The organism is Parapedobacter koreensis, from assembly GCF_900109365.1.
GTDB lineage: Bacteria > Bacteroidota > Bacteroidia > Sphingobacteriales > Sphingobacteriaceae > Parapedobacter > Parapedobacter koreensis.
On sequence record NZ_FNZR01000006.1, the window covers coordinates 173,014 to 288,356 of the forward strand.

Annotated in this window: 72 protein-coding genes (2 of these 72 only partly in view); 18 read left to right on the forward strand and 54 right to left on the reverse strand. The window is 49.7% G+C overall.

Annotated features, from left to right (window positions below; genetic code table 11):
• Nucleotides 1-373: the start of an ABC transporter permease gene (locus BMW65_RS15495; RefSeq protein ID WP_090606717.1), read on the reverse strand. It extends 2,042 nt beyond the left edge of the window; only the first 373 of its 2,415 coding nucleotides appear in the window; its start codon is at nt 371-373; the stop codon falls past the left edge of the window.
• Between the two features lie 244 nt (nt 374-617).
• Here BMW65_RS15495 and BMW65_RS15500 point away from each other — a divergent pair, with 244 nt between their 5' ends.
• Nucleotides 618-1,868 (forward strand): BamA/TamA family outer membrane protein, encoded by a 1,251-nt coding sequence (locus BMW65_RS15500; protein WP_090606909.1) that lies wholly within the window; start codon nt 618-620, stop codon nt 1,866-1,868.
• A 22-nt stretch (nt 1,869-1,890) separates the two neighbouring features.
• Here BMW65_RS15500 and BMW65_RS15505 read toward each other — a convergent pair whose 3' ends face one another.
• The 6 genes from BMW65_RS15505 to BMW65_RS15530 form a co-directional block, all read right to left on the reverse strand.
• Entirely contained in the window at nt 1,891-3,765 is a 1,875-nt protein-coding gene (locus BMW65_RS15505; RefSeq protein ID WP_090606718.1) for a CocE/NonD family hydrolase, read from the reverse strand.
• Nucleotides 3,766-3,856: 91 nt separating this feature from the next.
• Nucleotides 3,857-6,235: an ABC transporter permease gene (locus tag BMW65_RS15510; RefSeq protein WP_090606720.1), complete on the reverse strand. Its 2,379-nt coding sequence runs from the start codon at nt 6,233-6,235 to the stop codon at nt 3,857-3,859.
• A 289-nt stretch (nt 6,236-6,524) separates the two neighbouring features.
• The gene (locus BMW65_RS15515) at nt 6,525-8,930 is read right to left on the reverse strand and encodes an ABC transporter permease (protein ID WP_090606721.1); all 2,406 of its coding nucleotides are present in this window, start codon (nt 8,928-8,930) and stop codon (nt 6,525-6,527) included.
• A 78-nt stretch (nt 8,931-9,008) separates the two neighbouring features.
• A complete protein-coding gene (locus BMW65_RS15520; protein WP_090606723.1) occupies nt 9,009-11,417 on the reverse strand; it encodes an FtsX-like permease family protein in 2,409 nt (802 codons plus the stop codon).
• A 30-nt stretch (nt 11,418-11,447) separates the two neighbouring features.
• Nucleotides 11,448-13,928, reverse strand: coding sequence for an ABC transporter permease (locus tag BMW65_RS15525; RefSeq protein WP_090606725.1), 2,481 nt, complete (start codon nt 13,926-13,928; stop codon nt 11,448-11,450).
• 151 nt (nt 13,929-14,079) lie between these two features.
• Nucleotides 14,080-17,691 carry a sensor histidine kinase gene (locus tag BMW65_RS15530; RefSeq protein ID WP_177181154.1) on the reverse strand — a complete coding sequence of 1,204 codons (3,612 nt, stop codon included), beginning with the start codon at nt 17,689-17,691 and terminating at the stop codon, nt 14,080-14,082.
• A 252-nt stretch (nt 17,692-17,943) separates the two neighbouring features.
• Between BMW65_RS15530 and BMW65_RS15535 the strand changes: the two genes are divergently transcribed.
• The 3 genes from BMW65_RS15535 to BMW65_RS15545 all read left to right on the forward strand — a co-directional run bounded on the left by BMW65_RS15535 (nt 17,944) and on the right by BMW65_RS15545 (nt 21,805).
• Nucleotides 17,944-18,717 (forward strand): DUF4197 domain-containing protein, encoded by a 774-nt coding sequence (locus tag BMW65_RS15535; protein ID WP_090606728.1) that lies wholly within the window; start codon nt 17,944-17,946, stop codon nt 18,715-18,717.
• A 154-nt stretch (nt 18,718-18,871) separates the two neighbouring features.
• Entirely contained in the window at nt 18,872-21,190 is a 2,319-nt protein-coding gene (locus tag BMW65_RS15540) for a poly(ethylene terephthalate) hydrolase family protein (RefSeq protein WP_090606730.1), read from the forward strand.
• 45 nt (nt 21,191-21,235) lie between these two features.
• The gene (locus tag BMW65_RS15545; protein WP_090606731.1) at nt 21,236-21,805 is read left to right on the forward strand and encodes a PhnA domain-containing protein; all 570 of its coding nucleotides are present in this window, start codon (nt 21,236-21,238) and stop codon (nt 21,803-21,805) included.
• 16 nt (nt 21,806-21,821) lie between these two features.
• Here the strand turns inward: BMW65_RS15545 and BMW65_RS15550 are convergent, their stop codons facing one another.
• On the reverse strand, nt 21,822-22,730 hold the full coding sequence (locus BMW65_RS15550) for a helix-turn-helix transcriptional regulator (RefSeq protein WP_090606733.1): 909 nt from the start codon (nt 22,728-22,730) through the stop codon (nt 21,822-21,824).
• Between the two features lie 128 nt (nt 22,731-22,858).
• On the opposite strand from BMW65_RS15550, the gene BMW65_RS15555 reads away from it, so the two are divergent.
• Both BMW65_RS15555 and fdhA read left to right on the forward strand, forming a co-directional pair.
• Nucleotides 22,859-23,263 (forward strand): GlcG/HbpS family heme-binding protein, encoded by a 405-nt coding sequence (locus BMW65_RS15555; RefSeq protein ID WP_090606734.1) that lies wholly within the window; start codon nt 22,859-22,861, stop codon nt 23,261-23,263.
• A gap of 19 nt (nt 23,264-23,282) precedes the next feature.
• Nucleotides 23,283-24,473: a formaldehyde dehydrogenase, glutathione-independent gene (gene fdhA, locus BMW65_RS15560; RefSeq protein WP_090606736.1), complete on the forward strand. Its 1,191-nt coding sequence runs from the start codon at nt 23,283-23,285 to the stop codon at nt 24,471-24,473.
• Nucleotides 24,474-24,484: 11 nt separating this feature from the next.
• Here fdhA and BMW65_RS15565 read toward each other — a convergent pair whose 3' ends face one another.
• Complete coding sequence (locus BMW65_RS15565) at nt 24,485-25,213, reverse strand: LytR/AlgR family response regulator transcription factor (RefSeq protein ID WP_090606737.1); 729 nt, start codon at nt 25,211-25,213, stop codon at nt 24,485-24,487.
• A gap of 134 nt (nt 25,214-25,347) precedes the next feature.
• On the opposite strand from BMW65_RS15565, the gene BMW65_RS15570 reads away from it, so the two are divergent.
• On the forward strand, nt 25,348-25,947 hold the full coding sequence (locus tag BMW65_RS15570) for a Crp/Fnr family transcriptional regulator (protein ID WP_090606739.1): 600 nt from the start codon (nt 25,348-25,350) through the stop codon (nt 25,945-25,947).
• Here BMW65_RS15570 and BMW65_RS15575 read toward each other — a convergent pair.
• The 3 genes from BMW65_RS15575 to BMW65_RS15585 form a co-directional block, all read right to left on the reverse strand.
• On the reverse strand, nt 25,944-26,573 hold the full coding sequence (locus BMW65_RS15575; protein ID WP_090606740.1) for a response regulator: 630 nt from the start codon (nt 26,571-26,573) through the stop codon (nt 25,944-25,946). The two genes, BMW65_RS15570 and BMW65_RS15575, sit on opposite strands and share 4 nt — an antisense overlap.
• Before the next feature lie 78 nt (nt 26,574-26,651).
• Nucleotides 26,652-28,589 (reverse strand): tetratricopeptide repeat-containing sensor histidine kinase, encoded by a 1,938-nt coding sequence (locus BMW65_RS15580; protein WP_090606743.1) that lies wholly within the window; start codon nt 28,587-28,589, stop codon nt 26,652-26,654.
• A 67-nt stretch (nt 28,590-28,656) separates the two neighbouring features.
• Nucleotides 28,657-29,145 (reverse strand): hypothetical protein, encoded by a 489-nt coding sequence (locus BMW65_RS15585; protein WP_090606744.1) that lies wholly within the window; start codon nt 29,143-29,145, stop codon nt 28,657-28,659.
• Nucleotides 29,146-29,398: 253 nt separating this feature from the next.
• Between BMW65_RS15585 and BMW65_RS15590 the strand changes: the two genes are divergently transcribed.
• Complete coding sequence (locus tag BMW65_RS15590; RefSeq protein WP_090606746.1) at nt 29,399-30,115, forward strand: LytR/AlgR family response regulator transcription factor; 717 nt, start codon at nt 29,399-29,401, stop codon at nt 30,113-30,115.
• Here the strand turns inward: BMW65_RS15590 and BMW65_RS15595 are convergent.
• Nucleotides 30,110-30,874: a carboxypeptidase-like regulatory domain-containing protein gene (locus tag BMW65_RS15595; protein ID WP_090606911.1), complete on the reverse strand. Its 765-nt coding sequence runs from the start codon at nt 30,872-30,874 to the stop codon at nt 30,110-30,112. The two genes, BMW65_RS15590 and BMW65_RS15595, sit on opposite strands and share 6 nt — an antisense overlap.
• 299 nt (nt 30,875-31,173) lie before the next feature.
• Between BMW65_RS15595 and BMW65_RS24765 the strand changes: the two genes are divergently transcribed.
• Both BMW65_RS24765 and BMW65_RS15605 read left to right on the forward strand, forming a co-directional pair.
• Nucleotides 31,174-32,502, forward strand: a complete 1,329-nt coding sequence (locus BMW65_RS24765) for an OmpA family protein (protein WP_177181155.1) — start codon at nt 31,174-31,176, stop codon at nt 32,500-32,502.
• A complete protein-coding gene (locus tag BMW65_RS15605; protein WP_143053901.1) occupies nt 32,502-33,296 on the forward strand; it encodes a hypothetical protein in 795 nt (264 codons plus the stop codon). The genes BMW65_RS24765 and BMW65_RS15605 overlap by 1 nt, the downstream gene beginning before the upstream one ends.
• 322 nt (nt 33,297-33,618) lie before the next feature.
• Here the strand turns inward: BMW65_RS15605 and BMW65_RS15615 are convergent, their stop codons facing one another.
• From BMW65_RS15615 to BMW65_RS15660, 10 genes are all read right to left on the reverse strand, one after another.
• Entirely contained in the window at nt 33,619-35,046 is a 1,428-nt protein-coding gene (locus BMW65_RS15615) for a hypothetical protein (protein ID WP_090606752.1), read from the reverse strand.
• The gene (locus tag BMW65_RS15620) at nt 35,047-35,253 is read right to left on the reverse strand and encodes a hypothetical protein (RefSeq protein ID WP_090606753.1); all 207 of its coding nucleotides are present in this window, start codon (nt 35,251-35,253) and stop codon (nt 35,047-35,049) included. It abuts the gene before it with no gap.
• 108 nt (nt 35,254-35,361) lie between these two features.
• Entirely contained in the window at nt 35,362-37,854 is a 2,493-nt protein-coding gene (locus tag BMW65_RS15625; protein ID WP_090606755.1) for an ABC transporter permease, read from the reverse strand.
• A 71-nt stretch (nt 37,855-37,925) separates the two neighbouring features.
• Nucleotides 37,926-40,310, reverse strand: coding sequence for an ABC transporter permease (locus BMW65_RS15630; protein WP_090606756.1), 2,385 nt, complete (start codon nt 40,308-40,310; stop codon nt 37,926-37,928).
• A 74-nt stretch (nt 40,311-40,384) separates the two neighbouring features.
• Nucleotides 40,385-42,898, reverse strand: coding sequence for an ABC transporter permease (locus BMW65_RS15635; RefSeq protein ID WP_090606758.1), 2,514 nt, complete (start codon nt 42,896-42,898; stop codon nt 40,385-40,387).
• Between the two features lie 90 nt (nt 42,899-42,988).
• Entirely contained in the window at nt 42,989-45,424 is a 2,436-nt protein-coding gene (locus BMW65_RS15640) for an ABC transporter permease (RefSeq protein WP_090606759.1), read from the reverse strand.
• 82 nt (nt 45,425-45,506) lie between these two features.
• Nucleotides 45,507-47,846 (reverse strand): ABC transporter permease, encoded by a 2,340-nt coding sequence (locus BMW65_RS15645; RefSeq protein WP_090606761.1) that lies wholly within the window; start codon nt 47,844-47,846, stop codon nt 45,507-45,509.
• 71 nt (nt 47,847-47,917) lie between these two features.
• Nucleotides 47,918-50,362 carry an FtsX-like permease family protein gene (locus tag BMW65_RS15650; protein WP_090606762.1) on the reverse strand — a complete coding sequence of 815 codons (2,445 nt, stop codon included), beginning with the start codon at nt 50,360-50,362 and terminating at the stop codon, nt 47,918-47,920.
• 107 nt (nt 50,363-50,469) lie between these two features.
• On the reverse strand, nt 50,470-52,866 hold the full coding sequence (locus BMW65_RS15655) for an ABC transporter permease (RefSeq protein ID WP_090606764.1): 2,397 nt from the start codon (nt 52,864-52,866) through the stop codon (nt 50,470-50,472).
• A 72-nt stretch (nt 52,867-52,938) separates the two neighbouring features.
• Complete coding sequence (locus tag BMW65_RS15660) at nt 52,939-55,380, reverse strand: ABC transporter permease (RefSeq protein ID WP_090606766.1); 2,442 nt, start codon at nt 55,378-55,380, stop codon at nt 52,939-52,941.
• A 272-nt stretch (nt 55,381-55,652) separates the two neighbouring features.
• On the opposite strand from BMW65_RS15660, the gene BMW65_RS23920 reads away from it, so the two are divergent.
• Nucleotides 55,653-55,844, forward strand: coding sequence for a hypothetical protein (locus BMW65_RS23920; protein WP_143053902.1), 192 nt, complete (start codon nt 55,653-55,655; stop codon nt 55,842-55,844).
• A gap of 240 nt (nt 55,845-56,084) precedes the next feature.
• On the opposite strand, the gene BMW65_RS15665 is transcribed toward BMW65_RS23920, so the two are convergent.
• Nucleotides 56,085-56,372, reverse strand: coding sequence for an ABC transporter permease (locus BMW65_RS15665; RefSeq protein WP_090606767.1), 288 nt, complete (start codon nt 56,370-56,372; stop codon nt 56,085-56,087).
• Between the two features lie 72 nt (nt 56,373-56,444).
• Between BMW65_RS15665 and BMW65_RS15670 the strand changes: the two genes are divergently transcribed.
• Complete coding sequence (locus BMW65_RS15670; protein ID WP_143053903.1) at nt 56,445-57,047, forward strand: hypothetical protein; 603 nt, start codon at nt 56,445-56,447, stop codon at nt 57,045-57,047.
• 27 nt (nt 57,048-57,074) lie between these two features.
• Here the strand turns inward: BMW65_RS15670 and BMW65_RS15675 are convergent, their stop codons facing one another.
• The 4 genes from BMW65_RS15675 to BMW65_RS24240 all read right to left on the reverse strand — a co-directional run bounded on the left by BMW65_RS15675 (nt 57,075) and on the right by BMW65_RS24240 (nt 58,335).
• Nucleotides 57,075-57,365: a type II toxin-antitoxin system RelE/ParE family toxin gene (locus tag BMW65_RS15675; RefSeq protein ID WP_090606770.1), complete on the reverse strand. Its 291-nt coding sequence runs from the start codon at nt 57,363-57,365 to the stop codon at nt 57,075-57,077.
• Nucleotides 57,359-57,574 carry a hypothetical protein gene (locus tag BMW65_RS15680; protein ID WP_090606772.1) on the reverse strand — a complete coding sequence of 72 codons (216 nt, stop codon included), beginning with the start codon at nt 57,572-57,574 and terminating at the stop codon, nt 57,359-57,361. Before BMW65_RS15680 ends, BMW65_RS15675 begins: the two co-directional genes overlap by 7 nt.
• A gap of 308 nt (nt 57,575-57,882) precedes the next feature.
• Nucleotides 57,883-58,164: a type II toxin-antitoxin system RelE/ParE family toxin gene (locus BMW65_RS24870; RefSeq protein ID WP_090606773.1), complete on the reverse strand. Its 282-nt coding sequence runs from the start codon at nt 58,162-58,164 to the stop codon at nt 57,883-57,885.
• 18 nt (nt 58,165-58,182) lie between these two features.
• A complete protein-coding gene (locus BMW65_RS24240) occupies nt 58,183-58,335 on the reverse strand; it encodes a hypothetical protein (protein WP_177181157.1) in 153 nt (50 codons plus the stop codon).
• A 51-nt stretch (nt 58,336-58,386) separates the two neighbouring features.
• Between BMW65_RS24240 and BMW65_RS15690 the strand changes: the two genes are divergently transcribed.
• From BMW65_RS15690 to BMW65_RS15705, 3 genes are all read left to right on the forward strand, one after another.
• Entirely contained in the window at nt 58,387-58,611 is a 225-nt protein-coding gene (locus tag BMW65_RS15690; protein ID WP_090606775.1) for a hypothetical protein, read from the forward strand.
• A 506-nt stretch (nt 58,612-59,117) separates the two neighbouring features.
• Nucleotides 59,118-59,807: a hypothetical protein gene (locus tag BMW65_RS15700; protein ID WP_090606778.1), complete on the forward strand. Its 690-nt coding sequence runs from the start codon at nt 59,118-59,120 to the stop codon at nt 59,805-59,807.
• A 54-nt stretch (nt 59,808-59,861) separates the two neighbouring features.
• Nucleotides 59,862-60,356 carry a DinB family protein gene (locus tag BMW65_RS15705; protein ID WP_090606913.1) on the forward strand — a complete coding sequence of 165 codons (495 nt, stop codon included), beginning with the start codon at nt 59,862-59,864 and terminating at the stop codon, nt 60,354-60,356.
• Nucleotide 60,357: 1 nt separating this feature from the next.
• Here BMW65_RS15705 and BMW65_RS15710 read toward each other — a convergent pair whose 3' ends face one another.
• The 24 genes from BMW65_RS15710 to BMW65_RS15820 all read right to left on the reverse strand — a co-directional run bounded on the left by BMW65_RS15710 (nt 60,358) and on the right by BMW65_RS15820 (nt 108,614).
• Nucleotides 60,358-61,068 carry an ankyrin repeat domain-containing protein gene (locus tag BMW65_RS15710; protein ID WP_090606780.1) on the reverse strand — a complete coding sequence of 237 codons (711 nt, stop codon included), beginning with the start codon at nt 61,066-61,068 and terminating at the stop codon, nt 60,358-60,360.
• A 79-nt stretch (nt 61,069-61,147) separates the two neighbouring features.
• Complete coding sequence (locus BMW65_RS15715; RefSeq protein ID WP_090606781.1) at nt 61,148-63,511, reverse strand: ABC transporter permease; 2,364 nt, start codon at nt 63,509-63,511, stop codon at nt 61,148-61,150.
• Nucleotides 63,512-63,580: 69 nt separating this feature from the next.
• Nucleotides 63,581-65,065, reverse strand: a complete 1,485-nt coding sequence (locus tag BMW65_RS15720) for a hypothetical protein (RefSeq protein WP_090606782.1) — start codon at nt 65,063-65,065, stop codon at nt 63,581-63,583.
• Nucleotides 65,049-65,399 carry an MmcQ/YjbR family DNA-binding protein gene (locus BMW65_RS15725; protein ID WP_090606783.1) on the reverse strand — a complete coding sequence of 117 codons (351 nt, stop codon included), beginning with the start codon at nt 65,397-65,399 and terminating at the stop codon, nt 65,049-65,051. Before BMW65_RS15725 ends, BMW65_RS15720 begins: the two co-directional genes overlap by 17 nt.
• A 36-nt stretch (nt 65,400-65,435) precedes the next feature.
• On the reverse strand, nt 65,436-67,829 hold the full coding sequence (locus BMW65_RS15730) for an ABC transporter permease (RefSeq protein ID WP_177181158.1): 2,394 nt from the start codon (nt 67,827-67,829) through the stop codon (nt 65,436-65,438).
• A gap of 79 nt (nt 67,830-67,908) precedes the next feature.
• Entirely contained in the window at nt 67,909-68,061 is a 153-nt protein-coding gene (locus tag BMW65_RS24245) for a hypothetical protein (protein ID WP_177181159.1), read from the reverse strand.
• A gap of 88 nt (nt 68,062-68,149) precedes the next feature.
• Nucleotides 68,150-70,546, reverse strand: a complete 2,397-nt coding sequence (locus tag BMW65_RS15735; RefSeq protein ID WP_090606785.1) for an ABC transporter permease — start codon at nt 70,544-70,546, stop codon at nt 68,150-68,152.
• A 126-nt stretch (nt 70,547-70,672) separates the two neighbouring features.
• Complete coding sequence (locus tag BMW65_RS15740) at nt 70,673-73,042, reverse strand: ABC transporter permease (protein ID WP_090606786.1); 2,370 nt, start codon at nt 73,040-73,042, stop codon at nt 70,673-70,675.
• Nucleotides 73,043-73,448: 406 nt separating this feature from the next.
• Entirely contained in the window at nt 73,449-75,842 is a 2,394-nt protein-coding gene (locus BMW65_RS15745) for an ABC transporter permease (RefSeq protein WP_090606788.1), read from the reverse strand.
• Nucleotides 75,843-75,889: 47 nt separating this feature from the next.
• Nucleotides 75,890-78,262, reverse strand: coding sequence for an ABC transporter permease (locus tag BMW65_RS15750; protein WP_090606789.1), 2,373 nt, complete (start codon nt 78,260-78,262; stop codon nt 75,890-75,892).
• 20 nt (nt 78,263-78,282) lie between these two features.
• Entirely contained in the window at nt 78,283-80,664 is a 2,382-nt protein-coding gene (locus tag BMW65_RS15755) for an ABC transporter permease (RefSeq protein ID WP_090606791.1), read from the reverse strand.
• A gap of 90 nt (nt 80,665-80,754) precedes the next feature.
• The gene (locus BMW65_RS15760) at nt 80,755-83,175 is read right to left on the reverse strand and encodes an ABC transporter permease (protein WP_090606792.1); all 2,421 of its coding nucleotides are present in this window, start codon (nt 83,173-83,175) and stop codon (nt 80,755-80,757) included.
• Nucleotides 83,176-83,443: 268 nt separating this feature from the next.
• Nucleotides 83,444-85,828 (reverse strand): ABC transporter permease, encoded by a 2,385-nt coding sequence (locus tag BMW65_RS15765; RefSeq protein WP_090606794.1) that lies wholly within the window; start codon nt 85,826-85,828, stop codon nt 83,444-83,446.
• 281 nt (nt 85,829-86,109) lie between these two features.
• A complete protein-coding gene (locus tag BMW65_RS15770) occupies nt 86,110-88,554 on the reverse strand; it encodes an ABC transporter permease (protein WP_090606795.1) in 2,445 nt (814 codons plus the stop codon).
• Between the two features lie 58 nt (nt 88,555-88,612).
• Nucleotides 88,613-90,982, reverse strand: coding sequence for an ABC transporter permease (locus BMW65_RS15775; RefSeq protein ID WP_218145428.1), 2,370 nt, complete (start codon nt 90,980-90,982; stop codon nt 88,613-88,615).
• Nucleotides 90,983-91,037: 55 nt separating this feature from the next.
• Nucleotides 91,038-93,446 (reverse strand): ABC transporter permease, encoded by a 2,409-nt coding sequence (locus BMW65_RS15780; protein WP_090606799.1) that lies wholly within the window; start codon nt 93,444-93,446, stop codon nt 91,038-91,040.
• 178 nt (nt 93,447-93,624) lie between these two features.
• Nucleotides 93,625-96,060 (reverse strand): ABC transporter permease, encoded by a 2,436-nt coding sequence (locus BMW65_RS15785; RefSeq protein ID WP_090606800.1) that lies wholly within the window; start codon nt 96,058-96,060, stop codon nt 93,625-93,627.
• A 143-nt stretch (nt 96,061-96,203) separates the two neighbouring features.
• Nucleotides 96,204-98,633 carry an ABC transporter permease gene (locus BMW65_RS15790; protein ID WP_090606802.1) on the reverse strand — a complete coding sequence of 810 codons (2,430 nt, stop codon included), beginning with the start codon at nt 98,631-98,633 and terminating at the stop codon, nt 96,204-96,206.
• A gap of 69 nt (nt 98,634-98,702) precedes the next feature.
• Entirely contained in the window at nt 98,703-101,099 is a 2,397-nt protein-coding gene (locus BMW65_RS15795; protein ID WP_090606803.1) for an ABC transporter permease, read from the reverse strand.
• 265 nt (nt 101,100-101,364) lie between these two features.
• Entirely contained in the window at nt 101,365-102,363 is a 999-nt protein-coding gene (locus BMW65_RS15800) for an alpha/beta hydrolase (RefSeq protein WP_090606914.1), read from the reverse strand.
• Nucleotides 102,364-102,445: 82 nt separating this feature from the next.
• On the reverse strand, nt 102,446-102,859 hold the full coding sequence (locus tag BMW65_RS15805; protein ID WP_090606805.1) for an OsmC family protein: 414 nt from the start codon (nt 102,857-102,859) through the stop codon (nt 102,446-102,448).
• A 112-nt stretch (nt 102,860-102,971) separates the two neighbouring features.
• Nucleotides 102,972-103,814 carry a helix-turn-helix domain-containing protein gene (locus BMW65_RS15810; protein WP_090606807.1) on the reverse strand — a complete coding sequence of 281 codons (843 nt, stop codon included), beginning with the start codon at nt 103,812-103,814 and terminating at the stop codon, nt 102,972-102,974.
• Between the two features lie 98 nt (nt 103,815-103,912).
• Nucleotides 103,913-106,306: an ABC transporter permease gene (locus BMW65_RS15815; protein WP_090606808.1), complete on the reverse strand. Its 2,394-nt coding sequence runs from the start codon at nt 106,304-106,306 to the stop codon at nt 103,913-103,915.
• 223 nt (nt 106,307-106,529) lie between these two features.
• Nucleotides 106,530-108,614 carry a helix-turn-helix domain-containing protein gene (locus BMW65_RS15820; RefSeq protein ID WP_090606810.1) on the reverse strand — a complete coding sequence of 695 codons (2,085 nt, stop codon included), beginning with the start codon at nt 108,612-108,614 and terminating at the stop codon, nt 106,530-106,532.
• A gap of 195 nt (nt 108,615-108,809) precedes the next feature.
• On the opposite strand from BMW65_RS15820, the gene BMW65_RS15825 reads away from it, so the two are divergent.
• Nucleotides 108,810-109,409 (forward strand): ankyrin repeat domain-containing protein, encoded by a 600-nt coding sequence (locus BMW65_RS15825; protein ID WP_090606811.1) that lies wholly within the window; start codon nt 108,810-108,812, stop codon nt 109,407-109,409.
• 22 nt (nt 109,410-109,431) lie between these two features.
• Nucleotides 109,432-110,532: an acyltransferase family protein gene (locus tag BMW65_RS15830; protein WP_090606814.1), complete on the forward strand. Its 1,101-nt coding sequence runs from the start codon at nt 109,432-109,434 to the stop codon at nt 110,530-110,532.
• A 200-nt stretch (nt 110,533-110,732) separates the two neighbouring features.
• On the opposite strand, the gene BMW65_RS15835 is transcribed toward BMW65_RS15830, so the two are convergent.
• Complete coding sequence (locus BMW65_RS15835) at nt 110,733-113,108, reverse strand: ABC transporter permease (protein WP_090606816.1); 2,376 nt, start codon at nt 113,106-113,108, stop codon at nt 110,733-110,735.
• Nucleotides 113,109-113,242: 134 nt separating this feature from the next.
• Here BMW65_RS15835 and BMW65_RS24905 point away from each other — a divergent pair, with 134 nt between their 5' ends.
• Nucleotides 113,243-113,740 (forward strand): hypothetical protein, encoded by a 498-nt coding sequence (locus tag BMW65_RS24905; RefSeq protein WP_245747663.1) that lies wholly within the window; start codon nt 113,243-113,245, stop codon nt 113,738-113,740.
• Between the two features lie 358 nt (nt 113,741-114,098).
• On the opposite strand, the gene BMW65_RS15850 is transcribed toward BMW65_RS24905, so the two are convergent.
• Nucleotides 114,099-115,343, reverse strand: partial view of an ABC transporter permease gene (locus tag BMW65_RS15850; RefSeq protein WP_090606819.1) — the 3' portion only. The gene runs 1,155 nt beyond the window's last position; only the last 1,245 of its 2,400 coding nucleotides appear in the window; its start codon lies off the right edge, out of view; its stop codon occupies nt 114,099-114,101.

Sequence of the window (115,343 nt, forward strand, 5' to 3'; positions counted from 1 at the left end):
TGTGCAGGAAATCGGGGTCTACAAACCGAGCCGCCGCCACAAACTGCTTGTCGCCATGGCGGAGTATAGCTGCCCCGTTCCCGAATCGGCTCATCCGTTCCACAGCGGGGATCTCGGCTTTCAGCGTGGGGCCGAAAGGAATGGGTTTCGTTTCCCCATATTCTTTTCCGGTGGTGGGATTAGACACGTCATAAACCATTCCGATGCGGCCTCGATTTGCGTGGAAATCATCGTATGACAATTCAAACATCGCCGTGAGAAACAGCAGTATAGCAGCGGCAAAAGCCACGCTCAGGCCGAGGATATGGATAGTGGTGAATACCTTGCGCTTGCGTAGGTTGCGAAGGGTAACAACGATGAAATTTTGAAGCATAGTACGCGTGTTAATACAGTTATTAGGCCATATTTTTATTCTGCTGTAAATCAGCTTATTAATTACTGGATAAGGCCGTAAAGTGTTCGATTCCGAACACCTACTGTTCGGATGCAGACAGCAGATGTAAAGACAAGGATTGCAAAGGGTTATCCATGTTGGAGTGAAATTTGCGGTTAAGCTGACAGAAACTTAAAAAGAATTTATTTTGGACTGCAGGTCGTTTTTCATTGGCATCACGGGTATGGCATTATTGCTTGGATGTGCTGGTCAGATCCAAGCCCAGGTGATCGATAAGGATATACCTGCCGATTCCATCCCCAAGCAGCGTTCTTATCCGGCACAATATGACGTTGGCGATCTGATACGTGCGATCATCCATCCCAATAGGAAAGCCGATTCAACAAGGGCACGATCGGGCATCACGCCGATGCCCAATGTGGCTTATAACCCTACCATTGGTGCCCAGATTGGCATCAAAGCCGTTGCCGGAAAAGTATTGGGCAACGAGCCGGGTACATTGATTTCCGTAGCGGCCACATCGGCGTCCATTACGACGAAAGGCATCCTTTATTTTTACCTCAGCCACAATGTGTATACACCGGGAAATAAATGGAATTTTCAGGGAAGCCTGATTGCTGCGAGGGCCGTTTCGCCAGACTACGGGCTTGGCATCGGATACTTGGCAGGAAGTACGGAGGCGGATAGGGTACTGACCAATCCCGATAGGCATGTTTTTGTGCAACGCGCAATTTACCTAAGCTTTCGGGAAAAGGTTTATAAGCAGGTGACGGATAACCTTTTTCTCGGCGCGGGCGTGTCGTTTGACCTCCGCCGGAACATCCGTGAATCTACTGACGAAGGGCTGACACCCTATCAGGTTTATAACGAGCGCTATGGGTACGATGGTCGGCAGCACCAGGCCAATGGGCTGTTTTTCAATGTGCAGTACACGACAAGGGACCACCAAAACCAGCCGTTCAAGGGAATTTATTCAGATGTAGGCATCCGCGTCAACCAGACGTGGATGGGCAGTACCAAGAATGCGATGCTGCTTACGACCGACTTCCGCAAGTATTGGAGTCTATCCGAGCGAAACCCCCACCACGTACTTGCCTTTTGGAATTGGGGATCGTACCTGCTCAACGGTAGCGTACCCTATATGGATCTGGCGGGTTCGGGGAAGGATACCAACGCACGGAGCGCGAGAGGTTACATCATCGGCTATTTCCGGGCACCACTGTTTTTCTATTCGGAGGTTGAGTATCGTTTCCCCATCCTGCGCAACCGTTTCCTCAGTGGGGTCACATTTTTAAATATCCAGACCGCCAATGACGATTTGGGTACCAACTTGTTCAAACACTGGCAGCCCGGCGGAGGTGCCGGGCTGCGTGTGCTATTCAATAAAGCTACGCGCACCAACCTTTGCCTCGATTATGCCTTTGGAAAATATGGCGTACGGGGCTTTTTCTTAGGCCTGAATGAGGCGTTTTGAGCAGACAATCAAGGTTCGTCCCCTAAGGTTGCAGTACCTGTACAGTGAGGTGCGAAGCATGATTGCCGTCATAATAAACACGGTGGGTCGCCTTGATAAAATCCTCATCTTTCGCATGGTAGATATCGAGGAACTGCTGTGGATTGCGGTCTACCAAAGGAAACCACGAGTTCTGTAGCTGTATCATGATGCGATGGCCCTTTTTGAAGGTGTGCCCCACATCCGGCAGGCTGTAGTTTACCGGGGTGATTTCATTCGGCACGAATGGCTCGGGTTTTTCGAAGCTGTTGCGGAATTTCCCACGAAGGATTTCCCCCCGCACCATCATTTGATAGCCGCTGAGGTTTTTACCCTCATGTCCCAGTCCGGCCGAGGTGGTATCCTCGGGGTGCTCATCGATGAGTTTGACCACATAGTCTGCATCAGTACCTGTGGTAGACACCAATAGATTGGCCATCAAGGTGCCCGCCAGGGTTACATCTTCAGTGAGCACTTCAGAGCGATATACCATCACATCGGGCCGGCGTGCGGCAAAGCGCTGGTCATCTATCATGTACTCGCGGGTACGCTGCCGTTGGACGCCCGCTTGGTAAGGTACGGGCGATGCGGGGTCGCTCACGTACTCGTCATATCCACCGGTCGATTCCTTTTCGAAGCTCAGTCGGCCATCGGCATGCAGGTAGAGCTGCTGTGTGGTGGCCTGTGTGGGCGGCCAGGTATCAAAGTTTTTCCATTCATTGCTGCCGGTAAAGAAAATCGTGGCTTCCGCTGCGTCAAAGGATCCCTTGTCTTTCAGGTAATAATCAAAGAAGGGCAACTGGAGTTGTTGTTGGTACCAAGCACTGGTGGGTTCGTGAAACTGGATGTCGCCGAAGAAATCGCCCGTACTGCGTACCCACCCACCATGAAACCAAGGGCCCATCACCAGGCGATTGTCTGCATTGGGATTATTGGCTTTGATAGTTTTATAGACCTCAAAGGGGCCGAGGGCGTCTTCTGCGTCGAAAAAACCACCCACGGTCATCACCGCTGGTTTGATGTCTGTCAGGTGGCGTACGATTTCCCGGGCTTGCCAAAAGGTGTCGAGCGTGCCGTGCTGCATGAGGTCGTTCCAAAACGCCACGCTATCCCCGAAGTAGCGCTCCTTGACGTGGGGTAAAGCCCCCAGATCCAAGAAAAATTGGTAATTATCGTGGAAGGCAACTTGCACACCATTGTTGAATTGGTCGGGCGTAAGCGGCTTAGGCCGGGGCACGCCGAAGCGACTGTAGAAGTTGAAGGCATCCATGAGGAAGAAAGCCCCATTGTGGTGGAAGTCATCCCCCCGGAACCAATCGGTCACCGGTGCTTGTGGTGATGCAGCTTTCAGGGCAGGATGAGCTTCTGGCAGCGCTGCAGTGGAATAAAATCCGGGGTATGATATTCCGTAGATACCCGCCCGCCCATTGTTATTGGGGATGTTCTTTACCAGCCAGTCAATGGTATCATAGGTGTCGCTGCTTTCGTCGATATCCTGGTCGCCTTGCTTATTTGCCACATGCGGCCGGATGTCTTTGTACGCCCCCTCGCTCATCCACCGGCCCCGCACATCTTGGTAGACAAAGATATACCCTTGGCGGGAAAAGGCAGAATCGGGGCCCAAGCTCGTTTTGAATTCGTCTGCCCCATAAGGAGCTACGGCATAAGGTGTACGGTTAATTAAAAACGGGTATTGCTGGCTGGTATCCTTCGGAATGTAAATCGAAGTGAAGAGCTTGACACCATCCCGCATCGGGATCTGTTGCTCGATTTTCGTGTAATGTTGCCGGATGTATTCGGCTTCCGACGATTGGTCGGGGGTGCTACAGCTCCATAGGATAGCTACCCAAAACAGCAGGAGGATTGATAACTTGCGCATAGACAGGCTTTTTCACAAAAATATAAGATTTAGGTTATCAAATATTCCATATGATAGATCATCACACAAACGTTACCATTTTGCCATTCCATTACTCATTCCGCAAACTATTGACCGGGTTGGCTATCGCAGCTTTAATAGACTCGTAACTAACGGTGAGCAGTGCAATGACCACGGCCACAAGGGACGCCGCAGCAAGCACCATCCAACCGATGTCGATACGGTAAGCAAAACCATTCAGCCAATTGTCCATGGCATACCAGGCAACTGGAGCGGCTATGACGATGGCAATTGCCAGGAGGCCAATGAAATTCCGTGATAACAGGTAAACGACGTTGACGACAGAGGCACCCAATACTTTCCGGATGCCGATCTCCTTGAACCGCTGTTCGGCCATGAACGCCGACAATCCATACAAACCGAGGCATGAAATCAAAACAGCCAGCACGGCAAATAAGTTGACGAGTTTGGCCAGGCGCTGTTCTCCTTGGTACAGGTTGTCCAAATCTTGGTCGACGAAATTATACGAAAATGGAAAGCTGGGATTCAACGTCGCATTGATTTTTTCCAATGCATTGATGGTGGCTTCGGTAGCGCCCGGCTGGGTGCGTACGACCACAATCCCGCCGTAGCTATTAAGCCGCATGATGAGTGGTTCGATGGGTTGTTGTATCGGTTTAAAGTTGAAGTCTTTTACTACACCGACGATGGTACCCTGCCGATCCCACATCGTAATGGGTTTCCCCACGGCAGTTGCCGCGTTAAGACCCATGATGCCTGCTAATTTTTCGTTGATAATGTAGTTGCTGGAGTCGCCCTTGAAATCCGTCGAAAACGCCCGGCCAGCTGCCAGCTCCATCTGGAAAATAGCAAAAAAATCTTCGCTCACATCCAAATTAGGGACTACAATTTGCGAATTGGGATCTTTACCCTCCCATTGGATATTGGTACTGCCAGTAAACAGGTTGGTCGGCAGCTCGTTGGTTATCGCAAAATCCGCAGTCAATGGGTTCCGCTCCAATTCACTGCGGTAAGCGGCTTGTTTATTCCAGATATCACCTTTCATCGGGATGTACAGCAGGTTTGATTTATTGTACCCGATGTTCCTGTTTTTGATGTAGCTGAGCTGTTCGTACACGACCGCCGTGCCGATCAATAGGACAATGGATACCACGAATTGCAAGACAACCAAGGTATTCCGGAAGACCAGGTTTCCAGATCCACCTAATTTCAGCCTACCTTTCAGTACCTCAATAGGCTTAAATCCGGAAAGGAACAGCGCCGGGTAACTTCCTGCCAATAGTCCGGTCAACACGATGATACCGATCATCATCAGTAAGAGCTTCCCGTCAAAAAGGCTGATGGCTAATGTTTTGCCGGCCAGGTAATTGAACGCCGGTAAAGCGGCATATACAAGACCTATCGCAATCAGGAGTGATAGAAAAGATATCAACAAGGATTCTCCCAAAAACTGCCCCATGATCTGCACGCGCGCAGCACCCACTACTTTCCGCATCCCCACCTCTTTTGCCCGCCGAGCAGATCGGGCGGTAGACAGGTTCATGAAATTGATACAAGCCACGATCAAGATGAAGATCGCAACCACAAAAAGCGTATTTACATATTGGGCATTGCCATTGCCGGGCAGCTCGATTTGCAGGGCCGAGTGCAGATGGATAGCCGTCAATGGCTGGGCGTGGAAAGCCATTTTTAAGAACTGTTCGTCGATATGCGACTTATAGATGTCATCCATTTGTTTTTCCAACGCTGCCAGATTGGCTGCTGTTGGCGCGAAGCGTTCATCCAACAGGATGTAGGAATAGAAATTATAGTTATCCCATGTATTGTTAATGAGGTCTTCATTGGTATTCGCAATGGCCGACATGGGCATGATGTAATCAAATTGCAGGTGCGAGTTGGACGGTACATTGGCCAATATGCCCGTTACCGTCAGCAACTCCTGGTTGTTCTTCTTCAATGACTGCCCGATTGGCTCCGTATCTCCGAAGTATTTTTTTGCGAGATCTTCGGAAATAAGGATGGCGTCTGGCCGATTCATGGCCGTTGCCCGATCTCCAGCAACCAATGGAAACGAGAAAATGTGGAGGAATGTGGAATCGGCATAGAACCCTCTTTTTTCCTCGAAGGAATTGTCCCCATATTGGAAGACGTTGGTTGATGGGTGGCTTAGCCGTACCGTATTTTTTATGGCAGGTATCTTGGCTTGCAATTCGGCAGGCATACCAGCAGGATTTACAGCGGCTCCAAATCCACCATCGGCCTCAACGGTAATTCGATAGATATTATCCGCGTTATTATGGAAGCGGTCATAACTTCGTTCGTTCTGCACCCACAGCAATATGAGGATACTGGACGCCATACCTATGGCCAACCCGGCTATATTCAGCAAAGAAAACGACTTATGCCGCCATAAGTTCCGGAATGCGATTTTGAAATAGTTTTTGATCATTTTTTTAGACGTTAGACAACGGACATTAGACCGATTGAAGTGATTGCAGACGAAAACTAGGAGACGGCAGCGAAGCGAACCGAATCCAGTTGAGGAGCACCCGCTTGAATCCTCCATCCCATTACTATCCCCAATCCCACCGATTGAAGTGATTGCAGACGAAACCTAGGAGACGGCAGCGAAGCGAACCGGATCCAGTTGAGGAGCAATCACTTCAATCATCTACTACCATCACTCATCCCTCAATGACTCCATCCCGATATGCATCGGGATCTCGCTATTACGCGATTTATTCATCGCGTAAAGACTCGACCGGATTGGCCAGCGCTGCTTTAACAGCTTGCCAACCCACTGTCAGCAAGGCTATAGCCACCGCGGCCAACCCCGCTAAGCCAAACATCCACCATTGGACATCGATGCGGTAAGCAAAATCTTCCAACCATTTGTTCATCACCCACCATGCGATGGGGGATGCAATGAGCACGGCTATCGCAATGAGTTTTACAAAATCAGTCACCAAAAGCCGGATAATGTTGGTTACCGTTGCACCCAACACTTTGCGTATGCCGATTTCTTTCGTACGCTGGTAAGCCGTGAACGTAGCCAGTCCGAACAACCCAAGGCATGCGACGAAGATGGTCAGTCCCGCAAAGACGCCCAGGATAGTACCCGTATTCCTTTCCGCTTGGTAAGTATTGTTGATCCGTTCATCTAAAAACGAGTAAGCAAAAGGCAAATCGGGATTGAGTGCGTCATACCGTTTTTCCATGGCTTGGAGCAAGCCCGCCATATCCCCCGGACGGGCTTTCACAATGAGGTTGCCGAAGTTGTTGTTCATGGTCATCACCAAGGGCGTTATTGATTCGCGCAGGGATTTGAAGTGAAAATCCTTTACTACGCCTACCACCCGTATGTGCTTGTTGTCGCCATTGACCAGCGTCTTTCCCAAGGCGTCGTCCGTCCATCCGAATGCCTTGGCGGCTGTTTCATTGATGACCGCATTCAAAGAATCCGTGCCATAGTCAGCCGAAAAATTACGGCCAGCCAGTAGTTCGATACCCAAGGTGGGGATATAGTGCTCGTCTACATCATAACGTAGTGTTTTGACCCATTGGGAAGGATTGTCCTCAGAATGGACAAAAAAGTTATTGTCATATGTGGGGCCAGCGGGTACGTAAGGCGAGTTCGTCACATGAAGCACACGCGGATCCTGCAGTAGTTGTTGCCTGAAAATGCTCTCCTGCTGTCCCAAGGGCCATGTTTGGAGTACGATGACCTGCTCCTTGTCATATCCCAGTTTTTTATGCTGGATGTAATCAAGCTGCTTGTATACCACCGTGGTACAGACGATGAGCGCAATGGAAATCAAGAATTGGAAGACCACCAGTCCGCTCCGTAGCTCAAGTCCTTTATGGTGAGGGGTGAGTTTTCCCTTCAGCACTGCTACGGGCTTGAAAGCAGCCAGGAAAAACGCGGGGTAGCTTCCGGCCAATAGACCTACCGCCAGTCCGCCTAACAGCAACGATGGCACTATCCACCAATGGCCGAATAGATCAATGGTCATCGTTTTACCCGAGAGCTGGTTGAAAAGCGGCAAAGCCGCATAGGCCAGTCCGATGGCCACCAGCAGTGCAACTAAGGTCAGTAAAAGGGATTCCATGAGAAATTGGAAAGTCAGTGCTTCACGCCCCGAGCCAAGTACCTTGCGCACACCCACCTCCTTGGCCCGTCGGGAGGCACTGGCTGTGGCCAAATTCATAAAATTGATGCTGGCAATGAGGAGCATGAACAAGGCGATGGCACTAAAGATATATACATAGCGGACATCGCCCGGAGCGCTCAGGTCGTTGGTAAAATCTGAGTGCAGGCGGATGTCGGTGAGCCGCTGGAGGTGCAAGCCGATGTCGTTGCCTGCCTTCCGGTGTTCGGTGTAGGTCATGCCAAAGGCCGCCGGAAATTGTGGGCCGGCATATTTTTCAAATAATGCCGGTAGTTTGGCTTCCACGGTCTTGTAGTCGGTGCCGTGGCGGAGCACGGCATAAGTATTAAACCCGGATTCCATCCATGAATTGGATTTGGCATTCGGATAGCTGGCCATGGAGGCGAATAGGTCAAAATGGATGTGTGAGTTGAGGGGCAGGTCTTCCACGACCCCTGTCACCTTTAGTGGGGTATTATCCGCTTTTATGATCAATTCCTTGCCTACTGCATCCGTGGTGCCGAAATATTTCCGGGCGGTTTTTTCCGTGAGGATTACCGTATAAGGTTCAGTAAGTACGGTCTCCGGATTGCCATGAAGCAAGTGAAAACTGAAAACCCGGAAAAAGTTGGCATCTACAAAAGCCAGCTCCTCTTCATTGAAAGACTGGTTGGCGACCAAAAAGAAAGGCCTCCCTCCCTGTACGAGGCGCGTGGTTTCTTCTACCTCGGGAAATTCCGCTTGGATAGCCTGTGCCGTGGGTGGCATCACATTAGCTTCTTTGATTTCGCCACCCGGAACCGTGCCGCCGAATACTATGCGCACGATACGGTCGGCTTTCTCGTGAAAGCGGTCATAGCTCCATTCGTCAAACACGAATAAACTGATGAGCAGGCAGGTCGCTATTCCTATGGCCAAGCCCACGATGTTTATCGCAGCAAAGGCCCGTTGCCGTAGCATGCTGCGTAGGGCGGTTTTAACGTAGTTCTTTATCATTTTTTACAATAGACAACAGACAATAGACATTAGACCTGTTTCTCTCCCCAATACCACCGATTCAAGCGATTACATGATTTACTCATCGCGTAAAGATTCGACCGGATTGGCCATTGCTGCTCGAATTGCCTGCAAGCCGATGGTTGCCAAAGTAAGGGCCAGCGCCATCAGGCCCGCAGCAGCAAACATCCACCATTCCATGGCTATCCGATAGGCAAAATCTTCCAGCCACCTATTCATGGCCCACCACGCGATGGGCGAAGCGATGATGACCGCTATTCCTATTAACTTCACAAAATCCTTGGCAAATAAAGTTACGATACTGGCCACCGTGGCACCCAGTACCTTCCGGATACCAATTTCTTTGACACGTAAGCTGATTGCATGTACGATGAGTCCAAATACACCCAGCGCTGCCAACGACATGGTAAGCAGGCTGAATAGCCGAAAAAGCTCCTGGAGTTTTTCTTCAGCTTCATATTGCTTAGCCAATGTCTCCTTGACAAGTTGCATGTCCAATAATTTTTCAGGATACAGATCGTTCCATGTGCCAGCTATAGTACGCATGACTCGACGCTCCGCTCCGGCTCGGCTGCGGATGAGCAGGGATCCGTATGATGGATTACGATAACCGACAATCAATGTAGGTACGGTTGCTTTATGCAGCGATTCGCTGTTGAAGTCTTCTACAATGCCTACCGGTATGGCATTGACCTCATGAAATGGCTGGTTCAGCCTATCATCGCCCAATAGATGAGCCGTGCTCGCCGTCATGAGACAAGGGCGCAACGCGTTGTCTTCAGCTTCGAAATTTCCCGCATCAATGGCGTCCCCCGGTTTGGAAGGGTCAAGAAAACGACCTTTTTGTAATCTCAATCCCAAGGTTTCCGCCATGTTGGGTTCACCATCGATATACCAGACTTCCACTTTCTTACTCGGGTCACGAGGGTCTTCGATAGTCCTTACGATAGTCCCTGCACCATCTGTAGGCAGCCAATTGCTAAAGCTCAAGGAAAGGATGTCGGGATTTTTCGCCAATTCGGCTTTCAGTGCGTTGGACTTATTATCCCAAGAGACATGGTTGATGCTGAGCAAGCCTTCGGTATCAAAGCCCACATCTTTCGTTTTGAGGAAATCTACCTGCTGTTGCACGGCCAGCATGGCCACCAGGATAACGATGGATAGGACAAACTGTAGTACCACCAGCCCTTGGCGCAACCCGCCTTGGCTAGCGCCTTTACCTTTCAACACCTGGTTGATATTGCCCACCGCACTAAAGCCAGCTACCAGCCATGCCGGATATAACCCACTGAATAAGCAAACGGATAGAAAAACCAGGCTAACACATGCGATGTAGGACCATCCTTCGCCAAAGCTAAAAGCAAGGGGATGTCCTATGAATCTTTGCAGCGAAGGGAGGGCAAGCTGATAGCATAATAATGCGATACAGCCTGCTATGCTAAAGGTGAGTAGCGATTCAATCAGTGATTGGGCCATAATGTGTCGCCGAGATGCGCCCAGTATTTTGCGAACCCCCGTTTCTTTTATCCGGCTGTTTGCACGTGCCGTGCTCAAATTGATATAATTAATGCACGCAATCAATAGCAGTAAGATGGCCACCGCCGAAAGGATATAACTATGCTGGATGTTGCCCTTGACAGGTTGGTAAGCGGGGAAGTTGGTTTTCAGGTAGATGTCTGCCATGGGTTGCAGGGCAAATTGCATGGTCTTGTCTGCTTCGGTGAAATCCTGATACCACTTGTTTATCTTCTGTTCAAATGCTTGCGGGTCAGTTCCTTTGCGTAGCAGGATATAGTGTCTTGCATACATCCTCCCAGCACGGTCTTTGTTAAGATCCCATTCTTTCCGCTCGCTGAGCAAGATCATGTCGGCCCGCAAATGGGTGTTCGTGGGAATGTCTTTCATGACACCGGCTATGACGTATTCATTGGCTTTTTCTTCATAATTGGGTACGTCGTAGAAGCGTTTGCCCAGCGGATTCGTGTCCGCAAAATGCGTCTTGCCGAACTGTTCAGAAACAATGACTTTCTTGATATCTCCGGCTGGAATGAGATCTTCTTGAGCGATAAGGTTGATATCCAACACGTGCCGTACCGCAGTGTCCGCATACAGCATAACGGCATTCAGTGGAGATGGGTCTGCTTTGTCGATTTTTAAATGGATTGGTGCGGGATAGATTTCGCTGTAATCCACCACTTCCGGAAAGATACGTTTTAGCGTGGGAGCAAGCGCAGCGTATACCGTCCCTCCTTTTTCGGTATAATCCCCGCCGTCACGCCGGATGGAAAGCAACCGGTACGTATCGGCCGAATGGCTCCAATGCTTGTCATAAGACAATTCGTCAAATACCACGGTGCCAATCAGTAAGCAGGCTGTGATGCCCAAGGTAAGGCCTAAGATATTGATCAGGGTATACAACCTTCCCTTCAACATCGTGCGAAAAACAAGCTTTATATGATGGGGCATTTTTTAGTCATTTTTTTATTCTAATAACGTTTATTCATCGCGTAGAGATTCGACTGGATTGGCCATCGCCGCCTTGACCGCCTGGAAACCAACCGTTGCCATAGCGATTGCGAGGGCGGTAAATCCTGCAGCAGCAAACATCCACCATTCCATGGTTATCCGGTAAGCAAAATCTTCCAGCCAATTGTTCATTGCCCACCACGCAATGGGCGAAGCGATGAGAATGGCCAAGCCAATCAGCTTCATAAAATCTTTGGACAGCAGGCGAACGATGCTGCCCTCCGTAGCGCCCAAGACCTTGCGGATGCCGATTTCTTTGGTGCGCAGTTGGGTCGCAAAAATGACCAATCCCAATAAGCCAATGCAAGCAATCACGATGGATAGCATGCTAAAGATACCGATGATTTCGGCAGTCCGCTGGTCCGATGCATATTGCATGGCCAGCTCTTCCCGAAGGAAGGCGTATTCCAATGGCGCATCAGGCGAAAAAGATTGCCATAGCCCGCTGATTTGCTGGATTGTGGAGGACAGTTCCCCCGGCATAATGCGGATGGCAATGTTTGAAAAAGGCTCTTCATAGGTGTGTGAAGATTCATGGAATAAAGCAAAGGGCTGGATAGGATTGTGCAGCGACTCCGTATGGAAATCTTTCATCACGCCGATGATTTGGTAGGATTCCGCAGCATTACCGCCCGGATACTTGATGAATTTGCCTATTGGGTTTTTGTAGCCCATTCGCTTGGCAGCCGTCTCATTGATGAGCACAGTGCGGGTGTCGTCATAGCCATCGGTAAAGTTTCTGCCGACCACGAGCGAGATGCCCATGGTTTCGATAAAATCGGCATCCGTGAGGTATGAGTTGAGTGTGATGTCCTTGGCCACGGGTTCATCCCCGGCGCTCGGCAGCGGCACGTAGAAGTCGCCAAAAGCACCCCTACCGGGGAGACTGGTGGTAATGGATGCATTTTTCACCATGGAGAGCCCCTTCAATTCCTCCTTAAAGCTGCCTTGCTGGCTGCCCAGGCGTTCGCTATTTGAGATTACCAGCACGTTTTCTTTATCCAGTCCCAAATCATGGATTTGTGTGTATTTTAGTTGCTGGTAGACCACTAATGTGCAGATGACCAATGCGATGGAAATCGTGAATTGAAAGACAATCAGGCCACTCCGGATACCTTTGTTGCCTGCCGACGAGGCCGAAGTCTTTTGCCCCTTTAGCACCGCTACCGGCTTAAATGCGCTAAGGTAGAAAGCAGGGTAGCTACCGGCAAGCAATGTACAGACCAGTGCCAGTAGAGCCACGTATACCCAGCCACCTGCTGACCACAACATTTCGAATGCAATTGATTTATCGGCTATTTGGTTGAAATAGGGAAGCGTCCAGTAGACCAGTGCCAGTGCCATCATGCAAGCCAACAGGCTTAATATCAATGCTTCGGCGAAAAATTGCCGGGCTACTTGCTGGCGGGTAGAACCGATGACCTTGCGTACCCCGATCTCTTTTGCTCGTTTGGATGCTCCGGCAGTGGATAGGTTCATGAAGTTTACGCACGCCAGCAGCAGGATAAAGAGGGCGATGATGGCAAAGAAATATACCGTCTTGATGCTACCTTGATCGGTGACCGCCGAGGTGATATCGGCAGAATACAGGTGAACGTCGAGCAATGGCTGGAGGCTCAAATCCCATTTGCCACCCTTTTTCAGAAACTCATCGTAAGGCTGTCCGATGCGCTTGAAGGCGCTGACTGCATGCTGGCGCATCATAGCGGGAAACTTGGCCTCCAGGCGTTTGATAGCTGCTGCATCGGTGGGCACCTGATCCTTGGACTTGACATACGTGGCCACATTCAGCCAAACCCAGCTCCAGTCAAAGTACCTGACATTCTCAGCATTTGTAATAGGAATGAGAAAATCGAATGTGAGCGAACTGGGAAAAGGCGTGTACGCCACCACGCCGGTCACGGTATAGGGCTGCTCATCGCCTTCAATGAATAGCGATTGGCCTACCGGGGCAGTATCGCCGAAATATTTCTTGGCCATGGCCTCGGTGAGCACAATGCTATGTGGGTCTGAGAGGCACGTACTGCGATCACCTACCCGTAAAGGGTAGGTGAGTACTTGCAGGAAGTTGGAATCGACCCCCAATATGCCCTGCTCGTTGAACCGGGCTTCTTGATTGGTGTCCTCACCTGCGTGGACGATCTGCTGTCCGGGACGGTAGAGCCGGGTATAACTTTCGATTTCGGGAAACGTCTCCACCAGTGTTCTCCCCGCCGGAGGTGGAGTATAGCCGGCATAAAACTCCTCCTCGCCCATCTTGCCATTGATGTTTACGCGGAAGATGCGATCAGCATCTGCAAAATGCCTGTCATATTGATATTCATGTTTGATGAAAAGTGCAATCAGCATGACGCAAGCCATGCCCAAGGTCAGGCCAAACAGATTGATAAAGGCTTGGGCCCTATTCCGGGCAGCATTCCGCCAAGCGGTTTTGAGGTAGTTTCTAATCATGACTAATAAGCTAATCGCGGGAACACCGCACGTAACGCGCCAAAACAACAATTAATTGATAATCAATTGTGTGTATCGACTTTGTGCACTAAAAGTGTCCGATTTCGAACACCTGTTGTCCAGATACGTACAGTAAGCGATGACATATCGGCTATGCTGCCGGTAAGCGGATAATAAATACTGTCCCATTTGCGCTAGTCTCTACTTGAAGTGTCCCATTATGCGCTTTTACGATATCGTATGCCAATGACAGCCCCAATCCTGTTCCTTCACCTGTTGGTTTGGTTGTAAAGAACGGCTGGAAAATTTTGTCCAATACACTGCCGGGAATCCCATTGCCATTGTCATGTACGCTGATTTCTACGTTGCCATCGGTTTTTTGCGTTTTGACGGTTACCGTAGGCTCAAAACCCTCACCGATTTGGTTTTTCTTTTCCGTCACGGCATAAAAGGCATTCGTGATTAAATTGAGAATCACCCGCCCCATATCCTGGGGTATGATCCTGATTTTCCCGACAGTTTGGTCAAAATCCGTTTTCAGCGTAGCCTTAAAGGATTGGTTCTTAGCCCGCAGGCCATGGTAAGCCAATCGTAAATATTCATCGGCCAGCGCATTGACGTCCGTAGGTTCCTTCAGTCCGCTATTGCTCCGGCTGTGTTGCAGCATACCCTTGACGATGCTATCGGCACGTTTGCCATGGTGGTTGATTTTTTCGAGATTTTGCTTCAGGTCATCCGCTATGCTGACGGCTTCAGTATGGTTCCCTTTAGCCAGCTCGTCTTTCATTTCATCGAGCAGCTCATTGCTTACTTCCGAAAAATTATTGACAAAGTTCAGCGGGTTTTGGATTTCATGAGCAATGCCAGCAGTAAGTTCGCCCAATGAAGCCATTTTTTCGGATTGGATCAGCTGGTTCTGTGTCGATCGCAGCTCCTCCATTTTCTGGTTCAGTTCGCGTGTTCTGTCGTTGACTTTTTCTTCCAGCAACTTATTTTCTTTCTCCAGCCACTGCGATCGCACGCGGACAATGAGGTAGACGATGCCTCCTGCCAAAAGGATGAAAAGCACATAGGCCCACCAGGTCTGCCACCAGGGGGGCAGGATGGTAAAGTTCAATACATCCGGCTCACTCCATACCCCATTGAAACCCCGCGTGATCACTTTAAATGAATAATGCCCGGGTTTGATATTGTAATAGATCCGGGAGGTATGTGCTGTACTCGCGACCGACCACTTATTGTCGGCTCCTTCGAGCATATAACGGTATACGATGCGATCCCTTGCCCGTACGTCTTGGTTGACGAAAGAAAACGTAAAGGAATTTTGGTGATAAGGAAGTTTAAGCCCTACCGGCAGCTGAAATCCGGATTGTATGCTGTCCCAGTGGATCTTGTTCTTGGCGAGATAACCAGTGTCGGCAGGAAATTGATCGTGCACATAGGCCGTGGAGTCCCACCATAGCGTATCGCCTTCCGCCAGCTTTTCGTTCAGGATCGCCATTTTCAGAAAGGATGGTCGCTGATCCATGATGCTCATCCCGCTTATTGAAACACGTGGCGGGATGGTGTCGATAAGGGGATCCTGGTGTGCCACTATTAGTACAGGGGCGGCGCTCCACCATGCCTGCCCGGTAGACGAAACGAAGCCGGTAGCCTGGTTATAATCGTTGTAAGAAAAACCTGCGGATTTGGCATAATTGTAGAACCGCCACGGCTGTCCCGCTTCGCCTGGCTGTTCGACGACGATGATGCCATTCTCCGAGCCAATTTGGATTCGCCCGTTACGTTCGATGATATCATACATCGCGGGCGGATACATACCGTTTTTCGCCGATATGTGGGTCATCGTTTTCAAATCTTTGTCAAACACGTCCATACCGACGTCCGTACCGATGTAGATATCGCCCTGTTGAGATTGAAAAAGCATGCTCGTATAACTGCTGAGTAGGCCATTTGACTTCTTTAGGTTCACAATCGTATTGGCTCGGGGATCAATCACATTGGCACCCCTATCTGTCAACACCCATATTCTACCCTGTTGGTCTTGTTGGATCACATAAGCCAGCGAAGCAGTCAATCCGGTCTGCTCACCAAGGCTTTTTATTGAATGGTCTTGGGGATTGAAGACAAACAGGCCATCATCACCCACCATCCAAATATTTCCATCAGGTGTTTCGATGCCTCCAAAGCAAGTCGAGCTTATTTGCTTGTCACGTGTGTTGTAGAACGTCGCGGTGTTGGCTGGCAAATCAATGATGCCGAAACCATCTGCAGCCCCCACGAGAAAGACGTCTTTTCTTATCTTTCTAATTTGCCGATACTCATTGGTGCTTACTGAAGGCGGAAGTTTTAGCAGGGAAAGCTTATCAGTAGCCGGATCATAGACATTGATACCTTCGTAGCTTGCCAACCAGATTCTCCCCTTTGAATCTTCTGTGATGCCCCATATATTTTCGCTCACTAAACCGTCTTTAACCGAGAAACGGTCTGCCAGCATTCCGCTGGGATCCATCAGCAACACACCGTCTGCATTGCTTCCCAGCCAGATGGTGCCGTCCGCGCCTTTCATGCCCGAAGAGGGAGGAAGGGCGGTCACGATCTTCGCTCCGGTCACCATTTTTTTTATCCGGGAGGATTTCCTGTCATAAATGCTTACGGTATCGTTTGCCAGTAGCCACACCCGGTCCAGTTTATCGGTGAATACATCATATGTTGCGCCATGGTACCCTTGCTCAGCACCCAATGTGCTGATGGTTTGTTCTTTAAGCGATACGGCAAGTGCGCCCGGGGAAAGGGCGGTGATCCACACCGCTCCGGAAATATCCTCGGTAAAACCATACGCCAACTGTATCGGCAATCCTTCCGCCTCGCCGATCAATCGCATGGATGTAAACGCTGGATCAATAATACCGATACCTTCGTAAAATCCAATCCATAAATTGCCGTTGGCATCCATGGAAGCACAGTAAGCATTAGTTACGTCAAAGCCATTGGCCTTTAAGGGAAGGGAGAAAATCAGTTTTTTATCCAAATCCAAAAAGAAAACACCGCTTCCGGGCTTCGTTCCCCAAAGTTTTCCAGTATTATCAAAAGTCATCCTGGGAAATCCGTTGCCGATGGTAAAATATTCGACGACCCCTGTTTTTATATCCAGGCGATAAAGCCCCGAAGTGGATCCCGAGATTAATAAGCGGCCTTCCTGATCGATAAGCATGTTAAAGAATATCGACTCACGGGGTACACCATCCCTTGTCAGAAAGCCATAGTTCAAAAATTCGGTGCCGGTATATTTGTTCAGGCCGCGTTCGGTCGCAAACCATACGCTGCCTTCCTGATCGGTCATCATGCAATAAATGTTATTCCCCGGCAACCCTTCAGCCTGGCTAAGTTTCAATATGCTGGATGTACTTTTCTCCCATAGGCCCGGTGCGGAGGCTTGGGTGACCACCGGTTTGGGAAGCATAAACTTTTTCACGCTGAAGGGTGTCCCTTTGATGGTGTCCAGCTCCAGCGGGATGGTTTCGAGTTTTTCCCAGTCGAACCGCGTTGTCTTCAGCGGACGCTTCAACGGGGCGAATTCATGCGCCGAAAACCGTTTGAAGGGTAACTTGTCCAAGTCGAATTTTACGGAGACCCGTTTGGGTACGCTGTCCTGCGGATAGATTTTCCAATTGATGGGTTTGGCTTCCGGCAGGCTGAAAGATTCCGACACGGGCACCGTGTAGGCCACCTTCCCGTTTGACGACGGGGTATCAGGCTTCATTTGGCAGGATGCCATTATAAATAATGAGCAACAAAATGCAATAGCGCGCGGAATGGTTAGTATAGGTTGTTTTATGGACATGACTACGTTCCAGATTTATTCAAAAATAAGGAATCTTTATAAAGAAATTAACCGTTGCGCAAAAAAAGATGCTCGCCGACCAAAAAACTGGATAACCCGGGGTGAATGAGGGTGTTTGTTTTTCTATTTGTATCTTTGGCGATGTATATCTGCGAACTAAGCATTATAACGATGTGTAGTATTAAAAAAACAATTTGCGTGATCGTCTTGGCGGGATCACTTGCTATGCCTGCGGCCCAGGCGCAACGTATATTTGACAAAGTGAAGGAGGCCGTAAAGGATAAGCAAGCGGGTAAAAGCGACGAGGGCAAAAAGACAAACAATGTGAACCTGACAGGCATATCAACTGGCGAAATGTCCGGTGCGTTGAAAGAAGCACTGAACATTGGGGTGAAAGAGGGGATACAAAAACTGGGTGCCGAAGACGGGTTTTTCAAAAATGAACTGGTCAAAATTCTGTTGCCTGAGCAATTGCGGAAAGTAGATGCTACGCTGCGGGGCATCGGCTTGGGCAATCTGGCCGATCAAGGGCTGTTGCTACTCAACCGTGCGGCGGAAGATGCCGTGCAGGAAGGCGTTCCCATTTTTGCAAATGCCATCACCACGATGACCTTTGACGATGCCAAGAACATCCTATTGGGCGATAGCATAGCGGCGACCAACTACCTGAAGGGCAGAACGTCCGAACAGCTGTTTACGGCCTTCCAACCCAAAGTGGAAGGGTCGCTGGGCAAAGTAGGGGCAGACCGCGTTTGGGAACAGATCATCAGCAAATACAACGGGCTCACCAGGCAATCCATCGAAACGGACTTAAATGCCTACGTCACGCAAGAAACCATCAATGGCGTATTCAAAATGGTTGCAGAAAAAGAAAGCGCCATCCGGGACAATCCGGTTTTCCGCACCACATCGTTGCTGAAGAAGGTATTCGGCGCGGTAGAATAAAGAGATCGCCGGGCTATCCGTGCGAAGATGTCGGCCTATTTTCGGTAAAAAGCTTATCAGCATAAGAGAAATTGACACAAACCGCATATTTTTGCGGGTACTGTTGTCAATAGGCTTCGAATTAGCTGATGATGGCTGAAAAAAGAAAGAAAATATGGAAGATCATGTAAAGTCGCGTTGGGAGCGGATTCAAAAAGGGTGGCGAAAGGCTGTAATGGCCATTACACCGAGCCGCCGGGTACTACAAGCCAGCGGAATCGGGATTTTTATCGTTTCGTTGCTCTTCATTGCGTTCAACTTTGCGGATCGATTGCTGTCTTCCGTTGGCATTGGCTACTACCTGCTTACCGTTATAGGTTATGTGGGAGCCGCCTATCTGGTGGCCGTGCTGATCAGTTTTGCCATCGGACTTGCGGGAAAGACGCCACGCTACTTCCGGCAGTCCATTGCGTTTGTGATTTTCTTCATGCTGTTTTTCAGCCGGCTCGGTTGGCCGTATAATTGGATAATCATCGGATCCCTTATTGTTTTTTCTGCCTTGATCTTCGGTGGAATAGCTTACCGAAGAAAAAAACGAGGACCTGCCACCGTCGCTTTTCTCATCGGGATCATTGGCTTGGGGCTGGGATTATTTTTCTTCTGGCATCCAGGGGGCAAGGTGCCTCCCCTCACCAACCACAAGATGCTCGCTGATTTGCCCGAGCACATCGCAGCACCCGATCCCACGCAAAAAGGAAAATGGAAGGTCTCATTTTTGACTTACGGGTCGGGAAAAGACAAGCATAGGACGGCCTATGGAAGCGATGTATCCATCGAAACGCCTTCGGTGGACGCGTCCTTCCTGTTGAAACCATGGAAGGGTATCTCCGGCAAGTTAAGGACATGGTATTTCGGATTCGATGAAACGGCATTGCCATTAAACGCGATGGTTTGGTATCCGGATGACTTGGAGGAACCTGCCCCCCTTGTATTGGTCGTTCACGGGAATCATTTGGCGCAAGATTGGTCCGAAGGCGGCTATGATTACCTGGGCGAACTGTTGGCAAGCAGGGGATACATCGTGGCGTCCGTTGATGAAAATTTTCTGAACTCAAGCTTTACCGATATGCCGCAGGGACGCATGCAACAAGAAAATGGTACCCGTGGATGGTTGATGCTGAAGCATTTGGAACTGTGGCGGCAGTGGAATCAAGATCCATCCAGTCCGTTTTATCAACGCGTCGATATGGGCAATATCGCACTTATAGGGCATTCCCGTGGCGGGGAGGCGATAGCGCATGCGGCATTGTTTAATACGCTGCCCTGTTTTCCCGACAATGCGAACGAAACGTTTGATTTTAATTTCTCCATCAACGCTTATGTGGCCATTGCACCGGTCGATGGCCAATACAAACCGGCTTCCATTTTGGCTCCGATGCGGGATATCAATTACTTTGTGATACACGGCACACACGATATGGATGTGCAATCTTATAGCGGTTTGAGTCTTTACAAACGTATCCAGTATAGCCCTGCCTACACGGGTTTCAAGGCAGGCCTCTATGTCCATCATGCCAACCATGGACAATTTAATACCAGCTGGGGCAAATATGATGGTAGCAGTCCGAGCATCAACCAATTCAATATAGCCAGCATCATGCCCGCCAATGAGCAGGAACAGATAGCCAAGGTGTATATCAGCGCATTCCTGGAGACCCATCTGAAGCAAGTGACGGACTATAAGCCACTGTTTGTCGACTATCGCTACGGCAGGAACTGGCTGCCGAAACAGATCTATTTTAACCAGTATGAATCCAGTGAAGCGACCTTCTTCGCACGATATGAGGAAGATTTGGATCTGCAGACGGCATCAGCGCCGGGTGTCCGTATTGAAGCCGAAAATCTCAGCGTGTGGAAAGAATCCCAGCATAACCTCGCGGGCAGTGGTCACCTTTCCCGCGCCGCCTACCTGGGGTGGAATTGGGAGAAAGACGAAAAACTCATCGGAAAATATACCGTTGACTTTGGCGATAGCATTCAGTTTGACTTAAAGGGCAAAGCACTTGTTTTTAGCCTTGCTGCCAGTGATGGAAGCTCCCAGCATGTAGAAAAAGGAAAGAAAGATAAACAAGCGAAAAAGGAGAAACAGCATTCAAGTGCCGACACGAAAAAGCGCGGGCAAGATGCAGCGGAACCGCAGCCCATTGATTTTACGATTGCGCTCATCGACCGTGAGGGAAACCGTATGCACGTTTTGCTGAGCAACTGCTCCCCCCTGCAACCACAGCTAAAAAAGAAGCTGACAAAATTTGCTTTTCTCAACACGAACGATGATGCGGAGCCCGTCCCGGATTTCTTCTATTTCGATTTGGATCGATTGCATCGGGAGCATCCCACATTCGATCAAAAAAATGTACGTGCGCTCTCCTTTATATTTGATCAATCGCCTGCTGGCGTACTTATTTTGGATGATATTGGGTTTATGAAATTATAAGGTGGTGTCATTTTTTTCCAATACGAAAACCGTACCTTTGCGGCCATGAATGAAAAGCTATTGGCACGGAGTGGCGGCAAATGCGAGCTGTGCCAAAAGGAAACCGAGGTGGTGGTCTATCGTGTACTGCCCGATACCCATGCCGATAACGAGGTGGTGGTCTGCGAATCGTTGATTGGCCAAATTGAAGGTACCGAGCCACTACAACCCGAGGCATGGCGTTTCCTGCCGGATGCAATGTGGAGCGAAATACCAGCCGTACAGGTGATCGCGTGGCGCATGCTTAATCGGTTGAAGGGCGAGAGCTGGGCTTCGGATGCACTGGACATCCTGTACCTCGATGATGAGACGCTGGAATGGGCCAAGGCCTTGGGTGAGCAGGCAGAGGCTGGCGAGGCCATCGTGCATAAAGATGCTAACGGCAACATCCTCCAAAACGGCGATTCGGTGGTGCTTACCAAAACCCTCGACGTGAAGGGCAGCAGCCTCAGTGCCAAATTGGGCACGGTAGTCAGGAATATCCGCCTGGTGGAAGACAATCCCGAGCAAATCGAAGGCCGGGTGGAAGGACAGCTTATCGTCATCCTCACGAAATACCTGCGCAAGCAGGGCTAACATCCAGCTACCGCTGCTATTTATATTGATAAAGACTTGGAGTGATGCCCTCCAAGCGTTTAAATTGACGTATGAAGTAATTCACGTTATTGAACCCTGTTCGATAACAAACTTCTGCGACGGTCACGTGCGGGTCTATGAGCAATCGCTTGGCAAGCTTCACGCGCTCGCGGATGATGAATTCGATAGGGGTCGTTCCTAAAAAAGATTTGAATGACCTGAAAAAAAGCGTTTTACTCATGCCCGACACTTGTGCGAGCATATCTACCGTAATCCGCTCAGACAGATTCTTGCGAATATAAGCCAATACAGTTGCGAAATAAAATTCACGAGTGGAACGGGTTTCTTGCGCGATGGCAAGGTTCTGCGTCTGGATGATGCGCAACAACAACGATTTCAGCGCGATGTTCGCAAGTGCATCTTTGGCAGCATGTTCTTCCATACTGATGCGAATAAGTTGGTTGATGCTGTTGGCCAGTTCCCGGTCGTTCTGAAAATGATACTGACTGAAATTCAACCGCCACTCGAAAGGTGGAGCGGTATTTTGGTAATGCTCATTTAAAAACGCCAGGTTTTTATCGACCATATCCCAGTCTAATGCCAACGTGGCACATTGTACCGGATGAGCCATGTCGGCATCTGGAAAATCGACGCGCATGGATACTCCCCTGGGTAGAATGATGCTTTGCCCCGGGATGAAGTCAAACCGTTCGGATCCCGGTAGTGACATAATTTTTCTGCCTCGGATCATGCTGGATACCACTAATCCATCATAGGACAGGACGACATCCTTGCTTCGATGATACGTTTCAAAAATATTCAATTGGCAATCCTTCAGGTTGAATGCCCGGCGATGTTCTACCAAGCTATCCAACTTGGTGGCGTCACTTAGGTTTATTGGCAACAGATGGCAAGCGCTTTCCATACAGAAACTACAATTTGCAGGCGGAATGGTTTGCGCTACACGATTGTTCTATAAAAAAACAGAATAGTTCCATCTTTTCCACCCGGATACCGATACTATTGTATCTCCAATACGAAAATTAAACCCTTATGAGTAACATCACACTGAAACAAGCTGAGGAGGTCTTAGCGGCAGCTAAGGCAAAGGCAGTAGCATTAAACACGCTGATGAACATCGCGGTAGTCGATAGCGGTACAAACCTTGTTGCATTCGCACATATGGACGACGCTTGGTTAGGATCTATCGACATCGCGCAGAAAAAAGCCCGTACGGCACGGTACTTCAATATGCCCACGGGCGAAATCGGCAAATTGTCCCAGCCGGGAGGTTCGTTGTACAACATTGAGCATTCCAATGGCGGGCTCATCACCTTCCCTGGCGGTGTGCTCATCAAGAATACGGCAGGAGAGATTATCGGAGCCATCGGCGTATCCGGCGATACTGTTGAAAATGACCATGCGGTCGCGCAGGCCGGTGCGGATGCGATTGTATAACCCTGTAAAATGTTAAGCTATGTGTCAGAATCACGGAGTTACTTACGTCAAGCCCGGAGTGGTTGAAGTGACGGAAATTGCATACCCCAAGTTGGCCTTAGGTGATCGCAAATGCGATCACGGCGTGATATTGAAAATCGTGTCAACCAATATCTGCGGCAGCGACCAGCACATGGTGCGCGGGCGGACGACCGCCCCGTCGGGGTTGGTATTGGGCCATGAAATTACTGGGACGGTTATTGAAGCGGGCCGCGATGTGGAATTCATCAAGGTGGGCGATCTCGTATCGGTGCCGTTCAACATCGCCTGCGGCCGGTGCCGCAACTGCAAGGCTGGGCAAACGGGCATCTGCCTCAACGTGAATCCAGAGCGTCCGGGAGCGGCTTATGGCTATGTGGATATGGGTGGCTGGGTTGGCGGCCAGGCGGAATACGTCATGGTGCCCTATGCCGATTTCAATCTGTTGAAATTTCCAGACGCCGATGAGGCGATGACTAAAATTAAGGATCTCACTTTGTTATCCGATATTTTTCCGACGGGCTTCCACGGTGCGGTGACGGCGGGCGTTGGCCCCGGCAGTATTGTCTATATCGCCGGTGCGGGGCCTGTTGGTTTGGCCAGTGCGGCTTCCTGCCACCTGCTCGGTGCTGCGGTGGTCATTGTGGGTGATATGATTGATGAAAGGCTGGCCCAAGCCAAGTCTTTTGGCTGTGAAGTGGTTGATTTGAAGAAAGATGCTACGCTGGCTGAGCAGATAGCGGCTATTGTGCGCGTGCCGGAGGTGGATTGCGCTGTGGATTGCGTGGGTTTTGAAGCCAAGGGGCACGGACATGACAGCGGCAAGGAACAGCCCGCTACGGTGCTCAATGCGATCATGGAAGTCACCCGGGCAGGCGGTCAATTGGGTATCCCGGGGCTCTACGTCACCGGTGATCCGGGAGCTGTCGACGAAGCGGCTAAACAAGGAAGCCTTAGTATTCGCATCGGTTTGGGCTGGGCAAAATCACATTCGATTCACACCGGTCAGTGTCCGGTTATGAAATATCATAGGCCGCTGATGAACGCTATCTTGTATGATAAAATCAAGATTGCCGACGCTGTCAACGTAGAAGTCATTTCGTTAAATGATGCACCTAAAGGCTATCAGGATTTTGATAAAGGCGCAGCGAAGAAGTTTGTGATCGACCCGCATGGTATGATGGCAAACTAAGGGGGCATAAGTCAATACATCAACTCCTTGATTGCCGGCATGTAATTTCGCCCCACGTTGATTTCGATAGCATTAGGTAAGGCAACAAATAACTTACTAATGTCACGGTAAAGCGCTTGAATGTAGTCAATATTGATGATGTATGACCGATGGATGCGGATGAAATATTCCGGATTTAATTTGCGTTCAAGCTGGCCGATGCCGTTCCCACTAAGGTAAGACTCACCATTGATGGTATGGATCCACGTATAATCTTTGTCTGCTTTTAAGTGGGTGATTTGGTTGACCGTGATGCTGGTCAGTCGTTTCCCTTTTTCTACCAAAATGCGGGTGGGGTAGCTGGTCTTTAGCGCATAAAAATCTCGCGTTTCCACCAGTGGCACGCTCCGCAATTCCGATCGGCGCAGCGCCAGCTCTACACGGCCTGCTGTAAGCGGTTTCAGCAGGTAATCCACCGCATGATACTCAAAGGCCTTTGCTGCATACGCGGGCGAATCAGCGAGTAAAACAACGGCAGGTGTGTTGGTGGCGGCATCCAGCACTTCAAATCCATTTTTACCGGGCAACTCCACGTTCATTAGGACCAAGTTTGGCTGTAGCGCGTCGATGTATTTGAGCGCTTCAAATCCGTTGCAGCACTCCCAAAATACGGCAGGGTATCCCTGCTGTTTGATTAAACGCTGTAGTTCCTTACGGAAATCACTGTCCTTGTCCGCAATCAGTAACGTCGGCTTTCTCATGGCTGTATCCTTTCAATAGCGAACAAAATTAATACGGCACGGCTTCGTGTTCAACTGACATATGTCAGAAATTGTCGCCATAATTTTTTTTATTATTTTCGTAATGGATTGACCACTACGGGTCCAGCTTAATCATGATACCACCTGAATATTTTAAAAAAGTGTGCTGGTACGCACAACGGAAAGGGATATTATTTGCGCCCGCTGAGTTTGATATCATTAAATCGTATACCATCCATGAACTATTGCCGCCCAATACGGTCATTATGGAACAGGGTAAAACCGTCAAGGCGCTCTATTTTCTCAATAGCGGCATCGCTCGTTTGTACCGGATGCACAACGGCCTGGATTATACCTTGGGGATCATCTCGGTGAATGACTTTCTTTCTACTCCGTTGTACTTGTTGAATGGGGAGCTGTCTTCCTGCGCACTGGAATCGCTCACCGAGATAGACGTCTTGATGTGGGATAGGCTCGGCGTGGAAGCGATGAAGCGGCAAATTCCCCGGATGTATGACATGGAGTTGGTGATTATGGATCGCCTGCTCAATTGGATACAGGACAGCCAGATTGACGCAGTATGTATGACTGCGGAAGAGCGCTATCAAAAGATACTGGCAGAACAACCGGAAGTCATCCAACAGATTCCCTTGAAATACATCGCTTCATTACTGGGCATCCATCAGGACAGCCTGAGCCGGATACGGAAAAGCCTCAGCCAAAAAGGAAGTTAAATGAGTCCGCGGAGATAGGCTTCCTTAATTAATCCGGCTGGATTTTTAATGTTCAGTTTCTGGTTGAGGCTATGCCGATGCGACTCCACCGTGCGGACACTGAGGAACAATTTGTCGGCGATCTCCTGGTTGGAATATTCATTCGCAATCAGCGCCAGGATTTCGCTCTCCCGCTTGGTGAGTTTGATGGCTGCCGATGTGCGCCTGCCGGAGATGGTTTGCTGCAAGATTGCCTGTTCGATCTGCCGGTCTAAAAACTGCTGACCTTCATGTACCGCAAGGATCGCATTCAATAAGTTTTGCTTATCGGTTCCTTTCAGTAAATAGCCCTTAGCACCGCTGCGCATCATCTTCCTGACGTATACCACTTCGTCATGGTTCGTCAGCGCAATGATGGGCAAAGTGGGGTGTTTTTTCAGGATTTCAGCGCATAGTTCAATCCCATTGCTGTCTGGCAATTCAATATCGAGCAATAAGACATCTGGCAACTGGAGCTCCAGTTTGGCCATCAATTGTTTGCCGTTGCCGGCCGTAAAGGCGATGGGGTAATCCGGTTGATCGTCGAGCATATGAGCAAGTCCACTGATAATCAACGAATGATCATCCACGATTCCGATGGTAATCATAAAGGCATTCTCCTAAAGTCTAATGCAAATTAAAATAAATTAAAGCTCCGCTGTATCCGTATCACTACGTAAGTTGCGTTATCCGGAATACTGCGCGTCTAATCCGGTAGCGGCATATTGCATAGCCTTTGCCGCATCGATTTCAATGTAGATGGACGTCCCTTGTCCCGGCGCGGAACGTACTTCCTGGCTTCCTTGCAACAGCTGTACCCTGGATATCAGGTTTTTCAGTCCGATGCCCTTCTCCGTCAGGTTAGCTGGGTCAAACCCCCTGCCATTGTCTTCGACGGTAATGGAAAGCCGCGGGCCGTCGCCGACGAGCTGCACGATACCTTCGGTGGCTTCGGCATGTTTCACCAGGTTAGCCACGGCTTCTTGGATGATCCGGTAAAGCAAGAGTTCGGCATTTTTGTCCAATTTAGGCAGGGTTCCTACAATGTAACATTCCAAACGCAAGCCGCTATGGCTTACGCGACGGCAATACTCCTGCACGGCATGTGCAAACCCTTCGTCAAGTACAACTTCTGGAGCAAGATTATGGGAGATGTTGCGTATTTCCTGTACGGCGGTCTCTATCAATTGGCCAAGCAGGATGTTTGCATGCGGACGCTCTCCATCGTCCCTGGCATGAATATGGAGTTTGGCGGCCGATAGGATGCTGGCCACACCATCGTGGAGTTCCCGTGCGGTACGTGCCCGCTCCTTTTCTTCACCCTGTAACTGCGCTTCCAGTAAGCGGTTTGCCTGCACTGTAGCTTCGGTTTTTCGTTTTTGCTGGTTGATAAGGCGACTGAAGACCAATATCATGGCTAATATCGCAACGAAGGATACCGATAGCATAATCCACGTGTTCAAGCGCGCCATTTCGCTGCGCTGCTCGCTGATTTTGAGATCGCGTTCGGCCAGCGCTTTTTCTTTTTCGGAGGTCTGGTACTTCACTTCAAGCTCCTGTATGGTGTTGTGTATCTCCTGATTGCGCACGGAGTCATTGATTTGCTCATATCGTTTCCGGAGCGCGAGCGCTTCTTTATAAGCGCCCATACCCTCCTTGATTTCCGCACCTGAGCGGTACAGTTCAATGAGCTGGGGTTTGGCCAGCTCTTCTTCAGCTAATACGGAAGCACGGCGGAAGTAAGTGTCTGCCGCCTCATAATGCCCCAGGTCCTTGTAAGTCGAAGAGATTCCCATGAGCACGTATACTTCGTTGCCCGGAGGGGCCTTATCCAACAGCCGCTGTGATTTTTTAAAGGTTTCTAATGCAAGTGCAAACCGTTTTTGCATGCGATAAATGTCGCCGAGGTTGTTGTGCGCTTTAAGTTCCATCTCGATATCGCGTTGCGACTGGCCGATGGCCAGCAGTTCCAGTCCGTGCTTTTCGGCATCAGCCAGCTTGCCCGCCATCGCCTCAGCCACCGTCAGGTTGACCAGGCTCCAGCCTATAGCAATCGTGTCCTGCAACTGCTCGGCAATTTCGAGCGCTTTTATGGCATATTCCTTTCCCTTTCCAAGATCATGCATATCCAGCAGCAATGAGCTGAGGTTGTTATAGTATTTCCTGCGGTCCGAAAGGTCACGAAGTGTCGGATGCTTGATTTCGGATGAAATTTCGAGTGCCCTCATTAAGAATGCTGCCGCTTGTTGCAGCTTGCCCTGTGCTTGGTATTGCAGGGATATGTTGTTAAAGGCGTATCCCATGCGTTGTTTGTCATCCAAGCGTTGGCTGACCTCCAGTTGCACTTGGGCCAACGACAGTGCTTCTTCGTACCGCACGTGATGGTATAAAAACACGCAATAATGGCCTGCATACATCAAAAGCCCCCGGTCGAAGTTCAGTTGCTTAGCTAATGTCCCGGCTTGGCGAAAGTCCTTTTCGGCGGCATCGGCCAATCCCTGCTGCTGTTTCTCTCTGGCGGTTTCAATAAGCTGGTACACCCTAGCCGTGTCATGGTGGGCTACCTGACACTTGGCGCTTGTAAGCATGAAAAGCGAAAAACATAGGAAGCTAAGCTGTTTCATGGTTAGCCATCGTTTCCGTAAAATTACGCAGTGTAGACCAAAGAACCATGTGGAATGTTACAGCCGCCTACATCTTTTTGGTTTTCAGCGTGGTGCGTATGATGTGCGTCGCTCCGGAAGACCGGTGCTTCGCTACGAACACGATTTGTTGGGCTGAAGCGGATTCCAAGTGAGCCTCAACCGGTTGGCTGCCATCGTATTTTTCCATGACGAGTGTTTTCGTAGCCGGGTCATAGGACCAGGTTCCCGTTTCTTCTTCCCGTTCCTCGTCCTCGTCACAATTTACTGGGCCCCGGTTGGTGAGGATGGTACCGTCATCCAGGTACCGGTCGGCATCGTCCCGCTCACATGGCGGCACCAATAGCAGCAGGTCAGTATCCGCTTTCCCGTCCAGGTCGACGTCGAGCGCGGGATGGATGGTAGCCGAAGCAACCATCCAATACTGATTTCCAAAAGGCGAGTCCTGAATGGGCACCGCAGGGATATTTCGCCTACCTGCCGCTGCGAGGGTAACCGCGATCGCGGCGAAGGCGATTTGTGAGGGGATTGATTTCATTACACGTATATTTTTTTCGGTACAAAAGTAAAAAGCGAAGTGGTAGCGGTTTTCGTGACAACCACGGAACGCGTAAATTCCGTAGGAGTATGGAGAAACCACACGATGATGACAGTGCATATGCGTAGTACTACGCAAAAGCGTTTTCCAGCATCACTTCGCTGAATAGGACATGGCGAGGCATTTACTTTTGTATCCTGCCTTGCAGCAAGCTGCGATAGCCGCCAGGTAGGATTTAAAAAAGGAGGTTACCATGAACACGATTTTAATTGCTGATCCAGAACCAGGATGCCGCCAGCAAATCCGGCAGCATATTGGCAGCCGCCCCGGATTCCGCGTGGTAGGCGAGTGCGGCAATCCATATGAAACCATCCGTTATGTCAATGCGTTGGAGCCGGATGTACTTTTTCTGGACGCGCAACTGGGCGGCAGCAGGGCGTTTGATTGGATACAACAGGTCGCCCACTTACCTAAGATCATCTACACCGCCCGCAGCGAATCACATGCCCTGCGGGCGTTTGACCATCAAGCACTGGATTACCTATTAAAACCCTATGGCGCGGCGCGGCTCGATGCCGCGCTGCAAAAAGTGGCCCGGCCGCCCGCAGCGGATGATGTACCGGACTATACTTTTATGCCCCAGCCTTGCCGCAGAAACCTTTTCGTGGAAGACGGTGGGCGTTTGCGGCGCATCGCGGTGAACGATATCCGGTACCTCAAGGCGGCAGGAGACTACACGGTGGTGTATACCGAGCAGGGGGAATTCCTGAGTTCTTCGGGCATCGGGTGCATCGGGCGGAAGTTGGATCCCACGCTGTTTGTCCGTGTGCATCGGTCGTTCATGGTCAATCTGGAACGTATCGATACCTGCTACCGGGATATCGGCAAGCTGTATCTGGTCATGGAGAACGGACAGGAAATCAGTGTTGGCAAGCACTACCTGAATAACATCAAGTCCTTAATCTTATAGCGGCTGCCAATCATATTCCAGCTTCGCACAATTGTCACATTGTGCTGCGATCTGCGGCCTAAATTGTAGGTCAAATGTCTCCGTGAAATCCGCTTCCGAGTTCCACCGCCTGAATCTTACCGGCTTCCCTTCGTAGGTGGCGGTAAGTTTGTAGCGGCCGATAGGGATATCTTTGATGTTATAGGCGTCTTCCGCGCGGCGGCGAATCACTTCGCCCGGGCTGCCGTCGACCAACGGACCTACTGGCGTAAAGACGAAGTCGATCGCGGTTCCGTCGATGTAGACATCCGGAAAATTGTCGATGGTCACGAGACCGCCATAGGTCCCCGATAATGGTTCCGGCATGGTACCCGAAAGTTTCCAAACGAAATTCCTTACTCCACCTTCATCGCCAAATCCTGCCGGATTATCCGGATGGAGATAAAAGGAGAACGTATCGCCGTTGTAGGCGACGTTGTGGGAGGCGAAGGCGTACCATGCGCCATGTGGCACCTTGATTTTATATTTGCCTTCTGCGTTGGTATAGGCCGCCATGTTTGAGTTGAAGAAGATGCTGTGATCCACGAGGACACGTACGCCTTCCAGCGGGTTGCCGGCTTGGTCTTTGACCGTACCGGTGAGGTAACCAGCTTGAGTTGCGCCATCATCATCGGCGTCAGGGCCGACTTTCGATTTCGAGCAGCTTACCTGCCATTGGGCAATGACGGCCAGCATTAGAAGGAAAACACCTGAAGCTACTTGTTTTTTAATCCGTTCCATGAGATTCGATGAATAGTGTATACTTAATGATGCGTTGATTTTAAAGATGCATTTGCATGACATTTCGATTGCGTAGCATGATTTTTTCCAGGCAAGTATCGCGTAAAGTGTCCGACCGTTGGTGCCGGTTTCGACAAACGGCCGATGGTGGCGATGAAGCACCGCTAAACGACGACAGGGAGTCCGTTAATGTTTTATCGGAGCCATGGTGCATTCATACCGCTATATTGCTGTTTATCGAAACGATTGAAGGCGATAAGGTATCGGCGATAACTTTGTGCCGATTAATTATCAATGTTATGAAGCGTTTACAACTAACGACAGCGGCCATTGCCTTGGTTATGGGCATGTTTTTCGGCGCTATGCCCATCGGCGCACAGGCGCAGTCTATCCTCAACAAAATAAAAAGCCGCGTGGAGCAGACAGCCACCCAGAAGGTACTGAACGAGACTGACAAAGCAGTGTCGAAAGGGATGGATAAGGCCATTGAATCGGCAACAAAACCATCGCAGGAAAATACGACGGGGGTGGACGGCGTACCCACCGCATCCGTACCGGATACCGTTGCCAATAAGCAGACTGCCATCACCGCATTCAGCAAGTACGATTTCGTGCCCGGAGATTCGGTGCTATACGCCAACGACTTCAGCGGGGAAGCCATCGGCGAATTGCCAACGGGCTGGAACAGCAACGGCAGTTCCGTAGTGGTCACCTTGGATGGCCTGCCGGGGCAGTGGCTGCGCATGGCACAGCGTACGGTTGCACTGACGGATAATGAACAACCTTTTGGGCCGGATTTCACCGTAGAATTTGACATGGTATTGCAAATTGATTTTCAGGGTTGGATGCCGCCGTCCCTGCGCCTCGGCCTGTTGGCTTCCGGTACGGAATCAGCAACGGCCAATAGCCTGCTGTCCGATCCGAAGGGCGACAAATCGTTTTACCTGGAAATATCACCCTTATCTGACGCGGCCAACCTCATGCTTGAAAGCTATGAAAAATACACCCGTTATTTTCACAGTCCGTCTAATCGAAACACGACGGCGAGCACTTGGTACGGCAAGTCCGCGCACGTAGCTATTCAGGGACAGAAGGAGCGGCTGCGCATCTGGGTAGACAGAGAGAAACTCTACGATGTACCCAAAGGTATCCCGAAAGATGGCGAGCTCAACCAATTGTTTTTCCAGCTTAGCAGCAGCCCGTATAAAGACGAACAGATAGGTGTATACATCGGCAACATTAAAATAGCCAAAGGGCTGCCCGACACCCGCCATAAACTGGTGGAAGAAGGCAGGTTCAGCACTACCGGTATTTTGTTCGATACCGGATCGGCGACCATCAAGCCGGAGTCCGCAGGCGTGTTGAATTCCATCGCAGCAGTGCTTGCCCAGCACCCGGATATCCGTGTCCGCATTGTCGGGCATACCGACGCCGTGGGTGATGACGCAGCCAATCAGGCATTGAGTGAGCGGCGTGCTGCCGCCGTGAAGGAAGCGTTACAAGCGGAGTATACGATTGATGCTGCGAGGCTGGAAGCCACGGGCAAGGGCGAAGCCGAACCCGTTGGCGACAACCAAACCGCCGAGGGCAGGGCGCAAAACCGAAGGGTTGAATTTATCAAATTGTGATGATGAAGGTTCATTATATGATGGTACTCCTGCTGTTGGCAGGGTGCGGTAAAGGTGGAGTTTCGGGCCTGCCCGATCCATTAGAAGAAGGAAACGACTGGGATATCGTTATCCCCTCATCGAAAGACGAGCCGGGCATTGGCAATACCGATGGCGTCCCCGCAGGGGCGCCGTGGCAGCTGCCCGAAGGTATCGAGGTGGTGGCCCGGCCGGATAAGCCTTTCGATCCGGATCTCGCGCTCCTGCACGGGAGCCTGAATACGTTCTATACCGATGTAAATTTTATCAATCGGTTGAACGTGGCCGTAACGGTTGAGGTGCCGGGCGGCCTAATCTGCCTATTCAAACAGGAAGGACGCACGCAGCACGGCATCCTCACGTCCACCGTGCGCATTCAGGTGCCGCCTACGTATGCGGATGTCGGGACACTCGCAGACACCACTACCGTATACCTCGGTCTGGGTTGTCTCAACCATTCGATGGCCTTCCCCTGGGAGGAAAACCAGCAATGGGATACGCAGGATTATCCCATTGGCAAGGATATGTATGAACCCAGCGTAGTGAATACAGACCCGAACATCGGCAAGCTGTTGGATCTGTTAAAAGACTATCCCAAACTACGGCTAACCCAACATTATAACCCTTGGGACGCATTGGAACCTGACTATGAGACACCGGAATGGCAGGTGATTTATGGCCTTATCCAAAATGCACTGTGGGCGATTACCGACGGCCCCGGATTGACACGCAAGGATTACCGGGAGTTAGCGGAAGCGTTGGAACCGTATCGATAGGAAGAAGTTTTGTTGGCGAAAATCTGAATTAACTACGAGGTGATTTTTTATTTAAATAGCAACAAAATAGTATGGCAAAGTCCTCTCCAAAAGTTTCCGAAGTCGGTTTGGAAACCGACTTCGGAAACTTTCCGGACTTTCTTCGGAGACTTTGGCAACTGACCGGGGTGATTTTTCGACAAAAAGCAGGCAAATTTTTGGGCCGAAAAAAAGCCACTTCGCAAATAAGGGCAAAATTAAGCCCGCTGAGCGCCTTAAATGTTGGATGGGGGTTGAGTCCAAAATGACAATGAAATTAAAATTAATTTTTAATTAAAGGTGGTTAATGTAGCATCATCTCGGAATTTCTGTGATTTCCCGTATGAAACGATGCCGAAATGCCTAAGCGGAATCCGGTTTTGGCATCGAGGTACGGATTGCCCGCCACCCAACCAGCGGTTTTGGCCTCAGCTATCGCGACAATGCACCAGGTGTTGTCAAGCGCATATCCACCCTGCAACCGGATTTGGCCGCCGGGCCTGGCTTCCCGGTCATAAAAATCCTTGGGCTGTAGCCACAGCGTCACTGAAGGTTGTAGTAGCAAGCGGTCCTTCCCAGCAATATTGAATGCATAAGGGCTCCGTTCCATTTCTATGCCCGGTAATAGCTGGTGCTTATTGCGGTACCCATGCAGGCTGAAGAGGTATTGCTTTTTCCGGTGGTCAATAAAGAAATCGGCCGTCAGGTCATATCCAAAGGAATTGAGGTAGTGCCTTATCGCGAAATTGAATGCGGTCTGCTCGTTCAACCGGATACGATTGATGCCAACCATAAATGGCGATAGGAAGTTGAGGTATTGCATGCGGCCCATCTTTTCCAGGTAGCTATACTCTTCATCGGTCAGCGCGGTTGTCTTGATGGCCCGATCGATGCCTACGCCGCTGGGATGCGGGCCCCGTGCTTCATAGGGCTCGTCCGGTCGGTGCAGATCATACACCCAGGGCGTAAAGTCCCATCCCACGAAGTCGCGGTCGGCCATCGCCAGCCCATGCGCGTTCATGCTATCGATGCTGGCATTGTAATCGCTTTGTTTAAATTGGTTTACGTAGTCGATGGCGTGTTTCGTGAGCAGGATATTCAGCGCGATGTTGGCATGCTTGGAGCCACTGAAAAAATTGTCCTTTTGCAGTCCGCGTAATAGTAAAAACTCACTCTCAATTCCGGCGGCAAAGCTGCGTACCAGCTCGCGGGGTGCTGTTTTTTTCAGCCGGATAAGGTCTTCATCCTTCACGCGGCTCACCGATCCGTTGGCAAACCCGCCATTGAAGCGGTTATACGTCTCGTCATAAGAGGAGACGCCCCGAACGGTCAGTCCGGCCCGGTGAAATTCCTCGTGCATCCATTGGGCAGAGAACACCACCCCATAGTACGTAAATACGTAGTCAACCAGTCCCGACGCAACGTTAGCGGCAATACGATTATAAACTTGCTTCCGTTTGCTATCGGGGCGGATGATGCCGTGCCAGAGGCGATTGTTGAAGTGGTAGTTGATGCGGTGCAGGTTTTGCGTGACGGCAAGCGCCTGCTGCATGGAGTAACTGTCGAATAGTTCCCCTGCCCGCAAGGCATCCTGTTGGAAGGGCATGTCCAGGAGTGGGAGGTCAATTCGCATTGGATAGTTCCACAGACTATCTTGTCCCCCTGTTTGTCCATGACTTACCGAGACGTACAGCGATAGCCATACGGTGAACACGGTTGGTATACGTTTCATTTAGTCTAAGGCAAGTAGGGAAAAAAGATGCGCCTCAAGACCCGGGAAATTGCTTAGGTCTTTAAGGTCGGTTTGCTTGACAGCTGCCCAGTGCTCGAAAGTGGTCGGCACGTCCTGCGTCTCACGCAGGGAGGCACGTGCTTCTGCCAAAAGCGCAAACATTTTCATATAATCACTGGGAGAATCGATAGTGGTCTTGTTCATCATGATATCCAATTTTTCAGCAAAGCTAATGGGATACCTATACGCATTTAGCGTTTTTCGACAACACGTAAGGAGAACCGATAAAACCCTATTAGTGAGGACGAACAGGATTTACTCATCACGTAAAGACTCGACCGGATTGGCCACCGCTGCACGTACCGCCTGCCAGCTCAGCGTGAGTAGGGCAATTATTAGGGCTGCCATGCCCGCCGTGGCAAACATCCACCATTCGATATCGATGCGGTAGGCAAAATCTTCCAACCATTTGTTCATCATCCACCACGCGATGGGCGAGGCAATGGCAATGGCCATGATGACCAGCTTCACGAAACCCGTGGAAAGCAACCGCACAATGCCAGCTACTGAAGCGCCCAACACTTTCCGGATGCCGATTTCCTTGGTGCGCTGCTGGATACTGAACGCGCTAAGGGCAAATATACCCATAACGGCAATGCCCAATGCAGCGCCTGTAAGCCACGAGGTGAGCACGGCAAAGCGCTCATGTTTTTCCAGCAGCCGTGCAAAATCATCATCGAGCCACGAATAACGTACCGGAAGTTCAGGTTCCAGCATTTTCCAAAACGTCGTTACAGCTTGTAATGCTTGCTGTGCCTGCCGACCGTCTATCTTGACAAATACAAATTGATGGCCTGAAAAGTTGCGAGGCTCATCCACACCCATCATATACAATTGGGGCAGCACCTCGTTTTCATAACCCGAGAGGTGGCTATCTTTCAGTACGCCGATGACGCGGTATTCCATTCCCAAAAAACCCACGGTTTTGCCAACAGGATCCTGCCACCCCATCTTTCTTGCCGCAGTCTCGTTGATGACAGCTGCATCTATCGTATCTCGGGCAAAGGCTGTAGAAAAATCACGACCTTCGACGATAGGCATGCCCATGACGTTAAAATAATCAAAGTTGACCAAGCCAAATTGCATAGCCAATTGCTGCCCGCCATCGTATACTGCGGTTTGGACAGCATCGGAATAGGGCAAACCGGGGTAAAGCTGACCCGTAGATACTGTTTTTACACCGGGTAGACGGAGCAATTCCTGTTTTACAAAAACCGATCGGTCATCCGCTTGGCCAGGGAAAAGCTTGGTATGCGTAACTTCAATCCGCAATACCTGATCGGTATCGAAGCCAGCGTCATGATTGCGCATGAAGCGTAGCTGGAGGGCAATGATGATCACACTGATGATGAAGCAGCTTGCGATGCTGTATTGAAAGACCAACAAACCGTTGCGCAACCAACGGCCCTTTACGGTTTTAGTAATATCGCCATTCAGTACCCGGACAGGTTTGTATTGGGAAAGCACGAACGCTGGATACATGCCCGATAGGAGGGTAGTTGCCAGTAGGACACCGACCAATTGTCCAACCAATTGCCAATTTTGCTGGGCATCAAATGCATTCCAAAATACAAGTTTCAAGCCGAAGGTGTTGTTTATGGCGCTTACTAATATGGCGACCATCGCCACGGCCAATAGCACAGCAAAGACGCATTGGATGAACGATTCGGCCAGAAATTGGTAGATAAGCTGTTGACGACTGGCACCCATTACTTTGCGTACGCCGGACTCCTTAGCGCGTTTCCCACCCTGAGCAATAGCCATATTGGTGTAGTTGACACAGGCGAGCAACAAGACTAGCAGTGCCACTAAAGAAAAGATAGTAACAGGCCGTTGATTAGTAGGATTGAAATCGTAAACGGCCTGTTGTGCAGACCACGCTTCAAACCCAATGGGCCGGAGATGGATATCCCCGACGGGCTCAAAGAATACACCGAGGCCTGAAATACCGTGCTGTTCGGCAAGCCAATGCACGGGGTCAACCGTATTCACAGTTGTTCCAGCGCTTCCATCGGTATATGAAGCCGCATAGTGCAGGGCATAATGTTTGGTTGCTTTTTCTTCCAAAGCAGCTCGGGAAACCGTTGGATTCAATCGTACATAGGTGTCGTGGTTGCGCATGAACCAATTGGCTGCAAAGTGTGTGGAGTGATAGGAAAGGCAAATATTAAAATCAAGGTGTGAGGGCCCCTGCTTTTCAATGACACCTGTGATGGTATAATGCTCTTGCAGGTTGATGGCGAGCCTCTTGCCTATCGGGTCTGCATCGCCGAAGAGCTTGGTGCTCATTGCTTTTGTAATAACGGCGGTATTGGGTTGGCTAAGTGCTGTGCGACCATTGCCATGGATAAAGCGATAAGGGAACAATGCAAAGAAATTACTATCAGCGCTTATCGCCTTCGTTTCATAAAACTCCTGCCCATCCACAGCCACCAAGGTCTCGCCATAGGGAACCCTTACGCGAGATGTCAATTCCACTTCCGGACATTCTTCAGCCAGAAACGTGCCCAACGGATATTGTACGGAAGGCGATTGCTCCAGCCCGTCTTCAGTCCGCTCGGACACGCCAACGCGATAAATCTGTTCCAGTCGGGTATCCCAGCGGTCGTAACTTCGCTCTCGGTTGATATATAGCAGCACCAGTACAACTACCGTGAGACCGATGGACAATCCCGCAATGTTGATGGCAGCATAAACGTTATTGGCCCAAAGGCTGCGCCAGGCGGTTTTGAAATAGTTGTTTAGCATTTTTTTCTTTCTTTGCTTTAAGCGGTATGCTTTAGGCCTATTGCTTATAGCCTACAGCCTACTGCTGAAAATCACTCATCTCTCAACGACTCGACCGGATTGGCCACCGCCGCACGTATCGCCTGCCAACTCACGGTGAGCAAGGCAACGACCATCGCCACCACGCCTGCCAATGCAAACATCCACCATTGGATGTCGATGCGGTAAGCAAAGTTTTCCAGCCACTTGTTCATCGCCCACCAAGCGATGGGTGAGGCGATGACGATAGCGATAAGTATTAGTTTCACAAAATCTTTGGAGAGTAACGTCACGATACCCGACACGGAAGCGCCAAGTACCTTACGGATACCGATTTCTTTGCGTTTTTGAACAACCGTATACGTGGTCAAGCCGATTAAGCCCAAACAAGCTACGGCGATGGTCAATATAGCAAACAGCCCGATAATCCGTGCCAGGTTACTTTCGGTTTTATATTGCCGATCAAAATCATCGTCGAGCATAAAATATTCAAACGGATAACCGGGAAAACGACTTTTCCAAAAACGTTCAGCATTTTCCAAGGTCGCCTTCAGGTTGTGTCCCTGCGTGGCCAATGCGATATAGTTGTACGCATAGGGTTCGCTGAAAATAAGAATCGGATTTAACGGTTGCTGTAGGCCATGCTGATGGTAATCCGCCATTACACCGATGATTTTCCCATTTTCCATGCCTGAAGTATTGATCCCTTTTCCGATAGCCTCTTGTGGCTCCCAGCCAATCAGCCGGCATGCGGTTTCATTGATCAACACGCCTCCTGAAGCATCAGTAACGAAATCTTTTGAGAAATCACGCCCTGCTACCATACGAATGCCAAGCGTTTTTACATAATCTACGTCCGAAGGAATGACTTCCATGGTGAAGCTCTGTCCTTGGGAAAGACCTTCAGGATTGACCAATTGGCCACTCCACCCTGCTCGCCCGGGAAGGCCTGCTGAAGCGGTTACGGATGTTACGCCCGGAAGCTGTGCCAATTGGTGCTTTACGCTTTCGTAGTTTTCAATAACTTCACGGAAAGGGGATTTGGCAAGGCTGATAACTGCGACCTGTTCCTGCTCAAAGCCCAAGTCCTTGCCACGCATGTAGTGCAATTGCTTGAGGCAGATAAAGGTACACGTCACTAAAACCAACGTCACGGTAAATTGGAACGCCACCAGTGCACGGCGAATCCCCATCCCCTTTTGGCCGTCGGAAGATTTGTTTTTGATAGCGGATACCGGATGCAGCTTGGACAAGACGAGCGATGGATAGGTACCTGCGAGCACTGTGGTAGCCAATAAGACGATAACACCCCAGGTGATGACCGCCGGCGAACCCAGCACCGTGTAGTCAACCGTCAATCCTGACCACATGGATACCGTGGGTAATAACAACACAATGAGCCCGACCGCTAACAGCGAAGCGACTACGACCATCGTCAGCGTTTCAGTTAGAAATTGCCCCGCAAGCGACCGTTTGGAAGCGCCGAGCGTTTTCCGTACCCCTACTTCCTTGCTGCGATCGGCCTGCAAAGCCGTTGTTAAATTGATAAAATTGATACAGGCCAAAACCAGCAGCGCAATACCGATGGCAGAAAAGATATAGAGCTGCGAGGCGCTACCCAACGCCCTGTTGAATCCGGAGAGCGGCGAATGCAGGTAAATATCCTTCACCTTTTCCAGTTCATGTGATACATCATAGCCATAGCTCCGGTATTCATCACCATTGTAATGCATAGATAGTGTTGCTATTTTTTGCTCCGCCTGTAGCGGATCGGCTCCCGCTTTCAGCAGCACGTAGCAGGTCATGTCCCAAACAAACCACCTACTCATATCGCCTTCCATGCTTCGCCAAGTGTCGAAAGACAGCAATACATCGACATCGATGTGCGAAGCAGGTAAATCATCCAATATGGCCGTAACGGTGAACGCAATCGTATCATCCACCATCAGGATTTTGCCGATAGCATCGGTGGATTTAAAGTATTTTTGGGCAGCGGATTTGGTCAGAACAGCGGTATAAGGTTTTGCAAGTGCCGTATGGGCGTTGCCGCTCAACAAGTGAAAACTGAATGCTTCCAGAAAGTGCTCCCCGGCAAAAGCAAGGTTGTCGAAATAATAGACATCTCCAACTTTGACCGGGGAGTGGGCTTTATACAATGGAACTACATGTTCCACTTCCGGTATCTCCTGTTCGATGACCGGTATCAGCGCCCGTCCCACCGTCTGTAGTTTGCTTGCGGATGTTTCGGATTGGTACGTAGTGATCACCCGGTACAACCGCTCGGGCTGAAATTGATCTACCCGTATATTTTCATATACATAGATGCCGATAATACCAGCAAATGCCAACCCTATCGTGAGTCCGGTGATATTGATGAACGAAAACAGTTTTCGTTTCCATAGGCTCGTTAGCGCTCTTTTAAGATAAAATTTATTCATCGACGTTTACAAAGATTACATATTGTTTCTGAGATCAGAAAAACTGCTTATAGCCTATAGCCTACTGCTGAAAATCACTCATCCCTCAGCGAATCAACGGGATTAGCCACCGCAGCCCGTATCGCCTGCCAGCTCACCGTCGCCAATGCAATCACCAAGGCTGCCAACCCCGCTGCGGCAAACATCCACCACTCCATGTCTATGCGGTAGGCGAAGTCCTCCAGCCACGTATTCATTGCCCACCAGGCAATGGGGGAGGCGATGACGATGGCAATCAATACCAGCTTTACGAAATCCTTGGAGAGCAGACCTACGATGCCTGCGACGGAGGCTCCCAGCACCTTGCGGATGCCGATCTCCTTCGTACGCTGCTGAGCGGCAAACGTACTCAATGCAAAAATGCCCATGATGGCGATGGCAAGCGTAATGAGCGTCAGCAAGCTGGTCAGTTTGCTGAATTGCACGTGTTTTTCCATTAATTTTGAAAACTCATCGTCCAACCAGCTATACCGCATTGGTCCACTGCCATCTACCGTTTTCCATATGGCCGCAATTTTTTCGACGGCCTGTTGGGCGTCCCTTCCGGAATTCAGCCTGACCAGTAATTGGCGCTTGCCACTGACGATATTTGGAATCACGCCGTTCACGTAGATTTCCGGCCGGATGGCCGTGGTATAGCCTGCACCGTAACTGTCTTTTACGACTCCGATAATGGTATATTCCCGGCCGATTACCGTCACCTGCTGTCCAACAGGTTGTTCAACTCCCAGTGCCTTTGCGGTCGTTTCATTGATAATAGCTGCATTGACGGAATCCATCGCATATTGGGTGGAGAAATCTCTCCCTTGGCTGATGGGTGTTCCTACGGTCTCAAAATAGTCCAAGCCCACATAATTGGTGCTCAGCGACAGCGTGTCGTTTGCCGGGCCGAAAGCGGCACGCTGGATACTGTGGGAAGGTTGGCCAGGATAGAAGTGGGTCGTTGCTACAGATTCCACTTCGGGCAAACTCCGGAGGCTATTCATCAGGAACGCGTGTTCATCCAGCGATTGGAAAAAGTTCAGGGGTACGCGCTCGCCGTTGATCCGCAGGACCTGTTCGCTGTCGAATCCCGGGTCGTTGCGCTGCATGAAACGCACCTGGCCATTCATGATGAAGAGGGAGGTGACAAAGGCTACCGCTATGGAAAATTGGACGATGACCAATACGTTTCGCAGGCGTAAACCTCTGGTACCGCTGGCCAGTTCGCCTTTCAGTATCCGGACGGGGCGGTAACTGGATAAGAGCAATGCCGGATAACCGCCGGCTAATAAAGAAACCATCAGGGTAATGGCACATAGCTGCACCACCAATTGTCCGTTCGCTGCCGCATTGATGCTGCTCCAAAGCTGCAATTCCAGTCCGAAAGTCGTATTGAGGTAATGGATAAGAATTTGGCTGAATAATATGCCAAGGCATAAAGCAGACACTACTTGGATGAACGATTCAAGCAGAAACTGGAAAACCAATTGGCCCCTACTGGCACCAATGACCTTGCGCAGACCGGATTCCTTCGCCCGTTTGTGGCCTTGGGCTACCGCGAGGTTTACGTAGTTGATGCAGGCCAAAAACAGGACCGCAATGGCGATGAGGGAAAAGACCACAACGGGAATATGGTTGCCTTTTTCGTAATCACTGATGGGATGGTTGGCTGGCGAATCTCTCCAGGGATAGGCTGTGGGTTGGAGGTGAATACCGCTTACCTGTTCGAGTTCTGTGCGGATTTCTGTGATTTCCTGATTCTTTTCCAGCCATTTCCTGGCGCTTTCGGCCGAAGTGATAGGATCGTCAAAATTTTCTCCTCTTGGAGCGTTTGGGTTTGCGTGGATGGCTTTAGCCAACTGGAGGGTGTATTGGTCCGTGATCTTTTGCGCTATCTGTGCAGCCTTTGTGTTTTTCTTCAACACGGTATAGGTATAGACCACACTTGCCCACCAATTACCGTCATCGGAGATGGACGACACACATAGGTTGAAATTCAGGTGGGAAGGGGCCATTTTTTGAAACACCCCGGTAATGGTATACGGTTGGCTGTTTTCAATTTTTAAGGTTTTTCCGACAGGGTTTTCATCGCCGAACCATTTTTTGCTCATTTCTTCGCTGATGACTACAGATTGTGGTGCAGCCAGGGCGGTGGCGGCCTGCCCATACCGGAACCGATAGGGAAAAACGGAAAAAAACAAGCTGTCGGCAGCAAGAAGTTGTTTCTCGTAAAATTGTTCGTTTCCAATTGTTATCACCGTTTCCTGCCGTTCTTGCAGCGTGGTTGCGGTTTCCACCTCCGGCAGGCTATGGCGCATAAAATACCCCAAGGCGGGCGGCGCAAAAGGAGAAAATTCTTGGTCCCCTCCCCAGTTTTTTCCGATGTTTACGCGGTATACCTGTTCCAGCTTGTCGTCCCAGCGGTCATAGCTCCGCTCGCGGTTTACGTAGACCAGTACGGTGATAAACACCGCCAGTCCCAAGCTCAGGCCGATGGTGTTGAGGGCGGTGTACTTCCGGTTGTTCCATATGCTGCGACACGCGGTTTTGAAATAGATCATTATCATTTTATTTTTTTAGACACTAGATATTAAATATTAGACATTAGACTGGATTGTCCTTGTTCTTTTTCCATTGGGATCTTGCGTTTACGTGATTTATTCATCGCGCAAAGACTCGACTGGATTCGCCACCGCTGCCCGAATCGCCTGTCCGCTCACCGTGAGCAGCGCAATCACCAACGCCGCCAATCCCGCCCCGGCAAACATCCACCACTCGATATCGATGCGGTAAGCAAAATCTTCCAGCCACGCATTCATCACCCACCATGCGATGGGCGAGGCAATCACGATAGCAAGGAACACCAGCCTAACGAAGTCTTTGGAGAGCAAGCCCCCAATCGCTGCTACCGAAGCGCCCAGCACTTTGCGGATACCGATTTCCTTGGTACGTTGCTGGGCGGCTACCATCACCATACCTAACAGCCCGAAACAGGAGATAAGAGTACTTAAGCTGCCAAATACGATGCTGAACGTTAGCGCCTTGCGGTCGTCTTTGTAGAGCTTGTCAAATTCTTCATCCAAAAAGACACACGTAAATGGATGTCCCGGATAGTGCGTCTCCCAAACCGACTGGGTATGGTCCAATGCCTGCTTCACGGTGCCCGCGTGGGCTTTTACCAAGTAAGACGGCCCCAAGATGAACGGATCCATACAGAGAATGACCGGGTTGATTTTTTCATGGAGGCTTTGGTGGTGGAAATCCTTTACCACACCGATGACCGTCCCACTGCCGCCATACATGCCGTTGGAGTAGGTGGTGCCCACCACGGGTTCTTTCAGTTCGAATGTTTTTACGGCCGTTTCGTTCAGGACGATGTTGTTTCTGTCCGAAACGTTGCCTGCGTCAAACCATCGTCCGGATACGAGGGTGAGGTTGGCTATCTCGTCGTAATCTTCGTCTATCCATATCGGTACGACCTCCGGTTGCTCGGCTTGCTCCGGATAACCCGTCCACACGATGCGGGAAGGCTCCCTCCGGTTGTCGTTGAGTACGGATACCCCATTTACGCGCGATACGGCTTGGATGGCACTGCTGGACAACAGACGGGTTTTGAAGTCATTCAGCGTATTGACGCGGCGTTTCACGGCTTCCTGGTCATTCATGCGTATAGGTTCATCTGATGACGGTGCGTGGATTTTGAACACCTGCTCCTTTTGATAGCCTGCCGCCTGTTGCTGGATAAAGGCAAACTGCCGGTAGATGGTGATGATGCCCACCAGCATGACCACGGCCATGGTGAGCTGGGCTGTCACCAACACCTTACGCAGCCCCTGGCGGCCAGCCCCCATCACCCCACGTTGCCTGAGTAGGCCGATGGGCTGCTGTGTGGCCAGCAGCAATGCTGGATAGAGGCCCGTCAGGAGCAGTACAAAGACAAAAACGCCCGCAAGCAATAATATTACTGGTCCCTCTGCCAACAGGTGGAGCACGAAATGCTTTTCTGTAAACGCATTGAATGCGGGGAGGGCGAGGGCGACAAGCAGTAGGCCAAATGCCATAGACAGGGCCACAAACAGGGTGGTTTCTACCATTACCTGGCCAAACAATTGTTGTCTGGCGGCTCCCACGATTTTGCGGACACCGATTTCTTTCAGGCGGAGGCCAATCCGTGCAATGGACAGGTTGACGAAGTTGATGCCCGCCGTAATCAGCAGTAGCACCGCCAAAAGGGTAAATATTTTTACGTTTTGCGGATTGCCGTGGTTGATGATGCTGTCCTTGAGCGACTGCATGAAGTGGAGCGTTGGCAGGGGAATGAGTCGGCTATAGTTGGTTGAAACTTCGCTCCATGTTTGATTGGTCCAAAAGACGTTGGTAATTTTCTCTTCGGCTTTATGGACGGCCGTATTGGGCGACAGCTTTACGAAGAGCAAATGCGAATAAAATCCCCAATCGAGGTTGCGACGGGTGGCTTCATTTCTTAGGAGTATTGCATTGGGAATCAATACCTCCTGCTGAAAGGAGGTATTTGCGGGGGCATCTTCCACTACTGCCGCGATGGCACAGGGTACCGAGTCAATGAAGACAGTTTGCTCCAAAGGGGGCAGGCTGCCGAAGTATTGTTTGGCTTTCGAGCGGCTGATGACAATTTTATTGGAGGCGGCCGTAAAATCGTCTAAGCTGCCATGGAGTACCTTATAATTGAACATCCGGGTCCAGTTGGAGTCTACAAAGAGGGCGTTCTTTTCCTCGAATGGGCGACCGTTTACCTCGAAAAGGTGGCCGCCCCATTGGGTAGGCTGTGCCATGGCAAGTAACTCGGCTTCCGGTACCGCTTCCTTAATGGCGGCATAGGTCGGAAAAGGGGAGGATTCTGACCAGTATTCTGCTCTTGCCGTGTCGTATTGGACGAGTAGATGGATCCGTTCCGCATCGTTGTGGTAATTGTCATACCGCAGTTCATTCTGCACCCACAGAAGGATGAGGATGGATGCTGCAAGCGCAATGGCTAATCCCCCGATGTTCAGTGCGGATGTTCCCCGGTGTTGCCACAGGTTTCGCCATGCGATTTTGAAGTAGTTATTTATCATGTTATTTTTTTAGACACTAATATTAGACATTAGACTGGATTGTCCTTGTTCTTTTTCCATTGGGATCTTGCGTTTACGTGATTTATTCATCGCGCAAAGACTCGACTGGATTAGCCACCGCCGCCCGAATCGCCTGCCAGCTCACCGTCGCCAATGCAATCACCATGGCTGCCAACCCCGCCGCGGCAAACATCCACCACTCAATGGCTATGCGGTAGGCGAAGTCCTCCAGCCATGTATTCATTGCCCACCAGGCAATGGGGGAGGCGATGACGATGGCAATCAATACCAGCCTTACGAAATCCTTGGATAACAATGCCGCAATGCCTGATACGGATGCCCCCAGCACCTTGCGGATGCCAATTTCTTTCACGCGCTGCTGTGCGGCATGAACGATAGCACCATAGAGACCCAGGCAAGCAATCAATATGGCGATAAACGAAAAAACTTTGCTCAGCTGTTGGAACTGAGTTTCGCTTTTAAATAGCTCTTCGAATTGCTCGTCGAGAAACTCATATTCCAACGGATGTTCAGGGGCTGTTTCTTTCCATACAGCGCCAATAGAAGCCAGATTTTGAGCAAGGTTTTTGGTCTGAAGGCGCACGATAATCGTATAGACATACTCGTCGCCTAAACTGATGATTGTGGGATGTATCGCAGTGCGTATGTTATTCAATTGGAAGTCACGGACGACACCCACAACTTCCTTGTCGCCACCAAGACCCTGACCCGTCCGTTGCCCGATGGGTTCATCCCAACCCATGGTACGAACCAAGGCCTCGTTTACAACGACCCTGTTGGAATCCGTAGGCAGCAGGTTCCGGCCGGCGAGGAGCTCCATGTCCAAGGTTTGGACAAAGTCCGGATCCGCGATGAATTCACTGAGACTATAAGAAACGCCGTCCTTTTCTTCCTTCGAGCCGTTGATAAATCCACCGCCGAATGGGGTTCCGGTACTCACGCTGGCGTGCGTCACACCCGCTAATTGTAAGAGCCGCTGCTTCATCAGTGGCGCATTGAGCTTGTTAAAACGCGGTGTCCGCAATACCAAGACCTGCTCTTTGGTAAATCCGAGCCGCTCGGAACTTAAATAGTCCATTTGCTGCTGAATGACGATCACCGATAGCACCAAGGCGATGGCTATCGCAAACTGGAATACCATTAAGGGCTTCCGGATGGGAAAGCCGACATGGCTGACCACAGGCGCTTTGCTTAAGGTAGCGATTGGACGCGAGCGGATGACCAGTACCACCGGATAAATCGCCGATACGGTCAGCAGCAGGAGCAACACGATGAGCAGCACGGCAAGATTAGGCAGGCTTAGTAAAAATTCGCGGTCAATGCTGCTACCCAGTAGACCGTTGATCACCGGGAGTGCCGACAAGGTGATAAGTACAGCAGAAAAGGCGGCGACACTGCAGAGCAGCAGGCACTCCATTAGCGGTTGGAAGATTAGCTGCCGTTTGTCGGAACCCAGTATTTTCTTCATGCCGAAGTCTTTCACGCGTGCCGCATAATCGGAAATGGAAAGGCTGATGTAGTTAAACGAGGTGGAAAATACCAGAATGGCTCCAATGATTCCAAAGATATACAGGTACTTGATGTCTACCGCTTCGGGAGAAGCCTGGATATGGGTAGAGTGCAGGTGGATGTCCCGGATAGGCTGGAGCTGGTACGTCGGTGGTTCGGATAGCCAAGAGACATTCCCGGCCATGGCCGCATTGATTTTTTTTGTTACCTGTGCCGGATCGGTCTGCGCAGCCAAACGCAGGTATATATAGCCTTGATGGCTCCAAGGATTGTCGAGGTTTTTGAAGGTATTCAACGAACCGATTAGGTCTTTCTTCAAGTGGGTATTGGAAGGCATATTGGCGATTACGCCGGTCACCGTGAGATCTTGGTCGTTTATGGTAATCACCTGTCCCATGGGGTCTTCGGTATTGAAAAGCCGATTAGCTTCTTTTTGGGTAATGATGACTGCATTGGGTGCCGATAATGCTTGGTTGGGGTCGCCTTGTAGAAACTGGATGTCAAGCAGCTGCAGCAAAGAAGCATCAGCCCACATGAATGCGCTTTTGGTAAACACTTCGGTACCCATACGTAACACAGCCGTCCCGACGGGTTTGACGCGCGCGATTTCCGTGATTTCCGGTATATTACTCTCGATAAATTGGGTTACTGGGAGGAAGGTACTTGCAGAAAGCGTCTTGTCATTTTCGCCGATCCATTCGTTTGAAGAAACCATCCGGAAGGTGTTTGCCCCGTCGGGGTGAACACTGTCATACGTGCTTTCGTGGTAGAGGTAGGTCGCGATACAGAACGACGAAACTAGTCCGACGACAAGCCCCGAAAGATTGATCAGGCTGAATGTCTTGTTTCTCCACAGGTGCCTGATGGCGATTTTGAACGTGTGTGTTATCATTTTTTTCTTTTTTTGCTTTAAGCGGTATGCTTTAGGCTTATTGCTTATAGCCTATAGCCTGTTGCTGAAAATCACTCATCCCTCAACGAATCAACGGGATTAGCTATTGCTGCCCGTATCGCCTGCCAACTTACCGTCGCTAACGCAATCAGCACGGCCACAACTCCTGCCGCTGCAAACATCCACCATTGGATGTCGATACGATAGGCAAAATCTTCCAGCCATTTGTTCATGATCCACCAAGCAACGGGCGAAGCCACTACCACGGCAATCAGTACGAGTTTGACAAAATCCGTAGAAAGCAACCGCACAATGCCAGCTACCGATGCGCCCAGTACCTTTCGGATGCCGATTTCCTTCACGCGCTGCTGTGCGGCGTGCACAATCAGGCCGAATACGCCCATGGCTGAAAGGAAAAGCATCAGGCCGCTAAAAAACGAAAATAGGGCTTGCTGCTTCTGCTCGGCCTCGTATTGTTTATCCAAAATATCCGTCACCCATTGGGCATCCAAGAGGCGGTTGGGATAAAACTCCTTCCATAGTTTTACGAGTGACTGCTGGGCCTGTTGCTCCATGCCCGGTGTGGTACGGATGAATAGGTAGGCGTAATTCGGATTCTGCTGTCCCAGTATGAAGACCGGCCCGAGGGAATGATGCAGGGATTCGTGGTGGAAGTCTTTCAGGATGCCCACGGCCGAATAACCCAACTTAGGAATGGGCACACCTGTTTCTTTAATACCGAGCATGCGGGCTGTGGAAGCCGTGACAAGGGATGAACGGGTATTTTTGTACTGTTCTCCTTCTTCCTTATCCATTCCCATAGTGGCATACAAATCATATGCATCTGTGCCATAGGCAGCATCGAGGAGCCTACCCTCTTGCAGTTCGAATCCCAAGGTCTGTGCAAAATCAAAATCAGCAATGATGTAGTTGATATCGATTTTTTCGCCTTCCTTCAGTGGATGGTCAATGGTACCGGACATGCCGGTGCTGCCATTGACCAAATTCCATCCCGCGATGCTCGCTGCCTCGATGCCTGGCTGTTTCGTCAGTTCGGTCTTGAAGGTTTCTCCCTTGCCCTCCCAATTCCGGAGGCCGATATGCAACAGGCTTTCCTTGTTATAGCCAATGTCCTTATGGGTTAAATAATCCACTTGTTGCCGGACCACAAGCAATGCCACCAATACCACGATGGAAATGGTGAATTGCGTGACCACCAACGCTTTCCGTAAACCTGCTGTATTCATGACAGGATTTTGGCCGACCTTGCCCCGAAGCGTATTGGCGGGCTTAAATCCGGATACTATCCACGCGGGATAGGCTCCGGTGGCGATACTTAAGGTAAATACCACCAGCAAGGTCAGCGCAAAAACCGGTAGACTGGATAGCAGCGTGCCAGCGAGGTCATGACTCAGGAAACTTTCGACTACGGGAATGCCGAGCGCATACAGACCGATGGCCAAGCCGATGCCAATGACGAAGAACAATAAGGATTCAGTGATAAATTGGGCAACCAATTGCTTGCGCTCAGCGCCAAGAATTTTACGCACCCCCGTTTCCTTAAGTCTTTTCATGGCCCTTGCCAGACTCAGGTTTACAAAATTGATGCAGGCAATCAGCAGGAGCAATCCCCCCACGCCGCTTAGGATATATATTGTTCGGATATTGCCCTTTACCTGCTGCCGACCGTTGAAATCGGAGTGGAGGTACACGTCCGTCATGGGTTGTAGGTCAAATGTGACGCCCTTTTTTTCAGTTGGGTTTTCCGTGAAATCCCTGAACCAGGTATTGATTTTGTTGGTAAATACCCGTGCATCTGTCCCTGGTTTGAGCAGGTAATAAACACTGGTTCCACCCCTTATACCCGCCTTAGTCAAGTCTCCACCATCGCTGGGTTTGGTCAAGGCAATAGCATCAGCCCTTAAATGCGTATTTGGAGGGATATCTTTGATAACAGCCGTGATGAGATAAGATTGGGATTTATTGCTCCACGAAGGTACATCCTCGACGACTTTGCCAATGGGGTCTTCACCTTCGAAATGCCTCTTACGAAAACTTTCGGTAATGACCAGGTTTTGGTGTCCCGCTACGAATGGGACGAGTTGGCCGGATAGTACTTGGAAGTTAAGCATGGCCAGGGCGTTGGTATCGGCGTTGATCACGTTTAGCCTAATGCCATCCTGATCATCGTCACCGATACGTAGCTGCAACTCATTAGTGTTGATACTGCTGAAATGTTCCATTTCCGGAAAACTTTCCTTTAGCCCGTACCCCAGGCCTACCGGAGTGTAGACGTTCTTTTTATACAGGCCATCGGCCATTTTATCAGACATGTTTACTTTATACAAGTCACCTGCCCGGCTCCAAAACTTATCATATGATAGCTCGTCAATGACCACGGTGAAGACCAGCATGCAAGCAGCAAGCCCGATAGTGAGCCCAAGGATGTTGATGGTGGCGTAGGTCTTGTCTTTGACCATCGTGCGCCAAGCGGCTTTGAGGTGGTTCTTTATCATTTTTTTTCTTGCTTTAGGCAATAAGCTTTAGGCTTATCGCTTGTAAAAATCATTCGTCCCGTAGTGACTCCATCCCGATATGCATCGGGATCTCGCTATTACGCGATTTATTGATCGCGTAAAGACTCGACCGGATTGGCCGAAGCTGCACGAAATGCCTTGAAGCCAACTACGGTAAGCATACAGCAAAACGTGAATAATCCCGTCAGTACAAACAAAAGAAGCGGAACCTCGATGCGATAAGCGAAATTATTCAACCAATTGTGCATGAGCCACCAAGCAATAGGGAAAGCTAATGCCGCGGCTACGAACACAAGTTTGGTAAACGAAGCGGAAAGCAAAGATACGATCGAGCCGACCGAAGCGCCAAGCACCTTTCGGATGCCAATTTCTTTGACCTTACACTCAATGGTATAGATAGCGATGCCCAGTACACCCAAAAGCGCTATCAACATGCTGATGCTACTGAAGAAAGCCAGTTGCTGATATTGTTTTTGTTCGTTGAGGTATTGGTTTTTTATCTGTTCTTCAAGCCAGTTGATCCGCGAAATCCTATTGGGAAAAAAATCATTCCACGTAGCTATTACGGCCTCCAGCGCTTCTTTCTCCTGTCCGTCCGCTACCCGCACCAACATGCAGCCGGCATCCCACTCCCGCTGTGCTTCGATCATCATCAGAGCAATGGGATATCGCAGGCTGGCACCATGGAAATCTTTGACTACCCCTACAGGCGTATGGGATAGTGGAGCAGACGCTGAGTTTAGCTCCAGGTGAAGATTTTTTGCTGTCGTTTCAGTGACCAACACATTGCTATAGATCTCCCTTTGCAGGGTTATGGAATCATACGTTACAGCATCAAGTGCGTGGTTTGGCTGCAGTTTCCGACCGTCAATGAGCTGCATTCCTAAGGTATTGATAAGATCAAAGTCACCCCTGAATAAAGCGATATGTTCTTTATGCGCTGGATTTTCAGGGTCTTCGACCTCGGTAAATTCCGCGTAACCACTAAAAGGGGACCATTGCGAAAGGCTGACAGATGTGATGCCTGGATGCTGCGACAATGTTTGTTTGAAGGCCTGACTTTTTCCTTCCCACTGCGTGTAATCCAGTACAAGCAGGTTTTCCGGCTTGTAGCCCAGGTCTTTGGCATCCATATACCGCAACTGTTCCCGGATTGTAAGCATGCAGATGATCACTACCATCGCTATGCTGAATTGCAGGGCAATCAAGCTCTTAGTAAACCCGGTGTTTAAGGGCAGATTTAAGATGGTCAAGCGTTTTTTCAGTTCATGGGTTGCTTTGGTTTTTGATAAGGCAAGCGCGGGGAATAAGCTACAAAATATGCCCAACAATACCCAGAAGAATAGCAAGCCTGCGAGCATCGGAAGCGATCGGTGAAATGTCAGGGTCAGTGGATGTCCGAGGTATTTTTCGAAGGCGGGCAATACCAACACGTAGCCGAAGAAGGCAACGGCGAGCGCACTCCCGAAAAGCAACAGGCTTTCGGCTCCTATTTGGGAGATCAGGTGGATACGGTTTGCGCCGAGTACTTTACGGATTCCTGTTTCGAGCGTACGCTTTACAGCATGGGCAAAGGTCAGGTTGACAAAATTGATGCATGCCAATACTAGGATAAGGGTAGCAATGCCGATCAACACATAGATATCCCTCATCGGACTGTCCCACCCGGTCACCGAGCGGAGATGGATGTCTTTGATGGACTGGAATGTGAAAGCAATATTGCCGTGTCGTTGTTCCGGCTGTTGCCTTGTGTACCATTCGTTGATTTTGGCCGCCAACGTGGCGGTATCGGCACCCTGCTGGATATGGATGTATTGCCCCTGTTGAGCACCAGCTTTATCGGGCTCGAAGGGCTGATGGTGTGGAACGATGAGTATTGCTTCAGCGTGTAAATGTGTATTTTGTGGCAGATCCCGCAAAATCGCATTGATGACATACGGATCGGGCTCGCCGGCATCCGGTCTGCTGTAGAATAGTTTTCCGATAACCTCTTCCCCTTCAAAATACCGGCGGTGTGTACTTTCCGTAATCACGAGGTTTTTTGCATGGGCTACGATTTGCTTCGGGTTGCCTTCCAAGGCCTGCGTGTCAAACAGGTTAAAAAAATTGGTGTCTGATTCCAGTACATCAAGGTCTACATAACGATTTGAAAGCCGGTCGATCGTCAATTTGGGGGTCATCGAATTGATGTTGGTGTAGTCAATGACCTCAGGAAATTGAGCAGCCAATGCATGACCCAGTCCCGATGGGGCACCGTCTGAACGGAATTGCACATTTCCATCCTTATCGCTATGGATTGAGCGCAGCCGGTACAACTCGTCCCGAAGGGTCCATTGGCGATCATAGGATAGCTCGTCCAAGACCAAAGAAGAAATCAACATGACCACGACAAGCCCTAAGGAGAGGCCTATCAGATTGGTTATCGAATACGTACGATTGAGTACCATCGTGCGCCAGGCGGTTTTGAGGTGGTTCTTTATCATTGTATTTTTTTTTAGACACTAGACTGGACTGTCCTTATTGCGTTCATCCTTATTCGTTGTTCCATTTTTTAGTTATTCATCGCGTAAAGACTCGACCGGATTAGCTACCGCTGCCCGCACGGCCTGCCAGCTTACCGTTGCCAATGCAATCACCACAGCCACCGCGCCCGCCGCAGCAAACATCCACCACTGGATAGTTATGCGGTAGGCAAAATCTTCCAGCCATTTGTTCATGATCCACCAAGCAACGGGCGAGGCTACTACCACGGCCACCAATACCAGCTTCACAAAATCCGTAGAAAGCAACCGCACAATGCCAGCTACTGAAGCGCCCAGTACCTTGCGGATGCCGATTTCCTTCACACGCTGCTGTGCGGCGTGCACAATCAGGCCGAATACACCCATGGCTGAAAGGAAGAGCATCAATCCGCTAAAGAAAGAAAACAGGATTTGTTGTTTCTGCTCCGCTTCGTATTGCTTATCCAGAATGTCCGTCACCCATTGGGCGTCCAACAGGCGATTTGGATAGATTTCCCTCCATAGCTTTACGAGCGATTCCTGCGCCTGCTGCTCCATGCCTGGAACGGTGCGGATAAACATCATTGCGTAATCGGGGTTAGGATTCCCAAGGATGAACACGGGGCCAAGGGCATGACGGAGGGATTCCCTGTGGAAATCCTGAAGGATACCCACTGGTGGATGGCCCAGTTTCGGGACGGGTACACCCATCTCGCGGATGCCGAGCATCTTGGCGGTAGATGCCGTGATGAGCGCCGAACGGGAGTTGACGTACTGGCTTTCTTCGAGGCTGTCCATCTGCAGAACGGCGTCAAGGTCGAAAGCATCCGTTCCGTGAGCTGCGTCCAGGTATCGGCCCTGCTGGAGTCTGAAACCCAAGGTCTGTGCAAAATCGAAGTCGGCGACAATGAAATGCACTTCAAGTTTTTCATTTTCTTTTAAGGGGTGGTCAAATGCATTAAGGTAGAAGCTGCCATCACCATTTACCGGGCTCCAACTGGCAATGCTGGCGGCTTTGATACCGGGTAGCTTCTTCAATTCGTTTTTGAATGTTTCGCCTTTGCCTTCCCATGTGCGGCGACCGATGTGCAATAGGTTTTCCTTATCATAGCCAATCGGTTTGCTGGCCAAGTAATTTACCTGGTTCGTTACGACCAGCAGTGCTATCAACACCATCACAGCGATGGCAAATTGGACTACTACCAACGCCTTCCGCATACCGCCTGCACTAACCATGCTGCCTCGGAAGAGTTTACCGCGGAGGGCATTCGATGGGTTGAAGCCCGACAGCAACCACGCAGGGTAGGCACCCGTGATGATGCTGATGAAAAAAATGAGCAGTAACGTAATACCGAAAATGTCTGGGCTGGCCAGCAGCGAATGCACCAATTGGTGTCCGATGAAACTTTCAATGACCGGCAATCCCAAAGCATATAGGCCAACCGCCAGCAGCGTACCCACCAGGAAGAATAGGAGGGATTCGGTGAGGAATTGTCCCACCAATTGGCTGCGTTGGGCACCGAGGATTTTTCGTACACCGGTTTCCTTGAGCCGTTTCATTGCCCGCGCAGTGCTGAGGTTCACAAAGTTGATGCAGGCGATGAGCAGGAGCAAGGCACCCACTCCGGTGAGGATATAGATGGTATTTCGGTTGCCCTTTACGGTGACATTGCTGTCGTGGTCAGAGTCAAGATAAATTTCAGTGAGCGGTTGCAGCCCGAAGGCCTTTTGCTTTTGTTTCGGATTTTCGATGTATTGTTGCACCCAGGCATTCATTTTTTTGGTGAATGCCTGTGCATCCGTACCCGGTTTGAGCTGATAGTATACTTTTCCGCCTCCCCAAAGCCCGTCTTTGCTTAATTGGGCGTTGGCAGGTTTGGTAAGCGCGATGGCATCTGCCCGGAGGTGGGTGTTTTGAGGAATGTCTTTGATAACCCCGGTGATAAGGAAGGGTTGCTTTTCCTCACTCCATGTGGGTACATCTTCGATGATTTGCCCGGTGGGGTCCTGACCGTTGAAGTGCCTGTCGCGGAAGCTTTCGGTAATCAGCAGGTTTTTTTGCCCGGACACGAAGGTTGGCAGGCGACCGCCGACGGGTTCAAAATCAAACATCGCAAGCGCATTGGTATCGGCCTCCAACACCCGTGCGGCTATGCCATCGGGATTTTCCGGGCCGATGCGGAAGCGCTGTTCGCGGGCCGATATTTCGGAAAACTGCTCCACTTCCGGAAAATTATCTTTCAAGGCCTTACCAAGCCGGGCTGTGGTGTTGGGGTGTTTCAGGTAGATATTATCGCCCATCTTCCGGTCTTCATAGACGGTGTAGAGGTCATCTGCCCGGCTCCAAAACTTATCGTACGACAGCTCGTCGATGACCATGGTGAATACCAGCATGCAGGCCGCAAGGCCGATGGTAAGGCCCAGAATATTGATGGTAGCATAGGTCCTGTCTTTGACCATTGTGCGCCAAGCGGTTTTGAGGTGGTTTTTTAGCATTTTTTAGACGTTAGGTACATCAGACTTGCTTAGCCTTGTTCTTTGCTTACAAGGTCACGCTTTCATTTTTCACAGCAGTTATGCTACCAAAAATATAATAAGCTGATAATTAGTGATAAATGGAGTTTTTGGTACTGAAAAGTGTTCGAAAACGAACACTTGTTGTTCATTTGCGGACAGTCCTTACCGCCGGACGAATCGTTTGAACCACAGCTCGTACATGGGGTCGAGGAAGTAGGAGTGGCCATTCCGATCAACCCCGAGGTAATCAGGTGCTTGAAGAACTGCTTGCCGGGAGCGGCTCATTCTTCGAGTTTGCAATTTGTTGTTTTGATGGTAGCCGTGGCAAATGCTTTGTAAAACTCAGCTTCACCTTGCTCGCCACTTCCTGTGCAACACGTTTTACCAAGGAAGATTTTCCCCATCGCCTTGGCGAAATCAAAAGGGTGTTGACGCCGTTCTGAAAGTTGCTTTTCAGTCGTTTTATCTCTTTCGTACGGTTAGTAAATCTTTGCGTGCTAACACTTCTTCCAAACAAAAATGGCGATTTCATTACACAAAATATAGGGTTTATGTTCGGGAAAGGCAATTTTTTATGTAACCATGTGGTTAGTAACCGATCGGTTACTAACCACATGGTTAGCTGTCATTCATCCCTCAATGAATCCATCCCGATATACATCGGGATCTTACTATTACGCGATTTACTCATCACGTAAAGACTCGACCGGATTTGCCAGCGCTGCCCGTATCGCCTGCCAGCTTACCGTAAGTAAAGCAATGGCCACGGCCACCACTCCGGCTATTGCAAACACCCACCACTGGATCTCGATACGGTAGGCAAAATCTTCCAGCCATTTGTTCATGGCGCTGACCGATGAAATCTTATATCGGAAAAGGTGGCGGGCATTATCAAATAGCGATGGGCCGCGGACCTTGTTCCCCATCGAAGGCCGTAGGAAGCCGCTTAGCGAGAACAAGAGCCAGCCCATCGCTACCCGCAAAGGTAGGGAATGAGCGTTGGACTCCTGTCCTTGCGCTAATGGAAATTTCCTACGTTTTCGATGGCAAGTTTCAGTGTCAAACACCAAATAATTTCAAGACAGACAATTGCTTGTATGTCTTTTGACGGGGCTAATATAAATAGTGATAATCAAAAATGCAGATTATTTCGTCCCCCTGTTTTTAATTCTTTTTCTCAAGATGGCCTAATATGCCATTATATGGTAAAAATAACTCCTCTTTCCTTATACATAATCAACCGAGCCAAATTAAGAAGGTTGATAATCGATTTATCTTCAAAAGCTCTCTCGCGAATTTTAGAGCACGTAGAAAGTTGTGTAACCACTATAGAAAGTCTAAATAGGGCAGCTCAATACCCTCCCCACGAATACCCCGGATTAGCCGCCGCCCTCGATTGGACGATTAAGGATTTACTCCCTCCAGATGATTGGGACGTAGGCGATGGTACCAAAGTGGAGAAGAAAGTATTGAGCCTTTCCAATCCGGATGATATGCGACTGGTGTTAAACGGCATGATTGACCATGGATTTTTCAATGAGCCAAAATCGTTGGCGGATACAGCGAAACATCTTTACATTGATGGAAAGGAGGAAGAGAAGGTTTTGGAAGATGTGTGGGGGAACTGGTCGATAAGGGCAAAATAGGCCTTAAAGAAACGCTATATGCAAAAATCAGTAATTAAGCGGTGTGCGACTTGTATGCCTAAAACGCACGATGCGTATCTCTTTTTCCAGTACCCGATAAGAAATTCGGAAATGGTACTTTTCAAAAGCACGCCAAGAGCCATCATTGTCCTTTTTGTATTTATCCAACGGATGTTTTAACGGGTTTTCCGGAAGGGCCAAGGTTATGTCAACAATGGTTTCGACTACTTTCCGTGCATTTTGGGGAGACTCCAACGAAATATATTCGAAGGCTTTGGTAAGTTCTTTTTTGGCTCGCTTGCTCCAAACGGTTACCATTTCTTGATTTCGGCTTTCAGGTCGGTCGCTGTTATGTATTCACCCCGTTCGATTTCGGCGTCCCCTTCTTCTAAATCTAGATTATATTCTTCAAGAGTTTGGCGCTTCTCTATCGTTTGGAAGTTTATGCCCATCAACTTCAACGTGCTCAAAAGCCATTTCTTTTTTTTTGCCTCCTTGATGTTGTCTATATCGATAATCAATTCCATAATCTTATCGCTTTAAACGTTATATTTCCAAAATTAGCTTTTTTTGGCCAAAATTGCAACAAAGCGTAAATATCATCAAACGGACGGTTGGTTGGCTTAAAAGCGATGGCACGAAAGTGGAGAAGAAAGTATCAAGTCTTTCCAATCCCGACGAAATGCGACTCGTTGTGGATAGGTTGGTTAAGTGTGGCTTTTTCAACGAACCAAAGTCGTTGTCATTGCCGAGCAATTAAAGGCATTGAACGACAAGTTTATAGCAAAGTAAAAGGACTCTATCGGTTTCGATAGAGTCCTCGATGGCTCTTATGTTACTTCTTCTTTTTAAAATGCCTGGTATTTGAAATCAACCGTTTGCCGTGATGCACAGTTAGTATATTCACCTTATCTCCCGCGGCCAATTGATATACAATCCGATAGTTATCGACCATAAGCTGCCTAATACTTTCATCCATAAATTGAGGTACGATAGTTCCCCTTCTAGGGTAAGTCTCTAATATATCTGCCGCTGAAAATAATTTTGATACGATTAGTTCGGCATATCGGATAGATTCTTTTGCGATATATTCGCCGATATCATCCAAATCGGCAATGGCATTATTCTGTCCAAACTATTTCAGCCATTTGGCTAACTTATGACGTGCCTCTCGTTTGGTATTAACTTTACCTTGTTCCACGTCATTCAACCCCCGCTGCACCTTCTCGATAAATACAACGTATATACCTCCTCTCACAAAGATAATGATATCGAGTATAATATCCAAAATAAGCTTGTATCTCCCGCTCAATGACGGTTTATTGGTGACGGCACCAAAGTGGAGAAAAAAGTGTTGAGCCTCTCTAATCCTGAAGACATGCGGCTGGTTGTGAAGAGATTAATCGATTATGGTTTTTTTAATGAGTCAAAGTCGCTGACGGATACAGCGAAGCACCTGTATATTGACAGCAAAGAGGAAGAGACAGTTTTGAAGGAGGTGTTGGGGGATGCGGCAAAGGGAGGAGCATTAAAAGAAAATGCACAAGAATATACTGAGGCTTAGCTGTTTGCAACAGAAATTTGTACATTTGTATTGTTGAGCAAAACGGAGATGGCAATGCAACTTGTAACTACAAAAAAGAAAGCCAAAGGAGATCGACTGAACTGGACCCCGTTAAAATACGTTAAGCCTGTTAAACTAAATGCGGACACCATCAGGGGGAAAGTAGTAGACGTACAGGTTGAAGCTCAGCGGAAAAACCAAGAGAAACCTAAACTGCTGATACCTTAATATTTGATTATCCCGGAAGCGATTTACAATGGCTCAGCCCATCTTTTTTCGTTCTTATGTAAATTCTATATCCTTAATTTTAATCCAAGTTCTTAGAACCCAAATCCCCAGCCTGCTAACCTTACTGGCAGAGAAGCGAAGTAGGTATCTAATTTTTCCGTTAGGTCCTGGTTTTCGCTCATTGGTATTTAATTGTTTAGTAACAAAACTAAAGAATAAAAAGCAATTAGCTTCTTAGCCACAAAAAGTAGATATTTGACGGGTGCCAAGAACCATCAATGATTGTCACGACCATCAAAAAAAGCGAACGGAAACCGGCCGGCTCATTTGTGAATATTTCACGGATGGACTATGAGCTGGTGCTTAACGTCCTCCGGCTGTTGGAAGAGACTGGTATGGACGACGAAGAACTTTCTTTCCTGCTTGGCAAACGAAACCAATATTTCTTTGATGTAATTGACCCGCGAAAAAAGCAAAAGCTGAAAACTGACCAGGTGGATCCGCTGGCTGCCATCATGGGCAAGCCTCACCGTGAGATAATGCCGCTTGATATTAAACCGGACGAAATGATTCAATTGCACCATGCCACGCGAAAAGTAAACGAAGAAAATAATACGATAACCTACAGCCACATTGTGTATCCGCAAGATGGCGGTGATGGCATAAAAATCATTTGGCAGAAAACGTTCGTGACGGGGGTGCGGCGCAAGGTGAATGATGCGGTACATGCCTTTTTGGAAGAAAAGATTGGCGCTGGTTATTTCGCTAAGCCTCGATTGGCACTGACAGTTTATTTGGAGCTTAAGGACGAATTAACTGCAGATTCGCTTTCCGCTGCTGATTTGGAGAAGAGTCTCGCTGTATTGACAAGGACAGGTGGACCATTGATGCGCTCGAAGATTGACACACAGCTTCATTATCATAAAAATTTACTGTTTTCCAACTTTGTTGTTTCCCCCCTGACATAGGGCTGTCAGTGGATGTGGATAGCTTTGGCTCAAGAAACAACAAATAAATTGAACATGGATATCATTAACGAACTATTCACTGAATTGGAAACCGAAGGAGCGATAACCCGCAAGATGCTGGCGCTTGTGCCGGAAGATCGATTCGATTGGGCTCCACACCCCAAAAGTATGACGCTGAAACAATTGGCTACGCATTTGGCCGAAATTCCTTCATGGTATGCGTTGGCTGTGGATCAGGATGAGCTGGATTTCAATGAGGGGGCGTATCAGCCTACATCGATTGCCGATAATGCTGCGCTCCTCGCTTTATTTGAAAAATCTTATCAAACGGGTAAAGCAGCACTCCAACGTTTGCCGGAAGCTGTGCTTGACAAACCTTGGATAATGCGTGGCGGGGACGCCGTGTACCTGGATACCACAAAATACGGAATGGTTCGTCATGCGTTTGCCCAAACCATTCACCACCGTGCGCAATTGGGTGTTTTTTTGCGCCTCTTGGATATCCCAATACCGGGAAGTTATGGGCCCAGTGCAGACGAGATGGGTTAGGTTAGGTAGTGGCGGCTGGATTGAATAACGCCTGTACGCCTTTCCGATTGCCTGATTGCGCCAACGCCCTCGGGGATATACCTGCCTTGTTTTCCCTGTGGGGGTTGGCACCGAATCGTAGCAGCAGTGCGATGTGCTCCAGTTTGAATTTCCGGTTCACAGCAATGTGCAAGGCGGTGTTCCCTTCCGGATCGATTGCGTGCACATCGGCACCGTTTTCCAGTAACCATTTGGCGATGCGAAAGCGCCTCCAATGGAATGCGCCGGGGACAAAGGTATCCACACCGCTGCTGTCGCTAATTTTCGCTCCATGCTTCTTGAACAGTTCAGCCGCTTCTACATCATCATTCCAAATGATGGCCCACAGGCAGTTCTCGGGGCTGGCTTTCTGCTCCAATAGATAGCGGTACAACGTTTCATTCCTCCCTTTGGCGTAGGCGTACCACAACGGGGTTGCGGGAAAGAAGTCACAATTGGGGTCGGCAATCTGGTGGATGGAATTGTAGTCCATCCCGCTGTCCAGCAATAGTTTCAATAACCGCAAACTATCAGCGGCCAGTTGCTTGTCATTGCCAATAGCGACCCCACACAGGTAATGCAACGCATTTTTGCCACTATCTTCGGCCCAAGAAATCCATTTCGGCTCCTTGTGGAGCAATGCCTCCACGGTACCGAAGTCTAATCGTTTAATAGCTTTTATGAAGTTGTTCATAATTGCCAGCGCTTGCAAAGAACGAAGATAAGTGTTTGTAAAATAATTTAATAGGTTTTTATTGTTCGAATTATGCGATTTATTCGTCGCGTAAAGACTCGATCGGATTGGCCATCGCCGCCCGCACTGCCTGTCCGCTTACGGTAAGCAGCGTAATCACCACAGCCGCCAGCCCGACCGCCGCAAACATCCACCATTCGATGTCGATGCGGTACGCAAAATCTTCCAGCCATTTATCCATTACCCACCACGCAACGGGCGAGGCGACAACTACGGCCAACAATACCAACTTCACGAAATCGTTGGAAAGCAGCGTCACGATACCCGGCACCGATGCGCCCAACACCTTGCGGATACCGATTTCCTTTGTGCGCCTGGCCGTCATCAGTGCCACCAGTCCGTACAGGCCGAGGCAAGCGATCAGGATGGCCAATATAGTAAAACAACTGAACAGGTACATCGTAAGGGTATCTTTGCGGTATTGAGCAGCGTAGGCTTCATCCAAAAAGGTATAGTTGAAAACCATGTCGGGAAATAAACGCTGCCATAGGACTTTTACCTTCGGAAGATCCCTGGGCTGTATCTTTACCGAGATAAACCACGGGGCGTCTGTTTGGTAGATCATCGCCAGCGGCTCCACAAGGTTGTGCATGGATTTATAGTAAAAGTTTTTAACCACCCCCACGACTTTCCCCTTACGATCAAACCCCTCCACAGGCTGGCCGATTGCATCGGTTTCGGACCAGCCCATGGTGTGCACAAACGCTTCATTCACCAGAAACGCCTCCGTTTTGTCGGTAGGGAGATAGTTCGACATATTTCGGCCTTCCAGCAACTGGATTTGGAAAAAGGAGACGAAATTGGCATCCACAAAGAAATAATTGCAGAATAGGTGGCGTTGCTTCCCGTTATTGCTCGCCAGCGTGGTCGCCAGTGCTACATCTTCTCCCCGCACGCCGTTTCCTGAGGTGATGGATTGTACCTCGGGCAGTTGGCGCAGGGCTTCATAAAAGCCATTCACCCGACTTCGGTTCACGTCGTCCGTAGGAACCCGTATGCTGACCACCCGATTGACATTAAACGCTTGGTCGGCATTCGTGATATATTGCACCTGCCAGTACACCACTAGGGTGCCGACGGTCAGCACGATTGCGGCTGCGAATTGTATGACAACAATGCCCTTACGCAACGATACCCCTTTTAAGCTGATTTTCCGGTTTCCTTTCAGTACATCAATAGGACGGTAACCAGCCAGCGCAAACGCCGGGTAAAGCGATGTAAAAAAGGTGGTTGCGATGAATGCTCCTATCAAAAATACGGCGTGATCCTGCCAATGGAAGGAGAGCTCGGTGCCCAATAACAGGTTGATGTAAGGAATGGACAGCAGTATGAGCCCGATAGCCACCACCCAGGCCAGTCCGATCAATAGAAATGATTCGATTACAAATTGTCGGACGAGCTCCAATGGGCGAGCACCGGCAACCTTGCGGACACCTACTTCTTTTCCTCTTTCGGACGCTTTGGCCGTAGCGAGGTTGATATAGTTCAGGAGTGCAATCGCCAGGATAACAAGTGCCAACACGGAGAATACGTAGTTGAATTGTTTATTGCCTTTGGGGGTATCCATTTGCTTACCCTCACTGAAATGTACATCGGCGAGCGCTTCAACCAAGAAGCGGGCATGGTAGTCTATGGCACCCATCTCGTCCAGCTCAGGCTGTACGTACTGTGTGGCCAATCGTTGCAGTTTTTGCTCAAAGCCCGGCAGATCCGGCTTTTCTTTGAAAAGCACAAACGTATACACCGGAAAATCGTCTTCCATCCAGCTGGTTACTTTAGAGAAGTCGGCCGAAAGCAATCCGTCGATCCGGATATCCGAGTTGGGGGGCAGGTCGGCCACCACAGCGGTGACATGCAAGGGCTGTTGGCCAGATACCAGGGTACTTCCAACGGCCTCTTCCGCAGAACCGAAATACTTTTTTGCTATACGCTCCGTGAGGACAAGCTGATTTGGCTTGGTCAGGGCGTCTTTTTTATCTCCGGCGACAACCGAAAACGAAAAGACCGAGAAGATACTTTGGTCGGCTTTGTAAAAACCCGCTTCGGTGACCAGCTCGTTTTCGTATGTCACAGCGGCGGGTGACGATTCCAGGCGTACGGTGGCTTCCACTTCCGGGTATTCGCGCAGCAAGGCGTCTGCGAGGGGATAGGGGGTAGTCGCAAGCGACAGGTTGTCCGATTCAGGGGTATGCACGGTGGTCGTTATCCGTGCAATCCGCTCGTAGTGTTCATTGTGCTGGTCGTAGGTCAGTTCATAACGGACAAACAAGAAGATCAATAAACAGGCAGCTACGCCCGTGGACAGCCCCACAATATGGATGAGCGAGTACAGCTTATGCTTATACAAGTTTCGCCAAGCGATTTTGAAGTAGCTCCTGATCATTCATGCAAATCTACCCATTCGATCGACGCACAGCTGTTAAAAGATGTGAAACCGATCGGGTGTCCGCTATTAACTGATGTCGGACAGCAAGCTGGCCAACTCCTCTTGCATAGCCCTTCGGAAGCTGTAGCGGCGATACAATGCCTGTGCCAATTCGGCTATACGGGGCTTGCCCCGGGGAATGTCTTCAACGACCTTTCGCATCACGCTTACTAATTGCTGATATTGGCGACGGCCGTTGGCTTGGTCGGCAAATACTTCCAATTGATGCAGGTAAAGTTCCAAAAGTGCATCTGGATACTGGGGCAGCAAAGCCTCATGGTATGCCATGGTTGTTTCCAGCCGGTTTTCTTGCTGTACGGCAATCAGCAGGCGATCCCAGGAGCCTTCTTCAATAAAGATCTGACCGAGTGAAACGAGCAATAGCGGCGCTTCGGTACGCCAATGTGCGGGCATGGCCTTCCATTGTTCGGTAGCCTTTTTGGTCACGGTTTCAATATGGGCATTGATCACCTCGGTCCACTCATCGGGCGGGTAGGTCGCTTTCCATGCGCGATAGTGGTCCAGCGATAGCCCATGGGTGCCCAAGGCGAGCTTCTTTGCCGATTGGCGGATGGTGGGCACGTCATTTTCCAGCTGGGCCACCCGAAGCAACTGCTTTTCCCACATGGATGTAACACCGGGATGTTGCGCCGCGTCAGCTAATGTGATACCTTCGGCAATCAACGCCTTGGCTTGCTGAAAGTCGTTCGTTGCTAACAACCTTTCGAGCTTTCTCATCCGGACAGGAGGTCTCGTCAGGTGTTCTTCAATCAACCGCGTGGCCTCATCTGTTCGGCCGATTTCGGTCAGGTAATCTATTTTGGCGGCAAGCAGGAAAGACGTTTGGTAATCCGTATAATAGCCTGCAGCCTGTGGCAACTGTTCACCCACATGCGCAAGGAATGCATCATGCTCACCAAATAACAAGGACAGCCGCGTGAACACCGCAAAAATCCGGGGATAGAAATCGCCGTATTCGTGATAAATGGGATTGCGTAGCTCCTGCTCCACAAAGCCGAAAAGCTCCTGCTTGAGCTCCATGGGCGCCAAGGGCAATGTCGAAAGGGTATCAAGCAAATCCAGCAACACGTGAATCACCGTACTTAAGTAACCACTGGAATCATCGCTCTTGGTGATGGCGTCCATTGCAGCAGGCAATGTTCCTGAGAACAACGCGTAAGCGTCGCGCATATTCCCTCGTTCAAGCAGCTGTTTCCCGTCTGATGTGAGCCTGCTTAATTCCTTGGTCATTTTGCTGTTTGCCCGGTAGTCGATAAATCCCTGCCGGGTATATTTTTGGATGATTTTTTTCGCTGCATCGGCGTAATGCTGGCTTGCATCTACACTGCCTTCGCGGCCAGCGAAATACAGTTCGAAATCTGCTTTGAACCCTTTGTGGCGTGTAGCATAGTCCAACACAAATTGGCGGAACTCTTCCAATCCGATGTCTTGCACCAGTTTTTTGAGATTCCGGCGCTTTTTGGGTACTGCAGGTTTAGTCTCGTCTTTCATAAGCATTTAAAGCCTTTTTGCCCACCCGTTGTTTCCAGCCCGCTACCAAAAGGATACGTAATTCATCGGGATCCACACGTGGTAGCTTCACCAAGACATAGTCGTAATTCCGGAAATGGTCATTGGTGAAATAGACAGCCGGGTCTTTCTCCATCCACTGTTGCTTTTCGCGTGTGTATACAGAAAGCGTTTCTCCGTCTTCCTGCAGCCGTGCAAATAATTTTTTGCCAGCGTAAAATCCGGGGGTGCCGTGGCAGGGCTTTTCCGAGCACTCCGGCAGTTCAGCGACCGCACTGCGGATGATGTGCAGGAAAAAGGAATAATCAGCTTCCATGACGGATGTTTTTACGAAGATAGGAAATTTGATCGGTCATTCATCTCGTAGGCTGTCGATCGGATTGGCCAACGCGGCTTTAATAGCCTGCACACCTACGGTAACCAAAGCAATCATCAAGGCTACCACGCCTGCTAACGCAAACACCCACCATTGGATGTCAATCCGGTAAGCGAAGTCTTCCAGCCACTTATTCATGGCCCACCAGGCAATGGGAGAGGCCACGAGCAGAGCTATGCCCACCAGTTTGACATAGTCTAAGGAAAACATGCGGACGATACCCGTTACCGATGCCCCCAGTACCTTACGGATTCCGATTTCTTTCACACGTTGCTCCGTGGCATGCACCACCAACCCGAAAACGCCAAGTGCAGCGAGGAGTAAGGTCAATGCACTGAAAAAGGTAAACAATTGTCCCTGTTTGGTTTCTTTTTCATATTGCCCCTTAACCAAATCATCTACCCATTCCATGTTTAAAGGCTTGCCAGCATGGAATTGCTGCCACAATTCGTTAACGGATTTTATGACTTGGGACTCTTTGCCTTGTTGTACTTTAATCAGTATATTGGCGTATTGCAAGATGTCTTCGGCTATGACCACCGTCGGGACGATGGGATTACGTAAGGAGATACTATGAAAATCATCAATGATGCCCACGGGAATGATGGAAAGCTCCTCAATGGGCCGCCCCAGTTCAGTCACGCCAAACAGTTTTGCCGTGCTGGCCGTTAGCAATGCATTTTTAGGTTGGTTTTCATCTTCGATATCATGAGACTCAAAAAGCCTGCCATCCCTTATTCGGAAGCCCAATAGATCGGGTAGATGGGTGTCGCCAGCGATGAAGCTGACCATTACCTTTTCACCTGATTTATTGGGATGTTCCACAGACTTGGCCATATGCCCTGTACCTCTTGTGGGGGCCCACGCTGCTACGCTCACGCGTTGAACACCGGCCAGTTGTTCAAGTTCGTTTTTGAGGGCTGACCGGTTGTTTCCAAGTGCAAATTGCGGAATATTTAGCACCCGATCCGTATCGAATCCCACATCTTTTTTTTCCATGTATTGCACTTGCCGCCAGACAGTAATCATTCCAATCAGCACCAGCAACGCAACGCCAAATTGTAAAGTTACCAGCATATGGCGTATCCATGCCCCCGCTAAGGAGGTTGTATTCCCTATGCGGTTTTTCAGAGCATTGGTGGTGTTAAAACCCGAAAGCATCCATGCGGGATAAGTTCCAGTAACCACACTAAGCATAAGAATTGTGGATAAGAAAATGAGGAAAAGCGAAAGGTTGCCCAATAACTTGAGTGTGAGTGTATGCCCAAGAAAAACCTCCAGTGGGCCGAGTGACAAAACATATAAGCCACTTGCTAACAAAGCTGATAGGACAAAGAACATCAGTGACTCGGTGAGATATTGTATTAATAATTGCCTCCTTCCAGCCCCAAGGACCTTGCGTACACCGGTTTCCTTTAATCGCCGCACCGCCCGGGCAACACTGAGATTGACAAAATTGATGCAGGCGATAAACAGCAATAATCCCGCTACGACCGAAAAAATATAAATATTGCTGAGATTGCCACTGACACGTTGGTAGGAAGAGTAAGGAGTAAGGTATACTTCCTGTATAGGTTGGAATTCATACACTGGAATCCGCTTTTTAGTATCTTCTGAGGCTTCCGTCAGAAATTCCCGATACCATCGGTTTGCTTTCGTGGCAAAGGCCACCATATCGGTGTTCGGCTTCATGAGCAACAGCTGTTCGTCATAATATCCCCAGCCCTCTCTGCTCAATTCATGGCTGGATGGCATGGCTACCTGTATGGCTTCAGCACGGAGGTAGGTGTTTTGTGGCAAATCGGCCATCACCCCAGTAATGAGATAAGGAGTAGCTTCTTCGCTGTAGGCTGATACGCTGTACATTATTTTGCCAACAGGACTCTCGTTTGAAAAATGCTTTTTCCGAAAGCTTTCGGAGATGACGAGATTATTTTGCCCAGCAACATAGTGTTTGGGTGTGCCGTCAATAATGTCGATATCGAGTAATTTCCAAATATTGGTGTCGGCGTAAATTGCATCCAACTGGATAGCTGTTTCATCCGTCTTATCCTTTCGCATCCAGCGTTCTATAGCGTACACAGTTGCTGCTGCTTCCACGTCAGGGAAGTTAGCTTTAAAGGTGTTGCCCAAATTTGCATAGACCGAAGGGTTCTTACCCGCTAGGCCAGCAGTCGTATCGGATGTGATGATGCGGTATAGCTCATTTTTATGCGACCAAAACTTGTCATAAGAAAGGTCATCCAGCACCACCGTGCCCACCAACATACAGGCGCACAGCCCGATAGTAAGCCCAAGGATGTTGATAGTGGCGTAAGTCTTGTCCTTGACCATCGTACGCCAGGCGGTTTTAAGGTGGGTTTTTAGCATTTTTTTAGATGTTAGACAACAGATATTAGACACTGGACTTGCTGACTCCGGACTTGCGGACTTCGCCTCCGGACCAAAATTACTCATTCCCCAACTTTCCTTTTCCTTCCATCGCTTTTACGTTGGCTGCGGACACGACCTTGGAGACGTCAGCGAAGCGCCACGGATCCAGACGTGGAGCAGTGAACCTAAAGCCTACTTCACTCCCTCCAAACTTTCCCTTCCTCATCATGGTTTTTACGTCCGCTGCAGACACGACCTTGGAGACGTCAGCGAAGCGCTACGGATCCAGACGTGGAGCAGCGGACGTAAAAGCCACCTCACTCATCCCGCAGGCTATTCACCGGGTTAGCCACCGCAGCGCGGATGGCCTGTCCGCTCACGGTGAGCAGTGCAAGGGTTACCGCCCCGAGCCCAGCCACGGCAAACATCCACCACTGGATGTCTATGCGGTAAGCGTAGTCCTCCAACCATTTACTCGTGGCCCACCATGCAATGGGCGAGGCAATCACCACGGCAATCACCACCAGCATCACAAATTCCTTGGAGAAGAGGGCCAGGATATTGGATATCGAGGCTCCCAATACTTTGCGGATGCCGATTTCCTTGGTGCGCTGGTAAGCCATCAGTGTAGCCAATCCAAACAGGCCGAGACAGCTGATGAAGATGGCCACCCCGGTCGTGTAGTTGATGATTTTGGCCATGCGGTGTTCCTGCGTGTACATGCGTTCGATGACCTCATCGTAAAAACGATAGGCAAAGGGCGTCTCGGGATAGATGGCCTTCCAGTCATCGGCAAAACGCTCAATGGTCGAAGCCCACCTTTTCGAGGCGGAGGCGTGCAGCTTGATGGTAATCGTTGAAGCATTTTCCGGAATACCCATCCTGATTTGCAACGGCCGGTTTTCCATTTTGAAGTTGAATACGTGGAAATCCCCCACCACACCTACGATGACTTGCTCGTCCTCCGCTTCACCGATCAGTTTACCGAGCGCCTCTTCCGCCGAGCCAAATCCAAAGGCTTTCACCGCTGTTTCATTCAGCATGATTTCGCTGCTTTGCTGCCCTGCGAAAGGCTGGCGTCCGGCCAGCAGCTTTACTTCGTATAGGTTCATCCAGTTTTCATCGATGTTTTTTACGAGGAGGTCGGCACGGATAATCCCCGAAGGTCCATTATACTCGACGGGATGGGAAAACACACCCGCTCCAAGGGGAATTTCGCCTATCGATACGCCCGCTACTTCGGGGTGTTTCAATAAGGCTTGCTGCAAGACCTGTTGCCTGCTTAGCGCCATGTCGTTTTTTTGTCTGGTATCGGTGATGTCCAGGGTGATAATGGCATCTTTGTTGAATCCCAAATCCTTATGTAGGGTATAGCGGAGCTGGAGGCCTACAATGAGGGCACCGATTATGAAAATCTGCGCGATGACGAACTGGAAGACAATTAGCATTCGCCGGAACACCAGTCCGCCGCCCTGTTGCCGATGGTCTACCTGCCCTTTCATCATTTTTACCGTATTTACCTTGGTGAGCAACCAACTGGGATAGATGCTTGATAGGCCGGTGATAACCAATATGAGGGCTGTCAAGAACAACGCGATACCTGAATAGTCGTAATAGCCAGACAACCCATCGGGGAAATAATCGGCAAACAGGCGGATGATTAACCCGTGTAGAAGAAAAGCAAGCAAAAGGGCCAGAAAGGTAATGCATAGTGTCTCGCCCATGAAACGCAGCACCAGCTGGCGCGACCGGCTGCCCAACGTTTTCCGTATCCCGATTTCCCGGGTGCGCTGAGGCAATATGGCCGTGCTGAGATTTACATAATTAATAATGGCCAGTAGGAGTAAGAAAGCAGCGATACCGGCTAAGCCGTAAAGGACGTTTTTATTGGCCGTACGGTGGTGCGGACTGTAATAGTCTGACACAAAATGCCTTTCGGCCACAGGGATGAAGGTGTACGAGTAGCTGGATTGGAAACGCTCGAAATAATCGGCGTTCCGTTTTGTGTTGATGGCGTTGATTTGGGACAGTACATTGGCCTGCGAGGTGCCGGGGTGTAATTTCAGGAAAAGTAAGCAGTTATTTCGCCATCCGAACTCCAGGTCGCTGGGCCATTCGCTTTCGGTAATCCGGAAAAACTCCTGTGCATCAAACGAGGTGTTGCCCGCCAGATTTTCCACCACGCCCGAGATGGTCATGGTTATTGTATCGCGGTAAGTGATGGTTTTTCCCATCAACTCCGAGGGTTGCAACCCAGGATAGTGATATTCGGCACGGCTTTGGGTCAGCACCACATCATGCGGCCCTCGGAGGGCCGTGGCCGGACTACCGGCCAGCCATCGGTAAGGTACCATGTCGAAATAGGAGGGAAGTACCGCTACTTGGTCCTTGAAGGCATCGCTTTTCCCGTAGTCCCTGTAGTACATGGGGATGATGGCTTCCACGCCTGTCACCTCGTTTTCGATGATCGGTGCGAGACCCATGGCTACAGCAGTGACGCCACTTTCCTGGCTATGGGAGCGTTGTTTCACGGCCAGTTGCACATAGTCGTTTAGGTTGGGCAACCCCTGGTCGTAGCTCAACTCGTAAGTCACCAACCGGTAGACGACGAAACTGGCGCAGAGGCCAATGCTCAATCCGAGGATATTCAGCGCGGTAAACAAGCGATTTCGCCACAGGTGCCGCAAAGTGGTTTTTAAGTAGCTCCCAATCATTTTTAGACAATATACATTAGACTTTTTGAATGCACCATCGCTTTTACGTCCGTTGCAGACACGACCTTGGAGACGTCAGCGAAGCGCCACGGATCCAGACGTGGAGCAGCGGACATAAAACCTACTTCACTCATCTCTCAATGACTCCACCGGATTAGCCACGGCCGCCTTGATCGCCTGATAGCTTACGGTTAGGATCGCGATGACAATAGCAATTAAACTTCCGAGAATAAACGTAAGCGCACTTAATTCTACCTTATAAGCGAAATTAGCCAACCATTGTTGCATGAGATAAAGGGCGATGGGACAAGCAATCAAGATGGCTATACATACAAGCAATACAAAATTTTTACCCAATAGTCGGACAATACTGAAGATGCTGGCCCCCAATACCTTTCGGATTCCAATTTCTTTGATGCGTGTTTGCGCCGCATGCGTTGCCAAGGCAAATAAACCGAGTGCCGATATGAATATCGCTATACCCGAAAAGATATTGAACAATAAACCTGTCCGTTTTTCAGCCTTGTATAGATTATCGAACTGCGCATCGATGAACGTATAGCTGAAAGGTGTATCCGATGGATAGCGATTATATATCGCCTCCAGCGCGTTGATGGCTTGTTGCGCTTGGGCAGTCGTCGTTTTAACGTACAAGGTGCCTGCTCCCCAACGTGTCCAGAACACCATCGGACCTATTTTCTCTCTGACGGATTTAAAATGGAAATCTTCCACCACACCGATGATTTGACCGGGGACATTGTGAAAGCTCATTTGGGCACCTACATATGGCGGTTTCAAGCCCATCTCTTTTGCCAGGGTTTCATTGATGATGTAGTGTGAAGAATCTGCTGGCAGGCCACTGAAATTCGAGCCTTCAAGGAAAGGAATATCCATCAGTGGAAGAAAGTCCTTATCGATGGTAGCTTGGGATACGACCAAGGGGTTGTCTTTCGATTTGCCCGGCCATTCGATATCACTGGTAGAATGAAAGTAGTCGATCAGGTTCCAGATCCCCGATAGCGATACACCCTGTATCGCCGGATTACTCGTCAGTTCTGCACGGATGGCATCCATGTGGTTGTATGCCTCTCCCGGCAGACCGAGGGTCAGGACATGGTCTTTATCATATCCAAGATTGATTTGCCGGATGAATTCAAGCTGGTTCCTGATGACCAGCGTACATACCATGAGCGTAACCGCGATGGTAAACTGGAAAACGACCAGCACTTTTCGCAATGTGTTGGAAGAGATCCGTCTGGTGGTTTTCCCCTTTAGCGATTCAACCGGGTTGAAAGCGGAGAGCTGGAGCGCCGGATAAATGCTGGATAGACACAGCGTCACGAAGACAGCTGCACCGATATACTTCCATAAGGCACCATTGCTGAGCGAATAATGCAGGGATTTCTGGGCGATTTCGCTATATCCGGGTGCCAACAAAAAGATAAGACCTAGTGCAATAAGTAACGAGAGGACAAACACAACGACTGTTTCCAGGACAAACTGCATGAAGAGCGCCGACCTGCTGGCACCGATGACCTTACGTATGCTCACTTCTTTTGCCCGGTCTATGGCTCTTGCCGTGCTGAGATTAACGTAGTTCACCGCCCCGATGATCAATAAAAGTGCTGCGATTGCCCCGAAAATCTGCACCATCCAAAGCCCGGCTTTGTTCCCGTCAGCAGCAATTAAGTGTACGATTTCCAGCGGAGCCAACATAAAAGCCGTGGAGTTCTCGCCGTTGCGGGCCTCGGTGTACGACGCGGTGATGGATTTACCAATGGCAAGCGGGTCGTTATTGGGTTGCGCCTTGATGTAGGTTTGAAAACTGTAGTTACCCAAATCCTCATCGATGGTTTTCCATTGGCCGTTGCCGCCCCATTTGGTAAAGCGCTGGGCATGGTATCCCAACGGGGCGACGACATCAAATTGGATAGAAGAATTCGCCGGCACATCTTTTAAAATACCGACAACAGCAAAGAGGTCTTCGCCGTATCGGAAAGTTTTACCGATTGCCTGTTGGCTGCTGAAAAGTTTCTCCGCAGTGGATTCAGTGATCAATGCGTTGGTAGGATTCGTTTGAAAATGGACAAGTGAACCTTCGAGCAACGGAAAGTTAAACATATCGAAGAAGTTGCTGTCTACGTAGGAAATTTTAATCCCGGTAACCGGACGCTTAAGGGCATCGTTGACCACCGTCGAATAATTGTCCTGTGAAACGCGCGTGGCCAGCTCCACCTGAGGCGCGTTTTGTGCAAATCTCGCGATAGGTCCGGGAGAACTTGTCCATATCGATCCGTTCGTTTCTGGATTGAGATGCGAATTTACGGTATAGAGTTGTTCATAATCAGGGTGGAATTTGTCAAAACTACCTTCATCCTGTACCCACAAAATAATCAATATCGACGTAGCAAGGCTGATGGATAACCCTAAGATATTGACCACGGTGTAGAATTTTTTCTTCGTTAAACTCCTTAATACTGTTTTTAGCCTGTTCATATCCTATTTTTTATGATTTAAACCGTACCCGCTTTACAAATATAAAATCCGCTCGTCCCGCAAATTCATCCTTCCCCAAAATGGCTTTACGTTCACTGTAGACACGACCTAGGAGACGTCAGCGAAGCGCTACGGATCCAGACGTGGAGCAGCGGACTAAAACATCCCTTACTCCTCCCGCAAATTCATCCTTCCCCACAATGACTTACGTTCGCTGCAGACACGACCTAGGAGACGTCAGCGAAGCGCTACGGATCCAGACGTGGAGCAGCGAACTAAAACATCCCTTACTCCTCCCGCAAATTCATCCTTCCCCACAATGGCTTACGTTCGCTGCAGACACGACCTAGGAGACGTTAGCGAAGCGCTACGGATCCAGACGTGGAGCAGCGAACGTAAGCCTACCTCACTCCTCCCGCAATGTATCTGCCGGATTTGCTTTTGCCGCCTTAAACGTATGGAACCCTACCGTCAATGCCGCCACAGCCAATACCGCCAGTGCTGCAATAAGGAAGACCCAGCCATTCAACGAAATGCGATAAGCAAACCCCTGCAACCACGCATTGGCCGCCCACCAACCCAATGGGATAGCAATCGTCACGGCGAGAGCAATCAATCGCATAAAACCCTTGCTCAACAACAAGCCAAGGTCAGCAATGCTCGCCCCCAGCACCTTACGGATGCTGATTTCTTTCATGCGCTGGCCCACCAGAAAGGCGGTCAATGCGAAAAGGCCCATGACAGCAATGGCGATGGCCGTGAAGCCGAAGAAATTGATAATCCGTTGTAAGCGGATATACGAAGCAAACAGTTGCTGAAAATTATCATCCAAAAACGAATAGCGAATTGGGAAAGCCGGCTCAATATTTTTCCACGCCTGTTCGATGGCCGATACGGAATTACCGATATCGTCGCCAGCGAGTTTTACCAGCACCGCTCCGGCCGATTGGAACACACAAGCATCATTGCCAATGGTATAGGCCACCGGCTTGATAGACTGCTCAAACCCGGATACGTTGAAATCCCGCACGACACCCACCACCTGTATCGAAACACTATCGCAACCGGGAAAATGGATGATAGCCCCAATGGGATCTTCGAGGTTCAGTTTCCGTGCACCAGCTTCGTTGATGATGGCACTGCGCGTATGTTGGTCGGCATAGCTATCGTCAAACAGGCGGCCCTGTACGAGGTCAATGCCCAGGGTCTTGAAATATTGTGCACTCACTTTAACGGAAGACATGCGATGCACTTCACCTGCATGTTTGAAGGCCCACGTGGAAGTATCGACATACACATCGCCCGGTACCGCCGTTGTTTTCGACACTTCCAAGACACCCGGCAGGCGCAATAGCGCACTCCGCATGGTTTCGAACCCAGCCTCCCGGGTCTTGAAGTCAGCCTCGATACGCAAGACCTGTTCGCCGGAGAAACCCCTCTCACGAGTCTGCATGTACTGCATCTGCTTGCTGATGACCAGCGTACCAATCACGAAAAAAGCCGAGACCACAAATTGCACGACGATGAGCGCATTGCGGAAAGCAAGTCCTTTGGTACCCCGCGTAAGGTCTCCTTTCAGTACATATACGGGGTTATAACGGGAGAGGAATACGGCTGGATACAATCCCGAAAGGACAATCACCGCAACCAAGCATAAGGCCGCTTGTAAGGCAATGGACGATGCGTTGCTTGCCTCCCAAAATGCCAGCTGGACATTAAATGCCGTATTGAAATAAGGTAGGGCAAGGCTGACCAACAGCGATGCAAGCCCCAAACTGACGGCACATTGTAGGGCAATTTCACCCAAAAACTGCCAAAGCAGTTGCTTACGATTCGAACCCAGCACTTTCCGTACACCTACCTCTTTGGCCCGCCGGATGGAAGCAGCAATGGATAAGTTGGAAAAGTTGATGGCTCCAGCAAGGAGCAACAGTGCGGCGAGCACAAGCAGTATGGAAACCGTGGTAAAGTTGCTATCCGCATGCTTCGGGAAGTTATGCAGGTCCTGCACCGCATCCACAAATAATCCAGCTTGATGTCCGGCTTTGCGGAAGTCCTGGAAAGACACGTTGTCTTTTTTCAGGCGTTGTTCGTAGTACAATTCGTCTACCTGCCCTTCGAGCACGGCCACCGGCACAACTTGATGGGTTTTTACATAAGTCATAAAGGACGTATTTCCCCATTGCTCCCTTGAACTGTCGATAAACTGTGTCCGTGCCACGACGGCTGCGTGAAGGTGCGAGGGACCATCGGGTTCCTTCATGACACCAGTTACCTCCAGTTCGAAGGCATCATGGACCTTGATGGTTTTGCCGATTGGATCACTGTCGCCGAACAGCTTCTTGGCCACGGACTCCTCGATGACGGTGGTGTTCGGTTTGTCCAGCGCGGTCGCAGCATGGCCTTGGACCAATTGGAAAGGAAATACCTTGAAAAATGAAGAATCGGCCTCCACGAAGTTCGGCTGGTAAATTTTACGATCGCCGACAGCTAAGAGCACTTCATAGTCTTCATAAGGTGATATCCGCGTGGCATGTGCTATCAGTGGCAGTTGGTTCTTGAGAAAGTCGGGCAACGGCGCATGAGTGCGCTTCATGATATCCTCGTCTGTCCGTTCGGATACCTTATACACTTTTCCCAATTCGGCATCCCAACGGTCGTAGTTCAGCTCATGGTTGAGGTACAATAGGATAACGAGGAAACTGGCCAGCCCAATGGCTAGGCCAGCGATGTTGATGGCACTGTATACCTTATTCTTCCAAAGGTTGCGCCACGCGATTTTGATGTAGCTTTTTATCATTTTTTAGACATTAGACAACAGACTCGCCTATCCTCACTTCTTTTCTTTTACTCATCCCTCAACGACTCGACCGGATTGGCTACCGCGGCCCGTATTGCTTGTCCACTTATTGTGAGCAACGCAATCACCGCCGCCACCAAACCCGCTATAATAAACATCCACCATTCAATGGCAATGCGGTAGGCGAAATCTTCCAGCCAGCTGTTCATTGCCCACCACGCGATGGGCGAGGCAATAAGGATGGCCAAAAGCACCAGCCGAATAAAGCCTGCCGAGAGGAGGTAGACGACACTCATCACAGAAGCACCCAGCACTTTCCGTACCCCAATCTCTTTTACCCGCTGCGCAGCTGTAAATGTTGCAAGGCCGAACAGCCCCAAACACGATACGATTAACGCCAAAACAGCAAAGCATGAGGCAAGCCTGCTCACCAGCTGCTCACTGTGGTATAATTTCGAAAATTCCCAGTCCGAAAATTGATAAGTAAAGGGGATGGCTGGATTTAAGGTTTTATTTACCTGTTCAAGGCCTTTCAGAGCAGGCGCGGTTTGCCCCGGCGCAATCCGGACGAGAATGGTGCCCCAACCCCAGTTTTCGTCCAACCGTACGATGAGCGGTTCGATGGTATGGTGCATGGAGTTGAAATGGAAATCTTCCAATACGCCAATCACTTGCCCTTGCCTTTGATCCCAGCCCAGGGATTGGCCAAGGGGCTGTTGAAGACCTATGGCACGTGCGGCGGTTTCATTGATAAGGAATGCCGCGGTATCTGCGCCAAACGCGCGGGAAAAATCACGCCCTTCCTTCAGCCGGAGGCGCATGGTGCTCACGAAATCATAGCCGACTACCGCATCGGTAAACGATAGGGTAGTGCCCGGTGGTTTGCTGGGCCAACTGACTCCCCACGTGTGGTGTTCGATATACGTGGGGGAGTTGCGCATTTTCGATACGGAGAGCACGCCAGGCACTGCAGAAGCTTGTGCTTTAAATGCTTCATAATTGGTGATCAAATTGCCTTCTATGGGGATGTATAGCAAGTTGTCGCGGTCATACCCAATCGTTGTATGCTGGATAAAATCCATTTGCCGCTGGAAGACCAGCATAGCTGCTATGAGGATGATGGAGAGGCTAAACTGGAATACAACTAACCCCTTCCTGAAAAACGCACCGCCCTTGGCTGTCTTCGCTTTCAATGCTCGTAAAGGGTTGAGCGACGATAGATACAATGCCGGATAGCTGCCGGATGCCAATCCTACGGCCAGCCAGATGCCGGATAGACCGAGCCAGAAACGGGCTGTAGTAATCGGTACGGAAAGTTGCTTGCTGGTAAGTTCCTGAAACAGGGGGAGCAACATAAATAATAGAACCAATGAGACAACGACAGCAGCACCCGTCAGCACCAAAGCTTCCAGTAGATAACGGAATGCTAATGATACACGGCTGGCACCGATTGTCTTGAGCAAGCCAACCTCCTTGGCCCGCTTCACGGCCCCTGCCGTAGCCAGGTTCATGAAGTTGATGCAGGCAATTGCTAAGATGAAGATAGCCAGTACCGTGAACAGCCGTACATATGCGATACGGCCGCCATTCGGATAGCCGTTTTTGAATGCGCCATTCAGATACCGGCTTGGGTAAGCCTGCAAAGCAAGCTCCTGTCTGACACCCGCTTGCGGGTCGATATATTGGTAGAGGAAGTCCTTGATTTTTTGTTCCACTGATTCCGGGTCGCTGTCCGGCTTTAGCAGAATAAATGTCGCTGGCGAGGCATTCCGCCACGTGCTGGCCCAAGCATTTTGTGTCATGAATGGTGCCCAACTGCGGAGAAAATCAAATTGTTGCGACGAATAGGATGGCAAATCCTCAAAAACGGCCGTCACACGCAGATCTTCTTTTCCTTCGAGGCTCACGGTTTGACCCATGGCGCTTTCCGGGCTTCCAAAAAAATAGGTGGCCATCATGTGCGAAATCGCGACCCCTTCCGGTGATGACAATGCCGAGGCTTTGTCGCCCAACAACAGCGGGTAGGTAAACATGGACAGGAAATCACTCCCGGCAAAGAAACCCAGCATCTTACCCGTCTTTCCGACGGCTTCCAGGTTGCTCTTGGTACCCGGTGCGGCGATATACTCAAAGCCACTGGCAAGTGCAATTTCAGGCACATTGGTTTTGAGTTCCTGAGCAAGTAATCCCTGTGTGGCGAAACTGGCTTCTACGCTTCCTTCGTAAAAATTACGGCTATACACCTGGAAGAGCCGGTCGCCCTGGCTGTGGAAATGATCCACGCGCTGCTCATCCTGTACCCACAGGAGGATAAAGAGGCTCGCGCAAATTCCCAGCGCCAATCCCATCATGTTGAGCAGGGAAAAAGCACGATCCTTTATCAGGAATCGCCAAATCGGTTTGAAATAGTTTGCTGCCATAACGTTTTTTATCACATAGTTCACTCATCGCGCAAAGACTGGACTGGATTCGAACGCGCCGCCCTTACCGTCTGAAAACTGACCACCAATACAGTCAATATCAGGGCACCACCAATTGCCACGGCAAAAATCCACCACGGTACAGCGGTACGGTACGCATATTTCTGCAACCAATTGTTCAGCGCATAATAGGTTGCCGGACTTGCAATGAGGCAGGAAATCAAGACCAATACGACGAAATCGATGGACAACAGCTTCCACAGTTGGAATACTGATGCGCCAACGACTTTGCGGATGCCGATTTCTTTGGTGCGTTGCTCGGCAACAAACGACGCCAGGCCGAAAACGCCGAGGCAACTGATAGCGATGGCCAGCAACGCAAATACCGTGGCCAGCTGGCCAATGCGCTCCTCATACGCAAATTTGGCAGCATATTCGGTATCGGCAAATTTGTAGTCAAATGGTGCATTGGGAATGACTTCTTTGAATACCTGCTCAATGCCCGCCACACACGCTCCTGTAGATAATTGCGGGTTCAGGCGGATGTTGATCCAGTTGGCATCCCCGTTCAGTAAATACACCGCTTGTTTGACCGGACTAAAAGGCGAGCTCATCACCACATCGTTGACAATGCCAATGATACGAAAGTCCATGCCGCTCCACTGCACGGTTTTGCCCAGCGGATCTTTCAGTCCCATAAATTTCACGGCGGCTTGATTGATGATAAGTGCCGCCGAGTCGGTGGAAAATTCCCTGGAGAAGTCCCGCCCTTCTTCTATATGCCAATCAATGGTTTTCCCGTACTCATGCGTCACCCAGATGGTGGCAAAATCCGTGGATAGATCCGGGTCTTTTCCCTCCCAGTCAAATCCACCGCTATTAGACCATACCGACGTAAGCGGACTGGAAGATTCGGCCATCTCCACGATGAGGTTTTTTTCCTTGAGGGCATGGCGAAGCACCTCAAACTTGCCGTAAAAATCGGGCGTAATCATCTGTACCATCATCAGGCGTTCACGGTTATAGCCGGTAGGGCGATCTTTGGTATACTGGATTTGTCGGAATACGATCAACGTGCCGATAATCAGTGCCAACGAAATCGTAAACTGCACCACTACCAGCACCTTCCTTGGCAGGCTTGCCGCACGGCCCGCCTTGAATGTTCCTTTCAATACATTCAGCGGGTTGAAGGACGATAGGTAAAAAGCCGGATAGCTGCCTGCTACGATACCCGTAAGCAGGGTAAATACCAGTCCTGCACCCCAAAACCATCCGTTCGTCCAAGGGATGGTCATTCGTTTGTCGGCCAACTCGTTAAACCAGGGTAATGCCACAATGACCAGTAGGAGGGCAAGCACAAACGCGATGTTGGCGATTAACGCCGACTCGCTTAAAAACTGGGCAATCAGCAATCGTTTGGGCGATCCTACGGTCTTCCGGATACCCACCTCCTTCGCGCGTCGTTCCGAACGGGCGGTGCTGAGGTTCATGAAGTTGATGCAGGCAAGAATCAGTACAAAACCGCCAATAATAGCAAATAGGTAGACATACTCGATAAGTCCGCCGGCCACTTTGCCATTCTTCCAATCGTTTCGCAGGTGCCAATCATCCATGGGATGCAGGATGAGTCGGGCTTTGAACCGCTTGTCTTCGTCGGATACTTTATTGAGCTTTGCATCCGCAATGGCGGCATTCACGCCATCAAAGGTCGCACCATCGGGAATCTGGGCAAAGCACTGAAAGGAATTGTTGCCCCATTGGGTAGCGGCATTTTTGAGCCACGATTCCGAGGTGAGGTATAACGACCACGGAGCGATGAACTTCAAGTCCTTGAATGTCGTGTTATAGGGCAGATCCTTGTAAACGGCCGTCACCCGCACATCCAGTTTTTGGTCGATTTTTAGCAACTGATTCAGGGGATCCACATCGCCAAAGAACGCCTTGGCGGTTGATTCAGCGAGCATGATGCTGTTCGGGTCACCCAGCCCGTTGATATGGCCTGCCAGGATATCCAACGTAAGCATATTTGGGCCGTCCACATCCATGTAGATGCCGTTATGTGATAGCTGCTTATCACCGTTTGACAATACATGAGGCCCCTCCCATGAGGCCATAACCACGTATTTGAGGTGGTCACCGTAGTTTGTTTTCAATTCTTCTCCCAACGGAAGGGGAATGGCGACACCCGAAAAAAATTCCCCGTTCCAAAGCTGGGTTTGCGTGATTTGTCCGATTCGCTCGTAGTTTTTATGGTAATGGTTGTACGACAGCCCATCCCAGATCCATAGTGCAATCAGCATAAAAACAGCCATTCCCATCGCCAAACCAGTGATGTTGATGAAAGCCGACTTCCTGTTTTTGGCGAGGTTTCGCCATGCGATGCTGATGTAGTTTTTTATCATTTTTTAGACATTTAGACAACAGACATTAGACAACAGACATTAGACAACAGACTTGCCTATCTATCCATCGGGATCTCGCTATGACGCGATTTACTCATCGCGTAAAGACTCGACCGGATTAGCCACCGCCGCCCGCATCGCTTGCCAACTCACGGTAAGCAGCGCTATCACCACCGCCACTAATCCTGCCAGCGCAAACATCCACCACTGGATATCGATGCGGTAGGCAAAATCTTCCAGCCACTTATTCATCGCCCACCAAGCGATGGGGGAGGCGATAGCTATGGCGATGAACACTAACTTGACAAAATCTTTCGATAGCAAACCCACAATGCCCGTTACGGTAGCTCCCAACACCTTGCGGATGCCAATTTCTTTGGTGCGCTGGAAAGCCGTAAGTGTGGCTAATCCAAAGAGGCCGAAGCAGCTGACAAGGATAGTGACGCCTGTGGCCAGTCCGATGAGTTTAGCCATCCGGTATTCGGATTCATACAGCCCCTTTATCCGTTCATCGTTGAATCGGTAGTCAAAAGGCGCATTGGGATAGATGGCTTTCCATTCCTGCTCCATCACGGCAAAGGCTGCTTTCCATTGCGAGCGGTCTGCTGGAAGTTTGATGTTGAAAGTTTGCAGTGAACTCCTGCGGTTGGAAGTCCCCAATGCGATGGGCTCAATCTCCACATGAAGATCTTTCTGGTGGAAATCGGCGACAATACCTACGATGGGGTATTGTTTATTCTGCATGGTCAGGATCTGGCCAATCGCTGCTTCTGGCGTGCTGAAACCAAAGGCCTTACGGGCAGCGTCATTGATGATGAGGTCACGCAACGTATCCGTTTGCCGGATGTTGGTACCCGCCAGCAGCTTCATCTGGTAGAGCGGCAGGTAGTCCGCATCAATGTATTTGCGGGGCATGTTGAGCCGCACTTGGCCTGTATCTGCGGCGTAATCAAAGGTGGTACCCCAGTGGCTGTTGTTCAGTGGTTCATGTCCCATAGCGATGCCTTCAATTTCGGGGCGTTGTGCGAGTGCCCGCTTATAGATAGCGGGGTCAATATCCGCACCCTGATCTGACCGATAGGGCATGGCAATATTCACCACGGCATCGTGTGTGAAGCCAAGGTCTTTATCCAAGGTGTAATTGAGCTGTTGCCCGATGATGAGCGCGCTGACGATAAATACCTGTGCGATGACAAACTGGAAGACGATGAGTGCCTTCCTGAAGTTAAGTCGCGCGCCCACGACCATTTTTTCTCCCTGTCCCTTTAGCACCTTTACGGTCTGTACTTTGGTAATGAGCCAAGCTGGATAAAGGCCGGCTGCAAGGGTAATGGTGCCAAGCAGCGTGAGCAGGAACAACACTAATCCAGTGTGGTTCCTGAAATCCCTCAGGCCTTCCGGAATAAATTCCGGAAAGACAACCATGAACAAGCTGGTGAGCGGGATGGCCAACAGCAAGGCAACAAGGGCGATAGCTAATGTTTCTGCAAGGAAATTGCCAATAAGCGCATGAGGTGTGCCGCCGAGTGTCTTGCGGATGCCGATTTCCCGGGCGCGTTGCGGCACCTGTGCCGTACTAAGATTCACGTAATTAATACAGGCCAGCACCAATAGGAAGAAACCGATACCCATCAAGCCATAAAGCGTATTCATGCTGGCCGACCGGGAACCGGTCGCATACTCACTGGCAAAATGCTTTTCAGCTAAGGGTAGCGCATCAAACCATGCCGTATAGCTACCTTCTTTTTGAAATTCAGCAGCAAATTCAAGCCGCTTCTGCGTAGCAAAATCAAGGGCTGGCTTGATGGATTTGCCGGGTTCGGTTTTGACAAACAAGATATTATTGGAGTTGAATGAAAGCCAGTTGTCGGACGTCCAGTCCTGCTGAGACACGGCAATAAACTCCTTTTCTTCAAAACTGCTTGGGTAATCCAAGTCAGCCACGATGCCCGTAACAGTACGGGCCAAGGTATCATAAACCAACGTTTGGCCCAGTATCTCTTCCGGCTTCAGGTCGGGGAAATACTCCGCAGCGCGCGACTCCGTAAGGACCACCTTATCCGGAGCGTCAAGCGCGGTTTGTCGTGTCCCGGCGAGCCACCGGTAGGGAATCATTTCGAAATAAGCTGGCAAGGTGGCTACCAGTTGGGGATCTTCTACGATTTTCTCCAGCCGTTCTTGCAGGGCAGGTATCGTCAATTTTTCAATATATTGATCATAAATGGGCACTATCAGCTCTATACCAGTGATATCCTGAGCGAGCGAAGAAGCCAACGGCAAGGGTATACCGCCGAAACCACTTTCTCCTCTTTCGTCCTTGAAACGTGCCACCACTTGATAGATTTGTGCTGCCTCTGGATGTGCCTTGTCGTAGCTCAATTCATAATCCACGATGCGGTAGATAATCCAGCACGCGCTGATGCCGATAGCAAGGCCCAGCACATTCAATGCCGTAAAGAGACGATTGCGCCATAGGTGGCGGAGGGTAGTTTTAAGATAGTTCCTTATCATAGCGGTTGCTGGTCAATGTGATGATCATTCCCGTTTTCTCGGTCACTAAATACAGTTATTGCGCCAAATTGATAAACTTCTGATAATAAAACTCTTGCATCGATGTTTGTCTTGATGGGTGTTCGATATCGAACACCTATTGTTCAATTGCGTACAGTACGGACATCTGCCGCCCCGCCATCGACCTCACCATCGGTACCAACCCCCGCCCCCGTTGTTTTATGCCCATTGCAGTCAGGCCCAGGAGATGTCAGCGAAATTACGCGATTTATTCATCGCGTAAAGACTCGACCGGATTGGCCACTGCCGCCCGCATCGACCGATACCCAACGGTCAGCGCGGCGATAGCCAACGTGATGCCAATAGCAGATAAGAAAATACCGGGTCCTATCGCTATCCGATAAGAAAAGTCCTGTAAGTACCGATCCATCCCCAGCCAAGCAATTGGTGCAGCGATGAGGAAGGCCACCAGCAACAGTCGGGCAAATTCACGACCGAAGAGCCAAAGAATCTGCGGTACCGTAGCACCCAGCACTTTCCGGACACCGATTTCTTTGGTTTTATGCAACGCCATGAATGATATTAATCCATATAATCCGAGGCAGCCGATTAAAATGGCTACGATGGAAAAGCCCTGGATGAGGTTGAGCATGATGTTGTCCAGTTCGTAAAATTCGGCGATGGATTCGTCCAGAAACTCGTAGGAATACACATAATCCGGATACGTTTCCTTCCATATCCGCTCAAATGCAGCCATGGAAGAAGCCAACTGCTGTCCGTTGAGTTTAATTGAACAATTGAAGTAATAAGCCGTCCACGGCATGATGCATATCGCGTCTTTTTCGCTATGGAGCGAATAATTGTAGAAATCCTTCACGACACCCACAATTGTACCTTTGTTCTCGTCGCCATTGACCGCGATAGGTTTGCCAATGACCTCCTCGGCTGACGCAAAGTTGAGGTTTTTGACAAAGGTCTCATTGACCAGAAACTCGTTGATGGTATCCGAAGGGAAGAAATTCCGGCCGGCGACCAGCGGGATATCAAATGTAGTCAGATACCGATCATCGGCATACTTCAAGTTGATGCTCCACCGTTCGGTGTCCGGCCGGTTGTCGTAGCGGATACCTGTTGTATTATTGGTGCCGGATGCCGGCGGCTGGAAATTGAGCGATACGTTTTCCACGTTATTGATAGCCGATAGCCGGTCTTGTAGTGTTTTCATCTTCGCCGTATTCCCTACCTCGGGTATGGGCAAGGTTACGATGGCATCCTTGTCAAATCCCAAATCGGTTTCCCGTGCATAGCGAATTTGGTTGGCAACGATGAGGGTACCAATGATTAATACTTGGGAGATGGTAAACTGCCCGATGACCAACACCCGCCGCAACGAGAAGCCGCCGATTTCCCGTTGCGTAATCTTGCTGCGCAACGCCTGTACCGGCCTGAAACCCGCCAAAACCAGTCCTGGGTAAGAGCCCGATAGAAATACCACGAACACCGCTATCGACACCAGGAACATCGGCAATTGCCAACTGCCGAATAGGCTTAGTTGCACTTCGGTGTTGAGCAACTGGTTGATGCCTGGAAGCGTGACCATAGCAATGCCGTAGGCAATCGTCATAGCAATGAACGTAATGATGGCTGTCTCGGCGATAAACTGCCAGAACAGTTGCTTGCGGTTGCTCCCCAATACCTTTCGGACACCGATTTCCTTAGCCCGATTGATCGCTTGGGCTGTGGCTAAATTGGTGAAGTTGATGGCCGCAGTCACAATGAGGAACAAGCCGATAATAAGCAGTGCCCATAGGTAATTCTTGTTGACATAACCGTCAAAGTCGGAATTGAAATGGATGTCGTTCAGTGGTTGAAGCTTAAATTTCCAGATATCTTTATCACGGCCTTTGTAGATGCGCTGAGGTAGCTCGGTTAACGCTTTGGTCACCTGTTCTATGGATATGCCGTCTTTTAACCGCGTATAGCATTTGGAACCCGAAAATACCCCTCCCCAGTTGTCTTCTCCACTATTGTTATTCAGCAACTCATGATACGAAGCAAAAATCTCTTCCTTAAAGTCCGTATTGTTGGGCAGATTCCTGAGGATCCCCTTCACCACGTAGTCGCTTTGATTTCCAATCCGGAGCGTTTTGCCCATGGGGTCCGCATCGTCAAAATATTTCTTGGCCATCCGTTCGGTGAGTACAATTTCATTGGGCTGGTGGAGCACTGTACTGCTATCGCCGCGCAATAATGGGAAATCGAAGATGGCGAAAAATTCCGGTTCGGAGTAGGCAACGGATTCTTCAACAAACCGCTTGTCGTCGCCTGCATCGGGCACAGCCACCATCACATTGCGGTAGTCTACCTTTCGTGCGGTGTATTCCGCAAAGCTGAAATCTTCGCGCAAAGCTTTACCCAACGGTCTCGGCACACCCGGTGATCGATTTATCCCGTCGTCATGCCATTCCGTGACCAAGCGGTAAATCCGATCCTGCTGCGGATGGAAATTGTCGAAACTGAGATGGTAGCTGACCATCGTGAAAATAAGTAAAGCACTGGCAATACCCAATGCTAAGCCCAACACATTGATGAATGCGTAAGACTTGTTGCGCTTAATGTTGCGCCAAGCGATTCTAAAATGGTTCTTTATCATTTTTTCAGTGTTCAGTGATCGGTAGTCAGCGGTCTGTTGTTATTACCGATCAATCATTATAGATGTACTTGAATCTTTATCCTTGTTTCTTTTACCCTTGCCTTTCTTCGTCCACTACCGGTCACTCGCATCGATTCCCGCCATTGTAGACGAAACCTATGAGACGGCAGCGAAGCCCGCCGGATCCAGTTGATGAGCAACGGCTGGAATCATCCACCACAGATCATTCGTCACGCAGCGAATCCATCCCGAAATGCTTCGGGATCTCGCTATGACGCGATTTACTCATCGCGTAAAGACTCGACCGGATTAGCCACTGCCGCTCGGATCGCCTGCCAGCTTACGGTGAGCAAGGCAATCATTACCGCAGCCAATCCCGCCACGGCAAATATCCACCATTGGATGTCAATGCGATAGGCAAAGTCTTCCAACCATTGGTTCATCGCCCACCAAGCAATGGGCGTAGCGATAACGATGGCAATAGCTACCAGCCGCACGAAATCTCGGGACAAGAGTCCCACAATGCCTGTGACGGTGGCACCCAGCACCTTGCGGATGCCGATTTCCTTGGTGCGCTGTTCCGTAATGAAAGCGGCCAGTCCAAATAACCCGAGGCAAGCAATTAAGATGGCCAGCGTGGCAAAGCAGGTAAAAATCATGCCTATACGCTGTACATCACCGTACATGGTCGCAAAACTTTCGTCGAGAAACGTAAAGCGTATTGGTTGCTCAGGAGCAAATTCCTCCCATTTCGCGGTGATAGCAGCTATAGAAGCCGACAAATTCCCGCCATTGATTTTCACAGCCATGATGCTCGGGCTGTTACCCAGAACCAAGCAGACCCCACCAACCTCGTCTCTCATGGGCTCGAAGTTGAAGTCTTCCACGACACCGACAATCGTCATCTTTTGCCGGCTATTGGTGATTTGTGCGCCAATCGGATTCGTCAGCTGCAAAGACTTGGCGAGGCTTTGGTTGATGATGGCAGCTTCCCTGTCTGTGGCCAATTCCCGATTGAAATTTCGGCCCTCGACAAGATGGATGCCTAAGGTAGGAAGATAATTCTCGTCAATTTGCCAGAATTGACCACCCACAGAAGGGTCGGCGTTTACCCGACCTTCTCTCCAGAACGAATTTCCGTTCCGCTTTACACCGTCCATTTGCACGGGCAGGTAATCGCTTACCGTAACGTCCAGTACGTCTGGAAGGTTACGAATTTCGTCCTTCAAGGTAGTTACTTGCTTCCCTAGGGTATGCGTGGCTTGGATAAGCATCACCTGATCTTTGTCAAAGCCGATTTTCCGGTTCAGGATAAAGCGCATTTGCTGGTTGATGATGAGCGTGCCCACGATGAGGATAATGGATGTGGTAAACTGAAAAACAACCAATCCGTTGCGTAGGATAGGATTTCTACTTCCCCGGCTCAACTGACCTTTGAGCACGTGTATCGGACGGAACCCCGATAGGTAGAGGGCTGGATAAAGGCCGGCGAGCAACCCAATTCCAAGGGCCGACAGGAGGATGATGGGAAGCAGCCACGGGCTGGTCCAGGGAAAAGTAAGGCGTTTGTCGGCCAACTGATTAAAGAGCGGCAGAAACAGCCACGCCAACAAGGCTCCCAAGATGATGGACAATATGCTGTAAAGTACAGACTCAATGAGAAACTGCGTGGTTAAGCTACTTCGGTATGATCCCACAACCTTCCGAAGACCCACTTCCTTTGCCCGATTTGCTGACTTGGCGGTAGATAGGTTAATGAAGTTGATGCAAGCGATTAACAAGATAAAAACAGCAATGCCACCGAATAACCAGACGAAACGGATATCTCCTTTGGCGCTGCCTTCATTATAATCGCGGATGTCATAAGAATGAAGGTGGATACCTGGAACCGGTTGCAATAGCAGCCCGGCTGTTTCGATACTTTTGGGAATTTGATGACCTGAAGCCTTCAGCGCGGGGATGAGGTAGTGTTCCACGTAATTTTTAGTGGTTTTCTTTTCCAATTGTCGGACATCGGTACCGGGTTTCACCTTAAAATACGTCACGTAGTTGCTAGCGAGCCAATTAGTCTGTTCGCCATCATAAAAATGGATGCCAGAGAGCGTGAGGAAAATGTCGTACCCGTATAAGTGGGAGTTAGTAGGAATGTCTTGAATGATGCCTTTGACGACATAGGGCTTGCTTTTGTCGTTGTTCAGGTAAATTACCTTATCAATTGGATTGCTATCGGCGAAATACTTGTTTGCTTTGGAAGCAGTTAGGACTACCGTGTTGGGCTGGCTCAGCGCATACTGGCGATCGCCGTATACCATTGGCAACTGAAGGAGGTCCAACAACTGCTGATCCATGTAGATTACACCGTCCTCGTGAGCACTTTCCGGATGGCTATCGGTAGCTACCTGATTGCTGCCAGCCCCAAAAAGCGGATTGGGAAGTAGGCGGCCCGCCTGTTCGATTTCCGGAAAGTCTGCCTTCATGGCTTCCGCAAAAGGCCCCTCAAACGAAATCCCTTTGATCACATTGCCATTGTCGGTGAATTGGCCGACAACCCGGTACAACCGGTCGGCATCAGGATACGACTGATCGTAGCTGGTTTCATGGATGGTGTACAACGTAATGAGCATGCATGCAGCGATACTGAACGCAAAGCCTCCGATTTTGATGGCCGAATACAAGCGGTGTTTTGTCAGGTTCCGCCACGCGATTTTTAAATAATTCTTTATCATGTCTTTTTGTTTTATGCTTTAGGCTTATTGCTTATAGCCTACAGCCTGCACCTGAAAATCACTCATCCCTCAAAGACTCGACCGGATTGGCCATCGCCGCCCGTATCGCTTGCCCACCCACGGTGAGCAGGGCAATTACCACAGCCATCAATCCCGCCACAGCAAACATCCACCACTGGATATCAATGCGGTAAGCAAAATCTTCCAACCACTGGCTCATGGCCCACCACGTAATGGGAGAGGCGATTGCGGCAGCAATTAATACCAATCGAACAAAATCTGACGACAGCAGACGCACGACGTCTGCCACTGACGCACCCAATACTTTTCGGATACCGACTTCCCGAACTTTGACCTGTGCCATGTAAGTGGAAAGCCCAAATAACCCCAGGCAGGAGAGCAGGATAGCCACCAACGAAAATAATTTAAACAGCATTCCAGAACGTTGTTCCGCTTTATACAAGCTGTCATATGCGTCGTCAAGAAACGTATACTCAAACGGGAATCCAGCATTGTACTGTTTCCAAAGGGTTTCAACCAAAGCGATGGCATTTGCAGCATTCCGCCCACTAACCTTCACATACATCTTGTAGTTCTCTTGAGGCTGATAGCGTAACACGACAGGTTCAATTTGCTGCTTCATGGAGGCAAAATGGAAATCCTTTACAATTCCGATGATGGTTCCTTCCTTGCCCCACAAGTTGAAACGTTTGCCAATGGGATCGGAGATGCCTGCTTCCCTGATAGCTGTTTCGTTGAGGACGTAGTGTATCGAGTCAGTGGCTATTCCGCTGAAACCCTGCCCTTCTGCTAATTGCAGCCCCAAAACGGAAACAAAGTCCTCATCGACGGACAATGGATGAATATAAAAAACTCGGTCCGATGCTTTTCCCTCCCAATCGACACCGGTCGTATTCGTTCCGATATTGATGATGGGATCATCGGCAGTGGTGATGCCCGTTATTCCGCGCTGCTTCAATAATTCATTTTTTATCGATTGGGTATGGGGTGCCATATCCCGCATGTCAAACGTGAGCACGTGGGCCTTATCAAATCCAAGTTCTTTTTCATGGATGTAGTGGAGTTGGCGGTCAATGACAATGGTACCTGTAACCAACGTCAAAGAAGCTACAAACTGGGTCACAACCAACACTTTCCTGATAAATTCGGTATCCAAGCCGATCGCAATCTTCCCTTTGATCGCCTTCAACGGTTCAAAGGAGGATAAAAGGAGTGCGGGATATATGCCCGATAATATCAATGTGAAGCCGATAGCGGCTATAGCGATGCCCCATATGCGTGGATCGGACAACTGGAACGCAATGCTTTTGCCCGCGATACCGCTATAGACGGGTATCGAAACGTATACCAATAAGCAAGCACCTAAACCGGCGATGATAAAAGTAATTGCCGTTTCGGCCATGAACTGTATAAAAAGCTCGCTTTTTCTCGCCCCGAGGATTTTGCGCATGCTCACTTCCCTTACGCGAAGCATAGACCGTGCGGTCGATAGGTTGACATAGTTGATGGCGGAAATCACGAGGATGAGTATACCGACGATGAGGAATATCCGGACAACCTGCATCATGCCCTCGCTACCGTCGGGATTATAAAGATGCATCTTCGCCAGCGGTTGTAAGGCATAAGGATCTTTGAGGCCAATGTCTTTGTAGTGATTCAGAAGGCTCTGGGCAAGTTTTCTTTCGACCAGGGCAGGGCTTATGCCGGCATGTAGTTGTAGGAATGTAGTGTATGTGAAATTGCCGAAATCGGATTCAATGCTTCGTCCCTCCTCACCCTGTGCATATATTTCGGCATAAAGGGCCATGGGGAAAAGCATATCATATCGGATGCTGGAATTTTCGGGGAAATCTTCTACAACGCCAGTTACCACGAACAGATCGCTATTATCTGCCCGTAAAACCTTGCCCATCGGGTTTTCTGATCCGAAATAGCGCTCGGCTGTAGATACAGTGAGTACGACGGAATGATGATCTGCAAAAGGTGCCTTAGGATTGCCATACCGCCAGGTGAAATCAAAGATGCTGAACAACGCAGGATCGGCGTAGCCCGTACTTTCTTCCTTGAATTCCTTGTCCGCATAGCTGAATAGCGAAAACTCAAAGTTGCCTTTGACCCGTGCCGCATTCCTGACTTCTGGAATTTCTTGTTGGGCAAATGTGCTTATCGGAGCATGGGAGGAACCCCACACTTGGCGATCACTACCCGTGCCCACATTGGACAACAAACGGTAGATATTTTTCTTATCACCATGAAACCGATCATAGCTTAATTCATTTTGCACCCACAATAAAATGAGTATGCCCACGGCCAGTCCCGTGGTCAGTCCAATAATATTGACGGTACTATAGAATCTGCTATTTCCCAAGCCCCTGAACGCAGTCTTAATGTGGTTATAAATCATCATGTTATATCTTTTGTTTTATGCATTAGGCTTATTGCTTATAGCCTACAGCTGAAAATCACTCATCCCGCAAACTATCTACAGGGTTGGCCATCGCCGCCCGTATCGCCTGCCCGCTTACCGTGAGCAATGCAATCACCACGGCCGCCAATCCCGCCGAGGCAAATACCCACCAGTGGACCTCAATGTGGTAGGCAAAGTTTTCCAGCCAGTTATTCATCGCCCACCAAGCCGCTGGTGTAGCGATGATAATAGCAATAAAAACCAATCGCACGAAATCGAATGATAGCAAGCGTATGATACCTAATACCGATGCGCCAAGCACCTTGCGGATACCGATTTCCTTTGTGCGTTGCTGCGCGGTATAGGTAGCTAAACCCAAAAGGCCTAGGCAGGCGATGAACAGGGCCAGCCCAGAAAATACTGTAAACAATCTTCGGAACCGAAAATCCGCTTCATATTGCCGGTTAAAACTTTCATCCAGAAAGCTATACAGGAATGGCCGGTGTGGAGCCAGTTCAGACCAGATGTTGCCCAGCTTGACCAGGGTTTCAGGCAAGGTAGCCGTCTGTACCTTAAGGGTGAGAAATCGGCTGCTCATGGGTTCAAACCGGAGTGCCAACGGCTCCACCTTACGGTGCAACGACAGGTAGTTGAAGTCTTTGACCACACCGATGACCTGCCCCTCCTTGCCCCATTGTGAAAACCGCTTGCCAATGATGGCGCTGGGATCTGCATAACCCCAAAGCCGGGCAGCCGCTTCGTTAATAACCAGTGAATGAGCCGTATCTGCAGGGAAATCCCTGGAATAAGGCCTGCCGGCTGCCATTTCGATACCGAAATGAGGGATGAAATCCACATCCACTTCAAAGAGTGATGGACCCAGCCCAGTCATTGTCCCTTCCGGCGATTCCACTTCCGTGTAAGCGTTCGGGAAATAAGCTCCCGGGACACTTCGTGACGCCGAAACAGATACCACTTCTTTTTCTTCTAAAAACCTGTTTTTAAAGGCTTCCAATTTAGCGGTAACTTGGTCATCATAGTTGAAATCGATGACTAACATCTGCGTTTGCTGGAATCCGAGATTTCGGTGCTGTAAGTGATTAAGCTGGGACAACACAATAAATGTACCGGCGATAAGGGCAATGGAGAGGCCGAATTGGAAGACCACCATACCTTTGCGTAGTGCAGCGCCTTTCGGTGTCGAGCGAAATGCCCCTTTGAGTACGGCAATAGGCTTGAAGCCAGCTAATACCAAAGCCGGATAACTGGCTGCCGCCATTCCCGTCACACCTACCGCCAGCGAAAAAATGGCCAGCGTCTGCCAATCAACCACCGCGGCCAAGGCGAAACGTTTTCCGGCAAATGCTTCCATCAAGGGCAATAAGGCGAATACTATTCCCACAGCGAAGAAAGCGGCCACGAGTACCATGACCAGTGACTCACTCATAAACTGGCCGATCAGGCTCTTCCGATCTGCGCCAACGACCTTGCGGACACCCACCTCCTTGGCCCGTTCCAAAGACCGGGCGGTTGCTAAGTTCATGAAATTGGCGCAGGCAATGCAGAGGATGAACAGCCCGATGATCGCAAAAATGTATAGGTTCTGTACGCTGCCTGTCGCGCCGGGCTGTCTATCTGCTGTAGAGTGCAGGTATGCGTCAAGTAAAGGTTCAAAACGAATGCGGTAGCTGCCATCGTCCGAAGCATGGTGACGGTCGAGGAAGTCGGGGACTTTGGATGTCAAATGTGCAATGTCAGACCCTTCTGGTACTCGGAAATAGGTGTAAAAATCCACATATCCCCACTCGTCAAACACTTCCGCCCAGGATTGCCGAAAGGAAGTCATGGACATTAACGCATCAAAGGTGAAATGGGAATTGGAAGGCACATCTTCCATAACGGCGGTAACGGTATAAACGCCGGGAGCTGCCCGACCTCCGGTGGCCCCACCTTCGAGAGTTTTGCCGATCGGGTTTTCATCTCCAAAGTATTTCTTGGCTGTGCTTTCAGTCAATACTGCGGAATACGGTGCTTTGAGCGCCGTCTTCGGATCGCCAGCAATCAGTTTCCAGCTGAATAGATCAAAGGCTGTCGAATCCATGTAGAAGACGCGTTCTTCCTGAAAGACTTTTTCGCCGTGTTTCAACAAAATGGAGACTTGGCCGGAGAACTGCACCACTTCTTCCACTTCTGGGAAGTCTGATTTCAACGCGGTCCCTACAGGTGCATTTCCCCACACTTGCCCGTGATAGCCCGCTCCCCCCACTTCTTTCCATTCGTGGATAACGCGGTAAATGCGATCCTTATTCGCGTGATACTTGTCATAGGAAAGTTCGTCCCGAATATAAAGCACTATCAATAGGCAACATGCTAAACCAATGGCCAGCCCACTGATGTTAATGGCGGCATAGCCTTTATTCCTATGTAGGTTCCGCCAGGCGATTTTGAAATAATTCTTTATCATTGTTCAGACATTAGACAACAGACTTGCCTATCTTTAGTTCTTTATTCCTTTATCCTTCATCTTCCTCATCACCCACCACTCATCACCACCGATTCAAGCCGTTGCGGACGAAACCTAGGAGACGGCAGCAAAGCGAACCGGATCCAGTTGAGGAGGAACCGCTTGAATCATCCACCAATCATTCATCGCGTAAAGAATCAACTGGATTGGCCATCGCCGCCCGTATCGCTTGCCCACCTACGGTAAGCAACGCGATGACAACCGCGGCCAATCCGGCACCGACAAACATCCACCATTGAATCTCGATGCGGTAAGCGAAATCTTCTAACCACTGGTTCATCGCCCACCACGCGATGGGAGAAGCGATGACGATGGCAATTAATACCAGTTTCACCACGTCTTTAGACAAAAGACGCACAATGCTGGTTACTGTTGCGCCCAATACCTTGCGGATGCCGATTTCTTTCGTGCGCGCATTGACGGTATACATGGCCAATCCCAGTAATCCGAGGCAACTAATCAGAATAGAAAGCGACATGGCCCAAGCCAGCAAACCCGCCGTGGCCTGTTCCCGCTCGTAAAATTGGGCGACCATTTCATCCACAAACTGATAATTGAACTCCTCGCCGGGGAATGCTTGTCCGTAAGCTTTCTGGATTTGGGTCAGGGCATCGCTCCACGACTGGCCGTCCCGGTTGGGTTTTAGCCTGACGTGGAAGGTCGAACCGCTATTCCGCTCAAATAGCAAAGGACTGATCAACGCTCGGGTAGATTGATGGTGGAAGTCTTTCATCACACCTACAATGGGCACCGTCCGGCCGTTCCAATTCAACGACACACCCAGTGCTTCTTCGGGGCGTTGGAAACCGATCGCTTTTGTAAACTGCTCATTGACGAGCAATTCCTTGGTGGAATCGCCGGGCAACACGTTACGACCGGCCAAGAGCTCGATCCGGTAAACATTAAGGTAGTTTTCATCGCCCCATCGAATCTGCGTGGTGGGCTTTAACTCCTCTTTCCCATTATGGTAGGAAACGTTGGTAAACGACATCCCCTGGTCGGCAGGAGCAAGAAAGCCGGAGCTCGCCAGTTCAACACCCGAAAGCGATTGGATCGTGTGCAACAATGCAGTGCGCTTTTGCTCTTGATCCCTTGGCGTATCAAATTTGATCACCGCCTCCTTGTCAAACCCCATATCCGCATCCAACGAGTAATTAATTTGCTGGGTGACAATGAAGGTAGCAAGGATGAAAAACTGGGCAACGGTAAATTGGGATACGGTCAGTGTTTGGCGGATAGTAGCTTGCCGCGATTGCCCTGTCCGGGAAGATACCTGATTTTTTAGGGTTTCCGTAGGGCGGTAGCGGGACAGCACCAATGCCGGATAACATCCCGATAGAAAACCGACCGTCAAAACGAGCAGGGAGAGCAATACGAGGTATCCCGGTTGCCCCATGAAGTCGGCACCTAACCCCGGAGGGATATGGGTGGCGAATAAATGAAGGATAAGCGGTACTAAAAGTATCGAAAATACTGTCGCGATACTCGTGATGAGTACCGTTTCGCCGAGGAACTGTTGGATTAATTGCGTTTTTGAGCTACCCAATGTTTTGCGGATACCGATTTCCTTGGCTCGTTGGGACGCTTGTGCCGTGGTCAGATTAATGAAATTAATGCAGCCCAATAACAGCAAGAAGGCCGCAGCGGTCAACAATCCATATAAGGTGGATTTTTCTGCGATGCGTCCGCCCACACTTGGATAATGGGGGTTGAAATGGATATCCCATAAGGGCTGGAGCGTAAGCGTGATGTCCTTTCCCGACGCTGTATTGTGGCTTCTATACAGCGTGTTCAATTGGGTTTGTATAGCCGCCGCCGTGTGGTCCGCCTCCAGTTTGATATACAGCTGTGAATACGCCATCCAGTCATTCCACACGTCCATCATGAAGTTGTCCTTCAGTGGGGAAGCGTCGATGGTTGCGAGGGAAATAAATTCCTTGCCGCTGAAGTCCGTCGGTTTGTCCAAATCACGGACAATCCCCGATACGGTCACGGTCAGGTCATTATACGTAAGTTGTTTGCCGATGACCTCAATGGGTGATAATGTTGGGAAGTAAAGGCCTGCGCGGCTTTCCGTCAGCACGACGGTGTAGGGCTGGCCGACAGTTGCCGATGGTTCTCCGCCAATCCAGTCATAAGCCAGCAGTTGAAAATAGTCGTTGTTCGTGAAAACAACTTGCCGCTGTTTCTTAAACGTACGTGGTTCGGAAGATTGATCCCCCTCAACACGCACCTGGGCGGTTGCATCCCCTTGGAATTGGAATACGGGAACGGTCCGTTCGACACCTGTGAGTTCGGTCGGTATCGCGTTGCCCAACGGCGCAGGTACACCTACGCTATGCCCTTCCACGCCATTGAAGTTGGCGTCGATCACCACACGGTAGATCCGCTCCTTATCCGGCAGAAACGTATCGAAGCTAAATTCGTAATACACAATCAGGGAAATCACCAATGCCGCACTGATGCCGATGGCGAGTCCCAGCATGGTCAATAGTGAGCGGAATTTGTTGCGCCAAAGCTGGCGAAATGCGGTTTTGAAATAGTTTTTTATCATTTTTCAGACATTAGACAACAGACATTAGACCTGCTTAGCTTCCCAATACCATCGATTCAAGCCGTTGCGGACGAAACCTAGGAGACGGCAGCGAAGCGAACCGGATCCAGTTGAGGAGCAACCACTGGAATCATCCACCACCATCACTCATCGCGTAAAGACTCGACCGGATTGGCCACCGCTGCTTTGATGGCCTGGAAGCTTATGGTAAGTATGGCAATTGCTACGGCTACCAATCCACTCAAGGCAAACGTAAACCATTTTAATTCAATATGGTAAGCGAAATTATACAACCATCTGTCCATCATCCACCAAGCTACTGGAATCGCGATAAGCATGGCAAGAAGAATGAGCTTTGTAAAATCACCGAGCAACAGCGTGATTAACCTGGGTACGGAAGCACCCAGCACCTTGCGGATACCGATTTCTTTTGTCCGCCGATAGAAGGCGATCAGGGTCATGCCGAACAGTCCGATACAGGCAATCACGATCGCTATGAAGGCGAATAGGCCAAAAACAACGCCAGTGCGCTGTTCGGACTTATATTGCTGGTCGAGACGTTCGTCAAGAAATGCAAATTCAAAATCGTAAGCATCATCGAACTGGGTATATACCTGCTTTATCGCCGCAATCCTGTTCTCAAAGCCCGTTGTGTTCAGCTTAATAACCAGGTGATTGTAAGCAGCCGCGGATAAAATAAAAAGCAATGGCTGAACGGGACGGTGAAACGACTGAAAATGAAAGTCTTTCATGATGCCGACGATACGGCCTTTTAACAGATTGCCGCTTTGGTCAATCAGCCAGTTGATTTCCTGGCCTACGACAGATGGCAACTGAAGCTGCGCATTGAGCTGAAGCGCGGCAGTTTCATTGATGACGAATGACCTCATCGTATCGGAAAGGTTTTCGCGCCGGAAGAACCGGCCTTCGGCCAGCCCGATATTCATGGTTTTTAAAAAATCGTAGTCCACAAACGCCTCTGAGCAATCGATTTCATGGCCGGGCGACCCGTTAAGAGAAACAGGACGTTGGTCAAACTGTCCGCCGGGAAGATTTGAACTGGCCGAAACGGACGTAACACCCTCGATGTTCATCAACGTCGTCTTGAGCGTTTCCATGCGATTGCCTACCGACCTGTCTTTTAAAGGGATTACGACCATTTCTTCTTTGTCAAAACCCAGGTTTTTGCGCTGGATATAATCGAGCTGGTTAAAGATGATGGTCGCCCCCGAAATCAGCACGATGGAAACGGTAAACTGGAATACAATCAATGCTTTTTGCACGCTGCTGCCTTTGGATGTATGCCGGAAATTCCCCTTAAGGATCGCATTTGGCTGCGCGGAAGATAAAAAGAGAGACGGGTATAGGCCCGAGATGATTCCCACCATGGCCCCAAGGCCGACGAGCATGGGAACGGCCTTCAGGTAATCCACACGGAAGGAATGCCCCGTCAGTGAATTATAAAAGGGAAGGCTTATCATCACCAGCAATATGGCGACAATGACGGATATCAGTGCAATGAACAAGGATTCGCCTATAAATTGAAACGAAAGCTGGCTGCGCAATGCTCCGACGGTTTTTCGGATGCCGATTTCTTTGGTGCGTTCAGCCGATTTGGCAACCATCAGGTTCATGAAGTTGATGCAGGCAATGACGAGCGTAAGCAGTCCCGCAGCTACCATAATATGCACATACTCGATGTTCCCGTTGGTTTCAAGCTCCCAACGCAGGTGTGATTTCAAGTGAATGTCGGTGAGCGGTTGTAAGCGGAATCCGAAATTGCTGGCACGGGCTTTCTGGTACTGTTCATCAGAGATGTTAATGTATTGGCGTACCCAGGACAGCAGTTTGCCTTCAAGTACTTTTGGGCTGGTGCCCGGCTTCAGGCGCAGGTAGTTGAAATGCCCGAAGTCGCCCCACTTGTAGTAATTGCTTTCCGGGTTGAAAGATTTTTCCCGTAAATAGGAAATCAGCAGGTCAAAATGGAAATGGCTTTGTTCGGGAACATCTTTGAATACAGCCATCACTTCCAGCAGCACGGTGTCGGCGTTTACGGCGAGCTGCTTGCCGATGGGATCTTCATCACCGAAATATTTCTTTGCGAAGGATTCGGAGATCAATAGGCCATTTACATGCATCAACGCCCTTTTTGCATCGCCCCGGACAACTGGGAACCGGAATACATCAAAAAAAGTAGTGTCGACGGCGAGCAGGCTAGTTTCGTCAAACTTGATATTCTTTTCGAGATTCCGAACGGAGAACGTCCTTTTGGTCAGCCCGGCTCCCCAAAGCGGCGATAGGCTCACCGCACTTTCCACCTCAGGGAAATCCCGAACCACCGCCTGAGCCATCGGGTGAGGCGTGCGTGTCTGCGGGTTTTCGTTTTCCCAGGTGATCCGGTAAAGATTTTCATAGTGATCGTAATACCGATCATAACCCCGCTCATAGGCTACATACATAGCAATAAGAAACACGCAGGCAATGCCCAAGGCCAGACCCGAAACATTGATAGCCGTATGGAGCTTGTTTTTAACAAGGCCCCGAAATGCAATGGTGAGGTAATTTCTAAACATATCCGTCAGATTTATTCATCCCTTAGACTATCCATCCCGATATCCATCGGGATCTCATTATTACGCGATTTACTCATCGCGTAAAGACTCGACCGGATTAGCCAAAGCCGCCCGTATAGCTTGCCAGCCTACCGTAAGCAATGCAATCGCTACCGCGACAAATCCAGCTCCGGCAAACATCCACCATTGTATCTCGATACGGTAAGCAAAGTCATCCAGCCACGTGCGCATAATCCACCAAGCAATGGGGGCAGCCACGAAAATGGCCATCAACACCAATTTCAAAAAATCCATGGACAATAGCCGCACAATACCTGCTACTGATGCCCCCAATACCTTGCGGATACCGACTTCCTTCATCCGAAGCTCGGCCATGTACATGGACAGTCCCAACAGGCCCAGGCAGGAAATGAAGATGGCAATTCCTGCGAAGATGCCAAACAGCAACTGCTGTGTTTGCTCTTTTTCATATAAGTCGCCAAAACGGTCATCCAGAAATTCATACCCGAAAGGGTTGTCCGGAAAGCGTGCTTTCCATACGGATTCCATGTAGGCAAGGGTAGACCGGATATCGCCGCCCGATACCCGTACAGACCACCACGCATAGCCACCCTCCATGCCCATGGCTAAAGGGACAACCTGCTGGTGCAACGACTCGAAATGGAAATCTTTCGTGACACCGATGATTTGACCTTTCCGGTTGCCATAGGCAAACACATTGCCGATGGCATCGGCCGGATCATCCCAGCCAAGCATTTTCACGGCCGATTCATTCAGGATGAACCCTTCTTCACGATCAGCCGGATGTTCGCGCGACAGGTTGCGCCCGGCGGCCATTTCGATTTGATAAGTGGGGATAAACTGCTCGTCAATAGCCAGTCCCTTGATCATTGCACCCATGGGGGCTAATTCGCTCCCCCGCATCACGAATGCGGTCTGTCCATCCAGCAGCCTCCCGGTGGGGACACGTGACGAACGTCCAACTTCCACGATACCCGCATACTGTATCAATTGTTGCCGTACCGATGCAAAGGCCGTTGAATCGCCAGCCGCAGGAAGCAGGATGATTTGTTCCTTCGCATAGCCCAGTTTAAAATCCTGTACATGCTTCATTTGGTTGTACACCACAGTAGTACAGATAATTAATAGCACCGCTATCGCAAACTGCGTAGTGACCAACAATTGCTGCAATATCCCTTTTTTGACGTCGGTAGCCACCTTCCCTTTGAAGACCTTGACTGGCTGAAAAGCAGTAAGGAAAAAAGCAGGGTAGCTGCCGGAAAGCAAGGCCGTGAGCAACATCACGACGCCAATGATAATAATAAACGAGGGTGTCAGCAGATTGGTAAATATGAGGCTTTTGCCCGCCAGTTCATTCAGGAAGGGCAGAATGAGCGCCACCAATGCAAACGAAATGAGCAGTGCAATGACGGTAAATAACCATGATTCAACAAGAAACTGCCGAATCAACTGGCTCCGTTGCGCACCGACGACCTTGCGCATGCCCACCTCTTTGGCCCGTTTCGCCGAACGGGCTGTGGTCAAGTTCATGTAGTTGATGCAGGCGATAACGAGGATAAACAAGGCGACTGCGGAAAAGAAATAGACATACCGGATATCCGACGTGGGTTCGATTTCTGAGTCGGTATGCGAATGCAGGTGGATGTCTGTCAATTTCAGGAGGTGTAGCACCGAATAGTTGGAGGTGTTCTCGCCCATATGCTTGTTCTGAAATGCTGGAAAAGCCTCCACTAATCGTTGTGGATCATAGTTTTCAGGAAGCAGTAAGAACGTGTTGAAGGCGTTGTTCCCCCAGTTTGTCCGCAGGCGTTCGGCACCGTAGATAGTTTCGTCATTTAATGTGGCAAAGGAAATCAGAAAATCAGGATGCATGCTGGATTGCGCCGGTAGCGGGTTAAAAACCCCGGAAACCATCAATTCGGCTTGATTGTTTATGCGTACCATTTTGCCTACCGGATTTTCATCGCCAAAATACTTTTTGGCCATGGGGGCTGATAATGCGATGGTGAAGGGCTCCTTCAGCGCCGTGCTTGCATCACCCTGTACGACATCTACCGTGAATAAATCGAAAAACCCATCTTCGACAAAAAAAACCCGTTCTTCATTGAAAAGGTTGTCGCCATACCGAACGGTTGCGTTGCTTTCCAGCATACGTACCATGTGTTCCACCTCGGGGAAATCCTGCGCAATCAGTGGCCCATAGGGTGGGGCCACCTGTGCCAGGTGCAGATTGGTCGAACCATTATCGTCCAAAAATTCGCGGGATACCCGGTAAATCCGGTCGGCCTTTTCATGAAAGCGGTCATAGCTTAGCTCATCCTTGATATACAGCGCAAGCAGTAAGAACGCCGTAAGCCCGATGGCCAGCCCCATGATGTTGATGGTGGAGAAGACCTTGCCGCGTATGAGGTTGCGCCATGCCGTTTTGAAATAGTTCTTGATCATTTTTTAGTAGTTAGTACGAAGTGCGTAGTCGTTAGATAACCCCGCTTCGCTCACCCGTAAGAACGTGTAGACATATTTTGCGCCAAAAATGCAAGATGTTGTTTTTCAGATTATTGTATGGGTGTTGGCTGCGAAGGTGTCCGATATCGAACACCTATTGTTCAATAGCGGACAGGTGATAGGCAATAAAAAAGTTGCCTCAGATCAAAGAGGCAACTTTAGCTGATTGAACCGGCCATTGCCGATGATGGGTTGGCGTCGGCGTTTACGGATTCAATGTAGCTTTAATAACGGCTGCGGCTTGCAGGATAGCGGTCTGTACGGCAGGCACGTCTGCGATGGGATTGAGCAAGCCATAATCGTGTATTAATCCGCTGTAGCGGGTCAGCGTTACGGGCACGCCGGCTTCATTCAGCCTTCTGGCGTATGCCTCGCCTTCGTCCCGCAGCACATCGTTTTCTGCCGTCTGTACCAGTGCCGGGGGCAGCCCGCGCAGCTCTTCCAACGTGGCTTGCAGGGGGGAGGCATAGATTTCCGTGCGTTTGGCCGTATCTGGGAGGTAATTATCCCAAAACCATTTCATCATGTTTTTGGTGAGAAACCGGCCTTCGGCAAACTGATTGTACGACTCGGTTTCAAAGTCGGCGTCGGTCACCGGCCAGAGCAGTACTTGGAGTTTGATGTGTGGCCCGTGCTGTTTTTTGGCCATCAGCGCGATGACGGCGCTCATATTGCCACCTACGCTGTTACCTGCTATAGCAAGGTTTTTTCCATCTACGCCGATTTCACGCCCATGCTGCGCCACCCATTGCAACACGGCATAGATTTCATTGATGGCCGTGGGGTATTTGGCTTCCGGAGATGGCGAATAGTCCGGAAATATGGCTACCGCACCACTGTGCACGACCAGATCGCGCACCAGCCGCCTATGGGTGGGGTAATCACCCAATACCCAGCCGCCACCGTGGATGAAGATAAAGACCGGAGCGTTTTCTTTCACCCCTTCGGGTCTGGTGATGTGGATGGTTACTTCGTGGCCGTTTTGTGAAATCACCCGCTCGGATTCTTCGATACCTGAATAATCCACCGTTACGGATTGCTGGGCACCGACCAATACCTGGCGGGCATCTTCCGGACTGAGCTGCTCCAGGGGCTTTCCGTCGCCTGAATTGAGTTCGTTCAAAAATGACCGCACTTCCTTAAAAACCTGTGGGTCCTGTTCGCCTTTATAAGGCCTTTCTTGTGCTGATGCGAATGTGCTCATGGCTAAAAAGATTAATAACAAATCCTGCTGAATAAACGCTGAAAATTTCATGTTTGTTTGCATTAAAAGTGAACCGTTTCGTTTACCCAACCAATTGTGCCTGAAGGACGATTTCAAAGCGGAATGCCTGACTCACAGGGCAGGTCTTTTCGGCATTCCTGGCAATCTCCTGAAATGCAGCTTCGCTGATTCCCGGTACTTGGGCTTTCAGTTCCAGTAGCGATTGCGTGATTTTACCATTGTCCAGTGTTACAGTCGCCGAGGTAACCAGTTCTTCGGGGGGATAGCCGGCCTGTGTGAGATCCAAGCTGAGCTTCATGGTAAAACAGCCGGCATGGGCTGCCGCCAGCAGCTCTTCGGGATTGGTACCGATGCCATCGGCAAACCGGCTATTGAATGAATAAGGGGTGTGGTTCAGTACGGTGCTGGCTGTCGTCAGGTGTCCGTTTCCTTCTTTGATGGTGCCGTTCCAAACGGCTTGCGCTTTGCGTTTCATAACTTGTTTCCTTTCTTTTAATCAATTTTTGATTGTTTTGATGGAACAAAGTTATGGCTGTTGAAGGGTCAGAAAAATACACAAATGGCGCTTCTGATTGTATATTTTTCCCTCATTGGTAGTTTTTCTTAAAAATCGCGGGGCTATTGCCCACTTTGCTGGTAAAAAGGCGGTTGAAATAAGCGGGGTCATCATATCCCAGGTCGTATGCGATCTCTTTAACGCTCAATGCGGTATGGCTCAGCAGTCGTTTGGCTTCCAGGATGATACGGTCTTTGATGACATCATTGGGCTGTGGTAAGTCGAACCGTCTGAATTTGTTGGACAAGGTCTTGGCAGCCACGCCCATCAGATCAGCATACTCGGATACCGAGTGTTTTCTCTTGTAATGGATTTCCACCAGTCGGCTGAACTCGCGGAAAAATTCCGTTTCCCGGTGAGGCTCGTCGTTCAGCTTGCCGAGTTGTTGTTTTTTCCAGATCCGCGTAGCTCGGATAATCAATTGTTTCAAGTAAACCCGCAGCATTTCTTCCTGGGAAGAGGCATTAAGTTCAAATTCTTCTTCCATTTGCTGGAAGAGGTAGGCGGCCACTTGGTTTTCGTCTGCTGACAGGGCGGTCAGGGGCATTTGGTAGCTATTATTGAAGAGCAGGCCATCGCAGGCCACTTCGGCATCATGAATCTGTATGCAATAGAAATCCCGGTTGTAGTAAATGAAAAAGCCGGTACCTTCCCCGATGGCATGGACCGTCAGATGTTGGTTGGTGATAAAAAATACACCGGGCTGGCGGCCCGTGTATTCGTCGAAATCCACGGTGACGCGATGCCCGGCGGGCAAATAGAGGATGCGGATATACCCGTGGAATTGATGGCTGTTCAAGGCATCAACCATGTTGACTGATACCTTAATTAACCCGAATTTTTTATAGTTGGACTCGTAGATACGGTGTTGCATAGCGGATGAGGATAAGCTATGCAAATTTAGCTAAACTTTATCATTCATCCCTTAGTGACTCGATCCCGAAGTTATTCGGGATCTCCTTATCACGCGATTTATTCATCGCGTAAAGACTCGACTGGATTGGCCAATGCTGCTTTTATAGCCTGCGAGCTTACGGTCACTAAGGCGATGACTATGGCCACTAACCCTGCAATACCGAACATCCACCATTGGATATCAATGCGGTAGGCGAAATTGTCCAGCCATTTGTTGAACCCCCAATACGCCATGGGACAGGCGACGATGAAAGCCACTACGACTAACTTAATAAAGTCTATGCTGAGCAGGCGCACCAGCGATGGCACCGTAGCACCAAGCACCTTGCGTACGCCGATTTCTTTAGTACGTTTTTCTGCCGTGAAGGCGGCTAAGCCAAACAGTCCCAGGCAGCCGATGAAAACTGCCAGTATGGAGAAGACCAAAAGCACCTTTGCCGTTTGCTGGTCGGCCAGATAGCGGCTTTTCAGGTGGCTATCTAGGAATGTATAATCAAATGGCGCGTCAGGGAGGACTTTTTTGTATGCCGCTTCGTATTGACGGAGTGTTTCCCGCAGGTCACCTGTTGAGAAGCGCACCATGAGGTATCGGATAGATTCGCTGGCATTGGTAAATGCATAAGCGCCTACAGGACTATGTAATGATGCATAGTTGAAATTGTCTACTACGCCCACGATTGTTGAATGGTCTCCTAAATCGGCCAATACCCTTTTGCCAATGGCTTCTTCGGGAGTCAAACCCAGGTAATCGACCGCGTACTTGTTGAGCACCACCTCAACGACAGGTGTGCCGGTCTCGGTAGTATCGCCGGACAACCGATCCTTGATCATCCGTCCGGCCAGCACGTCAAGTTGCAGCACCTGCTGGATATCCCCGATAATCCGGTTGGAAGAAAGCCATGCACCTTGTTTGTCGGCATCATCTTTATGGATGGATCGCCCGCTTTCGCCTTTTCCGGGAAATGCCTGGGAAAGTACCATGCCCTGTGTTTGGCCCAATGCACCAATCTGATTTTTTAACGCGTCGAATTCCTGTTTATTTTGTGCCGAACTCAGCCCGATGACGATGACATTCTCGGGGTTGTAACCCAATTTACGCTTACTCACGAAGTCCATCTGTAGGTACATGATGATCACGCCCACGATGAGGATGATGCTGGCACTGAATTGCACCACAACGAGCACACGGCGGAAAAGCGCAGATCCCGTTCTGGCGGCCTTCCCTTTTTGAAGCGCTTCCAATGGTGTGTAGGCGGAGAGAATAATCGCCGGATAAAGGCCTGCAATGAGCGTCAGCGATAACCAGAAAACGGGCAAACCTATCCAGAATACCGGATGCGCCAGCGTGGCATATACCAATGTCTTGCCGGATAAGGCGTTGAATACAGGAATGCCAAGGACGGTAAAAACAATCCCGAAAACGACGGCAATCCATGTGAGCAATGCCGTTTCGATGTAGAATTTGCCCAGGAGCCCCTGTCTATTGGCACCAAGAGCCTTGCTTATGCCGACCTCCTTGCCGCGTTGTTGTGCACGGGCAGTGGCGAGGTTCATGTAATTGATGGCAGCCATCAGCAGCAATGCAATGGCCAGGTAAGTCAGCTGCTGGAGCTGTGCGGCATCGCCTTTTCTATCGCTGTAAGCGTCTATTTCCGACGAGTTTAAATGTACCGCTTCCAACGGTTGCAGCGCCAAAGAAAAGTACCTGCGGTCGGCCTCTACGTGTTCCTCAATCATTTTGGGCAAGTAAGTTTCTACCTTCTGGCGGTCATCGGCATCCCGTAGCATGATCCACGTCTCAAAGCTGGCGTTGTCCCAGGTATTTCGTCTTGCAAATCCTGTCGTGCTGTATGCACCGATGAGCTCGGCATCAAAGGTGCTCGTTGTTGGCAGGTCGGCATAGACACCGGTCACGTTGAGCGTCGTATTCCTGTTCAGTTCGATGGCCATGCCGACAGGATTTTTGTCGCCGAAATATTGCTTGGCCTTACTTGCCGATAGCAGCACAGCGTTAGGTGCGTTGAGGGCTGTTTTCCGATCCCCATGGATGAAATGCAGGTCGAAGATTTCCACAATTTCTGGATCGGCCCAATATAAGCGACTTTCGATAAAAGCATCATTGCCGACACTGATATTGGCATTGTCCCCGAAGTCATTCAGCAAGGCACGGGCAGACAATTCCACTTCGGGAATATTATCCTTCACCGTAGGCCCCACGGCATTGGGAACACTGGCTAAAAGCATGTCGTTCCCCTCGTAATTTATGTGAGCCAAATAGCGGAAGATCCGATCCCGGTTGGGGAATGCGTCGAACGCCCGTTCTTGGATGATGAATAGCGCAAGTAGAAACGACACCCCGAGTCCTACAGCGAGCCCGAAAATATTCAACGCGCTGAACAGTTTGTTGTTCAATAAATTGCGCCAAGCGGTTTTGAAGTTGTTCTTAATCATTTTTTAGACATCAGATATTAGACAACAGACATTAGGCCAACGACCATCCATAGCTGCTCACTGCCCTCGCCCTGCCCATCCGGCAGGCAGTCATCTGCAAGAGACGAGGCATTTTTTGCGCCAAAATGCTATTTGGTTGATTGTTAGCGTGTTAATAATTGGTCGGGGTGCTTGAGTGTTCGGTATCGGACACCTGCTGTCCAGATTCGGACGGCAGGCAAGGCTACAGCAGCCTTTTCGCCTCAAGAGACGCCTTAATCTCGTCGTGCTGTTTCCAAAATTTCGTTTCGATAGTATGCATCACGCGTTTAAACTCCGGGTGATCCCTGATCGGGTCGACGATGGGATCATTGGGCAATAGCAGGATCCAATATTGATAATTGTCTGCCTCCGAGAATTGCCTTAGGTGGTTTATTGCTTTTTCGGCATCTTGCTGATAGAGGTAGTACAGCGCCAGGTGCATAGGTTTGTAGATGGTTTGATCGTCGTCCGAAAAAGCTTTGAAATTAGCGGCAAACTTATCCGCTTCTTCTCGGAATCCCCGATTAGCCAGTACAATGGCTATCGTTAAGTTAACGTTTCTAAAAATGTCCAATTGATAGCGTTCCCGGATTTCGATAAATCGCTTATAATACTGGTAGGCGCGTTCATCATCTCCATCGTAATGATAGACTTTCGCAAGTTCCTGCAAGATATATAGCAAGTTGGGATCCCGTTCCAATTCCTTTAATAGCAGTTGCCTACCAGCGTTGGTATTCTTATCTCTGGCGAAAAGGATAACGGCTTTGACCCATACAGCAAACGAATTCGTTGGATTGTAATCCAGTGATTTATCAATATAGACAAGTGCCTCTTCAAGGAAACCAGTTTGGATAAACGCATTGCTCAAATGCAGGTAATTAAGGCTGGATGCCGCAGAATCGCGCGCGGCGGCGTCCAGCCGAAGTCCCCGTAACGCATATTCGAGGTATTTGGCTGTATTGGGGGTGAAGCTGTTATAAAAATCCGAAAGGAAATTGATGGCTAAGATGGAATTGGGATTGTATGCCAACGCTTTTTCAAAATACGGAATAGCCGCCTTGTATTCCTTTTTGTGCGCGTAGGACAACGCTTTGGCAATGAGGCTCTCCGGAAGTATCGGATCGTGGAAAATCGCTTTGTCTGCAAAGTCAGCGATCTCATCCCCGTATTGTTGATCCACCATAAACAGATCCAGGTAGTAGCAGGCTATCGCACTACAGGCATAAGCAAGGGCGAATTTTTCATCATGTCCGATAGCCTGCTTGAAATAGCCGATGGCCCCTTTCAGGTTGTCGCTGCCCTCTTGGCGTAATAACTCGATGCCCTTTAAAAATAAATCATAGGCCACTAGACTTTCTGTGGGCTTCTTTTCTATGCGCCTTCGTTCATCCTGCGTGACGATGGCTTGAACTTCCTTTGCAATATCCTTGGCAATTTCTTCCTGTAACAAGAAAATATCGATCGCTTGGCGACGGTATTGCTTAGCCCAAAGATGCCTGTCGCTGGGCCCATCGATGAGTTGAATGCTCAGCAGAAGTTGGTCGCCCATTTTTTGGCCGCTCCCTTCTACGAAATAGCGGGCGTTTAGCTCTTTTGCCATCTCTGGGATGGATTTTGCGACGTTCCGGTACTTTTCAGCCGATGTCCGGCTGATGACTTTGAGGTCTTTTATTTGCTGAAGATTGTTCAGCGTCGACTCCATTAAGCCGTTGATTAAATAGCGGTTGGTTGAATCGCTGCTTTCATTTTTAAAGGGCAATACGGCGATTGATTTTTCGAGGGGAGTCGATGTCGGTGCTGACCACCAATAATAGCCCAATAGACCGATGATCAATAGGACTAGCACCGCTAACGCACCCACAACCATCACGTGCGATTTACGGTGGGAATAGATCAACGGCTTAGGTTCTTGATTTTGGTCGTCAGTTATGTTGTTCTTGTCTGCCCCGATTCGTTTATGTGTTTCTCCCGGTGGATACCCATAGTGTTCACGAAAGCATTTGATAAAATAGGAGGTACTGCCGAATCCTACTTGGTAGGCTATTTCAGATATGGTCAGTTGGGATGTTCTCAGCATGGACATGCTGTGTTCCAACCGAACTTGCCGGATGAACTGGCTAACCGATAGGTTGGTCAGGTGTTTTACCTTTCGCAATAGGTTTGAGCGGCTCATGTGCAGCTCGTTGGCCAGCTCGGATACGCCAAACTGCTCGTCGGATAAGTTATCCTCGATAACAGCCTTGATTTGGCTCATGAAATCTGGTGTATCAGGGTACAAATCGGGCATGGCGCAGCACAGTTTTTCGAAACAAATATACTTCTTGCACCGGGGTTTGCGTCATAATTTATACCGATTAGTCATAATTTATATGGGCTACTTCAAACTTGATGCGTTTATCCGCAAAACTGTTTAGTCCGTGCTTCTGAACTGACCGACCTTTAGGACATTGAAAAACCTTATCAAATTTAATGGAATAATCGCATGAAAACACCAGCAATCAATTTGTCAAAAGCAGTCTTTGGGGTAGCGTTCATTGCAGCGCTATGGACGGCAGCCTCCTGTTCAAGTGGGAATAGTACTGCACAACAAGATGGCACGTCGCCAAATGCAACTGGCGACGTTGAATCTCCGGCCGTGGATATCCATACGGCCGTAATAACGGAAAACGTAGCGGCACTTCAGCAGCATATCGCGGCCGGAACTAACCTGAACGAGAAAGATCCGTTTGGAGGTTCGAGCCCGTTGATAACCGCCGCCATATTCGGGAAACCAGCAATGGCCGAGCTGTTGATTACGGCTGGAGCCGACTTGAATTTCCAGAATAACGAGGGGTCGACACCGCTTATTAGCGCTGCTTTTTTCGGACGGGCCGAAATTGTCAGGATGCTGTTGGATAGCGGTGCTGATAAAACAATCAAGAATAAATATGGGGCTACTGCCTATGACTCCGTGGCGGCACCGTTCGGTGAGGTGAAAAACACCTATGATATAATGGGCAAGATGCTGGCGCCTATGGGGCTGAAGCTCGACTATGCCCACCTCGAAAAAGTACGACCCGAAATCGCTACGATGTTGAAATAAGGGGCTAATTAACCGTAAATAGATGAAAACAATACAAAGAAGATATGATATCGATTGGATTAGGGTAATTGCTATCGGTCTGCTCTTAATTTACCATGTAGCGATCGGCTTTCAGCCCTGGGGTATCATGATTGGATTCATTACTTCAGACAAACCGTGGGAGGCCTTATGGCTTCCCATGGCTATGCTTAATGTATGGCGTATTCCGCTGTTATTCTATGTGTCGGGCATGGGGATTTATTTCGCCATGCAGCGTCGGAATTGGCGGCAACTGCTGCAAGAAAGGGCGAGGAGGATTCTGCTTCCCTTTCTTTTCGGTGCGTTAGTCTTCGTTCCCATCCATGTATACCTTTGGCAGTATTATTATCAATTTGACCGTACATATTCGCCCAGTCCGGGTCATCTATGGTTCTTGGGCAACATCATGATCTATGTCGTTGTATTGTTGCCAGTTTGCTTTTATCTGAAACGCCATGAGAGCGGTCCGTTTGTGGCGTGGCTGAAAAAAGGACTCAGCCATCCATTGGGTTTACTACCGGTCTTCAGCGTATTTGTTGCCGAAGCAATGCTTTTGGATCCGAAGCCTTTCGAACTGTACGCCATGACATCCCATGGGTTTTTCCTCGGACTGCTGGCTTTTTTCGTTGGGTTTTGTTTTGTGCTCGCCGGTCGCCCGTTTTGGGAGATGCTGCTCAAATGGCGATGGCTGTTTTTGGGAATTGCGCTGCTTCTTTTCGCCGTACGGCTCGTATATTTTGCATCCGATGCCCCGAATTACCTACGATCCCTGGAGTCAAATTGTTGGATCATGGCGGTCTTTGCGTTCGCCCACAAGCACCTCAACCGTCCCAGCCGGACACTGCGGTATCTTAGTGAGGCCGCCTATCCGGTTTATATCGTACACATGGTATTCCTATACTTGGGAGCGTTGTTTCTGTTTCCGTTGGACATAGCCGCACCGTTGCAGTTCGTGCTCCTTTTGGTTGTGACAGCGGCCGGTAGCCTCGTGCTATATGAACTGGTTATCCGGCGGGTAAATTTCCTCAGGCTTTTATTTGGATTGCGCCACCGATTATTATCCTCCCCGACATCACCGATTCCAGCCGTTGCAGACGAAACCTAGGAGACGTTAGCGAAGCGAACCGGATCCAATCATTCCCTTTCCCACTGCGGTTTTAAGTCCATTGCAGCCAAGGCCTAGGAGACGTTAGCGAAGCGCTACGGATCCAGTCGTGGCTGCAATGGACTTAAAACATCACTCACCATCACTCATCGCGCAAAGACTCCATCCCGATATGCATCGGGATCTCGCTATTACGCGATTTATTCATCGCGTAAAGACTCGACCGGATTAGCCAATGCCGCCCGAATGGCCTGCCAACTAACAGTGAGCAGCGCAATCACCACGGCCGCCGATCCCGCAACCGCGAACATCCACCATTCGACGTCAATGCGGTAGGCAAAATCTTCCAGCCACGTGTTCATGGTCCACCAAGCAATGGGGGTACCCATGATGATCGAGACAAGTACCAGCTGGATAGAACCTTTGGATAGCAGCCCAACGATATTGCCGACACTCGCTCCCAGCACCTTGCGGATACCGATTTCCTTGACCCGTTGGCGCACCGTGTAGGTAGACAGGCCCAGCAGTCCAAGGCACGAAATGAAGATGGCAATCCCGGCAAATATATTGAACAGGAGCCCGGCCCGTTGATCAGCTTGATATTTAGCTTCAAATTGTTTATCGAGGAAACTATAACTGAACGGGATATCACCTGCGTATTGCTTGTATTGTTTTTCAACGGCGGCGATCGCCTGCTGTGCCGCTTGGGCGCTGGTACGCACGTAAAGCATATTGCCATTCCACCAGCGGAAAAACAGCAAGGGTTCGATTTTCTTTTTCAAGGATTGGAAGTTGAAATCCCTTACGACACCGATGATCGTGCCCGCGCGGCTATGGAAGCTAATGGGCTGGCCAACATAAGGTGGTGTGAGGCCCATTTCTTTCACTGCCGCTTCATTGACAATGTATAGGTTGCTGTCTGCAGGCGTACCCGAAAAATTACGTCCTTCCAACAGTTGTATACCCACGGTTGGGATGAAGTGCTGATCGATGACCGCTTGATTGATGATGACCTGGCTATTGGTCGGTTTGCCGGACCATTCCAGATCGCTGGTGGACGATTCGTGGTTGGAAAGGTCGTAAATATCGGTCAGCGAAATACCTGTGATTCCCTGCTGGCTATTGAGTTCGTTTTTTAGCGCATCGATATGCCCGCTCACCGCATCGGGTAGCGGCACGGTGAAGACGTAATCTTTGTTATAGCCCAAATCCAGTTTTCGGATATAGTCCAATTGCTTGCCGATAACCAACGTGGCCACAATCAGTACGGTAGAAATGGAAAACTGGAAAACCACCAGGATCTTGCGAAACAACGTGGTGCCAATACCGGAAGTGATCTTCCCCTTCAGCACTTGTAGTGGGCGGAAGTCCGAAAGCAGCAGAGCCGGATAGATGGACGCCGACAGCAGAGTACCCACGGCGGAATAGCCCACCACTTTCCAAATGTCGGTGTCGGCAAATGAAAAGTGCAGCTGTTTGCCAGCGATGAGGTTGTACACAGGCAGCAATGCCAAAATAAGCCCGATGGCTATCGCTAATGCGAAGCAGAACAGTAAAGTGGTTTCCACAATAAATTGAAAGAACAGCTGCCGCCTGCTGGCACCGACCACTTTCCGTATACCAACCTCACGGGCTCTCACCAACGCTCGTGCTGTCGAAAGATTGATGTAGTTGATGGCCGCGATAGCGAGCACTAAGATGGCAATGATCAAAAAGATACGTACCATCCGGGCGGACGCGTCGTTGCCATCTGGCCCTACCAAATGCAGGCTGGCAAGGGATTGCAGTCCGTAGCGGGTGTCACTTTCGCCGTTGCGCGCTTTATCATAGGCAGCGGTGAAATCCTGTTCGGCATCGATTGGGTCTGTGCCTTCCTGCAATTTGACATAGGTGTGAAACGCGTAATTACCCAGATCCGCGTCGATGGTTTTCCAGTCGCCATTACCGCCGTTTGCGGTAAACTGCTGTGCGTAATAACCCATTGGAAAAAGTGCGTCGCATACGAGGGATGAATTGTCCGGGAAATCACGCAATACACCGGCAACGGTAAAATTGTCTCCCCGAAATTGCAGCACCTTGCCCATGGCATCACCATCACCAAAGAATTTCCGGGCTGTCGATTGCGTGACAACCACGCTATTATTGTTCGGAAACGGCGCAGTGCGGTTGCCCTGCAAGAGTTCAAAATCAAATACCGTCAGGAAAGTGCTGTCTACGCAGGCCGCCACAAAACCATCCAGCACCTTGCTGCGGTCGGCATTCGCCAATACTTGGTCATATTCGCTGTAAACGCGGACGATGGATTCGACACGCGGAATAGACTGGGCATAGACCGATAGGGGACCGGGTACACCTTCCCACACCATATCCTGCCCGTTGGCCTCGAAATGAGCGAGAATTTTATACGTACGCTGGTAGTCACTGTGGAAGCGGTCATAGCTGCGTTCGTGTTGGACCCAAAGCAACAGCAACATGGCTGTGGCTAATCCGAAAGCGAGCCCACAGGTATTGATAATGCTGTAGAATTTATTTCCCCTAAGACTCCGCCAAGCGGTTTTGAAATGGTTCTTTAACATAACTGGCTGTTTTTATCTGCGTTATCTACTCGATAATCACCGGGATGGTTTCAGCATCTCGTCTATTTTCAAAAGCGACATTTTCTAAGCCAGAAATGTAGTCAATTGATTTGTAGTTATTTGTGTGGGTGTTGATGGAAAAAGTGTTCGTTTCCGAACACCTTTCTGTACGGATGCGGACATGGGCGTCACTTGATAGACCCGGCCGTATTTTTCAATTACTCATGGGGGTTTATCAGGCGCAATCCTTTTATGTTGGAAAAGTCCTGAATGTTTCTTGTAATCAAAGTACACTTCTGTACGATTGCGGTGGCAGCAATGATGGCATCGGGGAGTTTGATCTTGCGCTTTTTTCGCAATGCAATGGTCTGTATGACCACATCGTCATCCATATGGGGACAACTTTTGCAGCGACTAAAAACGCATCAATAGCGGGAGGGATGTCGGTACGCGATAATAACTCTATTTTATTGACAACCGATATTGTCGGTTCGGCATCGATGATCGTTGCAATCAAACGAACACCGTTTTCGGGCAATAAATTGGCACAGAAATCAATGACGACGTTGGTGTCTAATAGGTATTTCTTTCCCATTCGTCTTTTAGGTCCTCTATTTGCTTGTGATACGTAGCAGCTTGTTCTTTGCTGATGCTTCCCTGCATCATATCAGACAGTTTCGTAGCTGTTTTCGTGGGAGGAGTAACGATTTGAATCAGATTAAGGAGCTCTAAATCTTGAATAAGTTTTATCGCCTTTTGATCGCGTATTTTAATCGTTAGCGTATCCATGACAAAATAGTTTATCACAAATTTAGATAAAATTGCTCTTTTTCACAAGTGTTAATTTTCGTCTGCCGGGCTCCATCACTCAATCCACGCCCTTCTTCCCACCTCCACTGTTTTATGCCCGTTGCAGCCAAGACCTAGGAGACGTTAGCGAAGCGCCACGGATCCAGTCTTGGCTGCAATGGGCTAAAACACCACCCACCATCATTCATCCCTCAATGACTCGACCGGGTTCGCCGTGGCTGCGCGGATAGCGTGGAAACTTACCGTAGCCAGTGCAATCAAGGCGGCCATGATTCCGGCAAACGCAAAGATCCACCATGTGATATCGACGCGGTATGCGAAATCTGCCAACCAATTGCTTCCTGCCCACCAGGCCAGTGGCGTGGCAATCAAGACCGCGATACCCACCAGCAGCAGAAACTGTTTTGAAACCAGTGCAACGATATTGCTTAAGGTAGCGCCCAACACTTTCCGGATGCCGATTTCCTTAGTACGTTGGGCAGTCGTGAATGCCGCTAAGGCAAATAATCCGAGGCAAGCCAGTACTATCGCGATGGTGGCAAACGCGGAAAATAACCCCGCGATCCGTTCCTCCGTTTTGTAGAGCGCATTGAAGTCGTCGTCCATGAAATGGTAGTCAAAAGGGCGGTGCACGACACGCGCTTTCCATGCGTTTTCCAACGTGGTGAGTGTGGTGGCAAGGTGCTCTCCTTTTACCTTTACAAACAGCTGATACGTCATGGTCGTATCCAGGAAAATCAATAACGGGCCTATTGGCTCATGCAGCGATTCAAAATGGAAATCCTTGATCACACCCACTACCGTACCGGGGGATCCCCTTGAAACGGTTTTTCCAATAGCTTCTTCTGGTGTCCACCCAAGGTCCATGACCGCTTTTTCGTTCAGTATATAAGACTCCCTGTAATTTGCATAGTTAGCGGTGGTATCCTGCACCGCAAAATCGGCAGCGGTAAAATCCCTCCCCGCTGCCAGCTCCATTCCCATCGTTTTCAGGTAATCCAAGTCCACTGGTGTAGCATTCAGCATAAGTTCTTTTGGGCCGGTGCCGTCATCGGCTTCGATGCCGTCTCCCCAGCCGATGGACGTAGGGTCTTCATAAGCCCCGGTCACGCTCAGCACATTGGGATTGGCCCTGAACGCATCTTTTAATTGATTGTATACCGGCCGCGTCTTGCCATCGATAGGCAATACCAATACATGCGAACGGTCATAACCTAAGTTTTTGCGTTGGATGAAAGACACCTGGTTCAGCACGATAACCGTTGCCGCCATCAGGAATATGGCAATGACAAACTGGAATACGATTAACCCTTGGCGCAGCTTACCACCGGAATGGGATACCTGCAGGCCGGACTTCAGGATGTTTACCAATTTTTTGCTGCTCAGCACCACCGCTGGATATGCGCCCGCAAGCAAGCTGATGAG

Coding starts and splice junctions, on each gene's coding strand:
- BMW65_RS15830 (WP_090606814.1), top strand. CDS start 109,432: ATGAAAACAATACAAAGAAGATATGATATCGATTGGATTAGGGTAATT.
- BMW65_RS15575 (WP_090606740.1), bottom strand. CDS start 26,573: ATGATTACCATCGGAATCGTGGATGATCATTCGTTGATTATCAGTGGA.
- BMW65_RS15550 (WP_090606733.1), bottom strand. CDS start 22,730: ATGGAAAGCGCTTGCCATCTGTTGCCAATAAACCTAAGTGACGCCACC.
- BMW65_RS15700 (WP_090606778.1), top strand. CDS start 59,118: ATGATTGTCACGACCATCAAAAAAAGCGAACGGAAACCGGCCGGCTCA.
- BMW65_RS15605 (WP_143053901.1), top strand. CDS start 32,502: ATGATGAAGGTTCATTATATGATGGTACTCCTGCTGTTGGCAGGGTGC.
- BMW65_RS15640 (WP_090606759.1), bottom strand. CDS start 45,424: ATGATAAATAACTACTTCAAAATCGCATGGCGAAACCTGTGGCAACAC.
- BMW65_RS24245 (WP_177181159.1), bottom strand. CDS start 68,061: ATGATGAGGAAGGGAAAGTTTGGAGGGAGTGAAGTAGGCTTTAGGTTC.
- BMW65_RS15585 (WP_090606744.1), bottom strand. CDS start 29,145: ATGAAATCAATCCCCTCACAAATCGCCTTCGCCGCGATCGCGGTTACC.
- BMW65_RS15650 (WP_090606762.1), bottom strand. CDS start 50,362: ATGATAAAGAACCACCTCAAAGCCGCTTGGCGCACGATGGTCAAAGAC.
- BMW65_RS15745 (WP_090606788.1), bottom strand. CDS start 75,842: ATGATAAAAAGCTACATCAAAATCGCGTGGCGCAACCTTTGGAAGAAT.
- BMW65_RS15675 (WP_090606770.1), bottom strand. CDS start 57,365: ATGGTAACCGTTTGGAGCAAGCGAGCCAAAAAAGAACTTACCAAAGCC.
- BMW65_RS15800 (WP_090606914.1), bottom strand. CDS start 102,363: ATGAGCACATTCGCATCAGCACAAGAAAGGCCTTATAAAGGCGAACAG.
- BMW65_RS15625 (WP_090606755.1), bottom strand. CDS start 37,854: ATGCTAAACAACTATTTCAAAACCGCCTGGCGCAGCCTTTGGGCCAAT.
- BMW65_RS15795 (WP_090606803.1), bottom strand. CDS start 101,099: ATGATCAAGAACTATTTCAAAACGGCATGGCGCAACCTCATACGCGGC.
- BMW65_RS15715 (WP_090606781.1), bottom strand. CDS start 63,511: ATGATCAGGAGCTACTTCAAAATCGCTTGGCGAAACTTGTATAAGCAT.
- BMW65_RS15820 (WP_090606810.1), bottom strand. CDS start 108,614: ATGCCCGATTTGTACCCTGATACACCAGATTTCATGAGCCAAATCAAG.
- BMW65_RS15815 (WP_090606808.1), bottom strand. CDS start 106,306: ATGATTAAGAACAACTTCAAAACCGCTTGGCGCAATTTATTGAACAAC.
- BMW65_RS15660 (WP_090606766.1), bottom strand. CDS start 55,380: ATGCTAAAAAACCACCTCAAAACCGCTTGGCGCACAATGGTCAAAGAC.
- BMW65_RS15620 (WP_090606753.1), bottom strand. CDS start 35,253: ATGATGAACAAGACCACTATCGATTCTCCCAGTGATTATATGAAAATG.
- BMW65_RS24905 (WP_245747663.1), top strand. CDS start 113,243: ATGGAAAAAGTGTTCGTTTCCGAACACCTTTCTGTACGGATGCGGACA.
- BMW65_RS15670 (WP_143053903.1), top strand. CDS start 56,445: ATGGCAAGTTTCAGTGTCAAACACCAAATAATTTCAAGACAGACAATT.
- BMW65_RS15665 (WP_090606767.1), bottom strand. CDS start 56,372: ATGGGCTGGCTCTTGTTCTCGCTAAGCGGCTTCCTACGGCCTTCGATG.
- fdhA (WP_090606736.1), top strand. CDS start 23,283: ATGTGTCAGAATCACGGAGTTACTTACGTCAAGCCCGGAGTGGTTGAA.
- BMW65_RS15530 (WP_177181154.1), bottom strand. CDS start 17,691: ATGAAGCCTGATACCCCGTCGTCAAACGGGAAGGTGGCCTACACGGTG.
- BMW65_RS15785 (WP_090606800.1), bottom strand. CDS start 96,060: ATGATAAAAAACTATTTCAAAACCGCATTTCGCCAGCTTTGGCGCAAC.
- BMW65_RS15705 (WP_090606913.1), top strand. CDS start 59,862: ATGGATATCATTAACGAACTATTCACTGAATTGGAAACCGAAGGAGCG.
- BMW65_RS15520 (WP_090606723.1), bottom strand. CDS start 11,417: ATGCCCCATCATATAAAGCTTGTTTTTCGCACGATGTTGAAGGGAAGG.
- BMW65_RS15680 (WP_090606772.1), bottom strand. CDS start 57,574: ATGGAATTGATTATCGATATAGACAACATCAAGGAGGCAAAAAAAAAG.
- BMW65_RS15710 (WP_090606780.1), bottom strand. CDS start 61,068: ATGAACAACTTCATAAAAGCTATTAAACGATTAGACTTCGGTACCGTG.
- BMW65_RS15645 (WP_090606761.1), bottom strand. CDS start 47,846: ATGATAACACACACGTTCAAAATCGCCATCAGGCACCTGTGGAGAAAC.
- BMW65_RS15760 (WP_090606792.1), bottom strand. CDS start 83,175: ATGATAAGGAACTATCTTAAAACTACCCTCCGCCACCTATGGCGCAAT.
- BMW65_RS15590 (WP_090606746.1), top strand. CDS start 29,399: ATGAACACGATTTTAATTGCTGATCCAGAACCAGGATGCCGCCAGCAA.
- BMW65_RS15505 (WP_090606718.1), bottom strand. CDS start 3,765: ATGCGCAAGTTATCAATCCTCCTGCTGTTTTGGGTAGCTATCCTATGG.
- BMW65_RS15835 (WP_090606816.1), bottom strand. CDS start 113,108: ATGTTAAAGAACCATTTCAAAACCGCTTGGCGGAGTCTTAGGGGAAAT.
- BMW65_RS15515 (WP_090606721.1), bottom strand. CDS start 8,930: ATGATAAAGAACTACGTTAAAACCGCCCTACGCAGCATGCTACGGCAA.
- BMW65_RS15525 (WP_090606725.1), bottom strand. CDS start 13,928: ATGATTAGAAACTACCTCAAAACCGCTTGGCGGAATGCTGCCCGGAAT.
- BMW65_RS15825 (WP_090606811.1), top strand. CDS start 108,810: ATGAAAACACCAGCAATCAATTTGTCAAAAGCAGTCTTTGGGGTAGCG.
- BMW65_RS15755 (WP_090606791.1), bottom strand. CDS start 80,664: ATGATAAAAAACTACATCAGCATCGCATGGCGAAACCTCGCCAAAAAC.
- BMW65_RS15725 (WP_090606783.1), bottom strand. CDS start 65,399: ATGGAAGCTGATTATTCCTTTTTCCTGCACATCATCCGCAGTGCGGTC.
- BMW65_RS15545 (WP_090606731.1), top strand. CDS start 21,236: ATGAATGAAAAGCTATTGGCACGGAGTGGCGGCAAATGCGAGCTGTGC.
- BMW65_RS15790 (WP_090606802.1), bottom strand. CDS start 98,633: ATGTTTAGAAATTACCTCACCATTGCATTTCGGGGCCTTGTTAAAAAC.
- BMW65_RS15535 (WP_090606728.1), top strand. CDS start 17,944: ATGTGTAGTATTAAAAAAACAATTTGCGTGATCGTCTTGGCGGGATCA.
- BMW65_RS15780 (WP_090606799.1), bottom strand. CDS start 93,446: ATGATAAAGAATTATTTCAAAATCGCCTGGCGGAACCTACATAGGAAT.
- BMW65_RS15615 (WP_090606752.1), bottom strand. CDS start 35,046: ATGAAACGTATACCAACCGTGTTCACCGTATGGCTATCGCTGTACGTC.
- BMW65_RS15540 (WP_090606730.1), top strand. CDS start 18,872: ATGGAAGATCATGTAAAGTCGCGTTGGGAGCGGATTCAAAAAGGGTGG.
- BMW65_RS15720 (WP_090606782.1), bottom strand. CDS start 65,065: ATGAAAGACGAGACTAAACCTGCAGTACCCAAAAAGCGCCGGAATCTC.
- BMW65_RS15500 (WP_090606909.1), top strand. CDS start 618: ATGGCATTATTGCTTGGATGTGCTGGTCAGATCCAAGCCCAGGTGATC.
- BMW65_RS15810 (WP_090606807.1), bottom strand. CDS start 103,814: ATGCAACACCGTATCTACGAGTCCAACTATAAAAAATTCGGGTTAATT.
- BMW65_RS15555 (WP_090606734.1), top strand. CDS start 22,859: ATGAGTAACATCACACTGAAACAAGCTGAGGAGGTCTTAGCGGCAGCT.
- BMW65_RS24765 (WP_177181155.1), top strand. CDS start 31,174: ATGAAGCGTTTACAACTAACGACAGCGGCCATTGCCTTGGTTATGGGC.
- BMW65_RS15775 (WP_218145428.1), bottom strand. CDS start 90,982: ATGATGATTTATAACCACATTAAGACTGCGTTCAGGGGCTTGGGAAAT.
- BMW65_RS15565 (WP_090606737.1), bottom strand. CDS start 25,213: ATGAGAAAGCCGACGTTACTGATTGCGGACAAGGACAGTGATTTCCGT.
- BMW65_RS15635 (WP_090606758.1), bottom strand. CDS start 42,898: ATGATAATGATCTATTTCAAAACCGCGTGTCGCAGCATATGGAACAAC.
- BMW65_RS15595 (WP_090606911.1), bottom strand. CDS start 30,874: ATGGAACGGATTAAAAAACAAGTAGCTTCAGGTGTTTTCCTTCTAATG.
- BMW65_RS15735 (WP_090606785.1), bottom strand. CDS start 70,546: ATGATTGGGAGCTACTTAAAAACCACTTTGCGGCACCTGTGGCGAAAT.
- BMW65_RS15730 (WP_177181158.1), bottom strand. CDS start 67,829: ATGCTAAAAACCCACCTTAAAACCGCCTGGCGTACGATGGTCAAGGAC.
- BMW65_RS15770 (WP_090606795.1), bottom strand. CDS start 88,554: ATGATAAAGAATTATTTAAAAATCGCGTGGCGGAACCTGACAAAACAC.
- BMW65_RS15580 (WP_090606743.1), bottom strand. CDS start 28,589: ATGAAACAGCTTAGCTTCCTATGTTTTTCGCTTTTCATGCTTACAAGC.
- BMW65_RS15655 (WP_090606764.1), bottom strand. CDS start 52,866: ATGATAAAGAACCACCTCAAAACCGCCTGGCGCACGATGGTACTCAAT.
- BMW65_RS15750 (WP_090606789.1), bottom strand. CDS start 78,262: ATGGCAGCAAACTATTTCAAACCGATTTGGCGATTCCTGATAAAGGAT.
- BMW65_RS15630 (WP_090606756.1), bottom strand. CDS start 40,310: ATGAATAAATTTTATCTTAAAAGAGCGCTAACGAGCCTATGGAAACGA.
- BMW65_RS15570 (WP_090606739.1), top strand. CDS start 25,348: ATGATACCACCTGAATATTTTAAAAAAGTGTGCTGGTACGCACAACGG.
- BMW65_RS15765 (WP_090606794.1), bottom strand. CDS start 85,828: ATGATAAAGAACCATTTTAGAATCGCTTGGCGCAACATTAAGCGCAAC.
- BMW65_RS15510 (WP_090606720.1), bottom strand. CDS start 6,235: ATGATCAAAAACTATTTCAAAATCGCATTCCGGAACTTATGGCGGCAT.
- BMW65_RS15740 (WP_090606786.1), bottom strand. CDS start 73,042: ATGAACAGGCTAAAAACAGTATTAAGGAGTTTAACGAAGAAAAAATTC.
- BMW65_RS15805 (WP_090606805.1), bottom strand. CDS start 102,859: ATGAAACGCAAAGCGCAAGCCGTTTGGAACGGCACCATCAAAGAAGGA.